Origin of the sequence: Paenibacillus sp. IHBB 3054 (assembly GCF_051594305.1) — a bacterium.
In the GTDB taxonomy this organism is placed as follows: domain Bacteria; phylum Bacillota; class Bacilli; order Paenibacillales; family Paenibacillaceae; genus Paenibacillus_AQ.
Map to the genome: position 1 here is coordinate 57,672 of NZ_JBOFBG010000010.1, position 115,343 is coordinate 173,014.

Here is a 115,343-nt window from a genome sequence, read left to right on the forward strand (position 1 = left end):
TTAGAAAAAGGGGGGTTTTGATTGAAATTTAGTTACGCTGTTCCCGCCGGGCTGCTGGCTGCTTCCATTCTGTTTGCCGGCTGCAGCGGCAATGAGAACAATAATAATACGGATAACAACAATGAGGCTGCGGTAAATGGCAGCGCAGTTACAGCAGCTCCGGTTACTACGGCTGATGCCACCGCTACCACAGCTGCCGCCGATTTCACTTCAGCTATCGAGCAATACCGGACCTACGTCATTGAACAATGCGACGAATTCGTCAAGCAGACGGAAAACTTTACGAACGCCGTCAAAGCAGGCAGTCTTGAAGAAGCGAAGGCGCTGTACGCCCCGGCCCGTATGTACTATGAGCGGATTGAACCGATTGCCGAAGCGCTCGGTGATCTTGACCCCAATATCGATGCCCGTGAAAATGATGTGGATGCGGCCGAATGGCGCGGTTTCCATAAAATCGAACAGGCTCTCTGGCAAAACAGCACGACTGACGGCATGACTGAAGTCGCCGACCGGCTGCTGAAGGATGCCCAACTCCTGCGCGCTAAGGTGGAAACAGCAGAGATTGATGCGAATCTGCTCGTTACCGGTGCAGTCGAACTCCTGAACGAAGTCTCTTCCTCCAAAGTGACCGGCGAAGAAGAACGTTATTCACACACGGATCTGTATGATTTTGTCGCCAATGTAGAAGGTGCGCAAAAAATCTACGAGCTGCTGAAACCTGAGCTTGCCAAAAAGGATCCAGAGCTCGAGCAGACCATCGGCGAACGGTTTACTGCACTACTGGACGAACTCGCTCCATTTAAATCAGGCGACGGCTACGTTTCCTACGAAACACTCAAGGAAGACGAAGTGCGTAAGCTGAGCCAGAATCTGGATGCCCTAGCTGAACCGTTGTCCAACATGGGGACTATTCTAGGAGTGTGAGCAGATGAAAAAGCAGCCTGAGGAAGAATTCAAAAGTGAGCAAATGTTAAATAAAAAGCTAAGCCGCCGCGATATGCTGCGGCTTACCGGCGCCTCCGGGCTCGGCCTGCTTCTGGGCGGCACAGGTGCAGGAGGGCTGATGGCCGCGCGCCAATCCGCTGCCAAAACACCCGCAGCTTCATTGGATCCTGCCGCCGATACCCTCCCGTTCTACGGAGCACATCAGGCCGGAATTATTACACCTGCACAGAACTTTCTGTGCTTTGCGGCGTTTGATCTGACAACAACGAAGCTGGACGATGTGAAAAAGCTGTTGAAGTCATGGACAGAGGCTGCGGCGGCTTTGACCTCCGGCAGTCTGATCGGCAATGTCAACGACAATCCCAATCTTCCGCCCTCCGATACCGGAGAAGCCGATGGCCTGACTCCCTCCCGGTGTACGCTAACTTTTGGGGTTGGACCGGCTTTTTTTGATGGACGATTTGGGCTGGCCTCGAAACGTCCCTCTTCACTTGCCGACCTGCCAGCCTTCACGGGAGACAATCTGGAGCCGCAGTGGTGCGGCGGAGATCTTTGTATACAGGCTTGCGCTGATGATCTGCAGGTGGCATTCCATGCCATACGCAATCTCGCGCGGATCGCCCGCGGCACAGCCGTGCTGCGCTGGACCCAGGAAGGGTTCCAGCGTACAGTGGGAGCCGATCCGAAAGGAGGCACTCCGCGCAATCTGCTAGGCTTCAAAGACGGAACAGGCAACCCCGATGCCACAGACGATGCCGAAATGCGCAAGGTTGTGTGGACCAGCAGCAGCGATGGGCCTGCCTGGATGAACGGCGGCACTTATATGGCTGTACGCCGTGTGCGTTTGCGCATTGAGGTCTGGGACCGCTCGACCTTGAGCGACCAGGAAGCGACCTTCGGACGGCACAGGCACAGCGGCGCACCGATCGGAGCCACTGATGAATTCGCCGAACTTAAACTGGACGCCGCCGATGCTTCCGGCAAGCCCGTCATCCCGCCGGATTCGCATTCCGCGCTGGCCCATGGTGACGGCACGATCAAAATGCTCCGGCGCTCCTACTCCTATTCCAGCGGAATGGATCTTAAGACAGGCCAGCTGGATGCGGGTCTTCTGTTCATCAGCTTCCAGAAGGATCTTATTAAACAGTTCGTCAGCATCCAGCAGCGTCTGTCCAAAAACGACCGTTTGAATGAATATATGGTTCACACCGGCAGCGCGGTATTCGCCTGCTTCCCCGGTGTCCGCGAAGGCGGTTATATCGGGGAAGCCCTGCTGGGCTGAACACGAAAACACAGCATGAGTTAGCAACCAGCATGCTGACAGGCAGATCCGTTCAGCCTTCCCGGATCTGCCTGTCCATTATTGAAAGGGGATACTCCCGATGTTATTTGCTAGACAGTATAAATATGGCTTGCCTCACGCGGTGCTCCACCCGGCGGATGCCAAAGGTAAGTCGGTCCGGGTGCATGAAAGCACGACGGGATTGGTGCAAGAACGCAATCCGGAGCTGGTGCATGAGTGCGGAATTGAGAGCAACGGCACCAAACGGGTGCGGATGCATGAGTGCAGGGCAAGACTGGCGCAAGGACTTGAGCCAGGGCTGGTGCCTGAGTGCGGACTGGAAAGCATGGGTAACAAACGGGTGCGGATGCATGAGCGCGGGGCAAGCCTCGCGCAAGGACGCAATCCGGAGCTGGCGCCTGAGTGCGGACTGGAAAGCACGGGCACCAAACGGGTGCGGATGCATGAGCGCGGGTTGGTGCCCGCGCTGAAGGCAGCCGTTCTGTTCGGCTGCCTCTTCCTGCTGCTGCTCTGCAAGCCAGCAGCTGCCGCGGCGGCGGTAGACGGCCGGCATGACGAGCTGCTGCCCGCAGTTGGCAGCGCGCTCGTCGAAGCCGGCCAGGGCCGCTGGGATGCGGCCGCCGCCGATGTGGAGTCGTTCGCGGCGCTGTGGCGCACCGCGAACAGTGGCACGCCGGACCCGGCACTCGCCGGTCCGGCTGCCGCTGTAGACGCCGCGCTCGCTGGCGCGGCGGAAGCCCTGGCGGCGGGCGGCGGCACGCCCGCCAAAACCGCGCTGTCCACGCTGGCCAAAAGCGTGGACGCGTACGTCACCGCCGCCTCCGGCACGGGCGGCGGTGACACCAGCGCCGCCGGGCTCGAAGCGGCGGCGAAGCTGTTGCCCGCGGCGGAGCGCACGCGGGATGCGGCGCGCAGCGCCGACTGGCCGGCGGCGGCGGAAGCCTACCGCGCCGTCGTGAACGGCTGGACGCCGGCGGAGCGCGGCATCCGGGCCGACAATCCCGCCGTCTACGGCTTGCTGGAGACGAAGATGAGCCTGCTGCGCGTTGCGCTGCAGGCCGAGCCGCTCCGCGAAGAGGCGGCAAAAGCGGAGGCCGAAGCTTTATATACGCTGCTTGCCGACTACAGCGCAGGCAAGACGGTTGACACGGGAGACGTGTCAGCGCAGCCTGCTTCGATCGGGGGGCTGATCAGCTACCTGAAGAAAGCTTCAGCAGCAGCAGAATCCGGAGACAGTGCCGGTGCGGCGGGAATCATGGAACAGTTTATTACAGCCTGGCCTTCAGCCGAAGGACAGGTGCAGATCGCATCGCCCAAGGTGTATGCGAATATCGAGAACGAGAGCGCAGCCGTTACCGGCGATTTGTTGTCCGATCCGCCGAAGCTTAATCAGGCGCTGGCTACCATGGACACGATGCTCGCGGAGCTGACTCCGCTGGCCGGTGACACAGCCTATACGGCCTGGGACGCCGTATTGATTCTGCTCCGCGAGGGCCTTGAAGCGATTCTCGTACTTTCCGCTTTGCTGTCCTATGTGAAAAGAGACGGCGGCCCCAAGACCCAGCGCTGGGTCTGGTCCGGTGCTGCGGCAGGTCTCGCCAGCAGTATAGGCCTGGCTGTTCTGCTAACCTACACCATTTCGCAGGCAGCCTCCGGAAGCGCGCGTGAGCTGATTGAAGGGATTACCGGACTTGTGGCAGTAGTAATGATGCTCACGATCGGCCGCTGGATGCACAGTAAATCGAACGCCGCTGCATGGAATAAATATGTCGGGCGGCAGGTGGACGGTGCGCTGGCTAAAGGCAGTCTATGGTCTTTATTCTTCGTAGCTGCGCTGGCGGTTCTGCGTGAAGGAGCCGAAACGACCATATTCTATGTGGGAATGGCGCCATCCATTGCAACCTCACAGCTGCTGCTAGGGATCGGAGGCGCGCTGGTCGTGCTGATCATTCTGGGGTATGCCATTATTGCCCTAAGCGCCAAGCTGCCGATCACTGCCTTCTTCCGCGCAGCAACGGTGCTGATCTACTATCTGGTCTTCCGCTTTCTCGGCGAGAGCATCCACTCCTTACAGGTAGCCGGGAAACTGCCGGCACATGTGGAGAATGGGCTGCCGTCGGTCGGTTGGCTGGGGTTGTATCCAACATGGGAGACATTGCTGCCCCAAGTGCTCATTCTGGCGTTTATTCTCTGGGAAATGCTGCGCAGCAGGTCTGTGGGCAAATCACGAACAGCAGGCTGACACTAAGCAGCCGGGACAAATAAAGGAACCATGCTGACTCTTTTTACTGAAAATTGTACAATGGATTTTTCTTTTTCCAGCATCAAAAAGCAATCTGTGTATTCACTACAGAAGAATATAAGGTAACCGTCAAGATAGCCCTTACAACTCTATTCCGATGTACAAAAGTGTCCATTCGGCATTAAATAATGTTTGCTGTTGTGACTACATTGGACTTGCTCAACTGTGCGCATTTTCCAGCGTATCCACAAACTTAATGTGATTACAGCGGGAAATATGCACGTTAATTTTTAACAAATACTGCTTATCAACTGAATTACGTGAATTCTTACCGCTAATATTGACAAATATCCCAGTTAGTTGGATTTGAGAATTATTAGCGGGCGAATTCCCCATTAAATTCCTCATTTACGGTCTAATGTCTTTTTAGTGCTATCTTTTCCCGCTAACTGAATTTGGAGCTGTAACACTTACCAGATTACACCTCCAATCTGATCTTCTGACCCAAGACCCACACGGCAGTTAGCATTTAGCATTTAGCATTACAAATTTCCAGCCAGTCCTCTTCTCAACAAGGAAGTGAACTGGTTTTTTTGTTTTATTGTGTTTTTTCATAACTTCCTGCACTGTTTCAGACTTAGGAGACTAATTGTAGGAATCTCCCCCTTGCATCGCTTGGGGATTTGTTTTATTCTAGGTATGAAAATAATTTTCTTGTAAATCCATATAATAATAAAAATAATTTCAGTCACTGAAATGATTGCATTCATTCAAAGAAAAGAAGGTGGAGCTTATTTCTCCTATCCTGCATGTCCTGGAGCACGAGAAGGAAAAGCTATCCCAAATGGAACGCAAGCTGGCGGAACGCATTCTGGCCTCACCAGCGGAGATTGTCCATATGGGCATCACGGAGCTGGCGGAGCAATGCGGCGTCAGTCCCGCGACAATTACAAGGTTTTGCAAGGTGCTCCATTTCAAAGGCTTCCCCGATTTCAAGGTTAAGCTGGCTTCAGAAATTGCCCATAGCGATGCTTCGCCGCAGGAAGGCGGCTCCTCCTATCAGGATATTGTCGCGGGCAATCCGCTTTCGGTCATTGTCGAAGCGATGCAGACCAATCACCTGACTTCAATCCGGGACACCACCTCACTACTCGATCTGGAGCGGCTGCAAACAGCCATTGATGCATTATGCCGGGCACGCCGGGTTGATCTCTACGGGATGGCAACCTCCTCTATCGTTGCACAGGATTTCTACCAGAAGCTGATCCGCATCGGAGTGAACTGCACCGCTTTTGCCGACTCACATATGCAGATCACTTCCGCTTCTTCGCTCTCTGCCGGTGATGTGGCGTTTGCGGTCTCTTATTCCGGGGAAACCCCGGAAACAATCGACGCCTTAAGCTGTGCCGGAGCCAGCGGTGCGGCCACGATTTCGCTGACTTCTTACGGCAGCAGCACGCTGGCCACCCTGGCGGATATCCCGCTGTTCTCCTCCTCGCTGGAGCAGGGAATGCGGCGGGGTGATATGGCCTCGCGGATTGCGCAGCTGCATATCATTGATATCCTGTTCACCGGAATGGTCAGCACCCGGTTTGGCGATTTCATTCCCAAGCTGGAGCAATCTTATCTCAATGTCCAACATTACCGTCATAAACGGGGAGGTTAATTCAAATGAACATTTTAAAATTCCGCAATGAAGAAGATTTCGCCCAGACCGGTGCGAACCTGATTGCGAGCCTGTTGCAAAGCAATCCCAAAACCGTACTGGGACTGGCTACCGGCAGTTCTCCGGTCGGCGTCTACGCCAAGCTGGTAGAGATGCACCGCAAGGGAAATGTCAGTTTCGCCAAAGCCTCTTCCTATAATCTGGATGAATATGTGGGTCTGCCTGTGGATCATCCCCAGAGCTACCGCAGCTTCATGAACGAACATCTGTTCAATCATGTCGATATTGATCTTACCCGGACACATGTCCCTAACGGAAATGCGGCGGATCTTGCTGCCGAATGTCTCGCTTATGACAAAATGCTCGAGGATAACGGGCCGGTGGACCTGCAGATTCTGGGCATCGGCAGCAACGGCCATATCGGGTTCAATGAGCCGGATGCCAGTCTTACCAGCGGCACGCATGTCGTAGACCTGCTGGAAGAAACGCTGGAAGCCAATGCCCGCTTCTTCGACCGACTGGAGGATGTGCCCCGCCAGGCGGTAACGATGGGCATCGGCGGCATTCTCAAAGCACGGCAAATCGTGCTGCTGGTGCGCGGAGAAGAGAAGGCAGAAGCAGTCAAAAACGCGCTGGAAGGTCCGATCACGACACAGTGTCCCGCCTCCCTGCTGCAGAGCCATCCCAATGTGGTCGTTCTGCTGGATGAAGGAGCTGCGAAATGGCTGAAATAAATAGAACTTCAGGCGAGCTGCTCTACGGAAAAGTGCTGACTCCCTCCGGCCTGATTGAAGAAGGCGTGATCGCGGTATCGGAAGAGGTTATCCAATATGTAGGAGAAGCCGCCTGGCTGCCGGAAGCTTACGCCCATTGGCCCGCAAGCACCCAAAACAAGAGCGGGCTGCTGATCCCCGGATTCGTTGATGTGCATGTGCACGGCGGTGCCGGTTACGATTTTATGTACTCGGATCAGGCATCACTGGATATCATCACCCGGTTTCATGCTTCACATGGAACAACCGCCATGCTGGCCACCACCATGACCGCAGCCAAGGAAGACATCGACCGTGTATTGTCCGAAGTGGCTGACTATCGCAAAGGCGGCATGCCATTCGCCCAATTGGCCGGAGTGCATCTGGAAGGGCCGTTCATCAGCCCAAAATGGTCCGGGGCCCAAAATCCTGAGCATATTGTCCCGGCAAATATCGCATGGCTAGAAGCGTGGGAGAAGCAATACCCGGGAATGATCCGCCAGGTTACCCTGGCGCCGGAATGTGAAGGCGCACTGGAAGCAATTCTCTGGTTGCGCAAGCATGGCATCACAGCAGCTCTCGGACATACCAATGCTACTTTCGAAGAGATTATTGCGGCTGCGGACGCCGGCTTAAACCAGGCGGTGCATACGTTCAATGCCATGACTCCGCTGCATCACCGCAAACCGGGCACAGCAGGTGCCGTACTGTTTGACGAGCGGATACGTGCCGAGATTATTGCCGACGGCATTCATGTGCATGCTGCGGCGATTAATGTGCTTTCCCGGCTCAAAACCCGGAACAATCTGATGCTCATCACGGATGCCATGTCGGCAACCGGGCTCAGCGACGGTGAATATACAATCGGTGACCTGCCGGTAATCGTACGGGAAGGCATTGCCACACTGAAGGATAACCCTGATGCACTCGCCGGAAGCACGCTAACCATGATTCGCGGTTTCCGCTATCTGGTACAGGAAGTGGGCCTCAGTCTTCAAGCAGCCTCCAATGCCGCAAGTCTTACCCCAGCCATATCACTGGGGAAGCAGCGTTTCATAGGTTCGCTTGAAGCAGGAAAACGCGCGGATATCCTGCTGCTGGATGATGACCTTGAACTGAACGGTGTATGGATCGGCGGACGCACAATCTCCACCGATTCACCGATCATCTGAATATAAGCACTGCCAGGCATATAAATTGAAATGCAGCCATCCAGACCGGAAGCGGTAGGATGGCTGCATTTATTGTAACGGCCCGCTGATGGAATAATCCCGTTATTTCTCAGGCATACTAGCTCAGACCGAGGGCAGGATTAATATCCGCTGCGTGTTGGGAAGATGCGTTCGACCATCGTCCGGAATTCATTGGCAAATCCTTTGAGCGGATGACCTGCACGTACCTCTTGGGCATAAAAGTCGGCCCGTTCCACAAAGTCCGGATTGGCCGACACATAGACGTTGTCTATGCCCGAATTATATTTCTTCACTTCGGCAGCAATCTTGTTCTTCATATCCTCGGTAACATCTTCATTGTCAGTCATTTTATTGTTGTTATTGGGAGCAACGCTGCGGATCCCGATTCCCGTCCCCATGCTATTATCGATATCGCGCTTCATCCGGGTTCCATCGACCCAATTACTGTCGGACAAGATGCCGTTATTGCCATTGCCAGGGTAAGCTTTGGGATCGGCCGTACCTACCCCTCCTACAGTACCCGTACCGGTCAGGCTCTTCGGTACACCAGCCATCGAACCTCCTGTACCGGTCATGCCCGGATTGCCCGTTACTGTTCCTCTTCCCCGATTGCCCATAATCGGTCCAGTTACCCTGCCTTCTCCAGGATTCACTGTCATTTCCGGACCGGTCAGCATGCCGGAAGTATTGTTACCGAGCCCGTCGCCATAGCTATAAGGACGTATGTTATCAGTACCTTTCGCATGCATTCCGCCATCAGCTCTGTCGAAGGCTATGGCGACAAAGGCGCTTTTTCCAGCAACCATTACATTTGCCGAGCGTACCTCCGGCATCGCTGTAATGCGGTCGGCGAGTTCCTGGCTCATCTCCATTTTGTCAAAGGCATTGCCCCGCACGGAATTGGTATTAATGCGGCCATCGTTCATCTTCCGTACACTTTTTGTCTGAACGTTATTGCCATCTGCAGAGTTATTGTCACCGCAACCTGTAATGCTGACCATGCCCAGAAGCAACGCGGCAGAGACTGACATGCTGATCTTTGATCGCAACATGAACTCATCCTCCATTTCATTAAATTATGATGTATGCAGCGTAACAATCGTTAGCATGGCCTCCACCGGTTCAAGCTATCCTGAAAGGATTTGGTACTCTCTCCCCTACACCGTCACACGCGGGGGAACATTCGCGTATCTTATAAACAGTAGGCCGTATTCACAAGCGAGCCGTGATTCTCCGCAAAGTAAAGTCAGGAGGGGTGAGCATGAAGGTTTTATTTACGTTTTATTTACCCAGCGGCGGGGTGGAGACACTGAACAAGCTAAGGTGCGAAAGCCTGCAGCGCAGCGGTATTGAATGCCATGTTTTATACCTCATGCCGGGGTCTGCAAGCCAGAATACCACAAACTTTCCCGTGTTTATCACTTCCCGGGATGAAGAGATCAAGGAATTACTCGATACTCAGCACTATGACGCCATTATTGTTACATCGGATTATTTGTTAATGGAACGTCTGCGTTGTCTAGGCTATGGAGGCATTCTGATATACGAAGCCCAAGGGCTCGGAAAACGGGCTGATGCGGAGATTTTGATTATAGAGGCCGTACCTTTTCTGAGATCCCACTGCAATGCTGTACTTATACCTCCTACCGATCATTTGCTGGAGCTGTTTATTTCTATCTGTCCCTGGCTCCACCGGTATGTAATCCCCAATATCGTGGATGTCCAGTCCTTCCGGCTGATCCCCGGGGAACCTCCCTGCGATCCGGTAATTGCCTGGGTAGGCCGGCTTGAAAACAACAAGAATTGGAGCGAATACTTGAAGATCGCCCATCAGATCCGCCTGCACAAACCCGCTCTGCATCTGTGGATGTTCCATGATCCGGAGCTTGCCTCCGAGGAGCAAAAGCAGCTGTTCCATGAGGAACTGCACGCTTTAGGACTGAATGACCGGCTGAATGTATTTACCAACATGCCCAACCATATTATGCCCGTTTATTATTCCTCCATTGCGGGTTCCGGCGGCTTTCTGCTATCCACCTCCATTACAGAAGGATTCGGGTATGCAGTTGCCGAAGCCATCTGCTGCACTTGTCCTGTACTTAGCACCGATTCGGACGGTGTCCGGTCTTTTATTGTTCATAATCACTCCGGCAAATTTTATCCGCTTGGCAATGTGGAGCAGGCTGTCAGTGAAGGCCTCGATCTGATGGATAATCCAGCACTCCGCACCCACATCCGCGAGCAGGGAAGGCTCCATATGATTTCACGCTTCGGCTCCGAGAGTTATGCCCATTCCTTTCGTGAGATGCTCAACTCCTTTTCCATCTTTTAGCGGCCGACGCCAAAAGAACCTTCAAACCACCGGAAGACCGTGGAAATGAAGGTTCTTTGTGTGTCTTGAACAAATAGCTCAACCCAGCCTCGATACGATCTCATACATCTCATTCTGAAAGATTTGCACGCTTTTCTCCCAGGTGAAACGCAGTGAGTCACTCTCTCCTCTTAGGGCTATGCGCTCGCGTTGTTCTTTGTCCCTGATTAAAGTGATAATATCGTCGGCCAGACGGTTTTCATGCCGGTAGGACATCAGACAGTTGTGGCCGTGGACACCGTATTCGAGATTCCCCCCGGAATAAACCGTAACTAATGCAGCGCCGCAGCGCATCGCTTCCAGACCCGGCAATGAACCGGTATCGTACGTGCTGGAGCTGACAAAAATGTCGCTTTCATTATAGTGGTAGCACAGCTCCGTATCGTTTGAAGGAGTGCGCACATGATAACGGTCATCGGCGAGCAGAGTCTGGAGTGCAGCAGATTCGGCATATTCTCCCGGAGGTGTTATCAGATACAATTCAACCTCCGGATGATGCGCTTTGACCAGATTGAGCTGCTGCAGCAGATAGTCCTGTTCCCGGTGGCCGGAGAATCCCCCTTCCGGCTTGCGCATAATTGCAGAGACTACCAGCTTGCCTTGCGTGTCCCGCCTGTGTGTATTATAAAAGTCAGGATTCACCCCAATCGGCACGATCCTGCCTTTAATCCCATGATTAATCCGGACAATCTCCTGCTGCCACCGGGACAGCACAAACAAATTGCGGGCAATATTATAGGAAGAGAAGGACTGATTGTTATCCGGCAGAAAAGTCGGCTCATAACATAACGCCAGGCGAATATGCAATCCCTTGCCTTGTTCACTGGCCCGCTGCGCCACAGGCACGGTAGTGTAGTAATTCGAAATAATGACATCGCTATAAGGAAAATCGTCCTCCGACAGCTGGCTGAAGCTGGAGTAGAGGACCTTGCACTTCATATCATATTCGACAATACCGTGATTGGGCATAAGAATGATCACTTCATGGCCGATGATTGCCAGACGGTTGGTAAGTTCTGCGAGCATACGCTGCGCCCCGCCCCTGGACAATGTTAGAATCGGGAATGTCAGTCTCATTTCCCTCTCTCCTTTCTCAGCAGCTGCGCGAGAGATCTATGATGCTTCGCCTGCACCATTTTAATCTCCTTGTTCTGCGCTTCACTGTGAATCACAGAGCCCATCTCCTTGTGTATACGATAATCAAGCAGCGGCTCCTCAATGTAAGACCAGCGGTAATGCGGCAATATACGCAGCCAAAGGTCATAATCCTGTGTATATAGAAAGCGTTCATTAAAAATGCCCACGGTGCGGAAGATATCCATATCGAGCAGAACAGAGCTGCCGTTAACCGGACAGCCCGTCATCATGGTCGCGATAAGCTGGCTTCTATCGGGAAAGGGGACCTTTATAACCTCGGAAACACGGTCCCCTTGTTCATTAATATAATAATAGGCGGTATGGTTAAATGAGGTTCCCGTGCTGCGCAAAGCCTCCATCTGCCGCCGGATTTTATCGGGATGAAACAGATCGTCAGCGCTTAACCAAGCAAAATAAGATCCGCTGGCCGACTTGATACCCAGGTTGAGCGCAGATGCGGTGCCACCGTTTGATTTGTGAAAGTACATAATCCTGTCTCTGTAAGGAGCCAGCTTCTCCGTGTGGAACAACGATCCGTCATCCACTACGATAATTTCGATATCCGGGTAGCTCTGGGCCAGCACGCTTTCCACCGCTAGATCTACGTAGGGGCAATTGTAGAAGGGGATTACCACCGAAACCTTGGACTTATGCTGATTCATGCGCTCACCTCCTTCCCGAAGTATTGTTTATACTGTCTTGCAGGCAAGCAAGGCATCCAGCGGCTCATGATCCTCTCCGAACGCTTCCCGGAAGGCCGGATTCTCTGCATGGTGATAGCCTTTAAGCACGGTTACCGAGTAACCCAGCCCCAGAAAATCCTCCGGTTCCCAGCCGCTCCAGTGTTTTTGATAGTACTCTCCCTGCAGGTGAAAATGATCCGTCCCTTCCTGCGGAAAAAATCCGCGCGGAGTGAACACCACCACACGATTGGTGGCGATCATCTCCGCTTTTTTGAGAAGCTCCATTCCTTCTTTCATGGAGAAATGTTCCAGCGAATCGATTAATGTCACCGCCGAGAACGTACCCGGCAGAAAGAGCTTATCAATATGGCTGGCATCGGCATGCACCGGGATAATATGCGGCGAGGTGTACTTGCGGTGCAGCAGATAAGGCCTGTGAATATCCAGGCCGACCACCAGAGCAGCTTCATAGCGTTCAAGCAAAGTACCGGTGCCGCTGCCGATATCCAGAATGCTCTCGGAGAACTTGAGGTACTCCAGCAAGACCGGCAGGAAATCTTTCACTGCAATTTCCCGGTACATAGGCTTCCCCTCCCTTTAATAAATGGCATAAGCCTAACCGCCCATAGAGGTGATCAAACCGCGGAGCAATCCATGATAACGGGCATTGGTCGCGGCGGCTTCAGCCATAATCACATCATAATGCTTAAGGGTTCCCATGCCGCTGTGGCGGCGGTACGCCGTTAAAGACTGGTTCAGCATAATCGGAGGATATCCGTTCAGAATCGCCCGGAACCACAGATCATAATCATGCGTGTAGGGCAGTGCTTCATCAAACAGACCGATAGCGCCGAACAGCTCCCGCTTGAACATTACCGTACAGCCGTTAATCGGATTCCCCTGAAGAAAGCAGCGTAAATAGTCCAGGTGATTCGAGAATACCGCCGCCGCGTTCATTTCGGTCAGTTGCGATTCTCCGTTGATAAAATTAAAGTTCGTGTAAGTGATAAGCAAACGGTTCTGTTCCATGAACAGAACCTGATTGTTGATCTTGTCACGGTAGAACATATCGTCAGAGCTAAGCCATACGACATAGTCTCCTGTAGAATGTTTGATGCCGTGGTTCAGCGCGGAAGCGGTACCCCCATTGCTTTTGCCGAGATAATGAATCTTGGGCAGATAGGGCATAATCCGGTCCATATGAGCTGTGGAACCGTCATCGACGACGATGATCTCATAAGGCTGCCAGGATTGGGACAAGGCGCTTTGCAGCGCCTGTTCAATATAAGGACAATTATAAAAAGGAATTATCACCGATACTTTTGGTTTCATTACATCCTTCCTTCCCTACTGACACGATAAAAGTCCACAATATCTGCAAGTGACTGCTCAAGCTGGATTGCCGCACTCCAGCCGAGTGCAGTTACATTGTCTTCAGATGTTTCAGGTTGCGTGACCGCACCGGGCAACACTCCGGAATCTGCTTCCGCATGAACCCCAGCTTCCGGACCCCAGTCCACTCCAACCGGTACTGCGGCATGAGCCAGCAGCTTCTCCGCGATCTCCCCCAGCGTGCGCTGCTTCCCGGAATCGATCCGGTAGACCTTTCCTGTCTCTCCCTTGCGCAGGATATAGTCATAAGCCCTTACGGCGTCGCGCACATCCAGAAAGTCCCGTAATTCAATCCGTGAAGAAAGCCTGAAAGGCGGAATCTCTTCGTCCGTACCCGAGGCGGCTTCACTCCGCACAATATGCTGAGCAAGCAGGGAGCAGAAGCCGGTGGAGGGGCCGGGGCCGATCAGGTTGCAAGGCTCCGCCAGCAGCACGGGCTGCTTGAACAGAGTTCCCCAGGCGAGCGATACCAGTTCCTCCAGTGTTTTGCTGAGGCTGTAGGGATGCGGCGGACCCACGGCGGTTCCGGGTCTGTACTTGAGCCGGGAGCCGGCCACCAGAATACGGCTGGCCGGCTGGGCACGCAGCGCCTCAAGCAGATACAGGGTTGCCATAACATTCGTTTCCATATAAAGCAGGGGATCCCGCCACGACTCCGGTACCGAATTTCTGCCTGCCAGATGCAGCACTTCGTCTGGCCGGACCTGCCCGATCATGGCATGGACCGCCTTGCGGTCGCTTAAATCGCAAACATATTGCTGAACCCCCTCCGGAAAAACAGCGGACTCCGCTGCCGGATGGCGCACTACAGCGGTCACTTCTGCTCCGCCAGCCCTGAAATAGGCAACGGCGTGCCGGCCGGTAAAACCGGCGGCTCCGGTAATCAGCAGCTTCCGCCCCTTCATGTGGACATCTCTGAGCGTTGCATCCAATCAGCCAGCTCTGCCAGCATTTCCGGATAGGAAGGCAACTGGATCTGGACATCAGCTCTTGTGTTTACCAGTGTACGGTCCTGAATATGCACATCTTCGGGAATGATCTCAACATCTTCCTTCTGAAATGCGTACTGCAGATGCCGGAGCAGTTCATATTTACTAACCGGTTGGGGATGGGCCAGATGAATCAGGCCGGATACCTCTGATTCCAGCAAGCCATCCACCGCCTTGGCCAGTTCGAGTGTCGTCACGCCATTCCACATGACCCGTTCATAGCCGGAGACCGGCCCTTTCTGAGATAGAAACCACTCCATCAGGCCGATGCCGCCGGAGCGGATTTCCGGTCCGATAATGGAGGTGCGGATCGTTAAATGGCCGGGCGCACGGATCTCTCCGAGACTCTTGGTAATCGCATATACAGAAGTGCCGTCAGGCGTATCATCCTCCGTGTAACGGCCGCGTGTTCCCTCGAACACGCAGTCGGTACTGATGTGGATCAGCCGGGCATGAACGGCATCCGCCGCGCGGCGCAGCCGGTGGGGAAGAAATCCGTTCACATGGTAGGCACCGATCCGGTCCCGCTCAGCAAATTGATTCAGTACTCCCAGCGCATTGATAATGCAGTGGGGAGAGACGATTTCGACCAGTTTCTCCACGCCGGCGATATCGTCGGCATCTACATACAGCCCGCCAAGATCACTCTTATCCCGGGTTGTATGGAAGACGTGATGTTTGCCCTGGCGGCGAAAATACGCCGCCAGCATATGACCCGCCATACCGTTTCCGCCGAGGATAAGCAGCTTCATTGGAGGAAACCTCCCCGGATCAGAATATTCTTGATCTCCTCCTGGTCCATCAGGTTGTTCTCCGAGCTAAAGCTGTTGAAGGAAACATGCGGATAGCTGCTGTAGTGGGCTTTCAGCTCCGGCATATCCAGCGTAGGGAGAATAACAAGATACTGCTCATCGTAAACGACGGTGGTCAAGCTCTCGAAGTCGCTCATCAGGATTTCATGGATTTTCTCACCGGGGCGGATACCTGTTTCAACAATGCTTACATCACGTCTTCCCGAGTCTTCGATCAGCACCTCGGCCAGATCGACAATCCGGCAGGTCGGCATCGTCATGACGAAGATTTCTCCGCCGATGCTGACCTCGGACGCTTTGAACAGCAGGGTGATGGCATCGCGCAGGGTGAAGAAGAAGCGGGTCATTTTCATATCTGTAATACGCACCTGGCCCTTATCCTTAATCTGCTTCATGAACAGATGGACTACGCTGCCGTTCGTCCCCAGCACATTGCCGCCGCGTACGGTCACAAACCGTGTGCCTGTGCCGAGCAGGTTCGCGTACACAAACAGCTTTTCGCCGATCGCTTTGGTCATGCCGTAGAAGTTGGACGGATTGGCCGCTTTATCGGTGGAGATGTAAATCGCTTTTTCTACATTATTGGCAATAGCTGCTTCAATGACGTTCTGGGTGCCGACGACATTCGTCTTGAGCGCTTCATACGGCTGATCTTCGCACACCGGAACATGCTTCAGCGCCGCAAGATGGAACACATAATCCACGCCGCGGCATGCGGCCACAAGAGCATCTTTGTCACGGATATCGCCGATGATGAAGGTGAGTCGGCTATCCTCATATTCGCGGCTCATCGACACCTGGGCTGACTCGCTGCGGGAGAAAATTACGATCTCCTTAGGATTTTGCGGCAGAAGCTGCCGGATGAGTTCATGCCCCCAGGAACCGGTTCCGCCTGTGACCATAATCCGTTTATTATTGAACATGCAGGTTCCCTCCAAGCAAAAATTTAACTACCTTTGCCGAGACATCCGGTGTCATGTAGCCTTCCGGTGCCTCCCATTCCGGACTCAGCGACGTCATCAACCGGGTACAGCGCAGAATGCTGTTCTGCTCTACTCCCGACACTACATTACTGCCGCAATCCACCGTCTCCGGACGTTCTGTCGTCCTGCGGATCGTTACGGTCGGCACTCCCATCAGGCAGCACTCCTCCTGGACGGTTCCGCTGTCGGTAATTGCACAGAGGGCATAACGCTCCAAATGGACAAAATCGAAAAATCCGAAAGGATCATGGAATTCCACAAGAGGGTTCATCTTTAGCGGGAATTGCTCCGTCAGCTTGGAGCGTGTGCGGGGATGGATACTGCAGATCAGGCGGATTCCAAAATGTTCAGCCACAAGGCACAGGCCGGACATAATTTGCAGCAGTGATTCGGGATCATCGACATTCTCGGCGCGATGGGCAGTGACTAGAAAATAATGGCCTGCCGTAAGATTTAGCCGGGCCAGAATATCGCTGGCTCTAATTTGCTCTTCATAATGTGTAATGACCTCGTGGATCGGATTGCCGGTTAATACGATACGCTGGCTGGGGAAACCTTCACTCAGCAGATGCCGTTTGCTCTGCTGCGTATATGGCATATTAATGGTCGAAACGGCATCTATGACACGGCGGTTTTTCTCCTCCGGCACTTTCAAATCGTAACAGCGGTTCCCCGCCTCCATATGCACGACCGGGATACCCATGCGCTCCGCAAGAATTGCACATAGCGCACTGTTGGTATCTCCGAGCAGCAGCACCCGGTCCGGCTGTTCTTTGTGCAGAATGCTTTCCAGGCTTCCGAACATGGCGGCAAGCTGCCCGCCAAGCCCGGCTTGCTTATCCTGCAGCACATAATCCGGTGCCCGCAGCCCCAGCTCTTCAAAGAATATTCCGCTGAGACTGGCGGTGAAGTTCTGTCCCGTATGCACCAGCACATGCCGCTCCGCATGCTCATCGAGCAGCGGAATGATGACGCTGAGGCGGATGATTTCGGGCCGTGTGCCCAAAATCGTCATGATCTTCATGGGTTCACTCCCCTACCTTGTTTGAGTATAACTTGCTGTATTTCACCCACTGCGGGGAGGTGCACCCGCAGTGTTCACGCCGCTTTGCGGCGGCTCTTCCCACGCCGGCGTGCGCGGCTGCCTGTGCGGCGGGATTTGCCGCCGCTGCCCTTCCGGCGTGCCGGCCGCGCTGTGCGCCGCTTGCGGCCCGGGCGCCCGCTCCGGCGCGCCCGGGCTTTGGCGCGGCGCAGCTTGCCGCGCCGGAGCCTCGCTCTGCGCAGCCGTGTTGCGCGGCGCGAGTGGCCCTTGCCCAGCGGCTGCTGCTCCGGCGGCGGTGGCGGTGGTTCCGCCGCCGCTACGGGTTCGCTGCTGCCCGGCGCTTCGCTTACGGGCAATTGCACAGGTACACCGCCGGAGAGCGGCTCGGCGGGCTCACTGCAGATTGGCAGCTCTACCACCGCTGCCGTGCAGTACCGGAGCTGCCAGCGCTCCGCCAGCCCCAGCAACCGTGCCCTGTAGGCCGCCGGGCCGTATACGGCATCAACGCGTTCCCGCGACTGGCTGCCGATGGCTGCCGCCAGTCCCGGCTCCGCCAGCAGCGCCTTTACCCGGTCAGCCAACGCCTCGATATCCTCCACCGGAGCGAGTTGGTTGCCGCAGCCGGCCATGTGCAGAATCTCCTGCAGCCCGCCGGAATCATAGGCGACCACCGGTTTGCCGAAGGCCATTCCCTCCAGGGCGGTCATGCCGAAACCCTCACGGATCAGGCTGGGAACAACCAGCAGATCCATTGCGCAATAGGCCGAAGGCAGACATTCTTCATATCCCGCGAACTTGAACCGGGAGGTCAGTCCCTCCAGCTTCACCTTACGCACACAACGGTCATAGTAGTTTTTGTCTCCGGGAGTACCAATGACGAGATACTTCGCCTTCGGATACTGCTCACTGACAAGGACGGCCATTTTGACGAAATGCTCCAGCCCTTTCTCTTTGTTGATGAAGGAGGAAATATATCCGATCAGCGGTTCATCCGGAGACACCTTGAGCTCACTCCGCCGTTCCCCCCGGAGCTTGCTCCAGGCTTCCATCATCAAATCTTTATCATTCCAGGACGGCGGGAGCTGAGTTACCTTGCCTTCGCGGATATCCGCCGGGAAACAGGCCGCAGCCGTATGCGAAATTGCCAGAATTTCATCGCTGTTCCTGTGGATCAGGTCTACACTGATCGGAGTGAACTCATTGTCCGTAATCGTCTCGGAAATCTTCCAGACCACTGGGATGCCAAGCGACTTCGCCGCCATTGCCGGCAAAGCATGCACACAAGTGCTGGAGATAATAAATGCCGGACGCAGACCAGCCAGCCAGTCTGTCATTTCTTGATATTCCCGGCTTTCCTGAAATTTGCGGATATCCGCTTCCAGTCCGGCATAAGGAGTGTACATTCCGTAGACGAGAGGAATCGACAGCAACTCTACATTCAGGCCGAAGCTGCGGGCCTGGCGCGTCAGCTTGCCGTCCTGGGGCGCTACGAGAATACAGTTAAAGTATGGAGACAGCTCCCGGCCGAAGAACAGCAGCAGCTTCTCCGCACCCGTAATACTGCGCGTATTGGAAACATGGGAAAAGAGGACGATTGTAGCTTTGTCGGCCATGGTGTTTCGGCGCTCCTTGGCAAGAGGCCTCGAGCGACCATTCACCTCCCTAAAAGTTTTACGAAGCATTAGCTACGGGACAGTTCTTCATGTAAAACTTGCTTCGAAAGCACTGAATCACTTGGAGAAGCGCACTTTGCAGGCAAACGCCAAGGTCAGGTTACTTCACCAGTATATTGAGGGGGCACAGATGCCGGCACGACACCTGTCCCCTGATATACGCACATTTCCTGGTATTTTGTCCCTTTATCGGTTAGCCATAGATTACGTTCAATAGCTGATTCAGGCGTTTCGTGTAGGTGTGATCCTTCAGGGTCCGTTCAAAAGCGCGCAAGGCCATTTCCCGGCGCTCTTCTTCATGGGTCAGGTAATAGTGGACTTTTTCCATCAATTCCAGCGGGCTGGAGAAGGTGTCGATTTCTTCTCCGATCTTATAGAAGGAGCCCATATCATCTCTGGCATCACTCAGCTGCAGTGTGCCGCTGGCCGCGATCTCGAAGGTGCGCGGGTTAGGCGAAGCCGCGGGAATAACCAGCGCATTGTTGTTGGCATCCTCGTCCACATGGGAACGGTGAAGGTTAATGACAATTTTGGAGCCGCTGTACGTGGTGGCTGTCTCCTGCGGCGACATCCACTTCCCGACTTCAATGCGCTCTCCATAGAGCGGAGCCTCAGGCAGACGATCCCACCAGATGCCGTTGATCACAGTGTTGTAGCTCATCAGCTCCGGCATAATATTGCGGAAGAACTCAATCCGGTTCCAGTAAGCGGAGCCGATGAAGCTGATATCCCGGCATACCGGAGAACGCCCTATCGTCGGACGATAGTGCTCCCTGTGGGCGGCAAAGGGCAGGTAATGTACTTCTGTGCAGCCGAGGCCACGGTAGATTTCCACGCAATTGCGCTCCAGGGTGAACACGTAGTCGTAATGCGTCACAATTTTCATGGTGAAATCGGTGTAATACGGATCATCGGTCAGCCAGATCGCCGTCTTGATGCCCCTGCTCCGCAGGACGGAAAGTTGCTCCAGCGGCAAATCAAGGCCGTCCAGTACCAGCATCAGATCGGGACACTGCGCCGTAGCGAGCTCAATCAGATCCTTGCGCACATCGGTAACCGTGACCTGTACGGTTAATTTCTGCAAGGCGTAAAGAACCGCATCGTCCAGCGGCGAATACGGATAGCCTTTACCTGAGGCTACGTACATGACATGAATCTTCCGTACCGGAAGCGGCTCTTCCGGACGGCCGTCCAGAATGGCGAGCCTTCCCCGTAGATAGCCCTCGTCATATCCTACCTTGAAGCCGGTCAACCGTCCGCGCAGCTTTTCTTCTTCCGCAGGCGTCCGCGGCATAGGCGGTGCGGGCATAATAAATTCAGTCTTCATGAGTATTCGCTCCTTCATCCCATTTTGGAATTCACACTTGTGCTGTAAGAACATTCAATAATTGAGGCAAACGCGCCATAAACGTATGGTTGCGCAAGGTCGTCTGCAGCCCCCGCAATGCAATCAGGCGGCGCTCCTTCTCATGAACCAAATAGTATTCGATTTTGCGCTGCAGCTCTTCAGCAGAGCCAAAGGTCTCCATGTCAAACCCCGGCCGGTAGAAGCGGTCCAGATCTTCACGGATATCGGTCAGCTGCATTGTTCCGCAAGCACTGATTTCATAGGTCCGCGGATTGATGGAACGGGACGGCAATTGAAAGGAATTCCGGTTATCCTGCCCCCCCTCCCATGGACGGTGAATGTTGATGACCAGCTTTGACCCGCTATAGTAATTCGCTGTCTCCTCAGGCGGAATAAATCCGTCCTTAATAAAAGGCGAGAGCTCTTCAAATTGGGTCAGACGCTCCCAGAACCCGCCGGCGATCAGCACCTTTTTGCCTTTAAGAAAAGGGGCCAGCCCATCAAACAGCTCCGTCCGGTTGCGGAAGGCGTTGCCGATGAACACCACATCATATTGATATTGCGGATCGGTGCGGCGCGGATAGAACATTTGCGGATTCACACAGAGCGGAAGATAATGGACAGAAGCCACCCCAAGTGAGCGGTAGAATTCCACACAGCCCAGTTCATGCGTAAATACATGATCGTAATACTGGCTGATAACAGAAGTATCTTTGGTAAAATAAGGATCATCTACAAACCAGATTGCCGTAGAAATACCCAATTTTTTGATTTCGGTAATTTGCTCCAAATGGTTCTCGGGAAACACATGCAGCCCGTTCATGACAAGTACCGCTCCCGGCATTTCGCGTGCCGCAACTTCCAGCATGGTTTCCGGAGTGCTTAAGACCAATTCACTGACCAGCTGTCCAAGCGCCTCCGTTACACCTGCGTCTATGGCTTGAAATCCCTGGGGAACGTACATTAGCTTAAGCGGGCGGCACCCCTGCCCTGCCTCCGGAGAATTCAGGCGTTTCACGGCTTCACACAAGCCAAGACGGTATCCCTCCTGATATCCGTCCCTATATTCCTGCGGACGCTCTGTTCTCTTTTTAACTTTCACGGCTTTCACCCTGCCCCGTCATATTCTCAAGACAGTATAACTATATGCGGAGTCAGCGTTCGCCTCATGGACACCTGTCTGTATTCCGGCGAAATTGGCTGATGCCCCCTGTCATCCACCCGGGTTGCCCGAACCTTTGCAGAATTTATCCACTCAGGCTACACTGAAGACAAGCCAATTGAGCGTGCAAGATATCATTCGTAAGTAGGGAGAGTGGGAGAATGAATACTATGAATAATGCCATGCTCTACGTCCGCCATGCGGAGCTGCTTCGCGATAAGGTTCCTTCCTTCCGGACTTATCCGTTTCATTTGCCGGCGGTGCGAGATCTCCATCGTCTGGAGTTTCAGAAGCAGGTTACTTTTCTGGTAGGGGAGAACGGAACGGGAAAATCAACCTTGCTGGAGGGGATTGCGGCGGCATGGGGCTTTAATCCGGAAGGCGGGACACTCAACTTCTCATTTAACACCCGGTCTTCACATTCCCATCTGTATGAATTCTTTCGTATTGCCAAAGGGGTCCGGCGTCCAAAGGACGGCTTCTTCCTGCGTGCGGAGAGTTATTACAATGTGGCGACTTATATTGACGAATTGGATGAAGACCCTAAGGCAGGCAACTTCATCAAGGATTCTTACGGGGGCAAGTCATTGCATGAGCAGTCGCATGGCGAATCCTTTTTTTCCACCTTTGTTCACCGTTTTGGCGGCCAAGGTCTCTACATTCTTGACGAGCCTGAGGCTGCCCTGTCCCCGGTGCGCCAGATGTCGCTGCTGGTGCGGATGCATGAGCTGGTGCAGCAGCATTCGCAGTTCATTATCGCCACACATTCACCTATCCTGATGTCCTACCCGGGCGCAGATATCTATCTCCTGGGGGAGGACGGCATCCGGCAGGCCGCATTGGAGGATACGGAGCATTACACTGTAACCAAAGCGTTCCTGAACGACCGCCAAGGCATGCTGCGCGAGCTGCTGAGCGACGGCTAACTGGCGTTATCTGGCTTATCGCAGTGCCAAGTTACCCCTTATTTCCCCATCTAGCCCGCATACGCTGAAATCAAGTGCCTTTACCTCTCATAATTTCCTGTACATAAAAAAAAGACACCCTAACGGCTGCCGTTAAAGTGTCTTCATCTATACATCGTTTCCTATTATACTCTAGTAGAGCTGATCGTCCTTGTCCGTGAGGCAATCGGTATACTCGTTCAGAAGAGCATCCAGCTTTACGGATTGGCGAAGCACTCTTAAATCATTCATTCCATACTCAATGGCCATTCTATTCAATTCCTGTCTTGCCTGTTCAATTCTATCCTTGTATTCATCATTTCCCATAGCGGCCCCCTTATTGGATGAGGCTGTTTCAAGCCGATTTCTTGTTATTTACTAAAGTTCCAAACACATTGTATTCCATAATCAATTAAGGGTCAATTCCTCTGCAGAATGCCAAGTTGGGTAAGTTTCAGCGCCTAACGTTTTTGGCCTGCAAAGTATTTTCCTGCGCCTACGAGCTTATGCACCACCCAGCCCAGCATGGCTACGGCCATCATATCAAAGCACACATTGAACAGGAATAAATGCTTACCGATATCCGCACGTCCGTCGCCCAGGATCGGTACCAGGAAGGAGAACAACCCGATCAGGCCCAGCAGCAGCATCAGCTCACCGGCTATCCGTCCGCGCAATTCGCGGGTACGGAAATATTCGAACAGCACTCCGCCGTAATACACCAGATAGAACAAAACGAGGAAACCGAGGGTATGCGGAATATGGTTGTTTTTAAACTGACTCCAAGCGCTGTAAGTATAGGCGAGCGCACCTGCTGGCTTATTCTCGCTCTTCTCATAGCTCCCTAGATAATAAGGGCGGATAGACATGCTGTTCTCAGCAGCGTATTTCATATTGTCTATCAAGCGGGAAGGATGTTTTAAATAGAAGAACAACACGTCCTTATGGGACATCCGGTCATAGAAATCCGGCGTCAGCGAAGGATCATCCTGCTTGATGGCTGTATCTCCCTGAAAATAATTCGTACCCGCCAGTACCTCCAGCCGCTCCGGAAGCCCCAGATCGCGCAAATCCCCCTGCACATCCGGTGACTCATTCAGAATCCCAAAAAATACCGTTTGATAGAGATTGATATGTTTCAGTTCTTTGGGTGCCCCCACATACATAATGACTGACACAAGAAATACCGCTACCGCAAACCACCGGGCCAGCTTTTTCCAGCTGCCTGATCCCTTGAGTGCGGCCATCCGCAGGAAGATCAGCGCAAATGCTATGCCCACCGGCGCGTTCTGGATTTTGGAGCAGATCAGGAACAGCACGGCAATAAAGAACACCGTCAGCCCTTTGGGGGTAAGATGTTCCTGTCCGGCAAGTCTCAGACCCAGCGCAAATGTGAGCAGCATAAATACCATCGACACGGGTTCGCCGAACAGCGAATTGAAATAAGCCAAATATCCGATGTCATAAAAAACAAACAGCATTCCCGCCCCCAGCACCAGTCCCGTAATGTAGGAACGGCCTGTGCCCAGCTTAACAATCAGCCAGGTGGCTGCCAGCAGCAGGAGGGCATAAACGGCACCCAGCAGGCGAATATCGAAATAGCTGCCGTGGAAAAGGCCGGAAATGAGCCTTGGCACCAACACCAGCAATATTTGCGACGAAGGATAAAACCCCCGGAACAGATTATCATAAGAAAATCTGGAATGGCTGAAGCTGAAAAAGCGGTCAGCATAACCTTCCACAGCCTCATAGTAATTTAAGCCGATCGTATTCATCATACGCAGAAAGTCGCCATTGTCGGCAACTCCGACGAACGGCTTCAGGAATAGCAGATAAATAATCAGCCCGCACCCGGCAAGAGCCGCCAGTACCTCTGCCTTCAATAGTCTTTTCATAGTCTCCCCCTAGCGCTGCGGAAGCAGCTTCACATATTCATCAGACAGGCCCATCAGCTTCAGGATATAGTCATAGTCTTGTTTGTATGGACTGAAATCCTTCACAGGCTCCAGCGTTTCCAGCGAAACAGCTTCACCGTCTTCGAAGCCTTTACCCGGCACGAACATAATTTCATCGTTAAAAAAGGAACCCGTGGGGAGATAGTAACGCATGCCCACAACATTGTGGTCAACATTAAGCAGATCCTGCCCGAACGCCGTATAACCTTCTTCTTTCAGCGGAATTCCCAGCAAATTGGCCAGGGTCGGAACGAAATCCATTTGGCCTCCGGTCCGGTCCACGACCTGCCCCTGCTCCATACCCGGAACATGAATAATAAGCGGGATGTTGAATCGGCTGACCCGCGAATCATATTTCGTTCCCAGCGCAGCTTCCACCTGCTCCGGCGGCACATCCTTAGGCTGCAGTCCAAAGTGATCGCCGTACAGCATCAGCACAGTGTTCTCCCACAGCCCGTTTTGCTTCAGTCCTTCAATCAGCGTCCCGATGGCATAGTCAGTGTAATTGATTGCCGTTAAATAATCACCCAGCATGGTATCCTGCAAATCCTCCGGCAGCGTTATTCTTTTGGCAGCATCAGGGATCTTGAACGGGTGGTGGCTGGAGGCGGTTACCAGCTGAGCATAAAAGGGTGTCCCTTTCTGCTGCAGCTTCGCCAGCTCATCAACCGCTGTAATATACAGCTGCTCATCGGAAGCGCCGAAAGCATTGAAATGATCATTGGTATAATAGCCCTTATCATAATAGCCGTTAAAGCCCAGCGCCGGATACAGCTGATTGCGGTTCCAGAACCCCACCTTGTTCACATGAAAGGTGTAAGCTTCGTAGCCTTTATCCCGCAAAAGACGGGGCAGACTCGGCAGCTCCCGGTCTCCGAAGCCCGTTGACATGGCCAGCGTGCCTATAGGATAGATAGAGGTATTGCTCATAAATTCAGCGTCCGAGGTATTGCCCGGACCAATCTGCTGATAGACATGCGGAAAATAAAAGCCCTCTCCGGCTAAGCGGTTCAGCACCGGCGTTAATTCCTGACCGTCCAGCGACTGATGCAGCGGAAAATTCTGAAAGGCTTCCATCTGGATGACAATTACATTTTTGCCCTTTTGCGAGCCGAACAAATCCGGCACCGTCCCCGGGGCCTTATCACTGTATGGATAAGAAGACTGAAGTTCCGTTACTTTGGTTATGGTATCCTTGATATCTCCGGTTCCAATCAGGCCATTATCCTTCTGGGCTTTGATCGCAGCCACCACTTCGTAATTCAGAAATCCGGCGCTCTCCGCCTGAACCAGCTCATTGGTAATTCCCTTTGCCGCATGTATGGAGTAGACCGACAGCGAAGCGCCGCCTATAATGGCGGCAAGAATGACGATCAGTTGGGATCTCCGCCCACGGGGAGACCGCCAGCTCCGCACCGGATAAGCTGTACCTCTCCGCCATCTGCGAATCAAGGCGTACAGAATCATGATCACAATATCGGCAAAAAACAGGTAATCAATATACTCGATTGTCGATTCCACGCTCTCTTTTACCGCAAAAACCTGATTCAGCTCATAGAAAGCCAAATAGGTCGGAACCGACCCGAAATGGTTAAAATAGACACTGGACGCAAACAGTAGCAACGACAATATTCCGTTAAAGCTCCAGTAGACCGCCGTCTTCATCCGTCCCGGTACAATCAGCGCCAGAATCCCCATAATCAGCAGAACCGGAGCAATATCCGCCGCAATCCATTCCCAGGAAATCCGGTCGAAAAACAGTATTCTCAGCAGCAGCAGCTTCAGCCAGATCAGTCCGGCCACAATAAAGAAATGGGCATGCACCAGCCCAATTTTGTTCTCGCTCATTAGTTCTCCTTATTCATCCTTAATCTCTTTTGTAAATTCCACTCTTATTTTCAGTAAAATATCAGATTTCTCTAGTATAGCAATACTTGTTATGTATATCAAAGAGGGATGCGGCCTCATGCAGGCACACATCCCTCTTCATAATATATTGAATTCCACCCATATTAAGGATTCATCTCCCGCTTCACCTTAAAGCTGTACATGACCCCTTCAAGATTATAGGAGGCCTCGATTGCCGGTGCCGTTCCCCCGCTCTCAAAGGAAACGGTTCCTGGACTCGGCTGATTCTTGACCAGTGTGTAGTCCTCCAGCCGAATGCCGAATATTCCATCTGCAACAGCTGCCGCCGCGCTCTGCAGCTTGGCATCATCCATATCCAGCAGCTTCTGGTCCTGCTCGGCACGCTGCTCCGGGCTATTCGGATTAGCCGGGGCCAGAGACGGATCGGAAATCTCCAGGACCGTATGAGTAACATAATTCATCGTTACAAACGAAGAAGAGGATACATCCGGTCCATAAAACAAAGTGATTTCCCCATCCCTTCCCTCTCCCGTGTTGCGGGCTGCTTTATTCAGCTTAACCGTGCCACTTCTTAAATTGCTCATGGCATTCACTCCGGTCTGCTTCAAGTCTTCCCCTATCTCCTCCTGACCTACATCAAAGTAAGCCCCGACATATTTCCCGTTCACATAACCAATCTGTGCCTCTCCCGAGAACAGGTTCTCGCTCACCTGTGCAGCCTGATTGGGAATACGCCCGTAATTCACAAACCGTGTCAACCCATCCGCTTTGAACTCGCCCTTATAACCCAGTTCCCGCAGTTTCTCCTTGGCTTTGCCCAGCATATCGTTATCAATTTCTTCAGCATCAAATATAGCGCTCATACTGTACATCATCACTTGCCCTGTCTCCGTGCTGACCCAGATATTGGCGTAATAGTCGCCGTCCTTAAAAATAACGCGGACCTGATCTGCTCCTACCTGCGGCTCTATGCTCTCGAAGGGCAGCTTCTTGCCGAGCTGCTCCTGCATCGTCTTCTCTGCCGTCTTGATCATCCCGGCCTCCGTGACGTCGGCGGTTTCTTCATGCTGATAGGAAGAACCGGCAGTGTTTCCTTCGCCAAAAGGTCCGGTTCCCAGGTAAAACACCCCAGCTCCCACAAGCAGCAGGACTCCGGCAGCGGCGGCTATGCCCGCACGGAATTTAAATCCTTTCCGTTCCTGTTGCGGCTCGCCTTCCTTCACGCGGCGCATAACCTTATCGGCATGCATATCCGTAAATTTCGCCTCTTCGAATGGCCCTTTTCTAGCCCGTTCATACCACTCAGGCTCCCGTTCCAGCATCACTCCAACCCCCTTATACTTTCCTGGACTTTACGCCGCGCACGGTGCAGTCTGGATTTGACGGTTCCCGGAGATAACCGGGTCAGCTCGGCAATTTCTTTTACCGACAGCTCCGCTCTTAAATCGAGCACCAGCACTTCACGGAATTTATCCGGCAGCTTCATAATAATGCTCCAAATGTCGTCGATATGGCGGTTGCCGAGATACTCCATCTCCGCCGAGCGGGTAATGCCGGTCTGTTCCAGCACTAACCCTTCATTGCCGGAGCCGGAAGGACTCAGGGTTTGAACTCCGCCCCAGAGGCCTGATCGGAAGAAACGTGATTTGCGGTAGGAAAACACCGTATTACGGGCAATCGTGAACAGCCACGCCTTCAGCGAGGAAGTTCCCCGGTAGGTCCCGATCCGGTAATAGCATTTGACGAATACCTCCTGCGCCAGATCATCCGCCTGTTCGGAATTGCCGGTGAGATAATAGATATAATGCCAAATATCCTCGCCATACAGGCTCATGATTCGCCTCAGCTGTTCTTCATCCATTGTTTCTGCAGCTTTAAGATTATCGAGTTCCAATACATTCACCTCACTACATATGACCTCACTGCCAGCTAACGGGTTCCCGTTTGGAAAAATTTTTTTATGGATGCAGCAAAAAAAAACGGAAGGCCGCAGCCTCCCGCCAAATGATAGGGTTGATCAAACATTGAAATAAGTGCCGATTCTCAAATTATTGAACATTCTTCCATAAATTATAACGTTTGCCGATTCAAACGGTCAATGCTTCAGACCAGCGGAGAGTGCGCCAGCAGTCTTTGAATAGAACGGTTGGCCTCATGCAGCACAACCTCCTTATCTACCGTCTTCAACAGACCATGATCCATCACGATTTCACCGTCGATGATTGTCGTCTCCACATCTGCCCGGGTGGCGGAATAGACAATGCGGGAAATCGGATCTACATCAAAGGAGGGGAAGGTATGAAAGTTGTAGAGGTTGAGAATCGCCAGATCGGCTTTTTTGCCTACCTCGATGCTGCCGATCTTGTCTTCCATCCCCACCGCCTTGGCCCCGCCGATGGTCGCCATCCGGAAGACACTTCTTGCATCCATCGTGGTCGGCCCATGCTGCGGTTTCTGGATGATCGCGGCGAGCCGCATCTCATTGAACATATCCAGGTTATTGTTGCAGGGCGCACCGTCCGCACCTAGACTGAGATGGATGTGGGTCTCCAGCATCCCCGGTGTATCGGCGATCCCGGAAGCCAGCTTCAGATTGGAGCCCGGACAGTGGCTGACATGCACCCCGCGGTCCCGCAAAATCATTTTCTCGTCGTCATCCAGCCACACACAATGCGCGAGAATCAAGCGATCATTCGCCAGCCCCAAATGATCAAGGTAGACGACATTGCGCATGCCGGTCATCGCCTGGACAATCTCGATCTCCCCCAAATTCTCCGAAGCATGAGTATGCACCTTAACTCCATAGCGGGCCGACAGATCCCGCACTTCCTTCAGCAGCGGCTCCGTGCAGGAGATGACAAAACGCGGCGAGAAGGCGTACTGGATCCGGCCCCCGCCATACCCATGCCATTTCTCCAGCAAATCCACGCTCTCCTGAAGAGAGGCAGCCGTCTCCTCCTGCAGGGCTGCTGGAACCTCGTCATTCTTCTGATCCATCATCACCTTGCCGGACAGGGCGCGTATGCCGCTCTTGGCTATGGCCTGGAAAGCATAGTCCGTATGGTTCACCGTTTCCATATCCACAATGGTCGTTGTGCCGCTGGAAATCAGCTCTCCTATGCCCAGCATGGCGGAATAATAGAGTGATTCCTCATCATGCGCCGCTTCCAGCGGCCAGATCCGCTTGCGCAGCCAATCCATCAGCTCCAGATCATCGGCTTTGCCGCGGAAGAGCGTCTGGCATAGATGAATATGCGTCTGTACAAAACCGGGAATGACCGTACGGTTCTTCGCGTCAATGACCCGTTCACCGTCCTGCGGCTGCAGCCCGCTGCCGATTTCCACAATCAGGCTGTCCTTAATGCGGATGTCCCCGTAAAGAATCTCCTCCTGCTTGTTCATCGTAATAATCTCCGCATGTTTGATCAGTATGTTCGCCATGGTCCGATTCCCCCTTGTCAGATAACAGTTAGCTGCTGCAGATAACACAAAAAGGCCACAAAAATATGCCGCAGCATATTTTCGTAGCCAGAAATTTACGGTTCCCGGTAGAGACCCTTAAACCAATTATTAAGGATATACGAAAGAAAAGACTATTCAATTGCTTTCTGAATAGTCCCATCATAAAGTAAGGATAAGTTTGTTGTCAACTAAAGTTACATACAAATTCGGAAATCGATAAAAAACTGATGAAAAGATCCTAAAAAGGTCAGTTCAACTATTTTAGACGTTAACTAACATTACATAAAATACGTTTTTGCAGGAAATGTTCCTTAAGCTTGTCCGTCCAGTTTCGCCGCGCCTTCCAGCACCTTCTCAAATACCGGAAAATTCGCTGTGCGGCCGGGGAACGAGACTTCACCCCTGCGCTCATAGCCAAGTCTGGGATATAAGCTAAGCGCTTTGGTATTCTTCATATATGTATCCAGCCGGATGCTGCTGTATCCGCAGTTCACAGCATGCTCCTCGGCAAAAGCGGTCAGCTTCCGCGCGATGCCCTTGCCCTGCACCTCCGGATGAACAGCCAGGCGATGCATGATTAAATGCCGTCCCTGCTCCTGCGACCAGCGAATCTCCCCGTACTGCTCCGCCTGATTCTCGTCCAATACAATAATACCCGCAATGGCTTCATTGTCGATATAGACATACAGTGTGCCGCTCTCGATATCGAGCCCGATAACTTCCCGGTTAGGGTAGCTCTCATCCCATTGGTCGCTTCCGCCGGCCTGCATAACCTGTACACATTTAGCAATCAGCTCCATAATTTCCCCGATTTCTTCTCTCAGCGCCTTCCGAATCTTATTACCGCTCATGTGTACCCTCCACTTTTCTATCGACATTTGAATCCGGCAAGGATTCTGTAGAGAAGTCTACCATAACCGGAAGCACAATCAATAGACCAGAGCTTTCCAACTGCTCCAGAGCGGGCGGATCAGAGGGAAGCGGCCTATAGAGGAGTAGCGGCGGTTTAACCTTCACCTGCCCTCTAATTGGCCCCTTACCCTTTGGCCTTGGATGTCTCAGCCCAGCTCCAGCTTATGCCCGTCCTCGAAGCCCTTGGCGAAACCGGCGTCGAACCCCACGTTGTATGCTTCGGTGTAGCCCTGCTGAAAGGCGTCTCCCGGCGGCGTTTCCGGAGGGACGCCAAGATCCGGGGGGAGCTGCACTACCTGAGGCGCCGGAGGAGCTTCAACCACTGGGACCACCTGCACGGGTACCATATGCACTGGCGGCTGCACTACCGGCTGAACTATCGGCTGCACAGACGGATGCACTACCTGGATTTTCTGCACAATCCGGCGGCGTTGTCTTCTCTTCTTGCGCACCAACAGACCTTTTTTGGCTCTGCCATAACGAACTCTGCGGCTGCGGCCTCTGCCGATCCTGGCCTTCCGGGATAGCAACAATGTTCGTCTGCGGGTTCCCCTGCCTGAACGCTTGATAGCTTTCTTCCTCTTCATTCTTCTACTCCTCCTGTACTCCATGCACTCTTGAGGTTCCTCCTGCACATGTCTTGCTCAGCCATGGCGCAGCAGGAATTCCCCGTTTGGGCTGATGCAGCGAAATGCCGGACATCATCCGGCACATGGCGCTTTGGTACTGGCTTAGGATTCTGATATTGTCGCTTAGCTTGCGGGCTGTCAGCTCCGATTGCCCCGTTATTTCGGCGATGCTCTCCAAGATCGCGGCGAGTGCGGCCTGGCTGCGGGCAATGGAGCGGATCATCTCCAGCTTGACGGCGTGTTCGGAGAGAAGCCCGCCGCTCATTTGTCGTCGTCCCCGAAATTAAAGCCTTCACCGGACATGCCGCCAAAGCCTTCGCCGCCGCCTTCTTCCTCACCGCTGCCCAGCACTGCCTTTAAATTGCTGTACAGCCCATTCTCCAATTTCGTCAGCCCTTCCACCATTTCCACGATCACTTCATGAATGGAGAGGGATTGCTTCAACTGCTCTTCATGGGTATCGAACGCTCTAGCGTGGATATGATGCTGCGTCCACTGCTTCACCTTTTCCGCTTCCACCGCTTTGGCTTCAAGAATCATCGCGATGTTCCACTGGATAGTAGCGGTCGACTCCAGCATTTGCAGATAAGCCTTTTCTCTGCTCATCTTCCGCCTCCTGCTCTTTTAATCGCTACTCTTCTTCCTGACCGTTTAATTCCTTGATGACTCTGCCTACCCCTTCAGCCATCGCTTCTTCCAGATCGGCTATCGCGTTCAAGTAAGCAATAATATTCTTGTTAACCTGACCGTGGCTTTCTACCAGCCCGCTGAATCCGCCAAAATCAGGCTCCGCATCCGGCAGATCATGGACTATTTGCGACATACGGACGGCAACGTGGCGTTCGGCGTCAAGAATCCGCGCCATCTGTTCGTGCGTATGGGCCATGTGCTGCAGCACTTTTGTTATTTTATTCTGCACCTTCATGTCTCCTTTGCTCAAACGCCCTGCTACAGCATATGCGGCAAGCGCCTTGACGGTGCGGAGAACCGGTGTAACTTTGAGGAGGCCCGAAGACTTTTGCTGAGAATAGGCGGAGATTGACAGCTGCGGAAAGTCAGATTATTCTGAGGATGAAATTGACTTTTTTACCATACATAGATTGGGAATCAGTTCCTGACTGGATTGGAGGTAATGTATGAAACTGGCAGGCAACCGTCTGGATTTGCAGCCTTTAACCGCAGCGGAGCTCTCGCTCGCCACAGAGAATTATGCCGGGCTGAAGCAGGCTCTTGGCCTGAACGCTGGCGGTGCCTCCTTGGACGAGGAAATGCAGTATGCTATGCGGATCAGACATTCCAGAGTGCAGCAGGATGAGGAAAATCACCTCTGGCTGACCAACTGGGCCATTATTCAGCGCAGGCACCAGCAGATTATCGGGTATATCATCCTGAAAGGCTGTCCGAATGAACAAGGCGAGGTCATTATAGGCTATTGCATTGACGAATGGCATTGGGGAAAAGGCTATGCTACAGAGGCTGTGCGGACTATCAGCGAATGGATCTTCAGCGATCCCCGGGCGCAATGGATTATTGCCGATACCGAAAAGGATAATTGGGCTTCTCACAAAGTCCTGGAGCATCTGGGCGCGCATATGTACCGTGACACGGGCGATTTGTTCTGGTGGAGAATTGCGCGGCCGGCTAATACTGTATCCTCCATTCAATAATCTGCAGCGAAACCTTCATTTCTTGTACAATGAAAAACACGCCGCCCTTAAGGCAGCGTGTCTTTCAGCTTCTCACCCGCTTCACGCAGTGACTGGAATGTTCCCGCATCACTCCACCATTCCTTAAGCACATCATAGCTGAGCATGCGGTCGGCAGCGTAAATGTTGTTCACATCGGTAATTTCCAGCTCCCCCCTTTGGGAAGGGGATACGCGGCGGATAATATCGAACACGGCCTCATCGTACATATAAATGCCGGTTACACAATAGTTGGTCTTCGGGATCTCCGGCTTCTCTTCGATGTACGCAATCAATGTTGAATCCTCGCCGTCAAACACCGGAACGCCGTATCTCCGCGCATCCTCCACCGGCTTCAGCAGCACTTTCGCCGTGCCTTCGGGCTGCTGAAGATAGCTCTGCACGTAAGGCGTCAGATCATCCATAAAAAGATTGTCACCCAGCAGCACGATAAACCTTTCGCCCGGAAGAATAAACCCCTCCGCCAGCTCCAGCGCTTCCGCGATACCTCCTGCGGCTTCCTGAATTTTGTAAGTCAGAGATACGCCAAATTCCGCACCGCTGCCCAAAAAATCGGTATACTGCCCCGCAGACTGCTTGCTGATGACCAGGAGAATATCGGTTATACCCCCCCGGCGCAACCGGTCTATACCGTAACACACCATAGGATATTTGCCGACCGGAAGCAAATGTTTGTTCATAAGCCGGGTCAGCGGATAGAGTCTTGTTCCTTTTCCGCCCGCCAATATGACTCCTTTCACTTACTTTCCTCCTCTTTATCTGTGTCTTTAGTCTTCGGGTCAACATTTCAGAAGAACTGTGCCGGATCCATATGCCATTTATCTATAAAAATCCTGCGGTTTCGCTCCACAAGCTCCTTAAGTGCAGAGGAGTATACCTCCTTGAAGCTCGCGCTTCCTTCATGATGCACCAGGCAATCCCCGGCAATCAGCAGCCGGTAGCCACGCAGCCGGGCGCGGAAGCAGTAATCATCATCCTCATAATGTCCAGGTGAATACCGTTCATCCAGCAGTCCAACAGTGTCCATCAGCTCTCGTTTGAACAAAAAGCATAAGCCCACCAACCGTCTCGTCTCTATCCATTTCGAGGGATCTTGGAGGTTGGCCTGCCGGGCCTCCGCATGAAAACCTGGTATATCACTGTACGTAGTTTTGACCTGCTGCTGGCCGCTGGCATAGTTGGTCACGGGACCGGCAATACCAACATCCGGTGCGCTGTATAGTGCTGCCTTAAGGTTCCGTAGCCAGCCCTGCGAGACGACAACATCATTATTCAGCAGCAGCAGCTCATCGCCTGAAGCGAGTTGCATCCCCATATTGCAGGCAACGGGAAATCCGCGGTTCTCAGGCAGGGAGATAAAGGTTAGATTATTTGTCCGGCAGTACGTGTCGGTACCATCCTTCGAAGCGTTGTCGATCACAATGATTTCATACGGCGTTTCGGTATAGGACCGGATGGCTTCCACACAGGTCCGCAGCAGTTCAAGTCCGTTATATGTCGGAATAATGATACTGGTCATTGTCATAACCGGTTCCTCCAGGCAGCCATTTGCCGGCGCTGCTCCTGCAGGCGCTCGCCGGAGAGCACTCCGCTCGCTTCCCTATGCGCAATAACCGCCTGCAGCGCTTCCGCATGATCGCCGATAATCAGCTGTTCCACCGCGTTGCCGGCTCCCGTATTCCCTTTGCGCAGCCGGTTATGCTTGATGACATTAACCGTTCCGGCCTTCTCCACCCGCAGCCGATTCAGAATGGAGAGGGCTTGCGCTTTCGGGGGAACCATCAGTTCACGGTAACCGATGGTTTCCAGTGCACGGCGGGACAAGGCATGGGGAACAGCAGTCATGGAGCTCACCCCAAGATCACTCCGGCCTAGAACCCCGTTTAAATACAGCTTGCAGCGGGTGACATCATCACTTGCGCCAAATGGCGGCAGCAGGCCATCCAGATCATTAAGCGCAACATCAATTCCGCTGTCTACAGCTGCTGCAAAAAGGGCCAGCTGCCGGGCCGGAATGCTCATGTCTCCATCCAGAAAGAGCAGGATATTCCCCCGGCTGAGCTTGGCGCCAAGCGCACGCCCCACATCATGACCGGCCGATTCGGGGCAATGCACGACCGTTGCCCGTGTGCACATTCTGGATTGCTGAAAGCTGTTGTCGCTGCAGCCGTTCAGCACCACGATGATCTCCGCCGGCTCCAGAAGCTCCACCTGCTCCAGGAGACCGGGCAAGGTACGCGCCTCATCTCTTGCCGAGATGATGACGGACAGCAAGCCGCGCAATTTCGGAAGCATCCGCTGCGGTTTCCAGGCAGCGGATGCTTCTGCCGCCGTGCGCCGGGCAGCAGAGCCGCGGGCTGCGGATAATCCCGCTCCCGTAAGCCGTTCAGAGGAGCTGCCAGCCCCGAATGAACCTGCTCCTCTTTTATTAGATGCAGACTTCCTGATGCCCGGAATACCTGCTCCGCTCCGGCGGGGAGAAGTGCCGGCGGAAAACGTTCTTCTCCGTTTCGGACGTAATACGGCCTTATAGCCAGTAGCCATTACCTCACCATCTCCCTTCGCCGGGTGCCGTCGCTGAATCCCGCCCTCTCCCCCTTGAGCTCGAGCAGCATAGACACAGCATCGAGGTGATCCCTGAGAATAATCTCCTGCAAGGGGTCCCTTCCGCCGCGCTTGCGGCGGACAGCATTCAGTTTGCCAACAGGCACTTTATGCACTTCCCTTACACTCAAGCCTTCCAGCAATGCGCGGGCATAAGCCAGCGGCGGCCTTGACAATAGACCGCTCCCCAGCACATTAAGCGCCTTGCGGCTGAGCGCATGGGGAACCGCCGTCAGTGAATACCCCTTCAGGTCGGAACGTCCGAGCATAATGTTCAGTGCATACTTGGAGAGCACCACTGGATGCGGAACCCTGCTGCGGACCGGCCCGGAATAATCATTAAGCGCTACATCCGTCCCGCCGCGGATTGCACTTACGAATGGACGCAACTGCGCGGCGGGAATGACAATATCCCCATCTGTAAACAGCAGGACCTCCCCTTTGGCCGCATCCGCTCCGACACTTCGGCCAACATCGTGTCCAAGCGGCTGCTCGAAAGAGATGACATGGGCACCCATAGATTTCGCTATTTCCGCCGTTTTATCGGCAGAGCCATTAACAATCACAATAACCTCACAGCGCGGATGAACACCCCTGGCTCCGGCAATCACACTGGCAATCGTCCTGGCCTCATTCATAGCCGGAATAATAACCGACACGTAAGGCTCGGGATGATTCTGTGCAGGACGTACAGCTACGGGCCGCACTGGCCGGGAGTTCCGCCGCGCTGGTCGAGCTGCCCGCCGCCCCGTGCGGCGGGCAGCTGTTCGTTTATGCTTCAAGCTCATCCACCTTCCTTGCAGGGCATACTGCCGGGCTTAGGGTTACATCACAGTCTATGTAATCCGCTTCTCCGGGTAACGGCGGGTGTCTCCCTTCACACACAAATTTGGACAGATGTCATCCATCCCGCATTCAACCGACTTTTTCGGGCGATAAACACAAGTGGAAACGGCTTCGCCGTCCTTAAAAGGACGGTATCCGTTTCAGCGAGAAATAGAAGGATAATTTATAGCGTGAAGCATATAAACTCTTATATTTGAACAAGAGCGCAGCCGGCGGCTGCGCTCTTATCCGCTTTTTCAGCGGCTCTGTATTTAATCGAATACCCGGTTCTCTGGCGGCTTTGCCGGAGGCGAGCCGAGTGCAATCCAGGACAACACTCCATAAAAATGCTGGGTTTCACGCAGGCGGTTCACCAGGATTACAGCCTCTCCGCCGGCTCTGGTTTTAAGCGAGGCGTGAAAGAACGGCTGGTTCGTCATGGCCACAAGCACATAGCCGGTATGGCCAAAGCTTTCGTCAAAGGAGACAGTGACCTCCACACTCTCTGCATCGCCGTTGAACATGAACGCCGTCATTCCGAACTGCTGCAGCACCTCCCGGTTTCCGGCGCTCTGCACCGGACTGAAGGAGAGATGCTCCGCACCCACTGCGCCGCGGGCCAGATGGTCACCGGATACCGCACCGGGAGCAATATGGTAGCCCTGCACACTTTCTTCCTCCAGATGGCGGGATTGAACAGCGAAGGAAGCAATTTTGGTTGCATCCACCGCTTCATCCTGGAGTCCGTCAGTTCCAACCGCACTCTCTGCGAGCTGCTCGGCACCAACACTGCCGGAAGCCAGTTTCGCTCCGGTAATGCTGCCGTCAGGGAGCAGTTCTGCGCTGCGGACCTCTGGGGCCAGATGCTCCAGCTTGATGGTCTCGGGAAGCAGGTGGCGCTCCTCCAGTACTCCGTCTGCGAGATGTTCACCGTACACGCTCTCCTGCTGGAGATGCTGTGAACCTACCGCTCCAGCCGCCAGCTTCGCGGAGCTGACGCTGCCGTCCAGCAGCAGCTCTGCGTTGCGGACCTCTGGGGCGAGATGCTCTAGCTTGATGATCTCAGGAAGCAGGTGGCGTTCCTCCACTACTCCGTCTGCAAGATGTTCACCATACACGCTCTCCTGCTGAAGATGCTGCGAACCTACCGTTCCGGCTGCCAGCTTCGCGGAGCTGACGCTTCCGTCCGGCAGCAGATCGGAGGTCAGGGTCTCCTTCGCAAGATGCTTCAGCGTAATGCTGCCGGACTGGATGTGCCGGCCGTCCACGGCTTCGACCGCAAGATGTCCGCCGTATACACTGCCCGGAGCCAGCTGGAAGGAGCCGACGGAGCCTTGCGCCAGCTTCTTCCCGCCGATGCTGCCGTCAGGGAGCAGTTCTGTGCTGCGGACCTCTGCGGCCAGATGCTCCAGCTTGATAATCCCGGGATTCAAGTGGCGTTCCTCCACCACTCCGTCCGCGAGATGTCCTCCGTTCACACTCTCCTGCTGGAGATGCTGTGAACCTACCGTTCCGGCTGCCAGCTTCGCGGAGCCGATGCTGCCGTCCGGCAGCAGATCAGCGCTGCGGACCTCTGCGGCCAGATGCGCGAGCTTGATAATCTCGGGATTCAAGTGGCGTTCCTCCACCACTCCGTCCGCGAGATGTTCTCCGTTCACACTCTCCTGCTGGAGATGCTGTGAACCTACCGTTCCGGCTGCCAGCTTCGCGGAGCCGATGCTGCCGTCAGGGAGCAGGTCAGCGCTACGGACTTCTGCGGCCAAATGCTCCAGCTTGATAATCTCGGGATTCAAGTGGCGTTCCTCCACCACTCCGTCCGCGAGATGTTCTCCGTTCACACTCTCCTGCTGGAGATGCTGTGTGCCTATCGCTCCGGCTGCCAGCTTCGAGGAGCCGATGCTGCCGTCAGGGAGCAGTTCTGCGCTGCGGACTTCTGCGGCCAGATGCGCGAGCTTGATAATCTCGGGATTCAAGTGGCGTTCCTCCACCACTCCATCCGCGAGATGTTCGCCGTTCACACTCTCCTGCTGGAGATGCGGCGTGCCTATCGCTCCGGCTGCCAGCTTTGCGGAGCCGATGCTGCCGTCCGGCAGCAGATCGGAGGTCAAGGACTCCTCCGCCAGATGCTTCAGTTTGATGCTGCCGGGGCGGATATGACGACCGTCCACGGCTTCGCTCGCAAGATGCCCGCCGTATACACTGCCCGGTGCCAGCTGGAAGGAGCCGATCGAGCCTTGCGCCAGCTTTTTCCCGCCAACGCTGCCGTCCGGCAGCAAATCTGCGCTGCGGACCTCTGCGGACAGGTGATCAAGCTTGATGATCCCGGAATTCAAGTGGCGGTCCTCCACTATTCCGTTCGCGAGATGTTCTCCGTGCACGCTCTCCTGCTGGAGCTGCTGCGAACCTACCGCTCCTGCCGCCAGCTTCGCGGAGCCGATGCTGCCATCCTGCAGCAGATCGGAGGTCAGGGTGTCCTCCGCAAGATGCTTCAGCTTGATGCTGCCAGAGCGGATATGGCAGCTGTCCACGGCTTCCATGGCAAGATGCCCGCCATATACGCTGTCTGAAGCCAGCTGGAAGGACCCGATGGAGCCTTGCGCCAGCTTTTTCCCGCTGATGCTGCCGTCCGGCAGCAGATCTGCACTGCGGACCTCTGCGGCCAGATGCTCTAGCTTGATGATCTCGGGATTCAGGTGGCGCTGCTCCACGACTCCGTCCACGAGATGTTCTCCGTGCACGCTCTTCTCCTGGAGATGCTGCGGACCTACAACTCCTGCCGCCAGCTTTTCTCCACCGATGCTGCCGTCTGGCAGCAGATCTGCACTGCGGACCTCTGCGGCCAGATGCTCCAGCTTGATGATCTCGGGATTCAAGTGGCGATCCTCCACTACTCTGTCCGCGAGATGTCTGCCATGAACACTCTCCTGCTGGAGATGCTGCGAACCCACCGCTCCCTTTGCCAGCTTCGCGGAGCTGACGCTGCCGCTCGGCAGCAGGTCGGAGGTCAGAGTCTCCTCCGCCAGATGCTTCAGCTTAATGCTGGCGGGGCGGATGTGCCGGCTGTCCACGGCATCAATCGCAAAATGTTCTCCATGTATGCTGCCCGGAGCCAGCTGGAAGGAACCGATGGAATCTTCCGCCAGCTTCTCCCCGCCAATGCTGCCGTCCGGCAGCAGCTCTGCGCTGCGGACCTCTGCGGCCAGATGCTCCAGCTTGATGATCTCGGGGTTCAAGTGGCGCTGTTCCACTATTCCGTCGGCAAGATGTTCTCCATATACGCTGTCCGGAGCCAGCTGGAAGGAGCCGATCGAGCCTTCCGCCAGCTTTTCTCCGCCGATGCTGCCATCAGGAAGCAGCTCTGCGCTGCGGACCTCTGCGGCCAGATGCTCCAGCTTGATGATCCCGGGATTCAAATGGCGCTCTTCCACCACTCCGTCCGCAAGATGTTCTCCGAATACACTCTCCTGCTGGAGATGCTTCGAACCTACCGCTCCGCCTTCCAGCTTCGCGGAACTGATGCTGCCGTCCGGCAGCAGCTCGGAGGTCAGGGTCTCCTCTGCAAGATGCTTCAGCTTGATGCTGTGAGGGCGGATGTGGCGGCTGTCCACGGCTTCGACCGCAAGATGTCCGCTATATACGCTGCTCGAAGCCAACTGGAAGGAGCCGATCGAGCCTTCCGCCAGCTTTTTCCCGCCGATGCTGCCGTCAGGGAGCAGATCAGCGCTGCGGACCTCTGCCGTCAGATGCTCCAGCTTGATGATTTCGGGATTCAAGTGGCGCTCTTCCACCGCTCCGTCCGCGAGATGTTCTCCGTTCACACTTTCCGCCTGGAGATTCTCCGAACCTACCGCTCCGGCCGCCAGCTTCGCGGTGCTGACACTGCCGTCCGGCAGCAGATCAGCGGTCAGGGTCTCCTCCGCCAGATGCTTCAGCTTGATGCTGTGAGGGCGGATGTGGCGGCTGTCCACGGCTTCGACCGCAAGATGTCCGCCATATACACTGCTCGGAGCCAATTGGAACGAACCGATCGAGCCTTCCGCCAGCTTTTCCCCGCCGATGCTGCCGTCCGGGAGCAGCTCTGCGCTGCGGACCTCTCCGGCCAGGTGATCCAGGGTGATTTCTCCCTGCTTGATATGACGGCCTTCCAGTGAATCCTCCGCCACATGACTGGTGCCAATACTGCCTGGAGACAGATGGAGGGAAGATACGGCACCTTCGACCAGCTTGGAACTGCTAATGCTGCCATCCTGGATTTGAATCGATGAGATAGAGCTAGGAATAATGTGCCCGTTGCCAATAGACATCGGACGAATATGTGCGCCGCCGACACTTCCCGGGGCAAGATGTCTGCCTTGGACAGCCGTGTCGCTGATCGACGCGGGGCTAACCGACCCTGGTGTCAAATGCTCCGCAGCCACCGATAAGGCTGCCAGCTTGGCGGAAGTAACACTGCCATCAGCCAGCTTGGTGGAAGTGACCGCCAGATCACTGAGCTTATCCGTTGAGACACTCTCCGGCGATAGCTTCAATGAAGTAACCGCATGATCGGCCAGATGATGCGGCTGCACCGCACCTGCGGCGAGATGAACTTCCTTCACCGCGCCGGAGGCAAGCTTGTCGCCCGAGACCGAGCCGGACTGCAGAGCCGAATTCGTCACGCTGTTCTCACCAAGATGTCTGCGTTCTATGGCGCCCGGCGCCAGATGTTCAGAATCCACTACGGCATTCTGCAGTACACGGGCGCTTACGCTGGCATCGGCCAGATTTTTTTCCTCCACCGTACAGAAGGCGATATGTTCACCACTCACGGCTTCACGGGCAATTGCGTTTCCGGTGACCGCACCTGCAGCCAGCTTGCCGGCATGGATGCCCCCGTCAGCCAGCTTGGCGGCGGTAATGCTCTTCGCGCGCAGATGCTCTCCGGCCACAGCTTCACTTGCCAGCTGTTCTCCGGTAACTGCACCGGATGCGAGATGAGCCGTCAGCACCGACTGGCTCTGCAGCTGCTCCGATCCGACCGATTCCTTGGCTAAGTGGGACTGGTCTACAGCTTCACGCTGCAGATGGAGCGAGGTCACAGCCTGCATGGCAAGCTGCGGTCCGCGTACTGCGGATTTGGCGATATGCCGTGTAGTGACCGCTTCATCCGCCAGTTTATTCGGCAGGATGCTCTGATCGGCGATTTTGGAGGAGGTGACCGCCTGCTCCACGAGCTGTACCGTCCCTACCGCACCTTCCGCCAGCTTCACAAAAGAAATGCTGCGGTCCGCCAAATGGCGGGCAGTGATTTCTCCGTCGCCGATATGAGTGCCATTTACGCTTTCCGGACTTAGATGCTGGCTGCGTACAGCCTTCTCTCCCAGCTGCCGCGTGCCTACTGCGGCATCCGCAAGATGTCCGCTGTCAATACTGCCGGACTGGAGCTGCTCCTTGCCGATAAGACGGCCGGCAAGCTGCTCAGGCCCGATGGCTCCCGGCGCCAGATGCTTCGCCGTGATGACGCCTTCGCTCAGATGGCGGCCCTCAATCACGGCATCGCCCAGTTTGGCTCCGCTGATTTCGCCGTCGGCGATTTTATCGCCGGACACCGCCTCGTCAGCCAGTTTGGAACGGTCGATGCTTCCGTTCGCCAAATGTCGGCTGACAATGGTGCTGCTTAGAATTTTCTCGCCGGTTATGGCTCCATCTTCCAGCAAGTCGGCAGTAATCAGCAGCTCGCTCAAGTGACGGCTGGCAATGGACCGGTCGGCAATTTGTTCTCCCCCGATGATCCGGTCAGCCAGCTTCTCCGGGCCGATGCTTCCGTTCTTCAGCTTCTCGCCGCTGATCGAATGATCCAACAGCTTGCCGCCGTTCACACTTCCTTCCGCCAGATGCTCGCCAGTTATCGATTCGGGGGCAATCTTCGAGGACGTTATCGCCTTGTCCGCGATATTGATGCTCTGCACCGCATAATCCTGCAGCCAGGGAGTACCGATAATCCCGAATTTCAGCTTAGAGCCGTCAATGGTGCGCGGAGCAATCTTCTGGCCGGTAACGGCCGCATCACACAGATCATCGGTATATACGGGCTGCAGGCGCTCTTTTTCCAGAACAGGCAGAACGGGCTCGGGCGCGTGGACAACCACCTCCTCAATCTTGAGTGTTTCTTCTGCTGCCGGCACCTCCAGCAATTCTTTATCCGGGGCGGCAGGTACTGCAGGTACTGCAGGTACGGCAGGTTGTGCCGGCTCTGCAACAACTTCTACCGTGCCCACACCACTAACCTGCAGGGCCCGGTCTGGCGGATCCACCGTCTCGCTGACGGGTGCTTCAAATCCCCCTAGCACCCTTGGACTGCTTCCCAGCATACTCAGTTCTTTTTTATTGGGATTATCCACGTAGTAGAGTCGCTTCTTGGAACTGTGTTGTTGATTCCTTCTGGAGCTCTTCACAAGCAGTCTCCTCCTTCCATCTGTTGTTTCTTCTAGGCATCATATGCAGTCCAGTGGGCGGATGACACCATTTGCAGCAAGGCTGCCTATAATCAATCTGCAAGTAAATCGGCTTCGTCTATCTTTCGAAAAAGGGCTTCTGCCGCCGCGCATTCGTCCACCCTGAAGGCCACGTACAAACATACAATGAGAACATAAGGGCTACAGCCGTAACTACAGAAGATAACGGGAGGAACGAACATGGGGCAAAAGCTCGTGGGAATACTGCTAAATGCCGCTATGCACCGGGGCGTTCCCCGGTTAAAAACGGGACAGGAGTCGCTGGAGAGCTATGAGGAGGCGGCTGCCGCATACGGATTGACCCCCTGCTTTTTGAAGCTGTCCGACATTGATACGGAATCCGGATACAGCATCGCTTATATCAAGGGGGTCCAGGGATATCGCAGTGCCGTAATCCCCACACCGGGTGTAATCCATAACCGGGCAATTTACAGCCAGGACAGCAGCGGAATCGAGCGGCTGCTCCGGCAGGGCCTTTTGATATACAACACATGCAACCGTTACGGGAAAGAACAGATTCACGGGCTGTTGGAACAAAACGAAGACCTGCAGAGCTATCTGCCGGTTACAACAGCGGGGCTCCCGGGTCTGAAGGAGATGATGGACCTCTACCCCGACCTCATCCTCAAACCGTGCCGCGGCAGTATCGGCAAAGGGGTCATGCGTCTTACTCACTACAGCGGACGGAGCTGGACCTGGAGTTATCTGCCTTCACGTTCTAGCCGGTGGGTAAGCACCTTCGTGGATCAGGATGCTTTGCCACGGATGCTTCGGGCACGTCTCGCCGCTGAATCCTATCTGGTGCAGGAACGTATCCCGCTGGCTGAAATCGGCGGCCGCCCCTTCGATCTCCGGGTCACGGTGCAACGCGGCTGGGGAGGAACTTGGCAGGTGACCGGCATGTTTGCGAAGCTGGCCGCTCCTGGCGGGTTCGTATCCAATATCGCACGGGGAGGTGAAGCGCTCAGCGCCTCATATGTGCTGGATCAGGCCTTCCCGGGTGAAGCTGCAGCATACCTTCGAATGACAGTGCAGACTCTCAGCCTCGCCATCGCACGGGAGCTGGAGCACAGTCTTCCCGGGCTTGCCGACATCGGGCTGGATATCGGCATCACCCGGAACAGACGGATTTACTTCATTGAATGCAATGGCCGTGACCAGCGTTATGGATTCCTCAAGGCAGGACTCAGAGGAACCTGGAAAGAAAGCTACCGCAGGCCAATGGCTTACGCCCGGTTCCTGCTCGAAGACGCCTCCCGGTATAACTCTTATTGATTTGTCTCCTATTCTATGTCAATATAATTCAGAGCGGATAAGGCCCCGGGTATGGGGCCTTGTTGCTGCATGATGGAAGGGAGATGTTCATGGTTAAACAATTGCTGCGGCTGATGACGGAACTGTCCTCGCACAGATGGCTTTCCCGGTTGATGGGGGCTTTTTCCCATAGCAGACTCAGCCGTTTTTTGATCCCGGTATTTATTAAGATCTATCATATTCCCGCTGCTGAAGCGGAGAAGCAGTCCCGACAATATCGTACGCTTAACGAATTTTTCAGCCGGCGGTTGAAACCGGGGATGCGCCCTGTCGCAAGCGGGGACAATGCCGTAGCCAGTCCGGTGGATGCGATGATTACCGCCATGGGTGAGATTCATTCCGGAACAATTATGAATGTAAAAGGACAGGATTATGAGCTGGAAGAACTGCTTAACCACTCTCCGCACCTGGAGCTGTACAAGAAAGGCTTTTTCTTCGTGCTGTATCTGAGCCCTACGGATTATCACCGGATTCACGCGCCGCTCACCGGGCGTAAAGTCGAGAGTGATCATATCCGCGGCCGGGCTTATCCTGTCAATGAATTCGGCATGAGACATATGAAGGGTGTGCTGAGCCGCAACGAACGTCTTATTACTTATATCGCGGGAGCGAATGGGGAAGCAGCAGTTGTAAAGGTAGGCGCAATGAATGTCAGCAGCATCCGCTACACCGATGAACAGGCCATGGAATGGCAAATCGGCGATGATCTGGCTTATTTTGAATTCGGCTCAACCGTGGTACTGCTGCTGGAGAGCGGCACCTTTACCCCAAGGGCCGGGCTGACAAGCGAGACCAAGGTCAAGATGGGGGAACTACTGGGAACCTTGCAGCGTCATCTTTAACATTTCATCCTAACCTAACAACGAACATATAAGGGTACTCCGCACATGCCTTGAAACAGGGCCGGAGTACCCTTTTTCATAGAGCTGATATTTATTGCAAATTTTAAGCATTTGGCTGATGTTTCCTCTTGATTATCAACATGATCCCTCCGATATACATGTAGGACCATACATACATCAGGGGGAACTTTTACATGAACAAATCGAAAGACCGGCTTGGCAAATTCACTAACTTATCTTTAAGGATCAAGCTTCCCGGGCTGATTACCCTGCTCGTAATCGCCAGTGTGCTGGCTATATCCGTTTCAGTGTACAGCTTGGGCTCGGAACTGCTGCTCAAAAAAAGCAAAGACGAGATTACCGCCAACGCCGACCGGATCGGAGAAGGCTTATGGACTGCCGTGCAGCTGCAGAAGGAGGCTTCCTATCTGATTTCATCGCAGGAATTGTTCCGCGCGCTATTGAATCTGCGGGAGGAGGGAACGTTGTCCGAAACTGAGTTCTTTTCCGGGAAGAACCCTTATTACAGTGCCTCCAATGAGAAGCTTGCCACAATCCTGAAGAACACAAGGGGCAGCCAATCCATGGTCGTCCTTGATGCCAAAGGAATCATTGTTGCCGGAAGCAATAAAGAGACCGTCGGCGAATCACGCTCAGACAGGGAATATTTCCAGAAATCCATAAAAGGCGAACCTTTTATCAGCGATGCCACGGTATCCCAAAGCACAGGCCAGTTGATTATAGCTTTTTCCCGGCCGATTAAAGATTTAAGCGGCAAGGTGATCGGCGTGTATTCATCCAACATGAGCTCCGAATTTTTTATAGATAAATTAGGAAAAATCCAAATTAACGGCCAGGGCCAGATTGAAATTCTGAGCCGGAGCGGAATCGTGCTGTACAATTCGAAAGATGAAAAAAGAATCGGATTAAAACCCGAAGGTACCGGAGCTCTGCTTAACCTGCAGGCGAAAGACGATATCCTCACAGGAGAAAGTGATCTCGGAACAGAATATCTCCGGTACAACAAGATTCCAGATGCCGACTGGGTAATATCAGTCATTGATTCTTACGAGGATATCAAAATGCCGATTATGTCCATGCTTAAGCAGATTGTTGCCATTTCCATACTGGCAGTGCTGCTCGTTACTGCGATAGGTCTGATAATATCCAGATCGATCACACGGCCGATTGTGCAGCTGAGCAAATTGTTCAGACAACTGGCCTCAGGCGACCTGCAGGTTACTGCCACGGGAAAATATAATAGTGAATTCAAGGAGCTTGCAGACAGCTTTAATACGATGGCCCAGCAGAACAAATTGCTGATTACGAATATGAACACCTCCATTTCCGTGCTTAATTCAAGCACCAAGGATCTGGACGAGTCCTCCAAGCAGACAGCCAAATCGATCGGCGAGACAACGGTAACCACTGCAGAAATTGCCACAGCCATAGAGTCGCAGGCGCATGATACCGAGACGATTGTGGATAAATTCCTCAGCTTCGGCGAGAAATTCGTCTCCATGAATGAAAAAGCCCAATCCGTCAAAGAGCGGGCCGATGAAATTATTGAAGTCTTCCACAGCAGCAATCAGGTTGTAGAAGAGCTGTCCAATATCAGCGAGCAAAACGATGAGGAAGTGCAGAAAATCTCTGCGATTACCCTGAAGCTGCAGGAAAGCTCGAGCAGTATCGGCCAGATCACCGGAGCGATCAGCAATATCGCCAAGCAGACAAATCTGCTTGCACTGAACGCCTCTATCGAAGCGGCAAGGGCCGGGGAATATGGACGGGGATTTGCCGTAGTTGCCACTGAAATCCGCAAGCTGGCTGAACAGAGCTCCATCCAGTCCAGTGAAATCAGCGGGATCATCGGACAGAATCTGGCTTTCGTACAGGAAAATCATCAGAGCGTGCAGCAGATTAAGGATATTTCCACGCAGCAGGACGAGTATGTAGGCAGAACCCGTCAGGCCTTCCATGCCATTCACCAGAATATTACGGATATCACCGAACAGATTAAGAGCATGGCTGATGACATTGCCCTTATGCAGCATGACAAGGACGAAATGCTAGAATCCACGCAGAATCTGTCTGCATCGGGTGAGCAGGTTTCGGCCTCGGTTGAAGAGGTTACGGCAACAATGCATGAGCAATCTTCCATGGTTCACCGTTTAGCCGATATGGTCGAAACAATTGACGGGTTAACCAAGGGCCTGGCGGAGGCCGCCTCCAAATTCAAGTTGGAATAGCAGTACAACTTCACCGGAAAGCAGCAAAAGCAGCAGGTCTCTGTTACAGGGACCTGCTGCTTTTGGGTTTCATGAATGATTTCGTTTAGACAACGCCCGGATATCGCTACTCCGTTACCTTGCTCTGGTTAGCCACCTCACGGGCTTTGGCCTGCACCTCTTCGGGCACGCCGAGATAGAAGCGGCTGATTGGCTTCACATCGTCATCCAGCTTATAGACCAGCGGAACACCGGTCGGAACATTAAGGTCGAGCAGCGCTGTCTCGTCAATGTCCTCCATAAATTTGATCAGCGCCCGCAGGGTGTTGCCATGTGCCGAGATCAGCACCCGCTCTTTCTTGCGGATCAGTGGTACAATCCGCTTGCCCCAGAAATCGCCGACGCGGTGAACGGTATCCTCCAGGCTCTCGCCGCGCGGGATATCCCCGGAGCGCACCTCCTTGTAGCGGATATCGTTTCTGGCATAACGCGGGTCATCCGGCTCCAGCAGCGGCGGACGGACCGACAGGCTGCGCCGCCAGATATGAAGCTGCTCTTCACCATATTTCACCGCAGTCTCACTCTTGCTTAGCCCCTGCAGCGCACCATAATGGCGCTCATTCAGCTTCCAGGATTTCTGTACGGGAATCCACAGCAGATCCATCTCTTCCAGCACATAATTAAGTGTCTTGATCGAACGTTTCAGCACAGAAGCGAAGGCCAGATCGAACGTGTAGCCTGCTTCTTTCAACAGCTTGCCGGCCGCTTTGGCCTCTTCTATTCCCTTTTCCGTCAGATCGGGATCGCTCCAGCCTGTGAATAAATTCTGACGGTTGTACTCGCTCTCCCCATGCCGTATCAATACGATTTCATACATGTTCTTTCTCCTTCCTTCAGCCATTGGTTTGGTCATTTTTTCTGCTGCTCAGTATATGAATTCAGCTGCTCACCGATGCTTTCTCAGGGTTGGGCTGAACAATTGTACGCTCATACAAAAACCTCTCTATCCTTATGCCCCTGCATAGATAGAAGAATACACCCAGTACCGCAAGACAGCGCCCAGCATGAACCAAGGACCATTCAAAAAACCGGACGCCGCAGGGCCCCGGTTCTCCGCTTGTATTTGATACTGCCCTTGTTGTCAGAACCAACAGTCTGTAGCTGCCATGTTATTCTGCTTCAAGCGTCTCCAGCGGTTTCGAAAAACCCCGGCGCCTCCACCCTTACATTCACTGTTGCATATTCTGCGTCCTCTAAACATCAGTTATGTTCTCCCTTCCAAGCTGCTATGTAAATCCTCGCATACTAAGTTGCAACGTATTTACCCTTGCAGCAAAAAGCTGAAACAAAAGGAAGAATCAGCGGATTTCAGACGGACTTTTCCCCGTATGCTGCTTGAACTGGCGGCTGAAAAAGAAAATATCGCGATAGCCCAGTGCATCGGCCACCTCAGTGACATTCATCCCGGCATATAGCAGCAGGTGCTGGGCCCGCTCAATCCGGGCACGGATGACATAGGACTGGACCGAGGAACCTGTAATCTCTTTGAATTTGATCGAAAAATACCGTGGCGACAGCCCCGCCCGGGCTGCCAGATCCTCTACCCGGTGCGCCGCTCCGGGATGCTGGCTGACGTAGTTCGCCACCTCGTGGATGACCTCAGCCAGCTGATTGCTGACATGCCGCTCTACCGGCATCACCCGGTCCTCGCGCAGCAGATGAATCATCAGCTGCTTCAAGATCAGCCGCCCCTCCTCTTCTGCAGCGTAGGTCTTCACCAGGAACAGGCGGACATAACGGGCAAGCAGGTGCTCAAATTCCACTGTTTCGGTCAATTCACGGTAAGGCTGGGGAATATCCGTGACCTCTTCGGTTACGTCAAAATGAATGTATGTAAGCACTAGCGGCTTTTGCGGATTATGGGTCGCATACGTAAAGTCGCCCGGACGGAACAGGAAGCAACTTCCCTTTCCTACCTTGAAAGGCACTCCGCTGCGCACAACCGTACCTTCTCCGCTCCAGACATAGAACAGATCATAATTTTGCAGCGGCTTCTCTCTTTTCTGCCACTTCCAGCCCGGTTCGCAGACAATTTTAGCCAGGGCAGGCAGGATCACAAAAGAGGACGGCGATGCATGCAGCATAATATTTCCTCCTAAATTTTTTGTGAGCGTTACCTCACTGAATTAGCTTCGACAAAAAATCGCTTCGAAAGCATACGCTTAAGTTTTGTAAGCATACATTTTCCTTACTCTCATAATACCCTGTCACGTACATTTTTGCACATCCTTCCAGGCCAGAAGCAGGCGGTTCACCCCTTCTTCCAGTGCCTCAGCATCGAGATGGGAAAAAGAAAAGCAAGCCGCAGGACTACCCGAACCTATCCGGTACAGCGCTGCGTCGCGGAAGTCTGTGCCTCGCCGCAAAGCCGCTTCCCGGAAGGCGGTATACTCCTGTTCCGAGCGCAGCCACCGGGCATAAATATGCAGGCCGGAATCGCCGGGCAACGGCTGAAAGAGCATTCCGAGCCGCTCATTCAGAAGCGCACGGAAAATGCGGGCACGCTCCCCGTATATGCGCGTCATCCGCCGCAGATGGCGGCTGTACCCACCAGTGCTCATGAACCGGGCCAACGCCCGCTGCTCAAGCTGTGCGCCTGGAAGCGGCTCATAAAGCGCCTTGGCCGCTATCACAGGACCCACCAGCGAAGGCGGCAGCACGGCAAACCCGAGCCGCAGCCCGGAGAACATGCTGTTGGAGAAGGAGCCGATATACACTACCCGGTCCTCCCGGTCGAGCGCCTTCAGCGGTTCAATCGGCCGGCCGCCCCAGCGGAACTCGCTGTCATAATCATCCTCGACAATGACTGCCTCCTGCCGCCGGGCCCATTCCAGTAAGCTGCGCCGCCGGTCGAGCGGCAGTACCGCTCCGGTGGGGAATTGGCGGCTCGGCGTCACAAACAGCAGCCGGGCTGCCCAATCCTCGGGCACAAGCCCGCTCTCGTCAACCCGTCCCGGCAGCAGCTTACCGCCGCCAATCTCCACTGCCCGGCGGATGCCATGAAATCCGGGATCTTCCACAACGGCAGGTTCCCCCGGTTCCAGCAGCAGCTGCACCAGAAGGACAATACCCTGCATCGAGCCGCTGAACAGCACGATCTGCTCCGCATCGGCTCTGATTCCCCGGGTAATCCGCAAATGGGCAGCTATTGCCCGCCTCAGGCTCTCCTCCCCTTGCGGCGGACAATAGCCCTCCAGCATCCCACCTCCCTTGCCTCCGGCATAATTCAGTGCGCTCCGCCACTCGCCGTAAGGAAAATGTTCAATCCGCATGCCACTGCTGCGAAAGCTGATGGCATCTTCACCAGCCTGCCCGTAGATGGAAACCTGGCGCTCCATCAGGCGCTCTCCCCAAGAGGAAAGCGGGATCGCTCCAGGTTCAAGGTATTCCCGATCAGGTGTGCGAATTTCCTCACCTGCCGGATTGAGTCCAGCGCCGACCCTTGGCGAATCAACCACTTGATGATCGGTTGAATCCCCCACGTATACCAGCCCTCCCCCGGCAGCAGGAAAAAAGCTGTCATCTGAAACAAAGGTGCCCCGGCCCTTCTCAGTCTTGATGTAACCGTCGGCCAGCAGCATGTCATATACCTGTGATGCTGAACCGCGCGACACAAGATACAGCCCGGCAAGCCGTCTTGTTGACGGCAGCCTTGTCCCCCCGGGAAGTTTCCCCTCCAGGATCGCTGCCCGGAGCGCATGATATAACGCCAGATATTTATAACGGTGGATGGCCAGGTACTGGTCATATGGCAGTGTGAAATTCATCTCCCCACCCTTTCCTCAAAAGTGGACTATTAAAATAACTCTAAACCGGTCCTTTTTCATTGTCAATTTATCAACTATTCTAAGTAAACAATTACTCAAGGTGAGTACTCCGCCACTATGATGAAAAGGACGTGTATTATGCGCAGAAAAGAATTTAAGATAGAGCAGGAAGAAGAAGTGGCCCAATTTTTGCAAGGAATGAGCTTTGGTTTTCTTGGTACAAGCGATGAACAGGGACAACCGCGGGTCACTCCGCTGAATTTCGTCTATATGGAGGGCTGCTTCTATTTCCACGGCAGTCATGCCGGAGGCAAAATGGAGAGCATCCGCCAGCAGGCGCGGGTCTGCTTTACCGTTGCCGACGAATACGCGCTAATCCCCTCTTATTTCAGCGATCCCCATCTTGCTTGCCCTGCCACGGCCTATTTTAAAAGCGTAACTGCTTATGGAGCGGCCGAACTTGTGGAGGCGTCCGCCGAGAAGGCTGCTGTATTGTCCCGGTTTATGAACAAGCTGCAGCCCGAGGGCGGCTTTGATCCTATTGATGCCGAAGATCCGAAATACCGCTCGCGGCTGAAGGGTGTTGCGGTCGTACGAATTGTTCCGGATGAGCTGACAGCCAAATTTAAGTTCGGCCAGAATCTGAAAGAAGAGGAACGGGCCGGCATCACCCGGGGTCTGGAGGAGAGAAACGGAGAACGCGATGCCGAAACGATAGAAATGATGAAAAAATACTGCCCCCACCATAACTGACTTAAGTAGAGCGCCGAAACAAATTACAGCTTGGCTAACGCCGCTGAAAATATTCTAAAAGTATTTATAAAATGGCTGCTTTCATCAGTGACGGCTGGGAATCACGGTGATATAATGTTAGGCAATGTTAACGTATATATCCCAGAAGAATACCGGAAGGATGAAACTGATGAATCCACTGGCTGGACAATTAAACGAAAGCATCAAGGCAGGCAATGAACATGTGTACGATATGCTCTCCGATCTTGGCAAGGCGATCTATTTTCCTAAAGAGGGCATCCTGAGCCAATCCGCAGAAGCAACAGCTCACGCCAAGAAATACAATGCAACCATCGGTATTGCTACCGAAAATGGCATGCCTATGCACCTTGGTGTCATTCAGGATAAGCTCTCCGCTTACAGTCCCAAAGACTTGTACGGCTATGCTCCTCCTGCAGGCAAACCAGAGCTGCGCACTGTATGGCGGGAAAAAATGCTCCGTGAAAATCCATCGCTCGAAGACAAATCCTTCGGCAACCCTATCGTTACCAATGCCCTGACGCACGGGCTCAGCATAGTTGCCGATCTGTTCGCAGAACAAGGCGATGCCATCATTTATCCGGACAAGAACTGGGAGAATTACGAGCTGACCTTCGGCATCCGCCGGCTCAGCGAAATCGTCAACTATCCGCTTTTCACTGAAGATATGAAATTTAATAGTGAAGGACTGCTGGAAGCGCTGCTCGCCCAGAAGGGACGCGGCAAAGCCATTGTCCTGCTCAACTTCCCTAATAACCCTACTGGCTATACTCCCGGCCTAAAAGAAGGAGAAGCCATCGTTGCCGCGATTCTGCGCGCTGCCGAGGAAGGCATCAATGTCGTAGTCGTCAGCGATGACGCGTATTTCGGACTTTTCTTCGAGGATTCTCTCAAGGAATCGTTGTTCGGCCGTCTGGCCAATCTCCATCCGCGCGTGCTGGCCGTCAAGATTGACGGGGCCACCAAAGAGGAATTCGTCTGGGGCTTCCGCGTCGGCTTCATCACCTACGCTTCCGAGAACAAGGAGCTGCTTGCGGCACTGGAACAGAAAACGCTCGGCATTATCCGCGCCACTATTTCCAGCGGTGCACACCCGTCTCAGACGTTTGTGCTGGACGCACTGAAGGCCCCTCAGTTCGCTGAACAGAAGGAAGAAAAGTTCCAGATCATGAAAGGCCGTGCCAACAAAGTGAAGGCACTGCTCGACAGCGGGAAATACGGCGATGACGTATGGACGTATTATCCTTTCAACTCAGGCTACTTTATGTGCCTGAAGCTGCACACTGTATCAGCTGAAGACCTGCGGCTGCATCTGATCCACAATTATGGCCTGGGCACAATCGCCCTGGGCGAAACCGATCTGCGCATCGCCTTCTCCTGTATTGAAGAGGAGCAGCTTGAAGATTTGTTCGACCTGGTTTATGCGGGAATCCGCGATTTGGAAAAAGCCTGATCCCAAAACCATTGATCTCGAAATCAGCTCCGGGTACCCGGAGCTGATTTTTTTTTTGACTTTCCCTGCGACATTGGCCTATACACGTTAATCTATCCGCACATACAATACGATGTACTCAAGTACAGCAAACACATTCGAAAGGGGAATGAACATGAGCGAAGAAGTAAGAGGCGGATACGGATACCCTGGATTTACAAGCACAGGTGCAATTTTGGTTCTCTTTATCCTGCTGGTTATCATCAGCCGTTCACTTTTTGTCTAACCGGGAATGACTCTCCCGGGAGGGAGCCTCGAGCTCTCTCCCGTTCCCGCGTGGCAGCATTCCCTGTTCTGCTAATCAGCACAAAGACGCCTTGACGGGAGCATCCGCTCTTATCAAGGCGTCTTTGTGCTTGGAGCGGAATACAAGCCTGCCGGCATTCCACTCCGGTCTCACCTAAAGTTAGAAATCCTCATCCACCGTAGCTTCTTTGCGCTTCAAGTATTCCTTGAACACGTAGGCCAATAGCGCTCCGGCAAGGAAGGTGCCGAGAACAGGCAGCGGACGTTCACCCGCTGTGGCCAGAAATGGCAGGCCGGTCAGCAAGGCCAGCAGCAAAAGGGCGCGGAAGATGAACTGGTTCGTGCTTTCACCTTTGCTGCCCTCTGGCAGAGGATACACCGACAGCCAGAACGACTCGCTATGCAGCTTGCGCAAAGCCGACAGCTGAATGCCCATGATGAACAGGAAGAACAAGTAAATGCCGCTTCCCACATAGCTGCCGCGATTCCACCAGACCAGCAGCAGCGCCAGGACAGCGATCCGCATCACAATGGCGAAGACATCTCCCCGGGCAAAGCTTTTGGTCAGCAGGAAGCGGTAAGCAGCGTTACTCCGCCATGCGATACCGCTCCCCCAGCGTGACAGGTAACGCCGGGCGTATACCCGCTGCTCACGTCCCGGCACATCCACGAACCAGCCGAGAATCATCAAGGCCCTCGACCCCTGGTTCTTCTCCATGGCAATCAGACGCTCCCAGGGAACGGAATGCCGTCCGGGAACAGAACATGCAGCCAAATATGCCGCCGCCAGGATCAATATGAAGATCAGGGCCCGGAGAGACGGCTGCCACAGCCATGCCGCAATCATTAATCCGCCTACTGCCCAGCGCAGCAGGTTGTAGGCCACTGCGGCCGGGCGGGATATCATTGCGGTTTCCCGCCATAGCCCGTAGCTGGACAGCAATTTCACCAGAATCAGAATGAGAACAGTAGCGAACAGACTCCTAGGCGATTCATCCGTACGTATGTACAAGGGCCAGACGGTGATCAGTACAAACAGCAGCCGCACAATTTTCCACACATTTCCGCTTACCCAGGTACGGGCAAAATATTCCTTCATCCGGTGTCCCTGCGGAAGCAGAAATATAGTATCCGGACTCTGCAGATACGTCCGAAAGCTGCTGTGCACCGCCGCAGGCAGCAGCAGGACCAGCATAACCCAGCGGATCGGAATACCTGACGGAGTATCCCGAAGCAGCGAAGTATACCAGGCCGAGAAGACAATCAGCAGCAGCAGCAAGAGCATCGCTACACCGCTCTTAATGACATACCCCACATAAGGCAGCATGCTTCCCATGAACCGGCTGCGCCGCTGCCGGCGCAGCTCCTTTAAATCCATATCATTTCCCTCCCTGAACCAATTCGTAGAACAGCTGCTCCAAGTTCAAGCCCTGCAGCCCTGCAGCTGCGGTCATCTCTGCAAGCGTACCTTGGGCGATAACCTTGCCGCGGTGCAGCACGATAAAGCGGTCGCAGTAGTTCTCGATTGTGGAAAGGATATGGGAGCTTAGCAGGATTGACGCTCCCGTTTTTTTCAAATCCAGCATGAAGTCGAGCAGAGAGCGGATGCCCAGCGGATCCAGACCGAGAAAGGGCTCATCAATGACATACAGTGCCGGACGCGCCACGAAAGCGCACATAATCATCACTTTCTGCTTCATACCTTTGGATAAATGGGAGGACAATGTATCCATCTTGTCCTCCATATTAAAGAGTGCGGCCAGCTGCTCGCTGCGGGATTCATAGTCGCTGCGCTCCACGCTGTAAGCTCTGGCAGTAAATTCGACATGCTCGCGGACCGTCATTTCCTCGTAGAGCAGAGGAGATTCCGGCACAAAAGACAATGCGCTGTGATACCCCTCCGGGTCAGCACTGCGGGTTTTGCCCTTCACGGTAATTTCACCTTTATGGGGCGACATCAAGCCGAGGATATGTTTCATTGTCGTGCTTTTTCCGGCTCCGTTCAAACCGATCAGTCCAACCATTTCACCGGGCTGCACCTGAAGGCCGATATCATGAAGCACCGGCTTGTTCAGGCTATACCCACCACTTAAGCCCGTAATCTCGAGTACGGGGGCTGTATTCATTGACCGTCACCTCTCGGGGTTTTGTTCTTGAGCCATTTCGGGGCTCCCTTGTTCTTGCGGTTCTTTTCACGTTCCGCACTGCTGCCGCGCGGTTTACCCGCAGGGGCAGCACCGCCGCGCCCGCCTGCAGCCGGGCTCGTACCGTGATGCCCTTCACGCCGCACTTCTCCACCTGCGGCAGTTCCCGCCTGGCCTTGCCGCGGCAAGGCCGGTTTGATGGCCGCATCGGCCTGCACAGCCGATGTCCTTACAGGCGGCTTGCCGCTGCGCGGTGCGGCGCCTTCCTTGCGCGGGGTGGCACTTTCCCCGCGCCCGCGTCCGCCGCTGCCCAGCGGGCTGCGGGCTTCATCAGCTGCCATAACCTTGCCGGCGACCATTTCCTTCTCCTCAAGCGTGATATTCAGCTCTCGGGCGAATTTGCGCATAATGAACGTCTGCTGCTCCGTTACAATGGAGACCGACAGTCCGCGGCGTCCCATACGTCCCGTACGCCCTGCCCGGTGCACATAATGCTCCGAGTCAAACGCCGGATCAAAGCTCACTACCAGCGTCAGATTCTCGATGTCCAGGCCCCGGGCCGCCACATCGCTCGCCACCAGTACGCGGAACTTGCCGTCACGGAACCGGGTAAGTACGTTGCTGCGTGTCACCTTGTCCGCATCCCCATAGATCGCCGCTGCCGTAAGCCCAAGATGGTTCAGCTTTGCTTCCACCTCGGCAATGTCCTCGGTAGCATTCACGAACACTATCGCCCGCTGCGGGTTATAATGGCGGATGACCCGGCGCAGCATATCAATCTTGTTCCGTTCCTCAGCTACTACATAGTGATGTTCAAGACTCTGTGCCGTCATCACTCCGGGATCAATGCCGACCTCAGCCGGATTCTTCATCTCCCGTGCGGCTAGCGCCTGGGTCTCCGGTCCGATGGTCGCAGACAGCATGACCAATTGGCGCGTGCGCAGCGCGCTGCTGACGATCTTCGCCACTTCACCGGCTCCGCTGAGCTGGAACATCTGGTCCGCTTCATCGATGATGATCGTGCTGACCTCATGCATTTTCAGCTTGCGGAGGCCAATCAGCTCCCGCACGCGTCCAGGGGTGCCCACTACGAGCTGGGGATGCTCGCGCAGCTTGTCAATCTGGCGTTTGATCGCCGCTCCGCCGATCAGGCCCATCGCCTTGATCCCGCGGTGGGCCCCATAGCGCTCGGCCTCACGGAGGATTTGCATCGCCAGCTCCTGGGTTGGCGCCAGCACCACCTTTTGGACTACCCGGTGCTCCGGGTTAATCCCTTGAATCAGCGGCAGCAGGTATGCCAAGGTTTTGCCGGTACCTGTCTGGGAAGCGGCTAGCACATCTCTCCCCTCCAGCAGAAGCGGGATCGTCTGCTCCTGTACCGGAGATGGATCAGTAATGCCGAATTCCGACAATCGGGCAACAAGGTCGTCCTGGATGCCGATGGCCGCAAAAGAAGCTTTATTCATAAGTGTAATTCATCCTTTTCGCTTAAGTTAATATCTTCATTATATGCCAAAAAGGCCTCTCCACCAAATGGAAGGCCGTTTATGCAAGGATAAGCTGTCATTAGCACAGGCTAGACCTGCAAAAATGACTGCCGCCCTGCAGAATGACGACAGACACCCGCTGATGAAACCTTTATTTTCTGTTCATAACGTTATAGGTCAGCTTATCCGCCAGCCGTGGAAACAAAGCATACAGCCGGATGCCGAAGCCCGCCAGACCGGGCAGATCTACTTCCTCTTTGCCTTTCTCCATCAGCTTGACGATCTTGGAGGACACATGCTGCGGAGTCATCATCATCCGGGCTACACTTTTCTCGTATTTGCCTGATGGATCAGCCGTTTTGAAAAAGTCGGTGGCAATCGGCCCCGGGTTCACCGCCGAAACGATAATCCCGCTCTTCCGGAGTTCCTGGCGAAGCGCATTCGTGAAACCGAGAACCGCATGTTTGGTTGCTGTGTAAGCAACAGCACGGGCTGTACCAATCTTGCCGGCCATGGAGGCCACATTGACAATCTGCCCGCTTCCCCGCTGCAGCATATGCGGAACTACAGCCTTCGTACAACGTACAATGCCCATATAGTTTACATCCATCATATCATCGAATTCATGAGGTTCCATCTCGGTAAAACCGGCGAATTTGCCGTATCCGGCGTTGTTGAGCAGAATATCGATCCTGCCGTACACCGCCAGAATTTCGCCAAAGGTCCGCTCCACTTCCGCCTCATCTCTGACATCGCAGGTGTACAGTCCAAAAACGCCCGGAATACCGGCCGCTGTTTCTTTCAGTTTATCTTCCGAACGGGCCAGAAGAATAGGGACAGCCCCACGCTTGCTGAGCATTTGCGCTGTCAGCGCCCCGATCCCGCTTGAAGCCCCTGTTATGACAACAATCTTGTCTTTGAGTTGCATGAAAATCTTCAGCTCCCAATTGTCCGCCTAAGAGATCATCACTTGAATATCAAGTTCCCCGATGCCTTCCATCAAGAGCGGGATGCTCAGTGCTCTGCGCGGCAGTACGGACATGCTCTCACTTTTCATTAGCTTCGGCGGAGTAATATCCACAGTTACACCTTGGTTGGAAAGAATCGTACTGGCATTGCCGCTGATCATGTTGCCCAGTTCCGAAATCGCGCTCTGCCCCATCTCGTCCATCTCTGTAATCACGTAACCGCCCATCATGGCCGATACCATTTTCAGTGCAACCTGCTCTGCAATCCCAAAGATAATATTTCCGCTTAATTGACCCGTCATACCCACTTGAATCCATATATGATTATCGATCAGTTCAATATCCTTAATGCCCAGATTACCGGTGGATGGCGAGACTTGTATAACCTGCTCAATTACAATGCGTGCAGACTCTAAAAACGGATTAATTACTTCTGCTTTCATTAAGATGTGTCCCCCCTCTACCAGTCTTTAGTCATATACCGAAAGTCCTATTCAATAATTTATAATTATACTTCATATATCGGCATTATTCATCAAAAATTAATGGGGGTGTCGAAGGAAATCACAAGATAGTTTGCCTGGCAACATTGCTCTGCCGGAAGGAATCTCCTATAATTTAATCAAATGCCAACAACCGGTGTAAGATATAACTGCATATCCACATTCAATCCGGCTATGGACCGAAATGAATTCCTGCATTATTGCGGAGACCCGGGCACCTATAAAAGTCTTATTGATCAGGCAACAACTAGCTATGCCGTCCCGGGAAAATCGTCCGTTGTTCCCATTACAGGGCGAAGCGGCAGCATTATTCGGTAGTCAAAAAGGGGGGCAAGTCCATGAACATCAGCCAGCTCGAAACGCTGATTACGATCTCCAAAACGATGAGCTTCCGCAAGGCAGGTGAGTTGCTTAACCTGACCCAGCCGGCAGTTTCGGCACAAATCAAAAGTCTGGAAGAAGAGTTCAAAACTCAGCTCGTTGACCGTAACCAGCCCGTTACCTTGACGGACAGAGGCAAAGTGTTCCTTACGCATGCAGAGCAGATCGTGAGTATTGTCGAAGAGCTTAAGCAGCGCCTTGCGGATCTTGATGAGAATCCCCAAGGGCATATTATTCTCGGAACGACCACCTCCATTGCCATTCAAATCCTGCCGCGTATCCTGTCCTATTTTCAAGACCAGTTTCCGCATATCAAAACTTCGATTTCCTCGATGTCTTCATCACAAATCTATCAGCATGTCGAAAACGGCCTGGTCGATGTCGGCATCGGTTATCTGATTGGACGGAGTCCTGCGATGACTACTTCTGTGCTGTATTATGATACTTTTGAACTGGTTGTTTCACCAAGGCATCCTTTAGCCCAGGTCAAATCGGCCGGGATTGAAGCCCTGGGTAAAACACCGCTCATCCTCCTGTCTCCCGACACGGTCGGCCGCAAATTCGCCGATGAGGTGTTCGCAAAACACGGCATCCAGCCGCAGGTCATCATGGAGCTGACCAGCAGCGAGGAGGTTAAGCGGATGGTCGAGCTTGATCTCGGCGCAGCCATTATCTCCAAACAGTCAGTTACGGCAGAAGTCCGCAGCGGCACACTCAAAATCGTGCCGATTATCGAACTTGAGGTCACGCATCCCGTAGGTGTCATTACCAAGTCCGGCAAATATGTCAATTCGGCCATGAGGCAATTCTTAAGCGATCTAAAGGGCATGCCCGAAACCCAATTTATCGGCTCGGAGTAGAGCCTCGCAGAGCTTTGAATCCATCTGTCGAAGCTGATCCCAAAGTCCGATACTCATGAACTGTTTTCGTAAAATTTGGCCTAAAGGAGATATATATCCATGAAATTCGACCTACACACCCACCATTTCCGCTGTGGCCATGCCGACGGAAGCATCAGGGACTATATTGAAGCCGGCATAAACGCCGGTCTGGGCGTCATCGGCATATCTGATCACACTCCTTATTTCGGCAGCCCGTCCGAACAGGCCTTTCCCAATATCGCCATGGCCAAATCGGAGCTTGTCCATTACGTAGAAGAAGTGCTCTCCCTGCAGAAAGAATACGAAGGCAAAATTGATGTGCTGCTCGGTATTGAATCCGATTATTTCCCGGAACATGCCGAACTCTACCGCCAAACCCTTTCCGCTTATCCCTTTGATTACATCATTGGCTCGGTACATAGTGTCAAGGGTGTCAGCATCTTTAATAAGGGGCGCTGGAAAGGGCTTGACCGCCGGGAGAAAGCCGCGGCAAAAGCCGAATACTACCGGCTGATCTCCGATTCCGCGCGCACCGGCATGTTTCAGATTCTTGGCCATATCGATGCCATGAAAGGAAACTATCCGCAATTTTCGGAAATCTCTACGCCTGCAGAAATCGACGAATGCCTGCGCGTAATCGGCGAATACGGCGTCGCCATCGAGATCAATACCTCCGGATGCACCAAGCTGTGCGGCGGCTGGTATCCCTCGGATGATATTCTGGTACGTGCACTGCATTACGGAGTGGAAGTCACCTTTGGCTCTGATGCGCATCTGCCGTCCCGGGTTGCTGACCAGCGGGAGGCTGTGGTTGCACGCCTTAAAGAAATCGGGTTCACTCACTGGGTATACTACAAACGGCGCGGGAAGATTACAGTTCCGCTGCAGTGACACCCTGTGACTTTACAAAAAAATGCACCGCAGTGCTCAACGGTCTATGGACACCATGACATCCATTACGTTAACGCTGCGGTGCATTTTGTTATTCTCCGGGTTTCTGCAGATTATCACAGGTAAACCCCTGCTTCTTCAGCGTATGCTGCGCATCTCCATACTGCGGATTAAGAGCGTAGAAATGGGCGATCGTAGCACTCCAATCCCGCTCCGTCATTTCAAGCGCTTTTAGATACCCGCGGTACGCCTGATTGTACTCCTGTATAAATCCCTTCTGATCAGGGTTATAACGCTCCTCGTGAAAAACCGCCTCCAGCGGAAGACGCGGCTTCTTTGGCAGCTCCTCGGCAGGATATCCTACGCATAAGCCGACCACCGGGAATACATACTCCGGCAAGTCCAGCAATTCAATTACGCCTGCAGTATTGCGGCGGACTCCACCGATAGGAATGATGCCCAGCCCCATGGATTCCGCAGCGGCAACCGCACTCTCCAAAGCGATTCCCACATCCACCGCACCGACCAGCAGCGCATCCACATCGTGCACAGCCTCAAATGGCTGCCCTTCCAGCTCAGCGGCCAGCTTGGCCCGGTAAAAATCCATGCAGAAGATCAAAAATACCGGAGCGTCGGCCACATGCTTCTGATTCCCGCTCAAGACCGATAGCTGAGCCTTTCGCTGTTGATTCTGCACAGCAATAATGCTGACCTGCTGCCCGTTCACCCAGGATGGGGCCGATTGAGCGGCCTCAATAATCATCTGCAGCTTATCCGGCTCAACAGGCTGCGGCCCGTATTTCCGGAAAGACCGGTGATTGTTTAATGTCTTCAGCACTTCATTCAAGATTACATCCTCCTAAAATCCAGATATATAATTGTACAACCATCATATACTAACAGCTGCGGGAGCTTCCAGTCCCTCACCGCTTCCGGGTCCCCAATGGATTGGCAACGGACAAAAAAAATGGACCCGAATCATCGGGTCCCAACAGCAGTTATATTTTCAAAAGGGGGTCATGTACTTAGTTTAACCGGACACTGTTAGAGTTTGATAACGGCATTATTTCATTTGTGTAACAATGTGAATACTTTCATTACATCGCCCGAGCCATCGGCCATCGGCATGATCCGATCCAGCGTCAGACCATTTTTGAGCATGACCCGTTCGGACCTGAAGTTATCGCCGCGGCAGCGCCCCTCCACATGGGTCAAGCGAAGCTCCCGCATGCCGTAGCCGAGCAACAATCCAATGGCCTCTGTAGCAAGGCCCTGCCCCCACCATACAGGATCGAGCATGTAGCCTAGTACGGCTTTGCCTTCATGACGGTTCCAGCTCTGCAGGGAGGCGGTGCCGATCAGCTCCGGTGCATCTTTGCGATAGATCCCCACATGCAGCGCGCAAGGATCGTAGGGATACAGCATACGGTTCACCAGTTGATCCAGATGGGCTGGCTGTGAACCCGCTGTACTGCGATGCAAAATGTGGCGCTGCACATCCGGGTGAGAGAGCAGCATCTTGAGCCTGTCACCTTCGGCAGGCAACATCGTCCGGAGTTCCACTGCGGCTCCTTGCTGAGCCATGAATCCTGCAGTCTCGTAAGTGATCATACGCGCTCCTCTTCCCTTGCAGCTTAATTTGGGAATTTCAGTTCTATTGCTCCTTACGCCCGGCGCAGCGTAATCACAGTAAGCTCCGGCCGGCATAACAGGCGAAACGGCATATAAGTCTCGCCGAATCCTCTGTTAACATAGACCGGCATGGCTTTATTTTCTGTATGATACAGTCCGCTTATGTATTTAACTGCCCCGTATGGAGTGTAGGCTGCGCCAACAAAAGGAAGACGGATCTGTCCTCCATGACTGTGCCCCGACAACTGAAGATCAAAGGGATAATTTTCCGCCGTGTCAGCATAATCCGGCTCATGCATCATCAGTACCGTACATGTCCCCTCTGGGATGCCTTTAAGTGCAGCTTCCGGATCGGGACGGCCATGCAGCATGTCTTCCAGGCCGGCAACCGCCATCACTGCACCGCCTTGCTTAATAAGATATGACTGATTCCTCAGCAACGTGAACCCGGCAGACTGCAGCAGGTCCGCAAGCAATTCCGTGTTCTTATAATCATGGTTGCCGAATATCGCATATTTCCCCAGCGGGGCCCGGAGTTCCGCGAGCAGCGCTACGGATTCTTTCAGGTCCTCTGCGTAGCTGTCTACAATATCCCCGGTAAAGCAAATTATATCCGGCTCTGCGGCCTCAATGTGCTTAACCAGCCGGGCCAAATCATGGGCATCCTTGTTGAAGCCCAGATGCACATCACTGAAATGAACCAGCCGGGTGCCGGCAAACGCGGAAGGGAGATTCTTCAGCGGAATTTCCAGCCTCGTGATATCAAGCCAGTTGGGTTCCCCCTGCCACACATATCCGCCGCCGAGCAGCGCGGCCCCAAACATAGTAGCTGCTCCGCGGGTCAGGAACTGGCGGCGGGTAATTTTGCGGCCGCTGCCCTTCCCAGGTGGTAGCGGAGTATTGTAACCTCCGCCGGCAACAAGAGGTGGACCATCATTGGGAGAACCCCCGGACGCTTTTTTATTCATAGGGAGACCCTCCTTCCTTGCAGGAGCTTGAAATACATTCCGCTCCGCTAACTGTTAAAATCACTTGATCTCATCTTTTACATCTTCTACCGCTTCGTCCACTTCATCATCAATATCTACCTCGATGGACGCCTCAATCTCTGCTTCCGTACCAGGGCCGAGAATCTTGCGGAACAAGCCCAGCATGGACAGTGCATAGGCTACAGTAATGAAGCTGAAGCTGATCTGCATGATGACCACGAGCCGCGAAGTATTGTCCACCGGAGCCACATCTCCATAGCCGACAGTCGTAAAGGTAGCCACACTGAAATATAGAAAGGTAATCAGCTGGCTGAGCAGATCATCCCCTATTCCTTTGCCCTGAAAAGAGGACTGTCCAAATAGCTTATATATGGATGTATATACGACTGTAAAAAAAATAATGCAGGTAAAAGCAGCAATACTGATACGGACCAGTGTCTGCTGCAGCCTGACTTCCTTGCTGTTCGATTCCTTGATTTCATGAAAAATGAACAGAATGTAGAAAAGCACCGAGGCCAGGGCAAAGAGTAAAATCAGTCCCCTTAATCCCCGGTTGCCCGGTACAATGGAGCCCAGGTCAATCCAGTTCAGCAAATCCTCAACCGAAATTAGCGCATAGATTAGAACGGGGGCCAGCAGCACCCCTTTTCCCATCCAGCTCAGCTTCATCCGGAAAAACCAAAACGACAGCAGTATAATCACTGCTATATTGAGGGTCCATACCCACCAAGCCATAGCTATTACACTCCTGTTCTAAGGTACGGGCAATGGGTAGCGGTCAGATAAGCAGCCGCTAATTCATTCCTGAGTGCGCCCGCTTTCCGTGCCGTTTGATTAATCCGCCTTCGGCCTGCTGGTGACGGTAATCCGGCATTCTTCTTCCGGTGCGGAGCTGTATGCAGAGGCAATTCCCTTGCTGGCGATTTCTTTCTTGCTAACCTTACGCAGTACCATTGCCACCTCGACATCCCTTGTGAACGGGAAAGGGTCGAGCATTAGCGTGGATGCATCCTGCCATTCCGCCGAAATCAGACGTCCTGAAGTAAAGCTGAAATCCTCACTTCCGGAGAAGCCGTCCTTCCACCACGGATGTTCTTCCGATTTGGGGCTTCCCGGCTCATTCAGAGCCAGATACAATGAAAGATCGTCAGAAAACTGCAGCAACCTGGCGTCATAATACAGCTCGCCTTCTCCGATAGGCTGGTTTTTCTCGAGGTCGCGGTGGATGCGGGCCCTGCGCTCCTCCTCATCTTTAAGATAGGCGGTCAGCTCCGGACAATCCTCCCCGGACACCTCAATCAGCCGTTCAAAATGCAGACTACACAGCAGCGCACCGTACGGTGTGTCCGCTTCAATCTCATTAAGTCCACGTTTGTAGAACGTAAGCTTCGGCACTACGGGAAAATCTATGAAGCTGTAAGGCGCTCCTGCCGCATCATTCCAGAAAGGCGTTTCATCAAGATCAATCCAGCCCCTGTCATGGTTGCTGACCGCACGCAGCACCTCTGCACGCCGGTTTCCCTCGGGTACATGTTCTTCCTTGAACCATTGCGCAAACTCTCCGGCCAGCCGCCCGTGCTCATGCTGTTTAACCATTACAAATGCTCCGTCCTGTTCCCTACAAATCAACGTAATTCCTCCCCGATTCTCCACTGCCTGATGTTGGCTCAACTAAGGAGATTATAACATATCCATCTATATTTGTTTGAGTTTGGCTATTCATACACCTTCTGCTCGTTAAGAAGGGACTGTCTAAAAATGTACCCATTTATGCCGCCAAAAGAAACAGGCAAACCTTAAGTGCTTGTGCCCCTGAATGCGGAAGTAATAACACTCACCCGTTCTCCTAATTCCTTCTGGAGCTTCAGCAGGATATATAGCCACTGAATGCGAAAAGCCACTCCCTGCGGCAAATAGCACCGCGAAAGTGGCTCAGGAAAGATAGATAGCAGTAAATCAAAAATGGAGGAGGAAAAGAGTGAATTTACAATTTACACACCCAGCCAACGCTTGAACATATGCTTGGTAGTCTGCTTGTTGATCTCCGCGATGGAGGTTGTAAGCGGGATGCCTTTCGGGCAGGCCCGCACACAGTTCTGCGAGTTGCCGCAGCCGTCGATGCCGCCGTCTTCCATCAACGCATCCAGACGGTCATCGGCGTTCATCTCGCCCGTAGGATGGGCGTTGAACAGACGTACCTGGGAAATGGCTGCCGGCCCGATGAAATTGGTCTTCTCGTTGACATTTGGGCAAGCCTCCAAACAGACGCCGCAGGTCATGCATTTGGACAATTCGTAGGCCCACTGGCGTTTCTTCTCCGCCATCCGCGGCCCCGGACCCAAGTCATAGGTTCCATCAATCGGGATCCATGCCTTGACGCGTTTGAGCGCATTAAACATCCGGCTGCGGTCGATCACGAGATCGCGTACCACAGGGAACGTCTTCATCGGCTCGATGCGCACCGGCTGCTCCAGATTGTCGATCAGCGCCGCACAGGCCTGGCGCGGTTTGCCGTTTATCACCATGGAGCATGCACCGCACACTTCCTCCAGACAGTTGGAATCCCAGCATACCGGAACCGTACCATCACCCTTGGCGTTAACCGGATTACGCTGGATTTCCATCAAAGCGCTGATCACGTTCATCCCCGGACGGTAGGCCAGCTCAAATTCCTCGACATACGGTGAGCTCTCCGGCTCGTCCTGGCGGGTAATTATAAACTTTACGTTTTTGGGAGCTGCAGCAGTTTCCGCCATATCAGTTACCTCCTAAAAGTTTGGTGAGCATTACTTCAACGTATTTCTTCGTGCATAACTGCTATATTTCCGATTACTTCTCCGGCCAGAATTGCTTATTCCCGTAGGCTTCAGCCAGCCTGAGTTCAGGGCTCATTCAAGTGACACCATTAAGCGGCTAGTCCTTCGAATAATCCCGTACCCGCGGAGGAATCAGCGAGACATCTACCTCTTCATAGGAGATTTGCGGGCCATCCGCGCTCCATGTCGCTTTTGTCGTCTTCAGGAACTCCTCGTCGTTGCGTGTCGGGAATTCCGGTTTGTAGTGCGCGCCGCGGCTTTCGTTCCGCAGCAGCGCCCCGAGTGTCATCGCCTCCGACAGCTCCAGCATGTTCCAGAGCTGGCGGGTGAAGGCCACCCCCTGGTTGTTCCAGCGGGAAGTATCATTCATGTTGATGTTGCGGTAACGCTCCTTGAGTTCTTTAATTTTGCCGATGGTCGCTTCCAGCTTGACGTTGTCACGCACAACGGTCATATTTGCGGTCATCCATTCGCCCAGTTCCTTATGAATCACATAGGCGTTCTCCGTGCCGGACATCGCCAGCAGGGACTCGTATTTGTCCGTCTGCTTCTTGTGGAAGCTGTCGAACACGGTGGAGGAAATGTCCTGCACCGATTTCTTCAGGCCTTTAATATATTCAACGGCCTTCGGTCCCGAGACCATGCCGCCATAAATCGCCGAGACCAGCGAGTTCGCGCCGAGCCGGTTCGCACCGTGGTATTGGTATTCGCATTCCCCTGCCGCGAACAGGCCGGGAATGTTGGTCATCTGATTGTAATCGACCCACATGCCGCCCATGGAGTAATGCACGGCAGGGAAGATTTTCATCGGTATTTTACGGGGATCATCGCCCATGAATTTCTCATAAATCTCAATAATGCCGCCCAGCTTTACGTCAAGCTCCTTAGGATCCTTGTGGGAGAGATCCAGATACACCATGTTCTCGCCGTTGATCCCAAGCCCCTGGTCCACACAAACATTAAAGATTTCCCGGGTTGCGATATCACGCGGCACCAGATTTCCGTAAGACGGGTATTTCTCTTCCAGGAAGTACCACGGCTTACCGTCCTTATAGGTCCAGATACGTCCGCCTTCGCCGCGTGCCGATTCCGACATCAGCCGCAGCTTGTCGTCGCCGGGGATTGCGGTCGGGTGAATCTGGATGAATTCTCCGTTGGCATAATGCACACCCTGTTGATATACAGCACTGGCAGCCGTCCCTGTGTTGATCACGGAGTTGGTCGTTTTGCCGAAAATAATTCCCGGGCCGCCGCTGGCCAGAATGACCGCGTCCGCAGGGAAGGTCTGGATCTCCATCGTTTTCAGGTTCTGGGCGCTGATGCCGCGGCAGACGCGTTCATCATCAAGGACGACGGAAAGAAATTCCCAGTTCTCGCTCTTGGTCACCAGGCCTTCCGCTTCCCAGCGGCGAACCTGTTCATCCAGCGCATACAGCAATTGCTGGCCGGTTGTAGCCCCGGCAAAAGCGGTACGGTGCCGCTTCGTTCCGCCAAACCGGCGGAAATCGAGCAGCCCCTCCGGGGTACGGTTGAACATTACGCCCATCCGGTCCATCAGATGGATGATGCCCGGTGCGGCTTCACACATCGCCTTAACCGGCGGCTGGTTCGCCAGGAAGTCACCGCCGTAGACGGTGTCATCAAAATGCTCCCAGGGCGAGTCCCCCTCGCCCTTCGTATTAACAGCGCCGTTGATGCCGCCCTGCGCACAGACTGAGTGCGATCTTTTGACTGGAACCAGTGAGAACAAATGCACATGTGCGCCGGATTCCGCCGCCTTGATGGTAGCCATCAGGCCGGCCAGCCCGCCGCCCACGATAATGATATCGGCTGATGCCATGATTGTTCACTCCTAAAGTTTTGTGAGCATAGACTTCCGAGTATCCGCCTCGTACAAAACTGGCTTCGGAAGCATATGCTTTAGTTTTGTGAGCATACACTTCCTGAAAAGCTTCGTACAAACCGGCCTCGGGAGTATAGGCTGTCAAACATGTAATTATGTTAGCTGTAAATCAGCCTTGTGGGTATTTGCATAAATGGCAGTCGCTCCACACTGGAGTATATGCCGCTTCTTCTTAAATAAAAGTCCGCAGGGATTGCAGCGCGGAGGCGGTAGCTTGGAATTCACTGTCACGGAAAGTGACCAGCGACAGCAGGAACATGAAACTGACAAGGACGAAAAGTCCGAGACAAAGAATAGAGGACACTCTTTGTGAACGCGGCCCCACGGTAATCCCCCAGCTGATCAGGAATGACCATAGGCCATTAGAAAAGTGGAAGCAGGCCGCCAGGATTCCAATTACATACACGGCTAGAAGAAGCGGCTGGATAACGATGTCATGCATTACACTGCCAAGTTCCTCATGCTCCACATTCCCGAGCGCCACCTGGAACCGGGTTTCGAACACATGCCAGACGATGAACACAAAGGTGATGACTCCGCTTACACGCTGCAGCGTATACCGCCAGTTTCTTTCCAGATTGTACCGGTTCAGGTTCGGCTTGGACTGATAGGCGATGTATAGCCCATAAACCCCGTGGTACAGCAGCGGCAGCCATATGCCGAACAATTCCAGGAAGAAGACTAGCGGCAGGCTGTTGAGCCATAGCACACTGTCTGTGAAACCGGAAGCGCCACCCTCCACTGCCGCGAAATTCGTCAGCATGTGCTCAAGGAAAAAGCCCCCAAGCGGGATAATGCCGAGCAAGGAATGAATCTTTCTGGAATAAAATCCTCTCATGCAAAGTGTCCCCTTTCCGAATAAAAAACAGCGTTTTCATTAATGAGCATACACCGCCGGGAGTACAGTTGAAACAGGGGGACTAAGGTTTAAAACCATCACCTGAATCTCTATTTTCACCACTATCCATTGCTTTCCCGGACTTTGCTTTATTATTCACAATATGTGAATATCCTGTGTCACTTTTCATGTTACTCTTTTTTCTCTTATAAGGGAATTGCAATCTAATTATTAAACGTTATACAATAATTGCATAAGAATATTTTTAATATGATAATAATTCTCATTTAGAACGGTAATTCCAAAGATTTCGCCGGTCCTTCAACCTTTTTCATGAAGAGACATCCGTCGCGGCTATGCCTTTTATCACTTTCACTACAGGGACACTGATATAAAGTTATCAGCATTACTACAAGTTGGATGAAAGGAGACCTCTGTTATGTTCGACGATTTGGATATTTTTGCTGCAGTTGTGGAGCATTCCAGCCTTAACCGGGCTTCACGCCAGCTAAATCTGTCCCAGCCCGCTCTCTCCCGCAAAATCTCCAAGCTGGAGGAACGGCTGGGCGTCGCCCTGTTCAACCGGTTCGGCAAACGGCTGGAGCTGACCGAGGTTGGCCGTCTCACCTATACTTATGCGCTGGAGCAGCGTCAGCAACGGTCCAAATTTCTGGAGGCATTGTCCAAATTCAGGGAGGGTGAGCCGCAGTTCGTGACACTTGGCGCCAGTCTGACGACACTGCAGACCACACTGCCGCCGCTTGTGAACGCCTACATGGAGAAATACCCGGCAGCCGAGCTGAAGCTGATTACCGGAAAAACACATGAAATCGTCTCCTCGGTCAGCGAGGGCAAATGCGATGTCGGCATTATCGCCTCCTCCATACAGGAGCCTGGGCTGCGCTGCATCCCGCTGTTCGAGGACCAGCTGCGGCTGGTCGTCTCCAGTCATCATCCGCTGACCCTGCCGGCGAAGCTGACGATGGACCATCTCGCGCGGCTGCCGATGATTCTCTTCTCCAAAGGCACCTGGTACCGCCGCATGACCGATGAGCTGTTCCAGCGCTGCGCCGTTGAGCCGGATGTGCGCATGGAGATCGACTCCTTCGAAGCGATCGTCCGGCTGCTGCCGACGATTAAGGCAGCAGCGCTGCTGCCGAAGTCGTACCTTCGTCCGGAGCTGCTGAACGGAGGCGGGCTGGTCTCTCTCCATATTAAGGAACTGGAGCAGACCCAGCGGACCACCTGTCTGATCTATCAGGGAAGCGGCAGCCTGAGCACTGCGGCACGCTGCCTCGTGCAGGTTACGGAGGAAGTTTTCCTGCCTGGACACGAATAACAGGCAAATACCCGGCAAGCCCCCATATTGCTATGGATCGGCCTGCCGGGTATTTGTGCGTACACGGGCAGTTATTCTGCTATATTGAGCGCCAGCTTGTAATTCAGTTTGAATACAGGCCCGCAGATGCTGGAATTAACGAAACTTGCCTGCGTCGATCGCCGCTTGCTTCTCGTCAAGAATTTCCTGGTAGCCTGCTTCCAGGTAAGTCTTCTTGGCTGCTTCATAGGTCGCATCGAATTCAGCTTCCGGAGCAAGCGCACACTTCACATACAGATCCTGAAAGAGTGAGTTCAGATCGGCTTTATACTCATTTACCTTCTCAAGCACAACGGTGAACATAGCATCCGGTGTGCGGAATTCCGCAACCTCGTTGTAGTATTTCACCATATCATCGGCGAGATTCTCGTAGCCGGCCGGTGCCCAGTTGCGGAGATTCGCTTTGAGGGTCTTATCAGCTTCCGGATATTGCGCGATTTCAGTCACGAGGCCCCAGTAGTCCTTGTTATTGTTCTGTGCCAGGACGGATTCGCCCTTATAATCTGCTTTTTTTACAGCGATACCGTCTGCGTCAAGCGTATAGTTTTCGCCTTCAACACCGTTCTGGAACTTGAACAGATTTTCCGGCTGGCTGAGCCATTCCAGATACATCCAGACTGCAGCGCGCTCCTCAGGCGAGGTTTCATAGTTGATACCCATGATGAAGCCAAACGGCCAGTAAGCGCGTCCTTGAGGCTTAAGCCCTTCCGGAACACCTGCAAAAGGAGGCACTACGGCAAATTCGGCATCCGGGTTGTTCGCCAGGGTAGCAGCAAAGACGTCTGTATTGTTCGTGAGATAGAATCCGTAGTTGCCTGTTTTTCCGGCAACGAATTCGGATTTAATCTTATTATCATCGTTTCGCAGATAAAATTCCTTATCAAGGAGGCCGTTATTGTATTGATAGTTCATATTACGCAAGAAACGCTCAGTGTCGGCGCTGGTCAAATCAGCAACGCTCAGATCTGAATAAAGCGCGCGGTATTTCGGATCGACTGGCCAATCGCGGAAGGCGTAGTTGTAGTTGAAATTGTTTTGAAGCAAGCTGCCGCCAGTCACTCCCAGTCCGGCTTCTTTCCATTTCACCAGCATCTCATTGTACTTCTCAAGAGAAGTCAAATCTTCCACCTTCATGCCAACCTTCTCCACCCAGTCTTTGCGGATGATGGATGTGAAATTGTCAGCTTCGGGACGTGCGGCGAAGAAGAAGGTATTCTTATCGTCTACAACACCATATTGCTTGATCGTTTCGCCCATACTTTTCCAATATGTCGGTGCATAATTCTCGATTTCAGCATAGTCCAGCGGCTGCATAACATCCTCGCCGTAATAGGTAAGTGCCTGTGGCATATCATAGTGAAAAATAATATCAGGGGCCTTATGTGATGCCAGAAGCTGCTCGTAATCGGTCACTTCGCTGTTACGGGTAATCGGCACGTAATTGACTTCGATATTGTATTTGTCACCGAATTCCGCTTGAACCCAGCGGGTATAATAGTTGTCGGTTACATTCCAGCCCTCGAACGCCCGCTCATAAACCGGGATATCCAGACTAACCTTCTTCTCAAAACCCTTCGTATAATCAGGATAGCTTCCTTCGCTCTGATTATTGGCTGCCGCCGTCTCAGCAGGACTGTTAGGCTCAGCACTCTGATTATTGTTATTCCCCCCGGAGCACCCGGCCAGCATACCGGCCGTCATGACAGATGCCATCATTAACGAAACAACTCTTTTTTTGTTCATCGCAATTCCCCCAATTTTAATTTTCGGACTGTAGAATTACTATTCTGGAACACAAGATTACTCTTTGACTGCTCCGAGCATAACGCCCTGAACGAAGTATTTCTGAACAAAGGGATAGACGCAAAGAATGGGCAGGGTTGCAAATACAACGACTGATGCCTTTAATACTTCCGGATTACTAAGAGATACCTGAGTTGCTTCCAATTGAAAGCTTTCACTGGCCTGAATGACCAGATAATACAGCTTGAGCTGCAGAGGCCGGAGTGAGATCTCATGCTTGATATAGAACAATGCATCCTGGTAAACATTCCAGCGTCCAACCGCGTAGAAGAGAGAGAGTGTCGCGATAATCGGTTTGGACAACGGGATGACAATGCTGAGCAGGATCCGAAAATGCCCGGCACCGTCGATCCGTGCAGATTCTTCCAGACTTACGGGAATACCGCTCGTTAGAGAAGTCTTCATAATCAGCAGATTGAAGGCGCTGAACGACAACGGTAAAATCAGTGACCATATCGTATCCATCAGTCCCAGATTGTTAATGTTCATATAGTCCGGGATGATACCTCCACTAAAGTACATCGTGAACAAAAAGATGAAGGTGATTACTCTACGGCCCTTCAGCTGAGATCTGGACAGCGGGTACGCGGCGCAGATGGTCAGAACCATCCCCAGAATGGTGAACAGCACTGTCACTATAACTGAGATGTACAGTGAACGGAGTATACTGGCATCCGCGAAGATTTTCTTGTATGCTTCTATGGTGAAGCCCTGCGGCCATAGAAAGACCTTATTTGCAATGACAAAGGAGTCAGAGCTCAGGGATTTCGACACAACATGAAGAAACGGCAACAAGCACGCTAGCGAAGCAATGATCAGAACGAGGCGGATCAGCAATTCCCAGATGTCCAAACGCCCTTTACGTGGTGCGGCAGGGTTGCCGGTTAATGCTCTCATGGTTTCTCTCCTTTCTATAATATTCCATCCTCGCCGAGCTTCTTAGCCACGCGGTCAGCCGTTATTACAAGAAGAATACCGATGACGGACTGGAAGAGTCCTATCGCTGTCGCCCGGCTGAAATTGCCGCTTTCGATCCCCCAACGGTACACCAGAACCGGTATGGTCGTTGTGTATTCTGTGGTGGCCTTGTTCTGCAGAACGAATATACGCTCGAACGAGCCCTCCATTATCTTCCCCAGGTTCATGATCAGCAAGGTTACAATGGTTGCACGGATGGAAGGAACTGTGATATTCCATACCTTTCTCCAGCGTCCTGCTCCATCAACGGTAGCTGCTTCATACATCTCCGGGTTAATACCGCTAATGGCCGCCAAATAGATGATGGTCCCCCACCCCATGCTCGACCATACACCGATTGCCAGGTAGCTGATCAGCCAATGCGTATCTTCCTGGAGGAACGGAACACGATTACCGCCCATAAGCTCAATCAAATTATTGACGACACCGCTTCCTTGACTAAGCAACTGGTAAGCGATCGCCCCGATAATGACCCAGGACAGGAAGTGCGGCAAGTACAGCATGGTTTGGTTTACGCGTTTGAACCTTACGCTTTTGACTTCATTCAGCAGCAGAGCCAGTACGATCGGCATCGTGAAGCTGAATACGAGATCAAGAATATTGAGCATCAGCGTATTGCGGACAGCACGGGTGAAGTCTGGTTTGGAGAAAATATCCCGGAATACTTCAAAACCAACCCATTCACTGCCCCAAACCCCTCTTGCAATCTTGTAGTCTTTAAAAGCGAGCACAAGTCCTGTCATCGGCAGGTATTTGAATACGATTACAAAAGATAATGGAATTAATAATAGTAAATAGAGCTGCCAGTCACGCTGTAAGAAATACCCGAGTCCCTGTTTGTTTCTTAATAAGGCGGTTTCATTTGTTTTTGAAGCGCTTGCAACTTTCAAACTTTCACCTCCTCCACCAATTTATCTCCTTGCCGGTTGTGTTCACCAGCCCGAGTTCAATGCTATCCCCTTTGTCTGGTTTTGAAAATCATGAGTATTGATGATCCCCATCAAATTTGATCGGGCCGCGGTTTTAGCGGCATCTGCAGCATCCTGATGATCAATTATGATAGGTATTCCCAAAAATAAAACGCTTTCATTAACAAAAAAAGCCGCTGGCTACTGGCCAGGAGCAGGCTCCTAGGAGCTCTTGCTCTTGGCCGACTTGTAGCTGCTCGGCGGCATGCCTTCGTACTTGCGGAAAAACCGGTTGAAGCTCTGGACATTATGATAGCCAACCTCTGCTGCAATCTGCTTGATTGTCAGGTCGGTATCCAGCAGCAGTTCCTTAGCCTTCTCGATACGCAGCTGATTAAGATAATCTATCATGCTGTTTCCGGTTAGCTCATACACGATCTTGCGCATATAAGAGTAGCTGATGCCGATTTCTTTAGCCATATCCTCAAATACAATTTCTTCACGGTAATGTTCCTTCAAATAATGAATGATCCGTTCTCCATGATTGGTTTCACCCGTGCTGCGGTCCAGACTCTGTAAGATTTCACGGATAATTTCATGCAAATACTCCTCAAGCTCATCAAGCGTATCCATCGCAGCCAGAATGGTGTATATGTTGCCTTTGCCCATAATCATTCTTCCGGTACCGATATGATTTTCACGAAGATGCTTGATGGTCGCACCTATCAGCTGGTGATAAATGAACATGATATTATCATAGGAAATATTCTCTTCCGAGCTGATCTGACAGCGGATGCTCTGAAGCTCTTTGAAAATCCCGTCCAGGTTGCCGGCGTCCAGGAAATTGAGAATCCGTCGCTCACTGCAGTCGAAGTCGATATATTTACGGCTGTTCTCCCCCTCATCCTCCCAGTACATAATGCTGCCGGCACCATTAATCATCCGCTGCTTAATCAATTCCATCGCTTCAAACAACCGCTGGGCAACCATTTCGGGTGCATCAGCCAAATTACTTAATCCGATCGTGACCGAATGCTCCAGCAGCGCAAGCGACTGATCCCCGACCTTTTCCAGCGCCTGATGAATCAGGCCGCTGCTCCGCTCATCCTCACCCGGAGCAAAGTTCAGCACAATCACAATACAGCCGTCGTTATGATAGACTGAACGGGCCTGAATTCCCTCTGGAAAGAAGCTTTCGTACTTCGTATTAAGCAGATACCGGTGGTAGCTGCGTGTCTCCACATTGGTATTGCCCACATATACTCTATACTGGTCGATGGAGACAACGGCGATTCTGTAACAGGCTTCCGGAAAAACCTCCGTGATCCGGGGCGGAATCTCTCCGCGCAAAAGACGGTGAACAGCGAGACTGCGGGTATCCTGCTCACGCTCCTGCAGCAGCTGGAACAGACTATCCTCTTCCTCCTGCATTCGTTTGAACGCCATATCCAGGAAGGCAAGCTCATTCTTATTCACCACACCCAAATCGCTTTTGGAGCGTATCGTCCGCACCAGCTGCCGCACCGGTCTGGACAGCCAAGTCGCGAGAACGAGAGCCATAACTGTGCCCAGCAATATAATTGCACCCGTAAGCAGAATGATATTCCCCTGCATATCACGTGATTTGGTCATCAGCTCATCCATAGAACTCCAGCTTACATTCCACCATCCGGACAATGAAGAGCGGCTCCAGGCGTAAACCATCCGTTTGCCATCAAGCTCACGAAATGTATAACCTTCACTTGGTTCCTGGGTCAGCATATCCCGAATAAAGGGCAGCTCATAACCGTCAGTGAGCAGCTTCGACTTGTCCTTGTATGATATTATTGTGCCGTCTGATGCCAGAAGCAGGTGGTTGCTGTCTCCGACTTCTGTTTCATGCAAATATTTACCGATCTGGCTCTCGCTTATGTTAACGATGATTAATCCGTGCGTGGTGGAAGACAGACGATTGAGAGGATACACGTACGATACAACATTGACGCCCGAGTCCAGCTTGCGGGGAACCCATACGCCGCTGATTCCTCTCCGCCCCTCAAGGGCTTCTGTTGTCCAGCTGATCGACTCATACCGCTCCAGCTTCGTGATCCCGTTGTCAGTAGAAATAACATAATCCGAATCATTCAAGTAGAAGTAGGAGGATTCCGTCCCATCTACCCGGCGGTTCAAATTCATCAACTCCTTCATCACTGTCAGCGCACTGCTCACGTTATTGTAATTGGAGTTGAGTTCTTCGAACGTCTCGAAATTGCGAATGCGGTCAAAAACGTTAGTTGCAGCCGAACGTGCCGTATCCTGCGCCAGGTTAGCGAGCGCGCTCTCGTTCAGCTTGCGGTTGGCATTCAGCCCGGCGAGTGTGGATTCTCCGATGGCCTCCTCTGAGTTCTGTAAAAGCTGTGCCCCGCTGTACCACGTCAGGATGGCTGTCGGAATGGCCATGACGCAGAATAGAATCAATGCCAGCTGCAGCAGCATCGGTGTTTTTTTCATTTTCGCTCCCCTTATGATTTCTGTAGATACGTAGATTGAACAATACTTCCCGTGGACGTACTCCATGACAAATCCGGTATTCACACCAGCACAAGTAGCAGCAGTATTTACTGTTACCGCTTACATTTTAATTTAAAACAGATAACCCGGCTATTGTTATTTTATCATTATAAAAAACATTTTAAATATATGTATAGGAAAAATTTTCAAACAAATTAGGAAAATTGACGATGCTATAGCCGGAACCCCTTGACACTGGACCTATTTTATCCTAAGGTTAGTTACATGAGTAATTAACCAGTTAGGTGGTGAAGCATTGGGATTTCAAATGGATGACACCCGGCCAATATTCGTACAGATCGCAGAGCGAATAGAAAATGACATCATAGATGGAACCATACCGGAAGAGTCTCAGGTGCCTTCCACGAATCAGTTCGCTTCGTTTTATGGCATCAATCCGGCGACAGCGGCCAAAGGCGTGAATCTGCTCGTGGAGCAAGGAATATTGTACAAGAAGAGGGGAATTGGGATGTTTGTGGCAGCAGGTGCTCGTGCGGACTTGACGGATAAGCGCAGGCAGCAGTTTTATGAGCAGTATGTGGTGGCCATGATCCGTGAAGCCGGCAAGCTCGGCATTACGGCCGAGCAACTGTCCGAAATGATCCGCAAGGGGGATGAGAACCGATGATGATCACCAGGAAGATGATTGAGGCGAAGGCAGCACTGCCCGAGGCAGAACTTGAGCTGAATCAGGTCAGCAAGGTATTCCGCGGAGGCCAAGGCGTGCATGATGTCTCTCTTACGCTTGAACCGCAGGTGATTCATGGACTAATCGGAGCCAATGGCAGCGGCAAAAGCACCCTGCTGTCACTTATAGCCGGCCAAAGGTTCCCTGACAGCGGACAAATTACCTACGGCGGTGCTCCCGTGCATGAGAATGCCGCTGCCCTCAGCAGTATTTGCCTGGTCAAGACCTATGAACGTTCCTGGGATAGCTACACCCTAAAGGACATCTTCAACTATGCCTCATTTTTTTATCCGAATTGGGATGGCGAACTGGCCGAGAAACTGATGCGCAAGTTTCAGCTGGACAACAAAAAGAATTACCAGCAGCTGTCGCGCGGCGGACAATCAATGGCGGGAATCATCAAGGGCCTGGCCAGCCGGGCTCCGCTGACGCTGCTGGATGAGCCGGTAATCGGCCTTGACGCCTCGATGCGTGAAATCTTTTACCGGACACTGCTTGAGGATTACGGCAAATTCCCCCGTACTTTTGTAGTAACTACACACCTGATCGAGGAAGCGGAGAACCTGTTTGAACGAATGACTTACATCAAAAAAGGCCGCATCGCCTTCCAAGGCCCTGTGGAGGATTTTGCCGCCAATGCTGCCTATGCTTCTGGGCCTGCCACGGTACTGGAGGCGTTGTTGAAGGACGTGCGAGTGCTGCACAGCGAACGCCTGGGCGGCAAACTCCTGCTCACCTTGGAAGATCTGTCAGACCCTTCTGAACGCAAAATGCTGCAGGATCAGGGCGTAGAGCTGTCTCCGGTTCCGCTGCAAAAGCTGTTCGTATATCTGACACTGCGCGATGCAGAGAACAATCAAGGAGGCGGAAATTTATGAGCACCCGGAGTTTAATTAAATTCCAACTGAAAGATTACCGCAGAGGATCCTTGATTCTGCTGAGCGTACTTGTTCTTGTCGACATCGCCATGGTGCTGCTGCTTAAGTTCCTTCCTTCCATGGATGCTGGATCAGCGGATAACATTTTCAGCGTCAACCGGAATATCATTACCATCTTCTCCATCGTTAGCATGATTGTTACGGTAGCTATCACCTTCCCGCTAATGAGCAGCTTCAGTGTGACGCGCCGCAATTTCTATGTCAGCACGCTGCTGGCCCTCCTGGGTTTCTGCATTTCGGCTGCGCTGGCGGAGAGCATCCTGTATCTGATTGGCCGGGCAGTTCTGCCTTCCATAGGACTCCCGGTTGAAGTGGACCGGCCTTTATTGCTCTCTTGGTACATGTTCACACTAACCTTACTCGAAATCTCAATGGCCACCTTCCTGATTGGCTCCTGTTTTTACAGATTCAAATTAGTCATCGGAATCTTCTCGGCCATTATATATTTTGGATTGATTGAGTTGATCTCCCTCCTGCTACCTTCTCTGCAATTCATGGATGTATCAGCACTGTCACCGCTTCCTTCGGAGACGTTCCAGCCTGGAACCTCCGTTCTTATGTGGGTTATCACTGCGCTGTTCGCGGTGACCGGCTGGCTGGTTTACCGCCGTACTGACATCCGTATGTAGGTTAAATACAGATTCCTGCCTCCTTCACAGATATTCACTACCATTGCCCCGCTTCCACAATAGCAAAACGCCCGGATACGCATCCGGGCGTTTTTATATTCCTTTTATAATTCTACGCAGACGGGCATATAGCACTAATCCACATTTACAGCTCCGTCCTCGAACTCTTCAATACTCTGATTGGAGCCAATAACCACCATAATATCACCCTCATTCACATGATCATGCGCGGTAGGAGCGACGATGATCCCGTCCTCACGGTTCAGGGCAATGATGCTGCAGCCGTATCTGGCCCGGGTGTTCAGCTCCGAGAGGCTTTTGCCGTTCATGCAGGAAGGCACGGTCAGCTCGACAATTTTATAATCCTTGGAGATTTCGATATAGTCCAGAAGATTGGGCGTCACCAGCTGATGCGCCACACGGACACCCATATCCCGCTCGGGGAAAATAACCCGGTCGACCCCAAGCTTCGACAACGCCCGCCCGTGAAGAATCGTTATCGCCTTGCCAACCACCTGCTTTACGCCAAGCTCCTTGAGCAGGATCGCCGCCAGTATGCTGCGCTCCATGTTATCTCCAATTGCCACAATACCGCAGTCAAAATTACGCACCCCCAGCGAACGCATAATCCCTTCATCTGTAGCATCCGCCATTACGGCATGGGTCAGCCGGCCGCTCATCTCTTCAACCCGGTCCTCCTGATGGTCAATCCCAAGCACCTCATAGCCCATAGCCATCAGTTCAAGCGCAAGGCTTGAGCCAAAACGGCCGAGACCGATTACGACAAACTGCTGTGGTTTCATAATTCGTTTAACCCCTTATCCAATTATCATTTTGCCTTCCGGATACTTATACAATGCTTTGCCCTGTTTCGGGCCAAGCGCATACGCCAGGGTCAGCAGACCCAGCCTTCCGGCGAACATGGTCAGGCAGATCAGAATCTTGCCGACTTCCGTTAATTCCGGTGTCAATCCCATGCTGAGGCCCACAGTGGCGAAGGCCGAGGTCGTTTCGAACAGAATCATCAGGAAGGGACGTCCTTCCGTGGTGGACAACACCATTGATACGGAAACAATCAGCAGTAGAGCAAGCAGCGTAATTGTCAGCGCCTTGAACACACGCTCCTGCGCCAACCGGTAGCGGAACAGCACAATATCATCACGTCCGCGCAGCATCGAAACTACCGCCCCGATCATCAGGGTGAACGTTGTTGTCTTAATCCCGCCGCCAGTCGAGCCCGGGGAAGCCCCGATAAACATCAGAATTACGATGAAAAACTGCGAAGCCTGGCGCAACCCGGCGATATCCACCGTGTTGGCACCGGCGGTACGCGGCGTTACCGACTGAAAGAAGGAGGCCCAAAGTTTGCCGCCAAGGTTCAGCGGACCCAGCGTGCGTGAGTTGGTGAACTCGAAAACAAAAATGACTACTGTTCCAATCAGAATCAGCGCCGCCGTCATCGACAGGACAACCTTGGTGTGCAGCAGCAGCCTGCGGCTCTTGCGGTAATCCATCAGATCCGACATGACAATAAACCCGATACCGCCGGAAACAATAAGGAACATGACGACGATATTCACAGTGGGATCATTGACGTATCCGGTCAGGCTGCGGTAGCCGCCAAAGATATCAAACCCGGCATTGTTGAACATCGAGACAGCATGAAAGATGCCATAATACAACGCGCGGCCAAAAGGCATATCCACCGCCCAACGCAGCGCTAGCAGGGCCGCACAACTTGCCTCAATAATCAGTGAATAGAGCAGCACCTTGCGGATCAGCCGGACAATGCCCTCCATCGAGCTCTGATTCATGGCTTCCTGAAGAATAAGCCGGTCGCGCAGCGAAATTTTGCGTTTCAGTAAGAGTGCGAATAAGGTCGCCATCGTCATGAATCCGAGGCCGCCAATTTGAATCAGCACCAGTATGGTAATTTGTCCAAAAACGCTGAAATAGGTCCCCGTGTCTACCACCACAAGTCCGGTCACGCAGGTGGCCGACGTTGCGGTGAACAGTGCATCAATGAACCTTAGCGAGTGACCCGATGCACTTGAAATGGGCAGCATCAGAAGCAGGGTGCCGATCAGAATGACACCTGCAAAGCCTAACACCAATATTTGAGGCGGGGAAAACTTCAAGAACCTGAATTCAGAAATTTTGGGAAACGGTGAAACCAAACTCCTCATCCTCTCATATTCGCTTCTGCAAATAAAATAAACACTAAATAAACATACAAATTATATACGTTATTGTCCAACTTCACAAAGGCGATTTGCGGATGTGAGAATTTCTACTTGATATTGTATGGTGTGTAGTGGTACACTTCATTCATCAAGTGTATGGCATGTATCCATACACCAATAACACCAATAACTCAGCGTTTACTTATGAGGGGAGGACCCCATGGACCCATCTATTGAGCTTTTGCCGGAGCAATTCCAAATCAACCCCTCGCTTCCGATTTACGAGCAATTTGTCGAAGCCATACAGGGACGGATTGTCAGCGGCCTTATTCCCCCCGGCTCGCGCCTGCCCTCGGTCAGAGAGCTGGCCGCCGGACGTGGGGTTAATCCGACTACCGCCGCCAGAACCTATCAGGAGCTGGAGCGGCTGGGGCTGATTGTCACCTACCGCGGCCAAGGCACCTTTGTTACCCGCGAGGAAGACGTCATCGGTGAGGCGCGCAAAGCCATTATGCGCAAGGCAATCCGGGAGTTCAAGGCTGTTGCCGGGACGCTCGGCATCTCTGCTGAACAAATGCTGAATTTCGATAAGGAGGATTCAAATGCCAGTGAATCATAATAAGGATGCCGGGTTGTCTGCGAAAGCTCCGGCAGTAGAATGCAATAATTTAAGACTTAAGGTGAAGAAGAAAATAATTCTGGACGGAATCAGCTTTCAAATTCCCCAAGGCAGCTTAACGGGCCTTCTAGGCCCTAACGGAGCAGGCAAATCCTCTCTGCTTCGCATCATATCCGGACTTACGGCAGCAGATTCCGGCTCGGCTCACATATTCGGAAAACCGGCAGGCGTTCAGTGTCTAGGCGAACTGTCCATGCTCCCGGACCGCAGCAATCTGCCCGGCTGGCTGACCGTCCGGGAGTGGCTCGGCTTTGCCGGAGGCATCTACCCGGACTGGGATGAGGCGAAAGCACAGGAACTGCTCCGTGAGCTTTCGGTCTCACCGGAATCGCAGATATCCGCGATGTCCCGGGGTGAGGAAGCCAGGCTGCAGCTGCTGACCTGTCTGTCGCGCCAGGCACCGCTGGTTATACTCGACGAGCCGTTCACCGGTGTGGACCTAATCTCCAGAGAACGGATCGCTTCGGCGGTCGTGGGTGAGCTGGCGGACGGCGCCCGTACCTTCTTGATCGCAACCCATGATATCCGTGAGATGGAACTGCTGTTTGACCGTTTGATCCTGATCGGGGAAGGCAGAGTCCAGAGCATTGAAGACGTCGAACTGCTCCGCCAGTCCGGCAAATCGGTAGAATCTCGTTACAGGGAAGTGTTCGCATGACAGCGCTGAAGACACTTGTTCAGTTGGAGTACAGCCGTTTCAGCCCTTCCAGACAGGGGAAATCTAAGAGCATTCTGATTGGCTTATCGCTGTTCTGTGTGATGGTGCTTGTCGGCATGTATCTTCCCGCCACCAGAGCAACGCAGCGTTCACCATTTATCTTTGCAGCACTGCTGCTATGGACCGTTACGCTGGGCCTGTCCACGCTTCACATCCTGGCATTCCAAGGTCAACAGCACAGAGAATGGTTTTTATCCTTTCCACATTCCCGGCTTACACTGCTCTATGCCAAAGTGGCCAGCCTGCTGAAGCACAGCCTGAACATCGCCTTTTTGGTGATGGCATCTGCAGTTGCCGTATATGCCCTTTCCGCTCTTGCCGGCCGGTATGCCCCGCTTCCGGCAGGGGAGCTAATCTACATGCTTGCCGCCTATACGTTGTTCATCATAGCCACATTGCCTTTAGCAGTAGTCTGGGGGCTAGCAATCACCCTGCTTATGCGTGCACGAAAAGCTGCTGTGCTGCTGGTTATTCCATATAATTTACTGTGGCTGCTGCCGATTATTTATGCCAGCTTGCTAAGCTCATCCACTCTTGGTCTGGAAGGGGTGGAATATGCCTCTCCGAGTGCAGTGTTGATGTATGCACTTGCTCTGATTCTAATCGGGTGGCCCTTCTGTTACTTCCTGATGCCGCTTATCGCCCGCAACGGACTGGGAGCAATGGGGGAACTCCGATCAACCGCTCTTCCCTCATCTGCAAATTCAAGATGGGGAAAGAACGCGAAAATAAACACATTCACCATCCGCAAAGCGCCATTCACCACTCTGTACCGGTTACATACCAGCCGCGTACAACGGATAGAAAAACATCCGGTCATAGTCACCCTGAAGTTGGCAGTGCCGCTGCTCATCATTGCGGCCGGTTATTACGGATCAACAGACGGATTAGCTATCCAGTCCGTCTCAAGAGCGCTGTTTATGATGCCCGTTCTGTTCGGTTTTCTGTGGATGATGAGCCGCAGCAGCCTCGAACGCAAACAGCTGCCCTGGTTGCTCGGCCTCCCGCAAAGCCGGTTGACTGTACTGCTGGCCGGAGTTGCTGCTGTATGGGTTACCGTTATGCGGATCATCATTGTTCTGGCGCTTTCCGCTATTGCAGGGAGTATTATAGGCTTAATTACAGGCAAGACCGATCCGCACAATCTGTCTTACGCCCTGACATGGCTGCTCTTTTCATTTCTTCTTTATACATTGGCGCTGACACTAACCTTGGGCCTGATGCAGGCCGAATACTATCTGATGAAATCATCGGCACTGTCCTTACTTCTGCTTCCGATCGTGCTGCTGGGCACCCTGCATAGCGTCCTGATCAATAGATTTATGATCCCTGAGGATATACACAGCGGCGTAATGCCGGACTGGAGCCTGCTGGGCTGGATTGCGGTCATTGGCTTGCCCCTTGCGGTATGCTGTATTTTTGCGGGAGCCAAATATTATCACCTCATCTTAACTCCGCAGAAGAAGGCTGCAGCCCAAACAAAACAAGCATAAGCTTGGCAATCTTCACGTAAACGTAAAGGGACAACAGGAAATTTCCTGTAACTGCACGCCAAGTGATACTATAATAAGAAAAGCACGAAGCTTAAGGAAAAGAGCAGGATCAATTCATCACAAGGAGGCGTTTCATGAATTCCGTCGGCCAGCCCTTACAGCAGCGGCCTCTTTCCATCAAACTTATCGTATCGGGCATTCTGGGTCTTATCGTATTTATTATGTTCCAGGTAGCTCCCCAGCTCCTTTCGGGTACCAATGGAGAAGATACCACCGTCATCAGCAAGAACGAAGCCCGTTCACATGCCGCCGCATTCGCAGCCCAGCAGCTTGGCCATACGGAGACAACGAAGGATCATTGGACCGTCGTTTATCAGACTGATTCGGACTTCTACGGATATATGTCCCGGGAGAAGCTCCTGCAGGACTACTCCAAGAACAAGCTGGATCAGCGTTATCCCTTTGACGTCTATCATGCTGTGCTTCAGGCATCCGGAGAAAAAGACGCCCAGCTCTCCGTTGATCTCAATATGTACACCGGAGAGGTTGTGGCCTTTGCCCGCGGTGCCAGCATCAAATCCGAGGACGGATCCAGTTATGGAAGCGCTCCGGCTGCTGCCCGTGCTAACAGCGATTCCTCGCTTTCTCTGGATAAGAAGGAGGAGCTCGCCCGCCCGTGGCTCAAGCAATGGGGAGTAAATCCCGCCAAGCTGCAGATAGAAGCCGGCACAAATGAATACGGGCTTGTCTATACAGACCATTCGGTCAAAGTCGGAGAAACTCTGCTGCGTTATAACTTTAATTTTCAGGATGGTGAGGTTTCTTACTTCCGGGCCGGATTTCCCGCTCCCTCCTGGCATACTTCGTATGTAGAGGACCAGACCTCGCTGGCCCAAACGCTGACGCGCTTTGGCTACGGCCTGCCGACACTGGCTCTTGGCATTCTCGCCTTGATTTACAGCATTCTGAGAAGAGGCCATACTTCCTTTGTGCGCGGCATCTTCTTAAGTTTGGCCCATTTTGTAATCATGATGGTCAGCACTTACAATATGCTGCCGGAATCCGGCAGCGACAGCCCTGAAGCCCGGATAACCTCTGCCATCTTGTTCGTCATTTACGCCTTGTACAGCCTGTTGATGTCCTCCCTGCTCTACTTCTCGCTCGTTGGAGGCAACGGCTTATGGCGCAAAGAGGAAGGCCTGAATCCCTGGCCCCGCGCCAAGGAGCCGGGATATGGCAAATATGTACTCGACAGCATGCGCACCGGTTATATCTGGGCCTTTATCCTGCTTGGTGTGCAGACAATTATGTTCATCATCTTGTCGCTCACGCTGCATAACTGGTCCACCACGGACGCCAGCCAATCTCCCTACAATATGAGATATGCCTGGCTACTGCCGATCGTCGCCTGGCTTGCCGGCCTGTCCGAGGAAGCCGTCTACCGCCTATTCGGCATCCGGATGCTCAAAAAAATCGTCCGCAACACCTTCATTGCCTCGCTGATCACGACGCTCATTTGGGCTTTCGGCCATACACTGTATCCGATTTACCCGATCAGCTCGCGTCCGATCGAGCTGACAGTGATCGGGCTGCTGTTCAGCTATATTTTCCTGCGCTACGGCTTTATCGCCGTCATGTTCAGCCATGTCGTGTTCGACAGCATTCTGATGGGAGCCACGCTGATCTTCATGAAGGAGAGCGTAAATATAGGTGCCGGAATCGTGACGCTCATCCTGCCATTCGTGGTCGGTTACATCGTGTACCGGTTTAACCCGCCGAACAAGCCGGGTCAGCCGAAACCACGGGAACCCGAAGAATCGCTTCAGCCTGCTGGCAACTTAAATTAAGCTTTCAATAATAAATGAGGTGTTCCAACTGGCTGCCATCAGCCTGCGGAACACCTCGTTTTATCTCCTTTTGAAGAAGCGGTCATAGAGCACCAATGCAACCAATATGGTAAACACCTGAATTAGAAACTGGCCCTACTGATTATGACAACATTTAACAATATATAACATTTCTACATGATTCCCGGATTCCCCTTATCTTCGCAAACCGGTAAATTTCACTATAATCTTCAATCGTTAGGCTCAGCAATCACAGTCCTGTTTCTCCCCCCTTTCTTGGCCAGATACAGCGCCCGATCCGCCATCTCCAGCAGCGCTTCTTGCTCTGACGCATGTAAAGGATAGTGCGCTACGCCTTGAGAGACCGTAAGCCGTGTTGGAATGGGAGCCACGCTTTGTTCAAGGGCCAGCCGGACTCTTTCGGCTACATTAAAAGCTTCCTCTGGTCTTGTTTCAGCCAGCAGAATGACGAACTCTTCACCTCCGTAGCGGTAGCAGACATCACTTGGGCGAAGCGAGGATACTATAATTCCGGCAACGTGTTTCAGTACTTCGTCACCAGTAACATGGCCATAGGTGTCATTTACGAGTTTGAATCTGTCTACATCCAGTACAATGAGCGAAAACGGCAGCCCGGAGTCAATCCAATGACCCAGCTGATATTTAAGCGACCTCCTGTTCATTAAGCCCGTCAGCGCATCCGTCGCGGCCTCCTGAGTAAGCTGATCCGTCTGTTTCTGAATATCCGTTACAGCAAGCAATACGGCATCGGTCAGCAACTCTGCCTCCCGGCTCCATTGTGGCCTTACCTCCGGAATTACAATGTTCTCCTTGCCTATCCTGCTCACCAGATTTGCCAGATGCACAAACGGCCGGGCCAGCTTGTATGCTATGAAAATAACGCCCATCAGCAGCATAAGAAACGGGAAGAACGAATACGCGATAATTGTCCGGAGATGGCCCATCAGCTCTTGATGGATGATACTAATCGGCGATACGACCGCAATCCCCCATCCATTAGCTGGAACACTGGAGTAACCCGCAAGCACCTCAATGCCGCTGGTATTAATTACTTGCTCTTTTCCGTGCTCTCCCTTCATGAGCTTCTGCACAGCCTTGTTGGTGCGGATATCTCTCCCGATAAACTGCTTGTTTGGATGGTACAGTAGCCGCCCCTTGGAATCCACGATATAAAAATAAGAACCGTAATCGTCCACGTTGTTATTTCCATAGATCATAGACAGGATATTATCCTCCTGCAGATAAAGCGTCCCGCTCAAAATACCGAGATATGTTCCGTTCCTGCCGAAAACCGGTTGACTCATAAATACGATTAACCGCTTAGTGTTTGGGGTTAGGTAAGGGGATGAGAGATATGGTTTCTGTAGCGCCAGAGCCTCCTGACCGGCTTTGGAGGTAAGAGTTTTGCCGGCCGTTCCCACTTTTGCAGGAACTACGTTGCGGATCACCCCGTCGACATCAACTAAGGAGATGGAATTGAAGAAATTGCTGCTGTTGCGTATCAGTTCCAAATAATTATCCACTAGTTTCGGAGTCATAGCATCAAAATCAGAGAGTACACCAGCATTGTATTTCAGGCTATTGCGCATGGACAGGAATAAGGAATCCATCGTCTTAGACATTCGTTCAGCGCTGGAGTAATTCAGCTGGAGTGTCGTCTCTATCAAAGATTGTTTCTTGGACTCGTAAGAGCCAATCAGCAGAATGCTTGAAGTTAGCAGAACCACCAGCGTCACCAGGCCTGTAAGCAGCCATGTGAGACTGATTTTTTTACTAGGACACAGTTCGGCCCTTCTTACTGTAAACAAACGATAACCCTCCTCATTTCTATAAAAAACAACTAAATACATAATACATCAAATCATGACGTTATTCGATAAAAAGATGGCGCGCAAATGCCCGCCGCTGCTCGGCTCTCCCCGAGACGCAACCCTTATCTGAACCCTCAAAAAAAAGGCCGACCCGTAGGGGTCAGCCTGGAGTCCGCTGCAATGGAAGCGGCACGCCTACACGGACGGTTCCTCGTCCTTCAGCGCCTCAAGAATCTGCCCCGCCAGCTTTTCGCCAATGGAGAGGGGGCGGAAATCCTCAATCGAGGCCTCCTTAATTTTCTTGAGTGAGCCGAAATGCTTCAGCAGCAGCTTCCGCCGCTTATCACCGATGCCCGGAATGGAGTCCAGCTTCGAGGTGACCATCGACTTGCCGCGCTGCTCGCGGTGGAAGGTGATCGCGAAGCGGTGGACTTCATCCTGGATACGCTGCAGCAGATAGAATTCCTGGCTGTCGCGCGCCAGCGGCACCGGCTCGGCAGAGTCGCCGATCAGCAGCTGGGCGGTTTTGTGCTTGTCATCCTTGACCAGACCGCAGACGGGAATGTAAAGACCGAGCTCGTTCTGCAGGATGTCGATGGCCGAGGAGATCTGCCCCTTCCCGCCGTCGACCACAATCAGATCAGGCTGCGGCAAATCTTCCTTCAGCACCCGCTCATAACGCCGCCGGATAACCTCGCGCATCGTTTCATAGTCATCCGGTCCCTGGACCGTGCGGACCTTGTATTTGCGGTATTCCTTCCGGGCAGGCTTGCCGTCAATGAATACTACCATCGCCGACACCGGATTGGTTCCCTGAATATTCGAGTTATCGAAGGCTTCTATCCGGCTGAGCGATTCCAGACCCAGGCTCTGGCCGAGGCTGAGGGCCGCTCCAGAGGTCCGTTCCTCGTCCCGTTCAATGAGACGGAACTTCTCATCAAGCGCCACACGGCTGTTCTGGCAGGCCATGCCGACCATCTGCTTCTTGAGCCCGCGCTGCGGCACAAGCACCTTGACGTTCAGCCATTCCTGCAAGGCTGCCGCCCCTCCGGCCGCATCCACGGTGCCGGCTGCAGCAGCTTCGGCCGCTGCGGCTTCACGCTCTTCTGCATCCTCTGCCATATCCTGCGCCGTTACCTGACCAGTCTCCGCCGCAGCTTCATCAGCGGAGGCCGCCTCGGCAACAAGCGCTGTGAATGCACCTGCACCGGTCATCCCATTGTCACCGGAAGCCGTGGCCTGAGCCGGTTTATCCGTGCTTTCCTCCAGCTTATCCGGCAGCAGGATCTCCTGCGGCAACGCCGGATTGTCGCTGTAATACTGCGTCACATAAGACATAAAGTCACTGTAAGCCTCTCCGTAGAACGGAAAAGCAGACGAATGGCGCTGAATCATTTTACCCTGCCGCATGTACAGAATCTGCACACACATCCAGCCTTTATCCACAGCATAGCCGAAAACGTCGCGGTCCTTGGTATCCGCAGTGTTGATCTTCTGCTTCTCCATCAGGGCATCGATGTGGATGATCTGGTCACGCAATTCCTTGGCCCGCTCGAAGTACAATTCCTCTGCGGCTTCCTGCATCTTTTGCTGCAAATCCTTCTTAACCGCTTCATGGCCGCCCCCGAGAAAAGCGGCAATATTCTGCGTGATTTCCTCGTAGGCGGATTTGGGCACTTCCTTCTCGCAAGGTGCCAGGCACTGGCCCATATGATAATAGAGACAGACCTCTTTCGGCATTACTCCGCATTTGCGCAGCGGATACATCCGGTCCAGCAGCTTTTTTGTCTGATGGGCCGCGTAAGCATTCGGATAGGGTCCGAAATATTTCGCTTTATCTTTAATCACCCGGCGCGTAACCTCAAGCCGCGGATGAGCTTCATTCGTTATTTTCAAATACGGGAACGTCTTGTCGTCCTTCAAAAGCACATTGTAACGCGGCATATGCTTCTTAATCAGGTTGCACTCCAGAATGAGCGCTTCCATATTGCTGGAGGTCACGATGTATTCAAAATCAACAATATTGGCGACAAGCCGCTGGGTTTTACCATTATGGCTGCCTGTAAAATAAGAGCGGACGCGGTTCTTCAGCACTTTGGCCTTGCCCACATAAATGATGGTGCCTTCTTCATTCTTCATCAGATAGCACCCGGGCAGGTCGGGCAGCAGTGCCAGCTTATTGCGGATATTATCGTTATAGTCCATGATTTCTCCCCCACCTAGACTTGGCTGCAGCTTATAAGGTAAGTTTAGCACACAAAGCGCCTCCGGATAAACCGGAGGCGCTTTGGCGGTTGGGCCGGATCGGCCCAAGTACAACAGCATCAAATAAAATTATTGATGTTTAGCTACGATATTCTTAAGGGAATCCTTGGAGTTCAGTCCAACAACTTTATCCACGGGTTGGCCGTCTTTGAAGAAAATCAGCGTAGGAATGCTCATTACTCCAAAACGGGAAGCCGTTTCCGGATTCTCATCTACATTCAATTTAGCAATTTTAACGCTGTCTCCCAGCTCGGTGGACAATTCCTCCAGAATAGGGGCAAGCATTTTGCAAGGGCCGCACCAAGGTGCCCAGAAATCTACTACAACAGTACCTTGACCTTCCACTTCGCCGACGAAGGATTGGTCAGACACGTTCACGATAGCCATGATATTGTTCCTCCTTTAAGTTTTGCGAAGCAATATCCGCTTCTATAGCGTACGCTAGTTCGAGCGAATTCACTCCGAAATGTTAGCGGGATAAAAATGTTTCATGTAATATGATAACCAAATTACCATTTACCGACACATCAACAGTATAACATATATACAGTGCTTTTGGGAAATGTTTTAGACAATTACATTGTATAAAATCTATTTTTTGTAAGAGAAACTCATCTTTACATCTCACCGCTGAGTTCGTATACTTGAGGAAAGCGCATTAATTGTCAATGACTTCTCTCACATGTATAACTGTAACCTATTTAAGTGCAGGCATGCAACCGCAAGGAGGAGCAAGCTATGGATGTCAATGCTAAGGTCCGGGACCCGCGGGAACACTTCAATGAGGAGCCCCGCAACGATTTAGGTGATTTATTGGCCGGTTTTTTTGGAATGACGGGATTTATGACGCTTGTTTTCTTCGGAATGGTAATCGTCAAATTCATTCTCTCCGAATAGACAGGCAGGCTTTATCACACAGCGCAAACCTCCAGCCTTTCCCCACAAGGAAAACGCTGGAGGTTTGTTTGCGTCAATCCGGTTTATAGCCCAAGTGGAAACGGCTTTGCCGTCCTTTTTTAAGGACGGTACCGTTTCAGCGAGAAATAGAAGGATAAGTTATCGTGTGAAACATATAAATTCTTATATTTTCAAAAAAAACAGCGGTGCCTTGGACTTAACGTCCCGGGCTGCCGCTGTTTGTATGTTTAAAGCTGGTTCTTTGCCTTATCTGCCTGTTCCGCGCTGATTCTCCCCGTGCAGGGGAATAACCTCTACAAACGGAGCGATACGGTCCATCAGCCGCTGGCCTTTGTAGAGCTCTTCGCCGTCCTTGCTGGTGAAGCTCAGATGCTTCTCCAGGCCGTCCAGCGGATAATTCGAGGTATAGAAGGTAGGTTTACGGTTCATCCGGTAGTTGAGGATTGCTCCGAGCACATGGTCGCGGGCCCACGGATTCAGGTTCTCCGCACCGATGTCATCAAAGATAAGCAAATCGCAATTCTTCAGGGTATCGACGGTTTCCTTCAATTTCTGGCCGTCCAGCATGATCGACTTCAGATCCTCGATAAAATCGGGCATGTACACAATCACACCGCTATACCCTGCAACCGCCAGCTCATGGAGCAGGTAACACATCAGGAACGTTTTACCTGTTCCGAAAGTGCCGTGCAGGTAAATCCCCTGCGAAGTAAGTCCGTTTTCTTTGATTCTTTCAATATAATCAAATATTTTATTCACGGCTGAGGCCCTGCGCGGGTCCTTGCCCATAATATCCATCTCGTCATAACCGCCGTTCAGCACCCGTTCGTCTACATAGAAGCTGCGGATCCGTTTGCGGATGCTGTCCTGATTATCCTGTGCCACCTTAAGATTGCAGGCTGTCTTGCGTTCATATAGATCCGACGAGCCGTTAACGGTCTCAACTGTAAGCTTGCTGTAGTGCCCGGGGAAATCATTCGGGCATTTCTCCAGGCCGGGACAGTTTGCACAGTGGCGGCTCTCCTCGACATATTGATATAACCGGCTCAAGTGAACCTTGAGCCGCGACTCCTCCAGCTCCGGATGCTCAGCCTGCAGCTGCTTCACCAAAGGATGGTTCAGCAGATTCTGCTCAAGATCGCGCGAACGCTGGCGCAGAGCGGAATTGTTCATCGAACGCAGCACTTCGCCCATAGACTCCATTGCCATTTCCGCACCTCGCTTTCTTTACGGCGTCTTCGAAACGCCCTTTTTCTTACTGGCCTTAATCTCGGCCGCTTTCTTCATCATCGCCGCGAATTCCTCTTCCGATACGGTTCCGGCACTGCCGTCGTCCAGCACCATCGGAATTTCCGGCTTGGCGGAGCGCCCGTTCTTCGCATAAGAACGCTGGCGTGTTCCGGACGCGCCGGTGGAGCCGGATGCCGCTCCTTTGCCCTTGACCTTCGACTGGTCACGGATGTAGCGCACCGCCTTCTCGTACGTGTTCACCTGCTTCACCAGCATATTGGAGGCGATCGCCTCAACGAAATTGCGGTTCATCCGCTGATCGCCGCCCGAAGCCACCATCGTCATCAGATAGTGAATCAGCACATTGATGACTTCACCGCTGAGTTTGTAGTTCAGATCTATTTTCTCAAAAATATCCATCAGCTGGCCCGGCACCGCACCCGGAAAAAAGGTTTGCAGCAGCCGTGTATAAGGCTCGTTGCGCAGCATCATATTATATTGGTGAATATCGCATTTGGACATGAATTGCGGAGGAACCTCCACATAATATTCCATCTCAACCGACTGCTCCGGCGGAGCAATGGAATCATCGCCTTCCTCAGCCGCTGCTGAGCGCAGCGAGACTACCTTGGCCGCAGCGATCTCCCGTTTCTCCTGCCGCTTCATATCCTGGCGGAAATGCTGGCTCGCCTTGTACTGCAGCGTATCAAGAATGACCTCACCGTCAGGCGTAAAGACCCCGTCCTCATCCAGCAGGCGGCTTAAATCCTGGGGACTCAGCTCATACTTATGGGCCACATAATTAATGACACCCATCTGGGTATGATCAAAACGCAGCTTCTCAACATGAACCCGGTTAACCGATTCCCTGGGGAACCGCAAAATAATATCGCTGTAGCCGATGGCCGGCTCGCCGCTTTCGCGCGTCCCCGGCTGGCGGACTGTAGCCACCTCGGCCAGCGCCTGCTCCAGCTCATAATCTATCACATGGGTATTCAATTGAAAGATATCATAAAAGGGCAGGGAAATATTCTCTTTGCCAATCGACCGGCAGCTCCATTCCTCCGGCTCGCGGTTCCAGAACTGCTCGCGCAGCGACAGCACAGCGAATTTGCCGATCTTGTCCCGCAGGAGTAGCGTCAAATGCTGAGTTGCAAAAAAGTCAGCCGGCGACAGCGGCGGCAGCAGCTCGTATTCATACATATAATCCTCGGTTTCCCCGACATAGATCCGGCAGGTCTGAAGCAGCCCCACCGCTTCCAGCCGGGAAGCCTGATCCACTAAATATTTGCGGCCCTTCTCATTCGGTTCAACTCCAAGCGTCATAAACAGCCTGCGCTGCTGCTCCACTGTGGAGTAGCCGATTGCTTCAGCCGGAATATGTTCAAACAGCAGCCTGTAAAGGCTGATTGCAAAGGCTCCGACCATCGGCTGATAGACCGAACCCAGCATACGTCCATCCACACTGCTTAGACCGAATTCGCGGGAAACGCAGTACCGATGATGTTCGGTGAAATGATGCAAGTTGCTCATACGCATCTGCGGATACCTCCCCCTTTTCTACACGAATTCATATAGATTTCTATTCTATCACAAAACACCCGGCCGGAAATGTAAAAAAAGAACCAAATAAGGCGCATTTCGCCGCATTATCGGCCCCTTATGAACACTTGCTGGCGATAGCGGGCAAAAAAGAAAAAAACGGCCTGAGTGCAGCCGTTTCTGTATGATGCAAATCTTTATCAGAACATTTTATAGCCGCCAAGCCGCAGTTTCTGGATCGTCCAGCCGCTGAGCACCGCACCCGCAAGTCCGGCAATCCCCGTAAGATAATCCACAATATGAAAGGTGGACAAATGCTCCCAGAGCGTCATGGCGCTTCTATCCCAGATGGAATAAATTACGATCGGCAGAATGACAATCACGAACAGATACGCGGGAAACCAGGTGGTCTTCATTAACATATTGAGGATAAAGCCAATGCCGAACATCATGACAAAGAATAAAACGGCCAGAACCAACACAGGAATAAACCCCATCGTACCGCCATCCCCTCTCTCTATAAAGAACCGCACACTAAGCCTTAATTAATAGTAAGTTTACTAGAAAAAATGTAACGAAGCAATGAACATTATTGCAGCTCACGCTCCATTCAACTCAAATGCCGGTGTCAGGGTTTGCTCTGGGCCTCCCGCATGCGATACAATGCAAATAGATCAATCGGATCATACATAGAAGCGTATGCTTTCGAAGCCAGTTTTACGCAAAGTTATTTTCTACGAGGCGTTTGCTTCGTAATACTAAAGCGTAAGCTTTCGAAGCCAGGTTTACACGCTGTGATTCCTACGAGGCATATGCTTCGTAAAACTTTGAAGGAGTGAGAACATGAACGAAGCCGCTTTGACACTGGAAGGCTGGTATGCACTACATGACTTCCGCTCGCTGAACTGGACGGCCTGGACGGCTGCCGATGATGAAGAGCGTGCCGTTGCCCTCGAGGAGCTGCATGCTTTTATGCAGGAATGGGGCCCGGTTGAAGAAGCCAAGGAAGGAAGCTCCACCGTATACGCCATTGTCGGCCAGAAGGCTGATTTCGTGATGATGTTTCTACGCGAAAGCCTGGAAGCTTTGAATAGCCTTGAGACCGCCTTCAACAAAATCGCCTTTGCCCAATATACCACCAAATCCTACTCTTACGTCAGTATTGTTGAACTTAGCAACTATGCTGCCGGCGGAAGCGCCGGGGATGGCAGCGATCCCATGCTGAATCCGCATGTGGCAGCCCGCCTGAAGCCGATTCTGCCGCAAGCCAAGCATATCTGTTTCTATCCGATGAACAAGAAACGCGAGCTTGCTGACAACTGGTACATGCTCGATATGGAGAAACGCCGTGAGCTGATGTATTCCCACGGCCTAATCGGACGCGGTTACGCCGGCAAGGTAAAACAGATTATTACCGGCTCCGTCGGTTTTGATGATTGGGAATGGGGCGTTACACTGTTCGCCGAGGATGCGCTCCAGTTCAAGAAGCTGGTCTACGAAATGCGTTTCGACGAAGTCAGTGCCCGCTACGGCGAATTCGGCCCTTTCTATGTCGGCAATCTGCTGACTCCGGAGAGCTTCGAAGAGATGCTGAAGCTGTAATCCCGCGGACAGCCGCACACTGTATTTCATATTATGGCTTTTATGCCGGGTTCATAGATACACAAACACAGACCGCAGCCTAACCGCTGCGGTCTGTTTGTGCGTTTGCTTTCCGTTACTGCCTATTTCATATACTTGAGCAGATTCACAATCATTTGTGCACTTTCGGCACGTGTACCGTTCTGCTTCGGCTCAAAGCGTCCTGCGGCACGACCCTGCAAGAGACCTAGGCGCACGGCCTCTTCAATAGCCGTCTTGGCCCATTGCGGAGCGTCTGTTGTATCGGCAAAAGCTGCTGCAGCTGAGGCTGTGGTCACCTGCGTCTCTGCCGCATACCCGTAAGCGCGAATGAGCATAACTGCCATTTCCTGACGGGTAATTTCAGCTTCCGGCCCAAATGCGGAACCCGACAAGCCGTTCACAATTCCGGCCTGCTGCGCCGCAGAAATTGCCTCCGCATACCACTTGTCCGGCTGGACATCGGCAAACCCTGTAGCCGTATGTCCGCTGAGTCCCAGTGAACGCACCAGCATTGCTGTGAACTCTGCGCGGGTAACCGCCCGGTTCGGATCGAACCGTTCTCTAGACACTCCCTGCACAAGCTGCTTGGCAGACAACTGCTTCACTGCGCCGGATGCCCAGTGCTCTGCAGGCAAATCACTAAAGCTTTTGTCGTATTGCAGAACGGCATATTTACTGAAATGGCTCACAGCTGCGCTCAGCCTGCCTTCGGTCCATCTACCGCCGGCATACTCAAGCGCCCCGTCTTCTCCAATATAGTAAATACCCAGCAGCTCTTTATTCCCCTGTGGAATTGCCTCATAAGCAATATTAACCGGTTGTGTAAATTGCGATAAGACAAATTCCTGACCCTGCTTCGTTGTAAGGGTAAGCTTCCATTCCCTCACTTCACTTGCCGCTTCCAGCCGTGCTCCCGACATTTGCGCTGCACGGGTGATCAAGGCCTGCGCGGTATCGCTGCCAACCGCTTCAGCAGCCAATGAGATGGTGCTGCCAGGGATTGCGCCTTCCGGTACCTTGCTGCTTAATTCGGCGAGCACTCCGGCAGGAATCACCACGGACAAGCCGGCCGATTGGACTCTAAGCGGAGCCTTGCCAAGCAATTCGCCGGCATTCCCTGGCAGGATCAATTCCGTCCAGGCTGGATCGGCTGTAATTACAACCTCCCCTTGCGCATTCCGCTCTCCGGATAACCGGGCAGCTACAATCTCCACGACTCCGGGTTCCAGCGTTGCCGCAGCTGTCGGAGAAGGAGCAGGGGAGATCACCGCGCCAGGTGCCGGGGGTGAGCTCGGTGTTGGCGTTGGTGTTGGCGTCGGTATCGGCGTTGGTACTGGCGTCGGCTCTTGTCCGGCAGCGGTCACCACCAGTCCGTACTCTGCACTCATCCCGTTATACTCCCCACGGACTTTTACTGTTCCTGCACTTAGCGCGTGTATTTCCCCAGACTCGCTAATCTCCGCCACTTTAGGATCGGAGGTTTCGAACAGAACCCCCTTGGCCAGCTTCACAAGGCTGCCGTCACTGTACACGGCTTGAACTACAGCAACGCCCTTGCTTCCCTGTTCCAGGGTTTCCGGGCCTTCGATCTCCAGACCGGTCAACACTGGCGCACCGTCCGTTGACACCGTAAGCTTATACTGGGCGGCCAGTTCTCTGTACGTTACCGAGATCACAGTTGAACCAACAGCATGCGCCTCAACCTGTCCCCGATCGTCAACCGTGGCCACATCAGTATTCTGGCTGGAATAACTCAGCCCTTCAACTACGGCTATCCGCTTTCCGGAGGCATACACAGCTTCAGTTACCGTCTGATCGGTATCTCCCGCCCGTAATACTTGCTTGCCTTGCAGAGAGAGCGACTCCAGAGCATCCACGGCTATCTTGCTCTCCGCATATATAGCAGGGTAGCCTTCAACCGCTGCCCTTACGACTGCCGTCCCCGGCTTAAGGGCGGTCACTAATCCGTAAGTATTAACCGTTACCGTGGTCTCCGGCTGCCCGGAAACAACAGACCAATGGATTTTCACCTTGGAGGCATTGGCAGGAAGCACCTGCGCATGCAGCTGCATACTTTGTCCAGGCTCAAGCAATGCTTCCGTACGGTCCAGTGTAACGGATTCCGGAGCCACTTTGGCAATGACCAGTTCATCAATCTCCTGTCCGTCAACCGTTCGGGCAGTGACGGTAATCTCGTCATTTTTTATTTCAACCGCAGTAAAAATTTGCTCGTCCTCGTCATAAATTTTCTCCTGCCAGAACCTTTCGGTCAGCGCATAGAATTTGGGACCGGAGGATCCGCCGATGACATACCGGGTGCCCTCACCTTCGGCAACCTGCTGCCCTCCGTTCATCGGATAGGAGCGCATATAGATGTGATCATGTCCGTTCATCACCAGATCTACTTTATGCTTGTCAAATACCGGCACCCAGACCTGCTGCACCCGTTCATTGGCATAGATGCTGCCGTAAGGTCCCTGATGGAAGAAAATGATCTTCCATTTCTTGTCCGTGGCTGACAGATCCTGATCGAGCCACTGGGCCTGCTCCTTATACTCCGCCTCACTATGCTCCGTGTTCATCACCACAAAATGGGTGTCTTTGATATCAAACGAAAAGTTTGTTCCCTTAACACCCGCCGCACCGTTCTGCGGGTTATTGAACTGGGCCAGATAATCCCCGTCACCGTTCGTGCCCATCACTTCATGGTTCCCGATAATCGGCACAAGCGAAGTGTGCATCAGCTGTTCCTGTGCAGCTCCGAACCACCAGTTCCACTGCTCCTGCTCGAAGCCCTTGTCGACCATATCTCCTGCATGCACAAGCATTTCCGCATCCGGCATGTACTGGAAAGCCTGCTGCGCAGTATTCTTCCATAACTCGAAGCCTGCCTGCGAATCCGCCTGCGAATCTCCAATAAAGAGGAACTTGGTAGCTTCACGGTCTCCACCGCTCGTTACAAATGTACCCTGGGCACTTACATTCGCCGCTCCGTCACCCACCCGGTATACATAGGCCGTTCCCGGTTCAAGATTAGCCGCTTCCGCTTTATGCACGCGCATCGTTCCGTCGTTATTGCTGTTGTAGATGGTGCTCGCGCCTTCAATTCTGAGCACGTTGCTGCCTTCAAAGCCGGTGAACTCAGCTTGCCTTACCAATTCAACTACACTGCCCTCCGTCTGAGGCTGAGTCTGCCAGGCAAAACGCCGGCTGGTGCCGGCATCCTCGCCCATGGTCACATTGATGTTGCGCGGAGCTGCCGTGCCGTCATAAGGCGCTACCTTAAACGTCATCACCGGACTATAGGCGTTGCCCTTTACCGCCTGCAGCTTGAACGTCCCTTCCGTTACAGTAGCGGACTTCGTGGTCAGCAGTCCATCCGCACCGGATATTTCCTCTGCTTCCACACCGTCGATCAGCAGTTTGGCTCCCTGGAAGGCCGCTCCCCCCTCCATTTCACTTACCGAGAAGGAAGCCGCCAGACCTTTGGCGATCTCATAATGATTCCAGGTCAGCTTAAGCTGCGTCATCACTGTACTTTCAAGTGAAGCGCCAATGAAGCTGATCGGCGTTCCGCTGCCCTCTGTCGAGGTGACAGAGCCGGAGGTATTCTCAATGGTCAGCGGTTTGCTTAGCTGTCCTCCAAGCTGTTCCAATGTATAAGGCCCGATATAATCATTGCGGACCGTATATTGAATCTGGCCGATCAGATCGCTGTCTTCAAGCCCTGCTTCATGGATTCGGCTCAATTTCAACAGCACTGTACCCTTGGCCGCGTCGATAACCGGTTCGAGCTGTCCTTCTGTCAGCTTGCTGCCTGCAATTACTTTCAGATCGCGGACAGCCGCAGGGTCAAAGGCAAAAGCAACTGAACCCTCCTTCAGCTTATCCGCCTTCTCCGCCGTTATATCCACAGTGTACGTATTCCCGGCGTATACAACCTCAGGCGTGACATATTTATAGAAGGGAGATCCCAGATTCACTGTGAAATACCATTCCTTAATCGTCTGATTGCCGCTGAGGTCGCGGATCGCAAGCTTCACCTTATGCCGGCCTTCCGCAAGCGGAAGCTTGGGCTTGTACGTAATTTGTCCCTTAGGAGGATAGAAGCCGTGCTCTACGGGCTGGTCGTCAATAAATAACCGCACCTTCGAGGCATCGATTAAAGTTGTTCCCGGATGCGCAACCGGATCGTAGCCGGCATCCTCTCCGTTCACCGAAAGGGCCGGCGTTGCCGTCTTGACCATCTCATTGGCGCCAGGATACTCATTTTTAATGACCGGCGGTGTTTGGTCTTCTTCCAATGGGCCATAGAGGGCGCGGATATCATCCACATAAATGGCACCCTTTGTTTTTTTCAGATTGCTGGTCTCCATATAACGGACAGGCATATCCATCGACAACGGGGTTGTTTTACCTTTAGGCACCGCCACTTCGACATATTTCCAGCCTGTCCAATTCACCCCGTTCACCTGATCAGTGTAATCTACCGGAACCGCCGCATTGTTGCCGTCGCGGATCTGGCCGCGCAGCCAGTGCTTCTGCCCGTCTCCATAGATCCACATACTGATTTTCTCCGGATAACCCGGTATCTGAATCCGGTTCTCTGTCGACGTTGCCGCGACATAAGCTCCCGAGGTGCCTGTTTTTCCAATAAAATCATATTCCAGCTTCAGCGCCCTGTCTCCGCTGCGGATAAAGTCCTGATCTGTCACTTCCTCCAGCGTTACACTGTTGGCTGCTGCACTGGATGCCTTATACTTACCGATCCCCGCTTCAAAATTCTCCAGCATAACAGGCGGCAAACCGACATTCACTTCAAAGGAGGTTTCCACACTGCCATATTTCACGTAAACCCTACCGTTTTTTCCGTTCTCATTGCTTGCCTGAAACCACCCGTTCTCATCCACCGTGCCAATTTCACCTTCCACACGCCACTCAAAGCTATGGTTGTCAGCCTGGATAGTCTGTCCGCCCCGCAGCGCCTTTACCGATAACTGAGCGGACTGGCCGGATGTGTATGTCTTGATTTCATCGGGGAATTCCAGCTCCGTCAGCGTTTCGACGACTTCAATCTCGCCTTCTCCCTGCGCATTCCCGGCTCCCGCACTAATTTTGCCTACTCCGGCTGTAGAGCCGGCAGTAAAGACACCCTGTTCATTTATAGTCCCCAGAACCGGATCAACTTGCCAATTCAGCGCCCCCGTGTACGCAGCAGGGTGGCCATTTTCATCCATGCCTGCAGCAGTGAAGGTAAAGCTGGAACCTTTCAAAATCCTCTCAGCATTCGGCTGGATCGCAAGCTTCGAGGCCACAGTCAATTCAGGAGCGGTGTTGACGAGCAGCAATCCGTTGCCGGTCTGCCGTTCAAACCCGTCCGACCCCTGATTCAGCATCTTGACTCCATTCGTCCCCGGCATTTTCGCCACAAAGGTCGAAGATCCTCCCCCATCCAGATTCATGGCGTATACGACGCCGAGATCCTTGAGGATTTTTGCCAGTTCCTCTGTTTCCACCCCTTCGCTGAACCCGGGAGAACGGCCGTCAATTTCAAAAAGTACCACGCTGCCGTCCGCTTTCGTACCAATGGCTGTCCGCGGATGCACTCCTGCCGGTCCGACGCCCGTTTGTACAACCCCATCTTTGATTAGCGGTCCCTGCCCGCCGATTGCCAGTGCGACATCCTTCCATTCGCCCTTCAATGCAAATGCGGCAGTGACCTCATCTCCGGGTGCCAATCCTTGCAATACGGACCTGGAGGCGCCATGCGCGGACAGCACCACCTTGCCTTGGGCAAGCGGAGTATCTCCTTGGCTTGTCCGGACCTCCGATACCTTCAGCTTCAGGGTTTGTCCGCTTTTGACTTCGCCCTCAGCAATATCCAGTACGATTTCATCGCCATCAGCAGTTGATTTCGTAGAGCTGTTGTAATCCTTCGTATAGAGTACGAGCTGATCCGTATTCCGGTAACGGTTGATACTGTTCAGCGGCGTTGTTTTCCCGTTCACCGTCACGCTCATAGACAGCTCCGGCTGTCCATAAATAGAGGTACCATCCGCTTTTAACCCAAAAGCATAGGAGCCTCCGCTGTTCAGGATAACCCCCTCATCCATAAACAGGCCATTCGGAACACCGGTGGCATAGCCGGATATTTCATAGAAATCACCGTTAATGCCTGCAATTACACGGTTTCCCGGTGCATCCGCATACGTTGCCATACCTGTTACACCCTGCATTCCGTATACCTTGCCGTTTTTTGTTCCGGCCCGCAGCTGCAGGCCTGTATTCTGCGGATTGAACTCCACAGTATGTACTTTTTGCCGTCCTCTTTCATCTTTAATATCCATCCAGGTATAGATCGTACCCGGTGCCAACTCCGTCTTGCGCATATCCATAATTGTTCCGTATTCGCTGGCTGGCAGTTCAGCAATTGCGGCATTCGCCATTGCACCTTGCTGAAACATTGATAAGAGCAACAGAAAAATGATTGCCGGATTGAACTTTCGCAAATGTCTTTGCACTTCGTCATACCCTCCCAGTGGTTGTCGCATTTTGTCTAAATTTGGACAATCTCATAGGGTACATTTTATGTGCTGAACATCAGGAGAGAATAAAATAGGGTAGGGTGTATTGTTAACACTGGTATGAATCGTTAGTACGCAGAAAAAAACGGAAAACTCCCCGTAACCGGAAGCTTTCCGTTTCATATTAGGCTTGTTGCTATTCGTCCGCGTCATCTTCCCGCAAGCTCTCCAGATATTCAGCCGTTGCCCGGTCGCGGGCCCGTCCCTTATCCTTCAACCGTTCGATTGCCGGGAGAATGAGCACATCAATTTCCTTCTGGACATGATAAGCCAGATCGTGCCGGCTTTGATCCTCGAGATAGGAACCGGCCTCAATCAGGCCGTTATAGCGGTCCAGCTCTTCACGCGTCAACAGTCCGCGAACTTGCACGCTGCAGTGGCGCATCTTAAAGGAATCTTCCTTTTTTGAGCACCAGAGGGATACCGCCGATAATGAACAGGTAACGCATATCCACAACCTTCTTCAGCTGCGCCGCGGTCCAGCCTTTGTACGTCTTATCGCCTACAACGGCAATACCTTGTCCTTTTCCAAGGGAGGCTACGGTGCCTTTGTTGCTGAAGGAGAACTTCTTCGGCTGCTGGCTGCGGATCGCCGCCACCAGGTTAAATGCGCAACATTCGCCCTGCTGCATGGCAATTTGTGCCGTCGGCGGATAGGGGCGTCCTTCCGGATTAATCATCAGGGAGCCGTCGCCAATAATAAAGATATTCTCATGTCCCGGTGCGCGCAGATATTCATCTATCTTCACACGTCCGCGCATCGCTTCAAAACCGGCAGCTTCGATCAGCCGGTTGCCGCGGATTCCGCCGGTCCAGACGATTGTGGAGGCCTTGATTTCTTCGCCGGTTGCGAGAATAACGCCATTCGGCAGACATTCCTTAATGGCTACTCCGATCTTGAAGGTTACACCCTTTTTCGTAAGCACCGTCATCGCATGCTCAACGAGCTCAGGGGCAAAGCCCGGCAGCGCCGTCGGGGCCGCTTCCACGTTGTAGATATTCACCATACTAGGATCTACATCATATTCTTTGCACAGCGCTGGGATACGGTCAGCCAGCTCAGCTACAAATTCGATGCCGCTGAAACCCGCGCCGCCCACAACGAAATTGATATGCTCCTGTGCATTATTCTCATTCTTGTATTTGGCAAATTGATATTCGATATGCTCGCGGATCAGCCTTACCGAATTGATGCTGCGAATCGTCAGCGCATATTTATCAAGTCCAGGAATGCCGAACGTTTCAGGCTCGCCGCCTAGCGCGATTACAAGGTAATCATACGAGAGCGTGCCGTCCTCGAGAATGACTTTTTTCTGTTGGGTACGGATTTCCTGAACGGAAGATTTCACGAGATCAATCTTGAATTCATCAATCAGTTTGGAGATAGATACGCGTGTATGTTCAATGCTGTCCGTTCCCGCAGCGGGCATATGCAGGTGGGTAGTGAAATAGTGATACTCATGTCGGTTAACTAGCGTCACATCAGCTTCATTGTAATTCAAAGCTTTCTGCAGCCGCTGGGCAGTTAAAATACCTCCATATCCCGCGCCTAGGATAACGATTTTTGGAATACTGCTCATGTTCCGGCTCCTTCCAACAGGTAAATCTGTCTATGTGTTATTTTTTGTAAAAATATTTAGCGTTCTTTTGTGAATTTATACACTTAAATTCAGAAGAATTTCCAATTAAACTTAAAGGATTTCTAAAATAACCATATCCATTGTAAACCTTAGTATCGTTTTAATCAAATATTATCATGCAAAAAAACGTCACAATTTTCAGGTCATTTAAAGCCTTTGCAGGGTGGTCCCACAATGTTTATAATGAGTAAGTACACTAGTATGGCAAATTGAATATATCAACTCGGAGGTGTAATATTACGTGACATTAGAGCAATCCGGCGTTCCTATGAGCGACCTTCTAATTATAGGCGGCGGTCCGGCCGGCATGTTTGCTGCCTTCTACGGCGGAATGCGTCAGGCATCAGTAACCCTTATTGAAAGTATGCCCCAATTGGGAGGGCAACTCGCTGCTCTTTATCCCGAAAAATATATTTACGATGTGGCAGGATTCCCCAAAATTACCGGACAGGAACTGGTTGACAACCTTTCACGGCAAATGGACCTGTTCCAGTCTAACATCTGTTTGGAAGAAAAGGTCGTATCAGTCGAGAAACGTGACGAACGCCATTTCGTCGTCACTACCGATAAAGCGGAATACCATAGCAAGGCTGTCATCATTACCGCCGGCGTAGGCGCGTTTGAACCGCGTCGCCTGGAGGTAGCAGATGCACAGCGTTTTGAGAAAGCCAATCTGCATTACTTTGTAAACGATTTGAATGCATTCAAAGGCAAGAAAGTGCTGATCAGCGGCGGCGGGGATTCCGCAGTGGACTGGGCACTTATGCTGGAGCCGATCGCCGAGCAGGTAACCCTGATTCACCGCCGCGATAAATTCCGCGCCCACGAGCACAGTGTAGAGAATCTCATGGCCTCCAAGGTGAAGGTAATTACCCCTTCGGAGATCACAGAGCTGCATGGTGAAGAATTTATTACCAAGGTCACCTTGTCCCATATTAAGACCAAAGAGACACAGGAAATTGAAGTCGACAGCGTAATCGTCAATTTCGGATTTGTTTCTTCTCTTGGACCTATCGCTGAATGGGGCATTAAGATTGAGAGCAACTCCATCGTTGTTGACTCGCGTATGGAAACAAGCATTCCGGGAATCTTCGCTGCCGGCGATATTACCACCTATCCGGGCAAGCTGAAGCTGATTGCTGTAGGATTCGGTGAGGCACCTACTGCTGTGAACAATGCCAAGGTATATATCGACCCTGAAGCCAAGCTTTCACCGGGACATAGCAGCAATCTTAAGCTTTAAGCCAACTGCCAATACTTACACAATAAAAGGGTATCCTTTCAGGTTGATTCCACTTCAACTTGAAAAGATACCCTATTTAGTGCCGCTTGCGGTTAAAGATAAGCAGCTGTTGCAGAAATATTCTATGATCTTTAATGTAGAACCGCATGTACTGGAGAGTGTAAGTTCCGTTTGCGAATTTCAGCGAGTAAAAGAGCGATGAAATCATGCTCTAATTGGAGCTCTATAGCTCTCTGATAAGAGTCCAACAACATCTCATCCGACAATTCAACCATAACGTTCACCTACCTTTCCTTTATTTGGATCTGAATCTATCATAGCAAACTATCATTTTTCGAACAAGCGTTCTCATTATCCACAGCCAGCTGTGGAAATCCTGTGCATAATATGTGAGTAAGGGTTGCGAAGGCCCATGCTCCGCAGTGGAATATGGGGATAATAGTTATGCACAGGTACAAACAACAGAATATTCCGCAAAAATATTTTTGTCACGTTCAAGTATTTAACATTTATTACCTCATATTACCTCGTAAGCGGCATAACTAAAGGCTATTCTATCTTATTACTATTACTATCGTCAATTCTTAAAATAGTGTTTAATTATTGTGGTCTTGTATTTACTTCCAGAATCCAAATTTTCCCGGAGTTATCTATAGCATAATCAAATCCCAACTCGCCTATTCCCGGAAAATGACGTTCCATCAGCTCTGTACATACCAAGGTTAGTCGCCGCATCTCCGCTTTTTTGGTGGCCGTTCTGTTACGGGGCAACGATTTTCTCAGCCCTTCACGGCAGCTCATCATCGTTCCGCCCTTGCATAGGTTGGTCACGAACAGCCCCGGACGAGCTAATCTTCCCACCATGGAGCGAAACTCCCAACGAGCTCCGTTCTTTACTACCTTAACCCGATAATCAATCGGGCGCCCGGCAATCCGGGCCAGTGAGATGCCCTGCTGCATCAAATATTTCCGTCTTACCTTCACACGCTCAAGCGCCTGCCTCATGGAAGAGAAATCCCCGTACACGCGTGTTTTGTCCATATATGTGAAGCCGTATCCACGCCCGTCCAGAAACACTTTAATTACTCCGTAACCCCCGCCGCCTACGACAGGTTTAATCACAACATTCCCATAACTTCTCAGCATTTTAAGCAGCCCGGCAGCACTGTATTCCCTTGTTCTCGGAATGTAACCGGCAACCCGCGCATCGCTAAGCAGCGCTTCGGTCTTCAGCCATTTGCTGGCCAGTTGTCTTCCCGCCATTTTAATCCCGCTCCTTTCGCATTCCCAGCCTACCCTATACATTACTCAGGAGCGGCCCCGCCTTCCTGTATGATTGTCCGTGTAAGAAGGCGTTCACAGCAAAAAAGGGCATATGGCTCCGGGGCCGTATGTCCTGGGACTTTATCCGTACTGCGCTATATTCATCCGCATCATCCGACAATCATTTTTTCGACGGCAACAGCGCGGTTATTTTGACGATTCAATAGAAATGATTCGATGTAGAGCCTCCGCAGACTAACTGGAATAATCTTAAAATTCATTGTATTATAGCGGTAAGAGGAGGGATCCTTAGTGGCACAATTGTTCGAGGTATTGTATTGGGTGGCTATGATTGGTATGTCTGTTGTCTTGGCGGGTACCACCATCCTTGTCTGCGCGCTCGGCTTCAAGTTTATAAAAGACCGCCGCAGAGTGCTTGGCGCCAGTTGTATCGCCTTCTCCATGGGAGCCGCCGCTTTAATCGTGTTTATGATTAACTTCAAGTTTATCCTTCCGGCCTGATTGCGGCGATCGTTTCACTCCTTCATTGCAGATACTATACTCTATGAAGGAGTGAGAGGATGGCTTGTGCAGATGGACAGCTTCATTCGCTGAGACCTATCAACTACTTATATATAAGTTGAACTTTAGACTTACCGAGCCGGCATAGAACGCAACTGCGGTGAATGTTTGGACTTCCGGCCGCTGTTGTCGTAAGAATTTCTTGATTTTAACCGCAGATAGCGGTAGAAATCCGAAGACTGGTTATGCTTCCGAAGCGAGCTTTCCTACGGAAAGCTTTCAGGCGGACACTACCGTTCCTCCAGTTCCAAAATCCCCCTCCGCTGCTTTTGCCTCTAGGTAGTTCTTTAGTTCAATTTATATAGAAGCAATTGCTATGACGGGCAGGTAATGGGCAATATCTCTGCAAAAGAGGGTTCATGCCTATACCCGTACTTTACGACCCGATCAGCTTTCTCTTAAAGACAACAATAATATCTCTGGAAGCCCCCTGCGCCTGGCTGGTATCAAAACAGGATACAAGCTCCCAGCCCTCCTTACCATAAAAATTCAGCTCCTCCTGAAATTCCGAATTATCAACTCTGCCGCCCCAAAATCCGCCGGTCTTAAATTTAATTGTTTTGTATTCCCATCGCTCCATGTGTCCGCTCCTTTCTTATAAGTGATTATTTGCTTGATGTGTACTCTTCCTCCAGAATGGAATACTGGTAAGAATCATGCCAACTTCCCTTGTACCACTTGTGTCCTCTCAAATGCCCCTCGTCCCTCATTCCGGCCTTTTGCAGCACTTTGGCAGAGCCTGTATTCTCTGGACGGCAGGTCGCATATATTCTGTGAAGAGCTAGTTGCCCGAAGCCGAAAGATATTAGAGCACAAGCCGCCTCGGCCGCAAACCCCTGCCCCCAATACCGGGAATTAAAGCAATAACCTATCTCTCCCTGGCCCTGCTCAGGCGTATGAATTCCGCAACCGCCAATCAGCTGATTGGTCTCTTTCAGAACCACTGCAAATTCAAAAACTTTACGCGGCTCCTGATGCTGCTGGCTGATTGTTAAATGAAGATAGGCTCTTGTTTCCTCTTCCATGTTGGGCCCCCACATCATATGCTCTACTACCCTTGGGTCCGATGCGTAGCTGTGAACCGCTGCAAAATCCCCGGGCGAAAACTCCCTGATCATCAGCCGTTGTGTTTCAATGATCAATTCAGGTCACTTCCTTAATAGTAGTAATGCACCGCATGGTTCATTTATGCTCTCCAGTATATCAGGCACACTAAATATTGGAAATACAAAAAGACTCCAAGGCGATTAACCTTGAAGTCTCATTCTGCACGTCATGAAGGGTGTTACAAACGTTTCTCTGGCGTTTTGCGAAAAGTACGTTTTAGCAAAAGCACCATGAAAACCACTACAAAAACAATAAAAAAAGCTGTCAGGAAAAGTCCTGTTCCTACCCAAAAGCCGTAATCAAAAAGGCCTGCAACATCTTCTGGTGTGAAGATAAGATTGATTACTGTTGGAATAGTTATAAATATCAAAGCGTATATTAACGCCTCTTTCAGTATCTTTGACACTAAACGACACTTCCCATTCAGCAAGGCTCAGCCGCAGGCTTGCCAGCATCGTCCTTCGTACGGAAGGAGGAACCGCAGCCGCAGGTGGCGGTGGCATTCGGGTTATTAATGGTGAATCCGCCGGTCATACCGGATTCTTCGAAGTCAATCTCAAGACCGTTGAGATAACGAATGTCGTCCTTACTTACAACTACCTTGAGATCAGCGACATCCAGGTAGACATCCTGCTCGCTCTCGTTATCGTCAAAGCCCATGGCGTAGGAGAACCCGCTGCAGCCCCCCGGTGTTACGCCAAGGCGAAGGAACATGTTAGGCAGCTCCTGCTCAGCCAGCATTGTCTTGAGTTGTTCTGCAGCTGTTTCACTAATTGTAATCATGATCTCAACCTCCTGAAAGTTTGTTAGCCTATCTGCTTCTTATGCTATGACAGCCTTCCGGCCAAAAGTAATTTTCTATATTAAATTAAGTATACCCCACTCTTCCCATGCCCTCAAGTCATATCTGGTGCATTGGAAAGGATTTATCCGCTCTATACTTCAAGTCTCAGCGGTTGCTCACCCTTGGAGAGAGGTTTATAATAGGGGAAGCGATATACGTAAAAATTCGGAAAATTGTCACGGAGGCCATCAAAGCCTCCATTTTTTACGCTGGACAACGCGTGTTTTAGTAATTTTCGGTTACGATTCTGCGGGTGTATTCACCTCGCCAAACCTTCAGGAGGAAATCATATGTCTACTCTTATCACACCCCACACAGACGCCAGAATGGCGAACATTATCGAAAAGGTTCGCGGCGGAGAACGATTAAATTTGGAAGACGGCGTTTATTTATATGAGAGCAACGATTTGCTCACGATCGGCCAGCTGGCTAATGAAGTCAACCAGCGCAAGAATGGAAACAAGGTATATTTTATCGAAAACATGAGCCTTTATTTCACCAATGTTTGCGAATCCCACTGTGCATTCTGCAATTTCCGCAAGGATGACGGAGAAGAAGGCGCTTATACCCTTTCCGGTCAGGAAATGGTGCAATATGTCGAACAGCATATTCATCCCGGCGTACGCGAATTCCATATTGTCGGCGGCCATAATGATAAGGTGCCCTTCCAATATTACGTTGATTCGCTGAAAGCTCTGCATGAGCGGTTTCCTGAAGTTACCTTAAAAGCCTATACTGCGGCGGAAATTGATTTCTTCACCCGGATCAGCGGACTCAGCATCCGTGAAGTACTGGAGCAGCTGCGCGCAGCAGGACTCCAATCGCTTACCGGAGGCGGAGCTGAAATTCTTTCTGACCAATACCGTAAAAAAATGCGTGTTGATAAAGCAAACGTCGAAGAGTATCTGGAAGTGCACCGGGTTGCCCATCAGATGGGCATGAAGACGCACACCACCATGCTCTACGGCTCCATCGAATCGCACGAGGACCGCATCCGCCATATGCTGCAAATCCGCGAGCTGCAGGATGAAACGAACGGTTTTATGGTATTTATCCCGCTGTCCATGCAGCCCAAGAACAAAAACGCTGGGATTATGCGCCGCAACTCGGCGTATGAAGATCTTAAGACGATTGCGATCAGCCGTTTGATGCTGGATAATATTGACCATATTAAAGCTTACTTCATTAATATTGGCGCACAGCTCACTCAAGTTGCTTTAAGCTTCGGAGCTTCCGACGTGCATGGCACGATTTTAAAAGAACGGATCAGTCACGCCGCAGGTGCTTTAACTCCTGAAGGTCTGACACGCGAAGAATTGATCTGGCTCGTAAAAGGCGCCGGACGGATTCCGGTTGAACGGGATACCTTCTACAATGAAATCAAGGTTTACGAATAATTAAACGACTGAAGTTAACCGAAATTGTCCTTCGCAGCTGCAAAAACATATTTGAGCACTACTCGAAAGGAAGATCGGTCTGCATGAGAACATTACTCGTCCTGGGTGGCGGCTACGGCGGCCTTGCCCTTATCCAAGAACTGCTCAACAACCATCTCCCTCATGATATGGAGATCGTCCTAATCGACCGGATGCCTTATCAGGGAATCAAGACGGAGTATTATGCGCTTGCTGCAGGGACGGTGAACGATTACCATTTACGCATCCAGTTTCCCGTGCATCCGCGTCTGACCGTCCGATATGGTGAAGTAGGCTCCATTGATCTGGAGAGCAGAATGATATTCATGGAGACCGGTGAGCCGGTTTCCTATGATATCCTGGCGATCGCTCTCGGCTGTACAGATAACTATCATGGCATTCAAGGAGCAGAGCAATATACCTGCAGTATCCAGAGCTTCTCAGAAACGCGGGAAACGTATCGCCGGCTGAATGATGTGAAGCCTTATGGAACGGTTAATATTGTAGGCGGGGGATTAAGCGGAGTGGAAATTGCCGCAGAGCTGCGTGAAAGCCGTCCTGACCTGAATATTTCTATACTCGATCGCGGGGAACGCGTGCTGTCGGCTTTTCCGGCGAAGCTGTCCAAGTATGTGGAAGAATGGTTCAGCGAACACCATGTCGAAACACTGGGCAAAATTTCCGTATCTCATGTAGAAAAGGATGCCATCTATAATGGCACCCAGGCTATTCCTGCTGATGTTACTGTATGGACCGCCGGAATCCAGCCGGTCCGGGTAGTCCAGCAGCTCGAAGTAGCGAAAGACCGCAGTGGCCGGATCATGCTGGACCAATATTACAATATAGCGGATTATCCGGAAGTGTACGTGCTCGGCGACTGCGCCAGTCTTCCGTTCGCTCCAAGTGCTCAGGCAGCCGGAGCGCAAGGGGAACAGGTAGCACATGTCCTTCAAGCGCTGTGGCGCGGCGAAACACCGAAGCTTCATGCGATCAAGCTGAAGGGAACGCTTGGTTCCCTGGGCAAACATGCCGGTTTCGGGCTGATGGGCCGCCGCTCCGTCATGGGACGCGTCCCCCGTCTGCTGAAAAGCGGCGTACTTTGGATGTCCAAACGGCCTTTGGGTTAAATTAAGGTAGGCCAAAGATAGGACTAACCTTCGGCTAGTCCAGTTCCAGATTGTCCCATGCTTCCTGTTCCTTAATAGCGGCCTCGATGGCTGCTTCCAGTTCCTCTGGAGAAGCTGCTTCAATAATTTCGCCGTCAACCATGGCGAATGGCTGCAGGTAGCACTCGCCGCAGTTGTTCAGACAACCGTATTCAATTACATCGTATTCCGGATTTTGTTCCAGCTTTTTTTTCAGCGGTTCCGTGCCATGGCCAATATTACTGGCACAAAATTCAATAATTGGTCTCATGATGCTCTCCCTATTCTGCACTAACCATTTTATTTTTTAACTTTTTGTACTATAATGAACTTACGAAAGGAGTGATTGAGAAATGAGTGAGAATGTACAAAGCACCACCATGTATGATGAAGTACTGGAAGTGCTCGATAAACTTCGTCCGTTCCTGCAGCGCGATGGCGGTGACGTCGAACTGATCGATGTTGAAGACGGCATTGTTAAGTTGAAGCTTATGGGTGCCTGCGGCAGTTGCCCTAGCTCCACGATCACGTTGAAAGCCGGGATCGAACGCGCCCTCCTTGAAGAAGTAGAAGGCGTAGAAGAAGTTGTTCAAGTATTCTAATCCCGTTTGATACCGATCCCGGATCTTCTGAGAAGAAGACCCGGGATTTTTTTGAACTATAAGAATTTATAGGCTTCACACTATAAATTATCCTTCTATTTCTCGCTGTAACGGATACCGTCCTTTTGAGGACGGCGAAGCCGTTTCCACTTGTTATATGTATTATAGAGGATTTCACATTTCGCAACAACCGGAGTGCGAAAAACCCCGCATGCCTATTTCTGGCATGCGGGGTTTTCCGTCGTTGTAATTCTGTTAAGTCAGCTAAGGCAGCAGCTTAAAATGCAGGGATAATCGCACCTTCGTATTTCTCTTCGATAAATGCTTTAGCTTCCGCAGAGTTCAGAGCTGCAGCCAGCTTCTGGATGGCATCGGAATCCTTGTTATCAGGACGGGATACCAGCAGGTTGGCGTAAGGGGAATCTGCTCCTTCAATGAACAATGCATCTTTGGTTGGAACAAGGCCGGCTTCAAGTGCAAAGTTGGTGTTGATCAGAGCAATATCCACTTCATCAAGCTGGCGTGGCAGCATTGCTGCATCCAATTCAATGATCTCAAGTTTCTTTTTGTTTTCGGTAATATCCGCTTTGGTGGAAGTGATATTAGTGTCGTCTTTCAAGGTGATCAGGCCGTTTTTAGCCAGCAGGATCAGTGCGCGTCCACCGTTGGTGGCATCGTTCGGAATCGCTACTTTCGCGCCGTCAGCCAGTTCGTCAATCGATTTGATTTTTTTGGAATAAGCGCCGAAAGGTTCAACGTGAACAGCAGTTACCGATACCAGATCCGAGCCGTTCTTTTTGTTCTGGTCATCAAGGTAAGGCTTGTGCTGGAAGAAGTTCGCATCCAGTGCCTTTTCGGCAAGCTGTGTGTTCGGCAGGATATAGTCTGTAAATTCTTTGATCTCCAGCTTGATGCCTTGTGCTTCAAGCAGCGGAGCGATAGCCTTGAGAATTTCAGCATGCGGCACAGGAGATGCGCCGACCACGAGGGTTACAGGTTCTGCAGCCGGTTCGGTCGTTGGTTCTGCAGAAGCATCTGTTGATGGTGCATTCGTTGCGGCGGAATTGGCCACGTTATTGGTATTGTTATTGTTGCCGCAAGCAGCCAGCACCAATACCAAGGTCAAGCTGAAAAATGTGAGCAGTACTTTCTTCATCTGTAAATCCCCCTTTATTAAATGTATGAATAAGGCTATATATGGACGTACCTTATTTCCGGGTGAAAAATTTGACCAGCCGGTCTCCGGCCATTTGCAGCAGCTGAACTAGTATAACCATCAGCACTACGGAGATAATCATAACTTCTTTCTCATACCGGTAATAACCGTAGCGGATTGCCAGGTCACCAAGACCGCCGCCGCCGATCATACCCGACATCGCGGTGTAGGAAACGAGCGTAACGAGAGTGATGGTCACTCCGGCAAGCAAGCCTGGACGAGCCTCGGGCAAAAGCACACGCATAACGATCTGCCCTGTGGAAGCTCCCATTCCTTGTGCTGCTTCAATCACGCCCCGGTCAACCTCACGCAGTGCCGTCTCCACCAGTCTGGCAAAAAACGGAGCCGCACCGATGACCAGCGCCGGGATCGTACCGAGCACACCTATCGAAGTCCCCATAATCGACTTGCTGAAAGGAATCAATGCTACCATTAGAATGAGAAATGGAACGGAACGCAGGATGTTTACAAGCAGCGATAATACCGAGTAAATAACCCTGATAACAATGTTATTTGTTCTTCCCCATAAATATAACACAATTCCGAGTGGTAAACCAAGAATAATTGTGAATATTCCGGAAAATGCCAACATTTTTAGTGTAGCCACTGTAGCATCGAGCATTTCTTCCCAATTAATCGTATTAAAATTCAAGCCGCCCACTATGAAATCACCTCCACATCAAGCCCCTGCGCCGTTAACTCGGCGATTGTGGCTTCAACCGCTTCAGGAGACCCTTCAAAACGGACAATCAGTTGGCCATAAGGCACATCTTTAATTGTGGAGATTGTCCCCTGCAAAATCGCAAAGTTGACCCCGGTGCCGCGGGCCACATGGGACAAGGTAGACTCGTACGTTTTTTGTCCCAAAAAGGTAATCTTGACGGCCTTGCCGAATTCACCGTTCACTGCATCAATGGCCGCCCGAAGAGGCCCGTCCTGCTGAGTTTCACTACGGATAAACTCCTTGGTTACTTCATGCTTGGGCTTCAGGAATACCTCTGCGACATCCCCCTGCTCGATAATACCGCCGCCATGAATGACTGCGACCCGGTCACAGATGCTCTGTATGACATGCATTTCATGCGTAATCAGCACAATCGTCAGATTGAATCGCTTGTTGATATCGAGCAGCAGACGCAGGATGGAATCCGTTGTCTGCGGATCCAGCGCCGAGGTCGCTTCGTCGCATAGCAGCACATCCGGATCACTGGCCAAGGCACGGGCCACGCCCACCCGCTGCTTCTGTCCACCGGACAGCTGGGCAGGATATTTGTTCAGATGTTGTTCGAGACCAACCAGTGTTATCAGTTCCTTCACTTTATGGTCAATTTCTTTTCCCGGAGTGCCCATCAGCCGCAGCGGAAAAGCGATATTATCGTATACCGTAGCCGAAGTGAGCAAATTGAAATGCTGAAAAATCATTCCGATTTTACGCCGCTGCACCTGCAATTGCCTCTGATTCAGCGCCGTCAGATCCACACCGTTCACCCATACCTCACCCTCTGTCGGACGCTCCAGCAGGTTAATGCAGCGGATTAGGGTGCTTTTTCCCGCTCCGGAATGGCCGATTACTCCAAAAACCTCACCTTTTTTGATGGACAGGTTCAGATCCCAGAGCGCTGTAGCGGCCTTGCTGCCTTTTCCGTAGACCTTGGTTAAACCTTTTAGCTCTATCAATTGCTGTCCCCCTCTCTTTATTTCTATTTCTATAACATCAAAAAGACCTCTTACGATCGATTGCAGATCGCAAGAGGCCCTGTGCGTTTATTAACAATGCCTTCTCATCTGCCAAAGACCGCAAACCGCGCGGTATTGTAGGAATTAGCACCATGACATTCATCTAAAACGCGGATTGACGCGTGTTACACAAATCGGTTGCCGGGCTTCATCGGGCCTATCCCTCCGCCGCTCTCGATAAGATTATGATATGAAATTAGTTGCCGTTCTCTGTGAGAAACGAATGCATGCCTAAGTATAGTAAGTTTCAGGTTTTTTGTCAAAGGGAAAGTTTTACTTGGTGCCGTCCCCTGCTTTCAAGGCTGCCGCGTTTTTACGCCACTGCTCATTGCTGTAACGGAACGAAGCGCTTAAAGATTTGCACACCATCTCGAGGCACTGCTTCAAATCCTCCAGATGACTGTCCAAATCTTCAAGCTGAATTTTGTCATGCAGGCCTTGATGTCTTTGCCAGAGATCATCCTGCATTTCCGCATTCATATAATGAATTTCGGCGTTGCGGCGTTTGCGCAGATTC

At 52.3% G+C, this 115,343-nt stretch carries 103 protein-coding genes and 2 riboswitches (1 of these 105 only partly in view); of the genes, 33 read left to right on the forward strand and 70 right to left on the reverse strand.

Features of this window, described 5'->3' with window-relative positions; all coding sequences use genetic code 11:
* Positions 1–21: 21 nt before the first annotated feature.
* The 7 genes from efeO to nagA all read left to right on the forward strand — a co-directional run bounded on the left by efeO (position 22) and on the right by nagA (position 8,080).
* Positions 22–924 carry an iron uptake system protein EfeO gene (efeO, locus tag ACQ76X_RS13695; RefSeq protein ID WP_438494528.1) on the forward strand — a complete coding sequence of 301 codons (903 nt, stop codon included), beginning with the start codon at positions 22–24 and terminating at the stop codon, positions 922–924.
* Positions 925–928: 4 nt separating this feature from the next.
* Positions 929–2,227, forward strand: coding sequence for an iron uptake transporter deferrochelatase/peroxidase subunit (efeB, locus tag ACQ76X_RS13700; RefSeq protein ID WP_438494530.1), 1,299 nt, complete (start codon positions 929–931; stop codon positions 2,225–2,227).
* Between the two features lie 233 nt (positions 2,228–2,460).
* Entirely contained in the window at positions 2,461–2,718 is a 258-nt protein-coding gene (locus ACQ76X_RS13705; protein WP_438494711.1) for a hypothetical protein, read from the forward strand.
* Positions 2,688–4,490: an FTR1 family iron permease gene (locus ACQ76X_RS13710; RefSeq protein WP_438494700.1), complete on the forward strand. Its 1,803-nt coding sequence runs from the start codon at positions 2,688–2,690 to the stop codon at positions 4,488–4,490. The genes ACQ76X_RS13705 and ACQ76X_RS13710 overlap by 31 nt, the downstream gene beginning before the upstream one ends.
* A gap of 793 nt (positions 4,491–5,283) precedes the next feature.
* Entirely contained in the window at positions 5,284–6,156 is an 873-nt protein-coding gene (locus ACQ76X_RS13715) for a MurR/RpiR family transcriptional regulator (protein WP_438494702.1), read from the forward strand.
* A gap of 5 nt (positions 6,157–6,161) precedes the next feature.
* Positions 6,162–6,890, forward strand: a complete 729-nt coding sequence (nagB, locus tag ACQ76X_RS13720; RefSeq protein ID WP_438494532.1) for a glucosamine-6-phosphate deaminase — start codon at positions 6,162–6,164, stop codon at positions 6,888–6,890.
* A complete protein-coding gene (gene nagA, locus ACQ76X_RS13725; protein ID WP_438494534.1) occupies positions 6,878–8,080 on the forward strand; it encodes an N-acetylglucosamine-6-phosphate deacetylase in 1,203 nt (400 codons plus the stop codon). Before nagB ends, nagA begins: the two co-directional genes overlap by 13 nt.
* 140 nt (positions 8,081–8,220) lie before the next feature.
* On the opposite strand, the gene ACQ76X_RS13730 is transcribed toward nagA, so the two are convergent.
* Positions 8,221–9,153, reverse strand: coding sequence for a YhcN/YlaJ family sporulation lipoprotein (locus ACQ76X_RS13730; protein WP_438494536.1), 933 nt, complete (start codon positions 9,151–9,153; stop codon positions 8,221–8,223).
* A 209-nt stretch (positions 9,154–9,362) separates the two neighbouring features.
* Between ACQ76X_RS13730 and ACQ76X_RS13735 the strand changes: the two genes are divergently transcribed.
* On the forward strand, positions 9,363–10,433 hold the full coding sequence (locus ACQ76X_RS13735) for a glycosyltransferase family 4 protein (protein ID WP_438494538.1): 1,071 nt from the start codon (positions 9,363–9,365) through the stop codon (positions 10,431–10,433).
* A 78-nt stretch (positions 10,434–10,511) separates the two neighbouring features.
* Here the strand turns inward: ACQ76X_RS13735 and ACQ76X_RS13740 are convergent, their stop codons facing one another.
* The 11 genes from ACQ76X_RS13740 to ACQ76X_RS13790 form a co-directional block, all read right to left on the reverse strand.
* Positions 10,512–11,549 (reverse strand): glycosyltransferase family 4 protein, encoded by a 1,038-nt coding sequence (locus tag ACQ76X_RS13740; protein ID WP_438494540.1) that lies wholly within the window; start codon positions 11,547–11,549, stop codon positions 10,512–10,514.
* On the reverse strand, positions 11,546–12,271 hold the full coding sequence (locus tag ACQ76X_RS13745) for a glycosyltransferase (RefSeq protein ID WP_438494541.1): 726 nt from the start codon (positions 12,269–12,271) through the stop codon (positions 11,546–11,548). Before ACQ76X_RS13745 ends, ACQ76X_RS13740 begins: the two co-directional genes overlap by 4 nt.
* Positions 12,272–12,298: 27 nt before the next feature.
* Entirely contained in the window at positions 12,299–12,874 is a 576-nt protein-coding gene (locus ACQ76X_RS13750) for a class I SAM-dependent methyltransferase (protein ID WP_438494542.1), read from the reverse strand.
* 33 nt (positions 12,875–12,907) lie between these two features.
* Positions 12,908–13,624 carry a glycosyltransferase family 2 protein gene (locus ACQ76X_RS13755; protein WP_438494543.1) on the reverse strand — a complete coding sequence of 239 codons (717 nt, stop codon included), beginning with the start codon at positions 13,622–13,624 and terminating at the stop codon, positions 12,908–12,910.
* Positions 13,624–14,589, reverse strand: coding sequence for an NAD-dependent epimerase/dehydratase family protein (locus ACQ76X_RS13760; RefSeq protein ID WP_438494545.1), 966 nt, complete (start codon positions 14,587–14,589; stop codon positions 13,624–13,626). Before ACQ76X_RS13760 ends, ACQ76X_RS13755 begins: the two co-directional genes overlap by 1 nt.
* Positions 14,586–15,425: a dTDP-4-dehydrorhamnose reductase family protein gene (locus tag ACQ76X_RS13765; protein ID WP_438494547.1), complete on the reverse strand. Its 840-nt coding sequence runs from the start codon at positions 15,423–15,425 to the stop codon at positions 14,586–14,588. The genes ACQ76X_RS13760 and ACQ76X_RS13765 overlap by 4 nt, the downstream gene beginning before the upstream one ends.
* Positions 15,422–16,408, reverse strand: coding sequence for a polysaccharide biosynthesis protein (locus tag ACQ76X_RS13770; protein ID WP_438494549.1), 987 nt, complete (start codon positions 16,406–16,408; stop codon positions 15,422–15,424). Before ACQ76X_RS13770 ends, ACQ76X_RS13765 begins: the two co-directional genes overlap by 4 nt.
* Entirely contained in the window at positions 16,398–17,492 is a 1,095-nt protein-coding gene (gene wecB, locus ACQ76X_RS13775; protein ID WP_438494550.1) for a non-hydrolyzing UDP-N-acetylglucosamine 2-epimerase, read from the reverse strand. Before wecB ends, ACQ76X_RS13770 begins: the two co-directional genes overlap by 11 nt.
* Positions 17,493–17,566: 74 nt before the next feature.
* The gene (locus tag ACQ76X_RS13780) at positions 17,567–19,123 is read right to left on the reverse strand and encodes a glycosyltransferase family 4 protein (RefSeq protein ID WP_438494552.1); all 1,557 of its coding nucleotides are present in this window, start codon (positions 19,121–19,123) and stop codon (positions 17,567–17,569) included.
* A gap of 253 nt (positions 19,124–19,376) precedes the next feature.
* On the reverse strand, positions 19,377–20,510 hold the full coding sequence (locus tag ACQ76X_RS13785; RefSeq protein ID WP_438494554.1) for a CgeB family protein: 1,134 nt from the start codon (positions 20,508–20,510) through the stop codon (positions 19,377–19,379).
* 31 nt (positions 20,511–20,541) lie between these two features.
* The gene (locus ACQ76X_RS13790) at positions 20,542–21,642 is read right to left on the reverse strand and encodes a CgeB family protein (RefSeq protein WP_438494555.1); all 1,101 of its coding nucleotides are present in this window, start codon (positions 21,640–21,642) and stop codon (positions 20,542–20,544) included.
* Between the two features lie 212 nt (positions 21,643–21,854).
* Between ACQ76X_RS13790 and ACQ76X_RS13795 the strand changes: the two genes are divergently transcribed.
* Positions 21,855–22,619, forward strand: coding sequence for an AAA family ATPase (locus ACQ76X_RS13795; RefSeq protein WP_438494557.1), 765 nt, complete (start codon positions 21,855–21,857; stop codon positions 22,617–22,619).
* A gap of 171 nt (positions 22,620–22,790) precedes the next feature.
* On the opposite strand, the gene ACQ76X_RS13800 is transcribed toward ACQ76X_RS13795, so the two are convergent.
* The 11 genes from ACQ76X_RS13800 to ACQ76X_RS13850 form a co-directional block, all read right to left on the reverse strand.
* The gene (locus tag ACQ76X_RS13800; protein ID WP_438494559.1) at positions 22,791–22,964 is read right to left on the reverse strand and encodes an aspartyl-phosphate phosphatase Spo0E family protein; all 174 of its coding nucleotides are present in this window, start codon (positions 22,962–22,964) and stop codon (positions 22,791–22,793) included.
* A 134-nt stretch (positions 22,965–23,098) separates the two neighbouring features.
* Positions 23,099–24,532 carry a glycan biosynthesis hexose transferase WsfD gene (wsfD, locus tag ACQ76X_RS13805; protein WP_438494561.1) on the reverse strand — a complete coding sequence of 478 codons (1,434 nt, stop codon included), beginning with the start codon at positions 24,530–24,532 and terminating at the stop codon, positions 23,099–23,101.
* A 9-nt stretch (positions 24,533–24,541) separates the two neighbouring features.
* A complete protein-coding gene (locus ACQ76X_RS13810; protein WP_438494563.1) occupies positions 24,542–26,440 on the reverse strand; it encodes an LTA synthase family protein in 1,899 nt (632 codons plus the stop codon).
* 164 nt (positions 26,441–26,604) lie between these two features.
* Positions 26,605–27,783 (reverse strand): hypothetical protein, encoded by a 1,179-nt coding sequence (locus ACQ76X_RS13815; protein ID WP_438494565.1) that lies wholly within the window; start codon positions 27,781–27,783, stop codon positions 26,605–26,607.
* Positions 27,783–28,364 carry an RNA polymerase sigma factor gene (locus ACQ76X_RS13820; protein WP_438494567.1) on the reverse strand — a complete coding sequence of 194 codons (582 nt, stop codon included), beginning with the start codon at positions 28,362–28,364 and terminating at the stop codon, positions 27,783–27,785. Before ACQ76X_RS13820 ends, ACQ76X_RS13815 begins: the two co-directional genes overlap by 1 nt.
* Positions 28,365–28,564: 200 nt before the next feature.
* Entirely contained in the window at positions 28,565–29,902 is a 1,338-nt protein-coding gene (locus ACQ76X_RS13825; RefSeq protein WP_438494569.1) for a 5'-deoxyadenosine deaminase, read from the reverse strand.
* A 64-nt stretch (positions 29,903–29,966) separates the two neighbouring features.
* Positions 29,967–30,065: riboswitch (purine riboswitch) on the reverse strand.
* Between the two features lie 169 nt (positions 30,066–30,234).
* The gene (locus ACQ76X_RS13830) at positions 30,235–30,774 is read right to left on the reverse strand and encodes a GNAT family N-acetyltransferase (protein WP_438494571.1); all 540 of its coding nucleotides are present in this window, start codon (positions 30,772–30,774) and stop codon (positions 30,235–30,237) included.
* Between the two features lie 207 nt (positions 30,775–30,981).
* Complete coding sequence (locus ACQ76X_RS13835) at positions 30,982–31,422, reverse strand: hypothetical protein (protein WP_438494573.1); 441 nt, start codon at positions 31,420–31,422, stop codon at positions 30,982–30,984.
* A 4-nt stretch (positions 31,423–31,426) separates the two neighbouring features.
* Positions 31,427–31,729 carry a hypothetical protein gene (locus ACQ76X_RS13840; protein WP_076110804.1) on the reverse strand — a complete coding sequence of 101 codons (303 nt, stop codon included), beginning with the start codon at positions 31,727–31,729 and terminating at the stop codon, positions 31,427–31,429.
* The gene (locus ACQ76X_RS13845; RefSeq protein ID WP_341096009.1) at positions 31,726–32,070 is read right to left on the reverse strand and encodes a restriction endonuclease subunit S; all 345 of its coding nucleotides are present in this window, start codon (positions 32,068–32,070) and stop codon (positions 31,726–31,728) included. The genes ACQ76X_RS13840 and ACQ76X_RS13845 overlap by 4 nt, the downstream gene beginning before the upstream one ends.
* Positions 32,071–32,095: 25 nt before the next feature.
* Positions 32,096–32,383: a hypothetical protein gene (locus ACQ76X_RS13850; RefSeq protein ID WP_038596026.1), complete on the reverse strand. Its 288-nt coding sequence runs from the start codon at positions 32,381–32,383 to the stop codon at positions 32,096–32,098.
* Positions 32,384–32,600: 217 nt separating this feature from the next.
* Here ACQ76X_RS13850 and ACQ76X_RS13855 point away from each other — a divergent pair, with 217 nt between their 5' ends.
* On the forward strand, positions 32,601–33,131 hold the full coding sequence (locus tag ACQ76X_RS13855) for a GNAT family N-acetyltransferase (protein ID WP_438494575.1): 531 nt from the start codon (positions 32,601–32,603) through the stop codon (positions 33,129–33,131).
* Positions 33,132–33,178: 47 nt separating this feature from the next.
* Here ACQ76X_RS13855 and ACQ76X_RS13860 read toward each other — a convergent pair whose 3' ends face one another.
* From ACQ76X_RS13860 to ACQ76X_RS13880, 5 genes are all read right to left on the reverse strand, one after another.
* Positions 33,179–33,910: a sugar phosphate nucleotidyltransferase gene (locus tag ACQ76X_RS13860; protein WP_038596028.1), complete on the reverse strand. Its 732-nt coding sequence runs from the start codon at positions 33,908–33,910 to the stop codon at positions 33,179–33,181.
* A 47-nt stretch (positions 33,911–33,957) separates the two neighbouring features.
* Positions 33,958–34,695, reverse strand: coding sequence for a glycosyltransferase family 2 protein (locus tag ACQ76X_RS13865; protein ID WP_438494578.1), 738 nt, complete (start codon positions 34,693–34,695; stop codon positions 33,958–33,960).
* Positions 34,692–35,714 (reverse strand): glycosyltransferase family 2 protein, encoded by a 1,023-nt coding sequence (locus tag ACQ76X_RS13870; RefSeq protein ID WP_438494579.1) that lies wholly within the window; start codon positions 35,712–35,714, stop codon positions 34,692–34,694. Before ACQ76X_RS13870 ends, ACQ76X_RS13865 begins: the two co-directional genes overlap by 4 nt.
* Positions 35,714–36,562, reverse strand: a complete 849-nt coding sequence (locus ACQ76X_RS13875) for a glycosyltransferase family 2 protein (protein ID WP_438494581.1) — start codon at positions 36,560–36,562, stop codon at positions 35,714–35,716. Before ACQ76X_RS13875 ends, ACQ76X_RS13870 begins: the two co-directional genes overlap by 1 nt.
* Before the next feature lie 309 nt (positions 36,563–36,871).
* Entirely contained in the window at positions 36,872–43,033 is a 6,162-nt protein-coding gene (locus ACQ76X_RS13880) for a WIAG-tail domain (protein WP_438494583.1), read from the reverse strand.
* Between the two features lie 240 nt (positions 43,034–43,273).
* Here ACQ76X_RS13880 and ACQ76X_RS13885 point away from each other — a divergent pair, with 240 nt between their 5' ends.
* From ACQ76X_RS13885 to ACQ76X_RS13895, 3 genes are all read left to right on the forward strand, one after another.
* Complete coding sequence (locus tag ACQ76X_RS13885) at positions 43,274–44,368, forward strand: YheC/YheD family endospore coat-associated protein (RefSeq protein WP_438494585.1); 1,095 nt, start codon at positions 43,274–43,276, stop codon at positions 44,366–44,368.
* An 89-nt stretch (positions 44,369–44,457) separates the two neighbouring features.
* On the forward strand, positions 44,458–45,249 hold the full coding sequence (asd, locus tag ACQ76X_RS13890; RefSeq protein WP_438494587.1) for an archaetidylserine decarboxylase: 792 nt from the start codon (positions 44,458–44,460) through the stop codon (positions 45,247–45,249).
* 194 nt (positions 45,250–45,443) lie between these two features.
* Entirely contained in the window at positions 45,444–47,498 is a 2,055-nt protein-coding gene (locus tag ACQ76X_RS13895; RefSeq protein WP_438494589.1) for a methyl-accepting chemotaxis protein, read from the forward strand.
* A 106-nt stretch (positions 47,499–47,604) separates the two neighbouring features.
* Here the strand turns inward: ACQ76X_RS13895 and gpmA are convergent, their stop codons facing one another.
* From gpmA to ACQ76X_RS13910, 3 genes are all read right to left on the reverse strand, one after another.
* Positions 47,605–48,354 (reverse strand): 2,3-diphosphoglycerate-dependent phosphoglycerate mutase, encoded by a 750-nt coding sequence (gpmA, locus tag ACQ76X_RS13900; RefSeq protein ID WP_038596044.1) that lies wholly within the window; start codon positions 48,352–48,354, stop codon positions 47,605–47,607.
* 481 nt (positions 48,355–48,835) lie between these two features.
* A complete protein-coding gene (locus tag ACQ76X_RS13905; RefSeq protein ID WP_038596047.1) occupies positions 48,836–49,621 on the reverse strand; it encodes a helix-turn-helix domain-containing protein in 786 nt (261 codons plus the stop codon).
* 123 nt (positions 49,622–49,744) lie between these two features.
* Complete coding sequence (locus ACQ76X_RS13910; RefSeq protein WP_438494592.1) at positions 49,745–51,304, reverse strand: PLP-dependent aminotransferase family protein; 1,560 nt, start codon at positions 51,302–51,304, stop codon at positions 49,745–49,747.
* A 138-nt stretch (positions 51,305–51,442) separates the two neighbouring features.
* Between ACQ76X_RS13910 and ACQ76X_RS13915 the strand changes: the two genes are divergently transcribed.
* From ACQ76X_RS13915 to ACQ76X_RS13925, 3 genes are all read left to right on the forward strand, one after another.
* Entirely contained in the window at positions 51,443–52,057 is a 615-nt protein-coding gene (locus ACQ76X_RS13915) for a pyridoxamine 5'-phosphate oxidase family protein (RefSeq protein ID WP_438494594.1), read from the forward strand.
* A 169-nt stretch (positions 52,058–52,226) separates the two neighbouring features.
* Positions 52,227–53,528, forward strand: coding sequence for an aminotransferase class I/II-fold pyridoxal phosphate-dependent enzyme (locus tag ACQ76X_RS13920; RefSeq protein ID WP_341096027.1), 1,302 nt, complete (start codon positions 52,227–52,229; stop codon positions 53,526–53,528).
* A 154-nt stretch (positions 53,529–53,682) separates the two neighbouring features.
* Positions 53,683–53,793 carry a hypothetical protein gene (locus ACQ76X_RS13925; RefSeq protein ID WP_020429695.1) on the forward strand — a complete coding sequence of 37 codons (111 nt, stop codon included), beginning with the start codon at positions 53,683–53,685 and terminating at the stop codon, positions 53,791–53,793.
* A 180-nt stretch (positions 53,794–53,973) separates the two neighbouring features.
* Here the strand turns inward: ACQ76X_RS13925 and ACQ76X_RS13930 are convergent, their stop codons facing one another.
* The 5 genes from ACQ76X_RS13930 to ACQ76X_RS13950 all read right to left on the reverse strand — a co-directional run bounded on the left by ACQ76X_RS13930 (position 53,974) and on the right by ACQ76X_RS13950 (position 58,855).
* Complete coding sequence (locus tag ACQ76X_RS13930; RefSeq protein ID WP_438494596.1) at positions 53,974–55,191, reverse strand: ABC transporter permease; 1,218 nt, start codon at positions 55,189–55,191, stop codon at positions 53,974–53,976.
* Position 55,192: 1 nt separating this feature from the next.
* Positions 55,193–55,939 carry an ABC transporter ATP-binding protein gene (locus ACQ76X_RS13935; RefSeq protein ID WP_038596054.1) on the reverse strand — a complete coding sequence of 249 codons (747 nt, stop codon included), beginning with the start codon at positions 55,937–55,939 and terminating at the stop codon, positions 55,193–55,195.
* Positions 55,936–57,423 (reverse strand): DEAD/DEAH box helicase, encoded by a 1,488-nt coding sequence (locus ACQ76X_RS13940; protein ID WP_438494598.1) that lies wholly within the window; start codon positions 57,421–57,423, stop codon positions 55,936–55,938. The genes ACQ76X_RS13935 and ACQ76X_RS13940 overlap by 4 nt, the downstream gene beginning before the upstream one ends.
* Before the next feature lie 172 nt (positions 57,424–57,595).
* Positions 57,596–58,372, reverse strand: coding sequence for an SDR family NAD(P)-dependent oxidoreductase (locus ACQ76X_RS13945; protein ID WP_052092286.1), 777 nt, complete (start codon positions 58,370–58,372; stop codon positions 57,596–57,598).
* Positions 58,373–58,399: 27 nt separating this feature from the next.
* Positions 58,400–58,855 (reverse strand): chemotaxis protein CheX, encoded by a 456-nt coding sequence (locus ACQ76X_RS13950; RefSeq protein WP_340896739.1) that lies wholly within the window; start codon positions 58,853–58,855, stop codon positions 58,400–58,402.
* Positions 58,856–59,253: 398 nt separating this feature from the next.
* Here ACQ76X_RS13950 and ACQ76X_RS13955 point away from each other — a divergent pair, with 398 nt between their 5' ends.
* Positions 59,254–60,156 (forward strand): LysR family transcriptional regulator, encoded by a 903-nt coding sequence (locus ACQ76X_RS13955; RefSeq protein ID WP_340896738.1) that lies wholly within the window; start codon positions 59,254–59,256, stop codon positions 60,154–60,156.
* Positions 60,157–60,255: 99 nt separating this feature from the next.
* Entirely contained in the window at positions 60,256–61,068 is an 813-nt protein-coding gene (locus ACQ76X_RS13960) for a histidinol-phosphatase (RefSeq protein WP_438494601.1), read from the forward strand.
* Between the two features lie 91 nt (positions 61,069–61,159).
* Here ACQ76X_RS13960 and ACQ76X_RS13965 read toward each other — a convergent pair whose 3' ends face one another.
* The 8 genes from ACQ76X_RS13965 to ACQ76X_RS14000 all read right to left on the reverse strand — a co-directional run bounded on the left by ACQ76X_RS13965 (position 61,160) and on the right by ACQ76X_RS14000 (position 69,246).
* On the reverse strand, positions 61,160–61,906 hold the full coding sequence (locus ACQ76X_RS13965) for an NADPH-dependent oxidoreductase (RefSeq protein WP_438494704.1): 747 nt from the start codon (positions 61,904–61,906) through the stop codon (positions 61,160–61,162).
* A 230-nt stretch (positions 61,907–62,136) separates the two neighbouring features.
* On the reverse strand, positions 62,137–62,679 hold the full coding sequence (locus ACQ76X_RS13970; protein WP_438494602.1) for a GNAT family N-acetyltransferase: 543 nt from the start codon (positions 62,677–62,679) through the stop codon (positions 62,137–62,139).
* 53 nt (positions 62,680–62,732) lie between these two features.
* Positions 62,733–63,668 carry a metallophosphoesterase gene (locus tag ACQ76X_RS13975; protein ID WP_438494604.1) on the reverse strand — a complete coding sequence of 312 codons (936 nt, stop codon included), beginning with the start codon at positions 63,666–63,668 and terminating at the stop codon, positions 62,733–62,735.
* 60 nt (positions 63,669–63,728) lie between these two features.
* Complete coding sequence (locus ACQ76X_RS13980; RefSeq protein ID WP_438494606.1) at positions 63,729–64,424, reverse strand: ion channel; 696 nt, start codon at positions 64,422–64,424, stop codon at positions 63,729–63,731.
* 99 nt (positions 64,425–64,523) lie between these two features.
* Positions 64,524–65,318: a DUF3891 family protein gene (locus tag ACQ76X_RS13985; RefSeq protein WP_038596071.1), complete on the reverse strand. Its 795-nt coding sequence runs from the start codon at positions 65,316–65,318 to the stop codon at positions 64,524–64,526.
* 362 nt (positions 65,319–65,680) lie between these two features.
* Positions 65,681–66,445, reverse strand: coding sequence for a succinate dehydrogenase iron-sulfur subunit (gene sdhB, locus ACQ76X_RS13990; protein WP_038596073.1), 765 nt, complete (start codon positions 66,443–66,445; stop codon positions 65,681–65,683).
* 157 nt (positions 66,446–66,602) lie between these two features.
* Positions 66,603–68,345 (reverse strand): succinate dehydrogenase flavoprotein subunit, encoded by a 1,743-nt coding sequence (gene sdhA / locus ACQ76X_RS13995; protein ID WP_342437096.1) that lies wholly within the window; start codon positions 68,343–68,345, stop codon positions 66,603–66,605.
* A 235-nt stretch (positions 68,346–68,580) separates the two neighbouring features.
* Positions 68,581–69,246, reverse strand: a complete 666-nt coding sequence (locus ACQ76X_RS14000; RefSeq protein ID WP_438494608.1) for a succinate dehydrogenase cytochrome b558 subunit — start codon at positions 69,244–69,246, stop codon at positions 68,581–68,583.
* A 439-nt stretch (positions 69,247–69,685) separates the two neighbouring features.
* On the opposite strand from ACQ76X_RS14000, the gene ACQ76X_RS14005 reads away from it, so the two are divergent.
* Positions 69,686–70,585: a LysR family transcriptional regulator gene (locus ACQ76X_RS14005; protein ID WP_438494610.1), complete on the forward strand. Its 900-nt coding sequence runs from the start codon at positions 69,686–69,688 to the stop codon at positions 70,583–70,585.
* Positions 70,586–70,720: 135 nt separating this feature from the next.
* Here ACQ76X_RS14005 and ACQ76X_RS14010 read toward each other — a convergent pair whose 3' ends face one another.
* From ACQ76X_RS14010 to ACQ76X_RS14025, 4 genes are all read right to left on the reverse strand, one after another.
* The gene (locus ACQ76X_RS14010) at positions 70,721–72,367 is read right to left on the reverse strand and encodes an ABC transporter substrate-binding protein (protein WP_438494612.1); all 1,647 of its coding nucleotides are present in this window, start codon (positions 72,365–72,367) and stop codon (positions 70,721–70,723) included.
* Between the two features lie 57 nt (positions 72,368–72,424).
* Positions 72,425–73,324 (reverse strand): carbohydrate ABC transporter permease, encoded by a 900-nt coding sequence (locus ACQ76X_RS14015; protein WP_076112504.1) that lies wholly within the window; start codon positions 73,322–73,324, stop codon positions 72,425–72,427.
* 14 nt (positions 73,325–73,338) lie between these two features.
* Positions 73,339–74,295 (reverse strand): ABC transporter permease, encoded by a 957-nt coding sequence (locus tag ACQ76X_RS14020; RefSeq protein WP_438494614.1) that lies wholly within the window; start codon positions 74,293–74,295, stop codon positions 73,339–73,341.
* Positions 74,296–74,535: 240 nt separating this feature from the next.
* Positions 74,536–76,803, reverse strand: a complete 2,268-nt coding sequence (locus ACQ76X_RS14025) for a helix-turn-helix domain-containing protein (RefSeq protein ID WP_438494616.1) — start codon at positions 76,801–76,803, stop codon at positions 74,536–74,538.
* A gap of 328 nt (positions 76,804–77,131) precedes the next feature.
* Between ACQ76X_RS14025 and ACQ76X_RS14030 the strand changes: the two genes are divergently transcribed.
* From ACQ76X_RS14030 to ACQ76X_RS14040, 3 genes are read left to right on the forward strand one after another with little or no spacing between them, the layout of a single operon-like run.
* Complete coding sequence (locus ACQ76X_RS14030; RefSeq protein WP_179091801.1) at positions 77,132–77,491, forward strand: GntR family transcriptional regulator; 360 nt, start codon at positions 77,132–77,134, stop codon at positions 77,489–77,491.
* On the forward strand, positions 77,488–78,429 hold the full coding sequence (locus tag ACQ76X_RS14035; RefSeq protein WP_438494618.1) for an ATP-binding cassette domain-containing protein: 942 nt from the start codon (positions 77,488–77,490) through the stop codon (positions 78,427–78,429). The genes ACQ76X_RS14030 and ACQ76X_RS14035 overlap by 4 nt, the downstream gene beginning before the upstream one ends.
* Positions 78,426–79,118, forward strand: coding sequence for a hypothetical protein (locus tag ACQ76X_RS14040; RefSeq protein WP_438494620.1), 693 nt, complete (start codon positions 78,426–78,428; stop codon positions 79,116–79,118). Before ACQ76X_RS14035 ends, ACQ76X_RS14040 begins: the two co-directional genes overlap by 4 nt.
* 134 nt (positions 79,119–79,252) lie before the next feature.
* Here the strand turns inward: ACQ76X_RS14040 and ACQ76X_RS14045 are convergent, their stop codons facing one another.
* Entirely contained in the window at positions 79,253–79,921 is a 669-nt protein-coding gene (locus tag ACQ76X_RS14045) for a potassium channel family protein (protein WP_341096059.1), read from the reverse strand.
* 15 nt (positions 79,922–79,936) lie between these two features.
* The gene (locus tag ACQ76X_RS14050; protein ID WP_438494622.1) at positions 79,937–81,304 is read right to left on the reverse strand and encodes a TrkH family potassium uptake protein; all 1,368 of its coding nucleotides are present in this window, start codon (positions 81,302–81,304) and stop codon (positions 79,937–79,939) included.
* A gap of 217 nt (positions 81,305–81,521) precedes the next feature.
* Here ACQ76X_RS14050 and ACQ76X_RS14055 point away from each other — a divergent pair, with 217 nt between their 5' ends.
* The 4 genes from ACQ76X_RS14055 to ACQ76X_RS14070 all read left to right on the forward strand — a co-directional run bounded on the left by ACQ76X_RS14055 (position 81,522) and on the right by ACQ76X_RS14070 (position 86,038).
* Positions 81,522–81,920 carry a GntR family transcriptional regulator gene (locus tag ACQ76X_RS14055; RefSeq protein ID WP_438494624.1) on the forward strand — a complete coding sequence of 133 codons (399 nt, stop codon included), beginning with the start codon at positions 81,522–81,524 and terminating at the stop codon, positions 81,918–81,920.
* A complete protein-coding gene (locus ACQ76X_RS14060) occupies positions 81,904–82,638 on the forward strand; it encodes an ABC transporter ATP-binding protein (protein WP_438494626.1) in 735 nt (244 codons plus the stop codon). The genes ACQ76X_RS14055 and ACQ76X_RS14060 overlap by 17 nt, the downstream gene beginning before the upstream one ends.
* Positions 82,635–84,191, forward strand: coding sequence for a hypothetical protein (locus ACQ76X_RS14065; protein WP_438494628.1), 1,557 nt, complete (start codon positions 82,635–82,637; stop codon positions 84,189–84,191). The genes ACQ76X_RS14060 and ACQ76X_RS14065 overlap by 4 nt, the downstream gene beginning before the upstream one ends.
* A 134-nt stretch (positions 84,192–84,325) precedes the next feature.
* The gene (locus tag ACQ76X_RS14070) at positions 84,326–86,038 is read left to right on the forward strand and encodes a CPBP family intramembrane glutamic endopeptidase (RefSeq protein ID WP_438494630.1); all 1,713 of its coding nucleotides are present in this window, start codon (positions 84,326–84,328) and stop codon (positions 86,036–86,038) included.
* 230 nt (positions 86,039–86,268) lie between these two features.
* On the opposite strand, the gene ACQ76X_RS14075 is transcribed toward ACQ76X_RS14070, so the two are convergent.
* From ACQ76X_RS14075 to trxA, 3 genes are all read right to left on the reverse strand, one after another.
* Positions 86,269–87,867, reverse strand: a complete 1,599-nt coding sequence (locus tag ACQ76X_RS14075) for a sensor domain-containing diguanylate cyclase (RefSeq protein WP_438494631.1) — start codon at positions 87,865–87,867, stop codon at positions 86,269–86,271.
* 198 nt (positions 87,868–88,065) lie between these two features.
* Positions 88,066–90,075, reverse strand: coding sequence for an excinuclease ABC subunit UvrC (gene uvrC, locus ACQ76X_RS14080; RefSeq protein WP_438494633.1), 2,010 nt, complete (start codon positions 90,073–90,075; stop codon positions 88,066–88,068).
* A 129-nt stretch (positions 90,076–90,204) separates the two neighbouring features.
* The gene (trxA, locus tag ACQ76X_RS14085; protein ID WP_038596102.1) at positions 90,205–90,522 is read right to left on the reverse strand and encodes a thioredoxin; all 318 of its coding nucleotides are present in this window, start codon (positions 90,520–90,522) and stop codon (positions 90,205–90,207) included.
* Positions 90,523–90,873: 351 nt separating this feature from the next.
* Here trxA and ACQ76X_RS14090 point away from each other — a divergent pair, with 351 nt between their 5' ends.
* The gene (locus ACQ76X_RS14090) at positions 90,874–91,032 is read left to right on the forward strand and encodes a YqzM family protein (protein WP_144024388.1); all 159 of its coding nucleotides are present in this window, start codon (positions 90,874–90,876) and stop codon (positions 91,030–91,032) included.
* 267 nt (positions 91,033–91,299) lie between these two features.
* Here the strand turns inward: ACQ76X_RS14090 and dnaI are convergent, their stop codons facing one another.
* The 3 genes from dnaI to ACQ76X_RS14105 form a co-directional block, all read right to left on the reverse strand.
* Positions 91,300–92,256, reverse strand: coding sequence for a primosomal protein DnaI (dnaI, locus tag ACQ76X_RS14095; RefSeq protein WP_038600668.1), 957 nt, complete (start codon positions 92,254–92,256; stop codon positions 91,300–91,302).
* Between the two features lie 24 nt (positions 92,257–92,280).
* The gene (locus ACQ76X_RS14100) at positions 92,281–93,822 is read right to left on the reverse strand and encodes a helicase DnaB (protein ID WP_438494636.1); all 1,542 of its coding nucleotides are present in this window, start codon (positions 93,820–93,822) and stop codon (positions 92,281–92,283) included.
* A 203-nt stretch (positions 93,823–94,025) separates the two neighbouring features.
* On the reverse strand, positions 94,026–94,322 hold the full coding sequence (locus tag ACQ76X_RS14105; protein WP_038596106.1) for a YuiB family protein: 297 nt from the start codon (positions 94,320–94,322) through the stop codon (positions 94,026–94,028).
* A gap of 346 nt (positions 94,323–94,668) precedes the next feature.
* Here ACQ76X_RS14105 and hemQ point away from each other — a divergent pair, with 346 nt between their 5' ends.
* Positions 94,669–95,427 carry a hydrogen peroxide-dependent heme synthase gene (gene hemQ, locus ACQ76X_RS14110; RefSeq protein ID WP_340896717.1) on the forward strand — a complete coding sequence of 253 codons (759 nt, stop codon included), beginning with the start codon at positions 94,669–94,671 and terminating at the stop codon, positions 95,425–95,427.
* 122 nt (positions 95,428–95,549) lie between these two features.
* Here the strand turns inward: hemQ and ACQ76X_RS14115 are convergent, their stop codons facing one another.
* The 3 genes from ACQ76X_RS14115 to ACQ76X_RS14125 form a co-directional block, all read right to left on the reverse strand.
* Positions 95,550–101,969: a phosphodiester glycosidase family protein gene (locus tag ACQ76X_RS14115; RefSeq protein ID WP_438494638.1), complete on the reverse strand. Its 6,420-nt coding sequence runs from the start codon at positions 101,967–101,969 to the stop codon at positions 95,550–95,552.
* 199 nt (positions 101,970–102,168) lie between these two features.
* A complete protein-coding gene (locus tag ACQ76X_RS14120) occupies positions 102,169–102,417 on the reverse strand; it encodes a hypothetical protein (protein WP_438494640.1) in 249 nt (82 codons plus the stop codon).
* 1 nt (position 102,418) lies between these two features.
* Entirely contained in the window at positions 102,419–103,612 is a 1,194-nt protein-coding gene (locus tag ACQ76X_RS14125; protein WP_038596116.1) for an NAD(P)/FAD-dependent oxidoreductase, read from the reverse strand.
* A gap of 328 nt (positions 103,613–103,940) precedes the next feature.
* Between ACQ76X_RS14125 and ACQ76X_RS14130 the strand changes: the two genes are divergently transcribed.
* Positions 103,941–104,915: an NAD(P)/FAD-dependent oxidoreductase gene (locus tag ACQ76X_RS14130; protein ID WP_438494706.1), complete on the forward strand. Its 975-nt coding sequence runs from the start codon at positions 103,941–103,943 to the stop codon at positions 104,913–104,915.
* 131 nt (positions 104,916–105,046) lie between these two features.
* On the opposite strand, the gene ACQ76X_RS14135 is transcribed toward ACQ76X_RS14130, so the two are convergent.
* Together ACQ76X_RS14135 and ACQ76X_RS14140 are read right to left on the reverse strand one after the other, a co-directional pair.
* The gene (locus tag ACQ76X_RS14135) at positions 105,047–105,190 is read right to left on the reverse strand and encodes a sporulation histidine kinase inhibitor Sda (RefSeq protein WP_076112513.1); all 144 of its coding nucleotides are present in this window, start codon (positions 105,188–105,190) and stop codon (positions 105,047–105,049) included.
* 325 nt (positions 105,191–105,515) lie between these two features.
* Positions 105,516–106,178, reverse strand: coding sequence for a YheC/YheD family protein (locus ACQ76X_RS14140; protein ID WP_038596121.1), 663 nt, complete (start codon positions 106,176–106,178; stop codon positions 105,516–105,518).
* 312 nt (positions 106,179–106,490) lie between these two features.
* On the opposite strand from ACQ76X_RS14140, the gene ACQ76X_RS14145 reads away from it, so the two are divergent.
* On the forward strand, positions 106,491–106,700 hold the full coding sequence (locus tag ACQ76X_RS14145; protein WP_076112514.1) for a hypothetical protein: 210 nt from the start codon (positions 106,491–106,493) through the stop codon (positions 106,698–106,700).
* A 436-nt stretch (positions 106,701–107,136) separates the two neighbouring features.
* Here the strand turns inward: ACQ76X_RS14145 and ACQ76X_RS14150 are convergent, their stop codons facing one another.
* The 4 genes from ACQ76X_RS14150 to ACQ76X_RS14165 all read right to left on the reverse strand — a co-directional run bounded on the left by ACQ76X_RS14150 (position 107,137) and on the right by ACQ76X_RS14165 (position 108,650).
* Entirely contained in the window at positions 107,137–107,340 is a 204-nt protein-coding gene (locus tag ACQ76X_RS14150) for a DUF4177 domain-containing protein (protein WP_438494643.1), read from the reverse strand.
* A 25-nt stretch (positions 107,341–107,365) separates the two neighbouring features.
* Complete coding sequence (locus tag ACQ76X_RS14155; protein ID WP_438494645.1) at positions 107,366–107,902, reverse strand: GNAT family N-acetyltransferase; 537 nt, start codon at positions 107,900–107,902, stop codon at positions 107,366–107,368.
* 143 nt (positions 107,903–108,045) lie between these two features.
* Positions 108,046–108,273, reverse strand: coding sequence for a hypothetical protein (locus ACQ76X_RS14160; RefSeq protein WP_438494647.1), 228 nt, complete (start codon positions 108,271–108,273; stop codon positions 108,046–108,048).
* Between the two features lie 17 nt (positions 108,274–108,290).
* Positions 108,291–108,650 (reverse strand): HesB/IscA family protein, encoded by a 360-nt coding sequence (locus ACQ76X_RS14165; RefSeq protein WP_038596130.1) that lies wholly within the window; start codon positions 108,648–108,650, stop codon positions 108,291–108,293.
* Between the two features lie 351 nt (positions 108,651–109,001).
* Here ACQ76X_RS14165 and mqnE point away from each other — a divergent pair, with 351 nt between their 5' ends.
* On the forward strand, positions 109,002–110,108 hold the full coding sequence (mqnE, locus tag ACQ76X_RS14170; protein ID WP_038596132.1) for an aminofutalosine synthase MqnE: 1,107 nt from the start codon (positions 109,002–109,004) through the stop codon (positions 110,106–110,108).
* Between the two features lie 83 nt (positions 110,109–110,191).
* Positions 110,192–111,253 carry an NAD(P)/FAD-dependent oxidoreductase gene (locus ACQ76X_RS14175; RefSeq protein WP_076112517.1) on the forward strand — a complete coding sequence of 354 codons (1,062 nt, stop codon included), beginning with the start codon at positions 110,192–110,194 and terminating at the stop codon, positions 111,251–111,253.
* Between the two features lie 34 nt (positions 111,254–111,287).
* Here ACQ76X_RS14175 and ACQ76X_RS14180 read toward each other — a convergent pair whose 3' ends face one another.
* Positions 111,288–111,542 (reverse strand): YuzB family protein, encoded by a 255-nt coding sequence (locus ACQ76X_RS14180; protein ID WP_038596137.1) that lies wholly within the window; start codon positions 111,540–111,542, stop codon positions 111,288–111,290.
* A gap of 82 nt (positions 111,543–111,624) precedes the next feature.
* Here ACQ76X_RS14180 and ACQ76X_RS14185 point away from each other — a divergent pair, with 82 nt between their 5' ends.
* A complete protein-coding gene (locus ACQ76X_RS14185; RefSeq protein WP_038596139.1) occupies positions 111,625–111,873 on the forward strand; it encodes a NifU family protein in 249 nt (82 codons plus the stop codon).
* A 277-nt stretch (positions 111,874–112,150) separates the two neighbouring features.
* On the opposite strand, the gene ACQ76X_RS14190 is transcribed toward ACQ76X_RS14185, so the two are convergent.
* The 4 genes from ACQ76X_RS14190 to ACQ76X_RS14205 form a co-directional block, all read right to left on the reverse strand.
* On the reverse strand, positions 112,151–113,029 hold the full coding sequence (locus tag ACQ76X_RS14190; protein ID WP_438494650.1) for a MetQ/NlpA family ABC transporter substrate-binding protein: 879 nt from the start codon (positions 113,027–113,029) through the stop codon (positions 112,151–112,153).
* Positions 113,030–113,081: 52 nt separating this feature from the next.
* On the reverse strand, positions 113,082–113,711 hold the full coding sequence (locus ACQ76X_RS14195; protein WP_438494708.1) for a methionine ABC transporter permease: 630 nt from the start codon (positions 113,709–113,711) through the stop codon (positions 113,082–113,084).
* Between the two features lie 38 nt (positions 113,712–113,749).
* Entirely contained in the window at positions 113,750–114,766 is a 1,017-nt protein-coding gene (locus ACQ76X_RS14200; protein ID WP_438494652.1) for a methionine ABC transporter ATP-binding protein, read from the reverse strand.
* Positions 114,767–114,867: 101 nt separating this feature from the next.
* A riboswitch (SAM riboswitch) is annotated at positions 114,868–115,010 on the reverse strand.
* A gap of 89 nt (positions 115,011–115,099) precedes the next feature.
* A protein-coding gene (locus tag ACQ76X_RS14205) for a Cthe_2314 family HEPN domain-containing protein (RefSeq protein ID WP_438494654.1) crosses the window boundary here: on the reverse strand, positions 115,100–115,343 show its 3' end. 497 nt of this gene lie beyond the right edge of the window; only the last 244 of its 741 coding nucleotides appear in the window; its start codon lies off the right edge, out of view; it ends in the stop codon at positions 115,100–115,102.

Excerpts from the sequence above, each read along its gene's own strand:
- efeB (WP_438494530.1), top strand. The coding sequence starts at position 929 with ATGAAAAAGCAGCCTGAGGAAGAATTCAAAAGTGAGCAAATGTTAAAT.
- ACQ76X_RS13705 (WP_438494711.1), top strand. The coding sequence starts at position 2,461 with ATGAGTGCGGAATTGAGAGCAACGGCACCAAACGGGTGCGGATGCATG.
- ACQ76X_RS13710 (WP_438494700.1), top strand. The coding sequence starts at position 2,688 with ATGCATGAGCGCGGGTTGGTGCCCGCGCTGAAGGCAGCCGTTCTGTTC.
- nagB (WP_438494532.1), top strand. The coding sequence starts at position 6,162 with ATGAACATTTTAAAATTCCGCAATGAAGAAGATTTCGCCCAGACCGGT.
- nagA (WP_438494534.1), top strand. The coding sequence starts at position 6,878 with ATGGCTGAAATAAATAGAACTTCAGGCGAGCTGCTCTACGGAAAAGTG.
- ACQ76X_RS13730 (WP_438494536.1), bottom strand. The coding sequence starts at position 9,153 with ATGTTGCGATCAAAGATCAGCATGTCAGTCTCTGCCGCGTTGCTTCTG.
- ACQ76X_RS13735 (WP_438494538.1), top strand. The coding sequence starts at position 9,363 with ATGAAGGTTTTATTTACGTTTTATTTACCCAGCGGCGGGGTGGAGACA.
- ACQ76X_RS13740 (WP_438494540.1), bottom strand. The coding sequence starts at position 11,549 with ATGAGACTGACATTCCCGATTCTAACATTGTCCAGGGGCGGGGCGCAG.
- ACQ76X_RS13745 (WP_438494541.1), bottom strand. The coding sequence starts at position 12,271 with ATGAATCAGCATAAGTCCAAGGTTTCGGTGGTAATCCCCTTCTACAAT.
- ACQ76X_RS13750 (WP_438494542.1), bottom strand. The coding sequence starts at position 12,874 with ATGTACCGGGAAATTGCAGTGAAAGATTTCCTGCCGGTCTTGCTGGAG.
- ACQ76X_RS13755 (WP_438494543.1), bottom strand. The coding sequence starts at position 13,624 with ATGAAACCAAAAGTATCGGTGATAATTCCTTTTTATAATTGTCCTTAT.
- ACQ76X_RS13760 (WP_438494545.1), bottom strand. The coding sequence starts at position 14,589 with ATGAAGGGGCGGAAGCTGCTGATTACCGGAGCCGCCGGTTTTACCGGC.
- ACQ76X_RS13765 (WP_438494547.1), bottom strand. The coding sequence starts at position 15,425 with ATGAAGCTGCTTATCCTCGGCGGAAACGGTATGGCGGGTCATATGCTG.
- ACQ76X_RS13770 (WP_438494549.1), bottom strand. The coding sequence starts at position 16,408 with ATGTTCAATAATAAACGGATTATGGTCACAGGCGGAACCGGTTCCTGG.
- wecB (WP_438494550.1), bottom strand. The coding sequence starts at position 17,492 with ATGAAGATCATGACGATTTTGGGCACACGGCCCGAAATCATCCGCCTC.
- ACQ76X_RS13780 (WP_438494552.1), bottom strand. The coding sequence starts at position 19,123 with ATGGCCGACAAAGCTACAATCGTCCTCTTTTCCCATGTTTCCAATACG.
- ACQ76X_RS13785 (WP_438494554.1), bottom strand. The coding sequence starts at position 20,510 with ATGAAGACTGAATTTATTATGCCCGCACCGCCTATGCCGCGGACGCCT.
- ACQ76X_RS13795 (WP_438494557.1), top strand. The coding sequence starts at position 21,855 with ATGAATACTATGAATAATGCCATGCTCTACGTCCGCCATGCGGAGCTG.
- ACQ76X_RS13800 (WP_438494559.1), bottom strand. The coding sequence starts at position 22,964 with ATGGGAAATGATGAATACAAGGATAGAATTGAACAGGCAAGACAGGAA.
- wsfD (WP_438494561.1), bottom strand. The coding sequence starts at position 24,532 with ATGAAAAGACTATTGAAGGCAGAGGTACTGGCGGCTCTTGCCGGGTGC.
- ACQ76X_RS13810 (WP_438494563.1), bottom strand. The coding sequence starts at position 26,440 with ATGAGCGAGAACAAAATTGGGCTGGTGCATGCCCATTTCTTTATTGTG.
- ACQ76X_RS13815 (WP_438494565.1), bottom strand. The coding sequence starts at position 27,783 with ATGCTGGAACGGGAGCCTGAGTGGTATGAACGGGCTAGAAAAGGGCCA.
- ACQ76X_RS13825 (WP_438494569.1), bottom strand. The coding sequence starts at position 29,902 with ATGGCGAACATACTGATCAAACATGCGGAGATTATTACGATGAACAAG.
- ACQ76X_RS13830 (WP_438494571.1), bottom strand. The coding sequence starts at position 30,774 with ATGAGCGGTAATAAGATTCGGAAGGCGCTGAGAGAAGAAATCGGGGAA.
- ACQ76X_RS13835 (WP_438494573.1), bottom strand. The coding sequence starts at position 31,422 with ATGAAGAGGAAGAAAGCTATCAAGCGTTCAGGCAGGGGAACCCGCAGA.
- ACQ76X_RS13840 (WP_076110804.1), bottom strand. The coding sequence starts at position 31,729 with ATGAGCGGCGGGCTTCTCTCCGAACACGCCGTCAAGCTGGAGATGATC.
- ACQ76X_RS13845 (WP_341096009.1), bottom strand. The coding sequence starts at position 32,070 with ATGAGCAGAGAAAAGGCTTATCTGCAAATGCTGGAGTCGACCGCTACT.
- ACQ76X_RS13855 (WP_438494575.1), top strand. The coding sequence starts at position 32,601 with ATGAAACTGGCAGGCAACCGTCTGGATTTGCAGCCTTTAACCGCAGCG.
- ACQ76X_RS13865 (WP_438494578.1), bottom strand. The coding sequence starts at position 34,695 with ATGACAATGACCAGTATCATTATTCCGACATATAACGGACTTGAACTG.
- ACQ76X_RS13870 (WP_438494579.1), bottom strand. The coding sequence starts at position 35,714 with ATGGCTACTGGCTATAAGGCCGTATTACGTCCGAAACGGAGAAGAACG.
- ACQ76X_RS13875 (WP_438494581.1), bottom strand. The coding sequence starts at position 36,562 with ATGAGCTTGAAGCATAAACGAACAGCTGCCCGCCGCACGGGGCGGCGG.
- ACQ76X_RS13885 (WP_438494585.1), top strand. The coding sequence starts at position 43,274 with ATGGGGCAAAAGCTCGTGGGAATACTGCTAAATGCCGCTATGCACCGG.
- asd (WP_438494587.1), top strand. The coding sequence starts at position 44,458 with ATGGTTAAACAATTGCTGCGGCTGATGACGGAACTGTCCTCGCACAGA.
- ACQ76X_RS13895 (WP_438494589.1), top strand. The coding sequence starts at position 45,444 with ATGAACAAATCGAAAGACCGGCTTGGCAAATTCACTAACTTATCTTTA.
- gpmA (WP_038596044.1), bottom strand. The coding sequence starts at position 48,354 with ATGTATGAAATCGTATTGATACGGCATGGGGAGAGCGAGTACAACCGT.
- ACQ76X_RS13905 (WP_038596047.1), bottom strand. The coding sequence starts at position 49,621 with ATGCTGCATGCATCGCCGTCCTCTTTTGTGATCCTGCCTGCCCTGGCT.
- ACQ76X_RS13910 (WP_438494592.1), bottom strand. The coding sequence starts at position 51,304 with ATGAATTTCACACTGCCATATGACCAGTACCTGGCCATCCACCGTTAT.
- ACQ76X_RS13915 (WP_438494594.1), top strand. The coding sequence starts at position 51,443 with ATGCGCAGAAAAGAATTTAAGATAGAGCAGGAAGAAGAAGTGGCCCAA.
- ACQ76X_RS13920 (WP_341096027.1), top strand. The coding sequence starts at position 52,227 with ATGAATCCACTGGCTGGACAATTAAACGAAAGCATCAAGGCAGGCAAT.
- ACQ76X_RS13925 (WP_020429695.1), top strand. The coding sequence starts at position 53,683 with ATGAGCGAAGAAGTAAGAGGCGGATACGGATACCCTGGATTTACAAGC.
- ACQ76X_RS13930 (WP_438494596.1), bottom strand. The coding sequence starts at position 55,191 with ATGGATTTAAAGGAGCTGCGCCGGCAGCGGCGCAGCCGGTTCATGGGA.
- ACQ76X_RS13935 (WP_038596054.1), bottom strand. The coding sequence starts at position 55,939 with ATGAATACAGCCCCCGTACTCGAGATTACGGGCTTAAGTGGTGGGTAT.
- ACQ76X_RS13940 (WP_438494598.1), bottom strand. The coding sequence starts at position 57,423 with ATGAATAAAGCTTCTTTTGCGGCCATCGGCATCCAGGACGACCTTGTT.
- ACQ76X_RS13945 (WP_052092286.1), bottom strand. The coding sequence starts at position 58,372 with ATGCAACTCAAAGACAAGATTGTTGTCATAACAGGGGCTTCAAGCGGG.
- ACQ76X_RS13950 (WP_340896739.1), bottom strand. The coding sequence starts at position 58,855 with ATGAAAGCAGAAGTAATTAATCCGTTTTTAGAGTCTGCACGCATTGTA.
- ACQ76X_RS13955 (WP_340896738.1), top strand. The coding sequence starts at position 59,254 with ATGAACATCAGCCAGCTCGAAACGCTGATTACGATCTCCAAAACGATG.
- ACQ76X_RS13960 (WP_438494601.1), top strand. The coding sequence starts at position 60,256 with ATGAAATTCGACCTACACACCCACCATTTCCGCTGTGGCCATGCCGAC.
- ACQ76X_RS13970 (WP_438494602.1), bottom strand. The coding sequence starts at position 62,679 with ATGATCACTTACGAGACTGCAGGATTCATGGCTCAGCAAGGAGCCGCA.
- ACQ76X_RS13975 (WP_438494604.1), bottom strand. The coding sequence starts at position 63,668 with ATGAATAAAAAAGCGTCCGGGGGTTCTCCCAATGATGGTCCACCTCTT.
- ACQ76X_RS13980 (WP_438494606.1), bottom strand. The coding sequence starts at position 64,424 with ATGGCTTGGTGGGTATGGACCCTCAATATAGCAGTGATTATACTGCTG.
- sdhB (WP_038596073.1), bottom strand. The coding sequence starts at position 66,445 with ATGGCGGAAACTGCTGCAGCTCCCAAAAACGTAAAGTTTATAATTACC.
- sdhA (WP_342437096.1), bottom strand. The coding sequence starts at position 68,345 with ATGGCATCAGCCGATATCATTATCGTGGGCGGCGGGCTGGCCGGCCTG.
- ACQ76X_RS14000 (WP_438494608.1), bottom strand. The coding sequence starts at position 69,246 with ATGAGAGGATTTTATTCCAGAAAGATTCATTCCTTGCTCGGCATTATC.
- ACQ76X_RS14005 (WP_438494610.1), top strand. The coding sequence starts at position 69,686 with ATGTTCGACGATTTGGATATTTTTGCTGCAGTTGTGGAGCATTCCAGC.
- ACQ76X_RS14010 (WP_438494612.1), bottom strand. The coding sequence starts at position 72,367 with ATGAACAAAAAAAGAGTTGTTTCGTTAATGATGGCATCTGTCATGACG.
- ACQ76X_RS14015 (WP_076112504.1), bottom strand. The coding sequence starts at position 73,324 with ATGAGAGCATTAACCGGCAACCCTGCCGCACCACGTAAAGGGCGTTTG.
- ACQ76X_RS14025 (WP_438494616.1), bottom strand. The coding sequence starts at position 76,803 with ATGAAAAAAACACCGATGCTGCTGCAGCTGGCATTGATTCTATTCTGC.
- ACQ76X_RS14030 (WP_179091801.1), top strand. The coding sequence starts at position 77,132 with ATGGATGACACCCGGCCAATATTCGTACAGATCGCAGAGCGAATAGAA.
- ACQ76X_RS14035 (WP_438494618.1), top strand. The coding sequence starts at position 77,488 with ATGATGATCACCAGGAAGATGATTGAGGCGAAGGCAGCACTGCCCGAG.
- ACQ76X_RS14040 (WP_438494620.1), top strand. The coding sequence starts at position 78,426 with ATGAGCACCCGGAGTTTAATTAAATTCCAACTGAAAGATTACCGCAGA.
- ACQ76X_RS14045 (WP_341096059.1), bottom strand. The coding sequence starts at position 79,921 with ATGAAACCACAGCAGTTTGTCGTAATCGGTCTCGGCCGTTTTGGCTCA.
- ACQ76X_RS14050 (WP_438494622.1), bottom strand. The coding sequence starts at position 81,304 with ATGAGGAGTTTGGTTTCACCGTTTCCCAAAATTTCTGAATTCAGGTTC.
- ACQ76X_RS14055 (WP_438494624.1), top strand. The coding sequence starts at position 81,522 with ATGGACCCATCTATTGAGCTTTTGCCGGAGCAATTCCAAATCAACCCC.
- ACQ76X_RS14060 (WP_438494626.1), top strand. The coding sequence starts at position 81,904 with ATGCCAGTGAATCATAATAAGGATGCCGGGTTGTCTGCGAAAGCTCCG.
- ACQ76X_RS14065 (WP_438494628.1), top strand. The coding sequence starts at position 82,635 with ATGACAGCGCTGAAGACACTTGTTCAGTTGGAGTACAGCCGTTTCAGC.
- ACQ76X_RS14070 (WP_438494630.1), top strand. The coding sequence starts at position 84,326 with ATGAATTCCGTCGGCCAGCCCTTACAGCAGCGGCCTCTTTCCATCAAA.
- uvrC (WP_438494633.1), bottom strand. The coding sequence starts at position 90,075 with ATGGACTATAACGATAATATCCGCAATAAGCTGGCACTGCTGCCCGAC.
- trxA (WP_038596102.1), bottom strand. The coding sequence starts at position 90,522 with ATGGCTATCGTGAACGTGTCTGACCAATCCTTCGTCGGCGAAGTGGAA.
- ACQ76X_RS14090 (WP_144024388.1), top strand. The coding sequence starts at position 90,874 with ATGGATGTCAATGCTAAGGTCCGGGACCCGCGGGAACACTTCAATGAG.
- dnaI (WP_038600668.1), bottom strand. The coding sequence starts at position 92,256 with ATGGAGTCTATGGGCGAAGTGCTGCGTTCGATGAACAATTCCGCTCTG.
- ACQ76X_RS14100 (WP_438494636.1), bottom strand. The coding sequence starts at position 93,822 with ATGCGTATGAGCAACTTGCATCATTTCACCGAACATCATCGGTACTGC.
- ACQ76X_RS14105 (WP_038596106.1), bottom strand. The coding sequence starts at position 94,322 with ATGGGGTTTATTCCTGTGTTGGTTCTGGCCGTTTTATTCTTTGTCATG.
- hemQ (WP_340896717.1), top strand. The coding sequence starts at position 94,669 with ATGAACGAAGCCGCTTTGACACTGGAAGGCTGGTATGCACTACATGAC.
- ACQ76X_RS14120 (WP_438494640.1), bottom strand. The coding sequence starts at position 102,417 with ATGCGCCACTGCAGCGTGCAAGTTCGCGGACTGTTGACGCGTGAAGAG.
- ACQ76X_RS14125 (WP_038596116.1), bottom strand. The coding sequence starts at position 103,612 with ATGAGCAGTATTCCAAAAATCGTTATCCTAGGCGCGGGATATGGAGGT.
- ACQ76X_RS14130 (WP_438494706.1), top strand. The coding sequence starts at position 103,941 with ATGAGCGACCTTCTAATTATAGGCGGCGGTCCGGCCGGCATGTTTGCT.
- ACQ76X_RS14135 (WP_076112513.1), bottom strand. The coding sequence starts at position 105,190 with ATGGTTGAATTGTCGGATGAGATGTTGTTGGACTCTTATCAGAGAGCT.
- ACQ76X_RS14140 (WP_038596121.1), bottom strand. The coding sequence starts at position 106,178 with ATGGCGGGAAGACAACTGGCCAGCAAATGGCTGAAGACCGAAGCGCTG.
- ACQ76X_RS14150 (WP_438494643.1), bottom strand. The coding sequence starts at position 107,340 with ATGGAGCGATGGGAATACAAAACAATTAAATTTAAGACCGGCGGATTT.
- ACQ76X_RS14165 (WP_038596130.1), bottom strand. The coding sequence starts at position 108,650 with ATGATTACAATTAGTGAAACAGCTGCAGAACAACTCAAGACAATGCTG.
- mqnE (WP_038596132.1), top strand. The coding sequence starts at position 109,002 with ATGTCTACTCTTATCACACCCCACACAGACGCCAGAATGGCGAACATT.
- ACQ76X_RS14175 (WP_076112517.1), top strand. The coding sequence starts at position 110,192 with ATGAGAACATTACTCGTCCTGGGTGGCGGCTACGGCGGCCTTGCCCTT.
- ACQ76X_RS14180 (WP_038596137.1), bottom strand. The coding sequence starts at position 111,542 with ATGAGACCAATTATTGAATTTTGTGCCAGTAATATTGGCCATGGCACG.
- ACQ76X_RS14185 (WP_038596139.1), top strand. The coding sequence starts at position 111,625 with ATGAGTGAGAATGTACAAAGCACCACCATGTATGATGAAGTACTGGAA.
- ACQ76X_RS14190 (WP_438494650.1), bottom strand. The coding sequence starts at position 113,029 with ATGAAGAAAGTACTGCTCACATTTTTCAGCTTGACCTTGGTATTGGTG.
- ACQ76X_RS14195 (WP_438494708.1), bottom strand. The coding sequence starts at position 113,711 with ATGCTCGATGCTACAGTGGCTACACTAAAAATGTTGGCATTTTCCGGA.